The sequence below is a fragment of the Streptomyces cyaneofuscatus genome, from assembly GCF_042718795.1.
Lineage (GTDB): Bacteria > Actinomycetota > Actinomycetes > Streptomycetales > Streptomycetaceae > Streptomyces > Streptomyces cyaneofuscatus_A.
In genome coordinates this window covers 1-113051 of sequence record NZ_JBHXOX010000031.1, presented here as the reverse complement: position 1 = coordinate 113051, position 113051 = coordinate 1, and the positions used below count along the sequence as shown (strand labels likewise).

Below are 113051 nucleotides of genomic sequence, written 5' to 3'. Positions count from 1 at the left end.
CCGCCGAGCTTCGCGGAGGCGATGTCGGCGCCGGGGGCGTAGAGCGAGACGCACGAGCCCCAGTTGCTGAACGCGGTCTCCCGGTCCTGGCGGTCGCTCGCGCCCACCGTGACCACACCGTCGGCCGCGGCCGGGGAGACGTCACAGGCGTCCTGGTCCTCGTTGCCCGCCGCCACCACGGGCAGCACGCCCGCGTCCGCGACGGCTTCGACCGCCGCGTCGACGGCACGGGAACGGGCCCCGCCGAGCGAGGCGTTCAGGACCGCCGGGGTGGAGCCGGCCGCCGCGTCCTTGGCCACCCAGTCGAACCCGGCGATGATCCCGGCCCAGGTGCCGCGCCCCTGGCAGTTCAGGACCCGCACGCTGACCAGGGACGCGCCCTTCGCCACCCCGGAGACCGAGCCGCCGACGGTCCCGGCGACATGGGTGCCGTGGCCGTTGCAGTCCTGCCCGTCACGCCCGTCCCCGACCGAGTCGTAGCCGCTGACGACCCGGCTGCCGAACTCGGCGTGCCCGGCCTCGATCCCGGTGTCGACGACGTACACCTTCACGCCCTCACCCGTGGCGGTGGTGGTGAAGGTGTCGTCCAGCGGCAGGGCGCGCTGGTCGATGCGGTCGGTGCCCCAGGTGGCCGCGGGGGCCCGGAGGAGGCCGCCCGCGCGGGGCGTCTCCACGGCCACTTCGGCGTTCTCCTCGACGGCGAGCACGCCGGGGACGGCCCGGACGGCCTCCAGCTCGGTGGCGGTGAGCGTGACGGCGAACCCGTGCAGGACATTCCCGTACGTGAACAACGGGCGGAGCCCGAACTCCTTCAGGACGGTGTCCGGAGAGAGTTCGGGCTCCAGGGTGACGATGTACTGCCCGGGGACGGCCCGGGCGGACCGCTCCACCGGGACCCCTTCCGGTCCGGTGTCGGCGGCGGCCGGGGTGGTGGTGCCGATCAGCGGGGCGATCAGCAGCAGGGCTGCCGGGGCCCATCGGGCGCGCAGGCGCATGCAGGTCTCCTTGGGTGGGATCACGTCCGCGGTGCTGATGTGCGGCCGCGAAGCGCGAATACCCGGTCCTTCGTCCCCGCCCGTACGGCGCCTTAACACGGGTTCAGCCGGACAGCGCAACGCCCGTCGTCAGCTCCAGGTCGGCCAGTTCCCGGTCGGGGTCGGCCCCGGCGTCGTGGTGCGCCCAGCTTCCGACCGCCACCTCGGCGGTGATGCCGGGCCCGAATCCGGCGATCAGGCCCTGTGCGGACTCGGCCGCGCCGCCGTCGTCGAAGAGTCGGGCGAGCGCGTCGAAGACGACGGAGCTGGCGATGTTGCCGCGTTCGGTGAGGGTGGCCCGGCTGTAGCGGAACATCTCCATCGGCAGATCGAGGAAGTGGCAGAGGTCGTCCAGGATGCGCGGGCCGCCGGCGTGGACGATGAAGAAGTCCATGGCGGGCACAGACCAGCCGTGCAGGTCGACCAGGTCCTTCAGGACCGGCGCGAGCATCTCCATGGTGCCGGGCACCCGCTTGTCCAGCAGGAAGTGGAATCCGGTGTCGCGGACGGCGTAGGAGATCCAGTCCTCGGTGTCGGGCACCAGGTGGGAGCCGTTGCGCTCCAGCTTCATGCCGGTGCCGCCCTGCCCCCGGACGACGGCGGCGGAGATGGCGTCCCCGAACAGGCCGTTGGAGAGCAGCGATCCGACGCCGATGTCGGTGGGCTGGTAGCAGAGCGAGCAGAACTCGCAGGAGACGATGAGGACGTTGGAGTCGGGGTAGGCACGGCAGAAGTCGTGCGCCCGGTTGATCGCCGCGCCGCCGGCCGCGCAGCCGAGCTGGGCGATGGGCAGCTGTCTGGTCCCGGGTCTGAACCCCATGGTGTTGATGAGCCAGGCGGTCAGCGAGGGCATCATGAAGCCCGTGCAGGAGACGTAGACGATGAGGTCGATGTCGTCCGGTTCGGTCCCGGCGTTGGCGAGGGCCTGCCGCACCACTTCGGGGACCCGGGTCTTGGCCTCGGCCTCGTACACCTGGTTGCGGCGCTCGAAGCCGGGGTGCTTGAGGGTCTCCTCGATCGGCTGGACCAGGTGCCGGGTCTGGACTCCGGTGTTCCGGATGAGCCTCAGGACGAGGTCGCGCTGGGGGTGCCCGTGGTGGGTCTCCCGGGCCAGCTCCAGGGTCTGCTGCATCGTGATGACGTGTTCGGGCACAGCGATGGCCGGTCGGCACAGGGTCGCCATGGGTTCTCCTCGTATCTGGGAGCGGAGGCTCTCGTCACCAGGTGACGGGCAGAGCCAGTGGGTAACGCCAGATGGACGTCGTGTTCCACCGGATCTCCTCGGGCTCCGCATCGAGACGCAGGGCCGGGAAGCGGGCCAGGAGCGTGGCGAAGGCCACCTCCAGTTCCATGGTGGCGAGCGGTGCGCCCAGGCAGTGGTGGGCGCCCCAGCCGAACGTCATGTGCGGGATGGACGGCCGGTCGGGGTCCAGCTCGTCGGGGCGGTCGAACTTGGCGGGGTCGCGGTTGGCCGTCAGGTACGACACGTGGACCACGTCTCCCGCCTTGATCGCGACCCCGCCGAGCTCCACGTCCTCCAGGGCGATGCGGGGGATCCCGACGCCCTTGCGGAAGGGGATGTACCGCAGCAGCTCCTCCAGCGTGCGGGGCAGCCGCTCCGGTTCCGCCTGGAGCGTCTTCAGCAACTGGGGCCGGGTGAGCAGGGTGTAGGCGATGTTGCCGAGCTGGTACGTCGTGGTGTCCTGGCCGGTGATGAGCAGGACCATCGCCATGACGGCGAGTTCCTTGTCGTCGAGGAGTTCGTCGCCGTCGCGGGCGGTGGCCAGGGTGCTGATGAGGTCCTCGCCCGGGGAGCGGCGGCGCTCGGCGGTCAGCTCGGTGAAGTAGCCGCGGAGTTCGGCCTTGGCCCGTACCGCGTCCTCCTTGCCCGCCGCGCCGACGTTCATCATCGTCATGGCGTGGGCGCGCAGCCAGGGGCGGTCGGCCTCGGGGATGTCGAGCGCCTCGCAGATGGTGATCAGCGGCAGCGGCGCGGCGATCCGGGCGAAGAAGTCGGCGGGTGAGCCCTCGTCCTCCATCCCGTCCAGCAGCCGGTCCACGACCCGCTGGGTGCCCTCGCGCATCTGCTCGACGCGGCGCGGGGTGAAGCTCTTGGCCACCAGGCTGCGCAGCCGGCTGCTGGCGGGCGGGTCCGTGAGGTTGATGGACTCGGCCTGGACGATCGGTTCCGGGGTCATCCGGGGGAAGTCCCGGCCGAGTACGGCACCGCGGCTGAAGCGCCGGTCGGTGGTGACCGTCCGGACGTCCTCGTAGCGGGTGACGAGCCATGCCTCGCCCTCTCCGTACGCCATACGGATGCGGGAGACGGGCTCCTCGGTGAGCAGTTCCTTGAGCTGGGGGTCGAACTCCAGTTGCTGTGCGAAGTCGAAGGGACAGCTCCGTACGGTTTCCTTGTCCTGCACCGAGGTGTTCTGGTCCTCGTCGTGCACCGAGGCGTGTCGGACCGAGGTGTTCTCCACCGAGGTTCTCCCAATGGCCGGTTCGGGGTGTTCAGGGCGTCCCGGCCCACGGCTCGGGAACAGACCTCCCCTGTGTCCCCCGCCGCGCCGGGAAACATGTCACTCACCCTCCGCAGTCAGCCGATCAGGGGGGCGCACGCCCCGGCGCTGAGCCGCCCGGCCCAAGCGACCCGCCATGCCCGGGGAAACCGTGCTGAGCTGGCCCTCCGCGCGGTAGGGCCGAGAAGCCGGAGCGGACCACCAAGATTCCGCAAGGAGAACGGCCATGACGGAAAGTGACCACCGCCGGGATGCGCGTCCCGGCCGACGTGTTTTCGTACGGGGAGCCGCGAGTGTCGTCGGGGCCGTGGGGCTGACCGGCACGCCGGCGGTGGGGGCTGCGTCCGGCGCCCCGGCGGCCGGCAGCGACGAAGGGCGGGTGCCGTTCCACGGGGCGCACCAGGCGGGCATCCTCACCCGGCAGCAGCGGTTCGGCGGCTTCGCCGCCTTCGACGTGCTCGCGCGCGACCGGGCAGGGCTGGCGGCGCTCCTGAAGAAGCTGACCGTACGGTGCCGCGTCCTGACGGCCGGGGTCACCCCGCTGGACCCGGACGTGGCGGCGGTGCGGGGACCGGAGGACCAGCTGACCATCACCGTCGGGGTGGGTGCCTCGCTGTTCGACGGGCGGTACGGGCTGGCGGGGGCGCGGCCGCCCGGGCTCGTCCCGATGCCGGAGTTCCCCGGGGACCGGCTCGAACCGGGCAGCAGTCACGGCGATCTCTCGGTGCAGGTCTGCGCTCAGAACCCGGACGCCGTCCTCCATGTCGTACGGGATCTGGCGCGGGAGACCGCGGGGCTGCTCCGGACGCGGTGGCGGGCCGACGGGTTCCTGAACCCGCCGCGACCGGAGGGCTCCCCGCGGTCGTTCGTCGGCTTCAAGGACGGCACCGCGCACCCGGACACGTCATCCGCGCGGGAGATGGACCGGCTGATCTGGGTCGGGGCGGAGGCGCCGGGGTGGGCGCGCGGCGGGAGCTACCAGGTGCTGCGCACCATCCGGTTGCGGGCCGAGGCGTGGGACCGGGTCCCGCTCGGCGAGCAGGAGCGGATCTTCGGCCGCCGCAAGTCGACCGGGGCGCCGCTCGACGGACGTAAGGAGAGCGACCTGCCGGACTACGGGCGGGACCCGGAGGGCCGGGTCACCCCGCTGGACTCGCACATCCGCCGGGCCAATCCGCGGACCCCCGGGAGCGAGGACTCGGTGCTGCTGCGCCGGAGCTACAACATCGACCGGGGCCTCGCTCCGGACGGCACGCTCGATGTGGGGCTGGTCTTCTGCTGCTACCAGCGGGACATCGCCCGGCAGTTCGCGACCGTGCAGAAGCGGCTGGAGGGCGAGCGGTTCGCCGACTTCAGCACCACGACGGGCGGCGGCTACTTCCTCACGCTGCCGGGGGTGACCGGCTCCTCGGACTGGTACGGCTCCGCGCTGCTCGGCTCCTGAGGGCCCGGCCTCTCCCGCACGTGGTGGCGGCCGATCGGGAGCATCAGGGGCCGGCCGGAGACGGGGTCCTCGATGACGCGGCTCTCCAGGCCGAAGACCGCGCGGACGGTCTCCTCGGTGAGCACATCGGCCGGGGAGCCGGCGGCGTGCAGCGTGCCGTCGGCGAGGGCGATGAGGTGGTCGGCGTACCGGGCGGCGAGGTTGAGGTCGTGGAGGACCATCACGATGGTGGTGCCGCGTGAGCGGTTGAGGTCGGTCAGCAGGTCGAGGACCTCGATCTGGTGACTGGCGTCGAGGAACGTGGTGGGCTCGTCGAGCAGGAGCAGGTCGGTCTGCTGGGCCAGCGCCATGGCGATCCAGACGCGCTGGCGCTGGCCGCCGGAGAGTTCGTCGACCGCGCGGTCGGCGAGCGGTTCGGTGGCGGTCGCCTCCAGGGCCGAGGCGACGGCGGCGTCGTCCTTCTCGTTCCAGCGGGAGAACATGGACTGGTGCGGGTGGCGGCCCCGGCCCACGAGGTCGGAGACGGTGATGCCCTCGGGCGCCACCGGGGACTGCGGGAGCAGGCCGAGCGTGCGGGCCAGTTCCTTGGCGGGGAGGCGGTGCACCTCCTTGCCGTCGAGGACGACCCGGCCTTCGCGGGGTGCGAGGAGGCGGGACATCGAACGCAGCAGGGTCGACTTGCCGCAGGCGTTGGCGCCGACGATGACGGTGATCGCGCCGGGCGGTACGACCAGGTCGAGGGAGGAGACGACCGTACGGTCGCCGTAGCCGAGGGTGAGGTCTTCGGCGGTCAGTTGGTGGTCGGTGGTCATAGCGAGCCTCCCGCCCGGTTGGTGCGGATGATCAGGTAGACGAGGTAGGGGGCGCCGAGGACGCCGGTGACGACGCCCACCGGGTAGCGCTCGCCGAAGGCGAACTGGCCGGTGAAGTCGGCGACGAGGACGAGCAGCGAGCCGACGAGCCCGGCGGGCACCAGCAGGGAGCCGCCCGCGCCGACGATCCGGGCGGCGATGGGGCCGGAGAGGAACGCGACGAAGGCGATGGGTCCGGCGGCCGCCGTGGCGAAGGCGATGAGCCCGACGGCGGCCACGATCACGGTGATCCGGGTGCGTTCGACCCGTACGCCGAGGGCGGAGGCGGTGTCGTCGCCGAGCTGCATCGCGGAGAGGCTGCGGGCCTGGCCGAGGAGGAGCGGGGTGAGGACGGCGGCCGCGGCGAGGGCGGGGAGGACCTGGTCCCAGGTGGCGCCGTTGAGGCTGCCGGTCAGCCAGCGCATCGCCTCCTGGAGGTCCCATTCGGCGGCCTGGGACAGGACGTAGGAGGTGATGCTGTCGAGCATGGCGGAGATGCCGATACCGATGAGGATGAGCCGGGTGCCGACGACCCCGCCCCGGAACGCCAGGGAGTAGACGAGCAGGGCGACGCCGAGTCCGGCGGCGATGGCGAGGACGGAGACCTGCACCTCGCCGAGGGAGAGCGTGACGATGGCGATGGCCGCGGCGGCGCTCGCCCCGGAGCTGATGCCGATGATGTCGGGGCTGGCGAGGGGGTTGCGGAGCATCGTCTGGAAGGTGACACCGGCCAGGCCGAAGCTGAATCCGGCGACCAGGGCGAGGACCGCGCGCGGCAGCCGGAGCCGGCCGACGGTAAAGGAGGCTCCCGGCACCTGCTCGCCGATGATGACCCGCCACACGTCGCCGGGCGGGTAGAACGTCCGGCCCGCCATCAGGGTCACGGCGAACGCGGCGACGACGAGGACGGCCAGGACCAGGATCACCAGGCGCCTGCGGGAGGCGCCCCGGATACGGCGGCGGGTGGCGGCCGCGACGGACGCGGGCGACGCCTCCTGGGGGGCCGGCCGGGTGAGGGCGGGGGCGCTCACAGGGCACGCACCTTCTGTCGGCGGACGATGTAGATGAAGAAGGGGGCGCCGATCAGCGCGGTGACGATGCCCACGTCGATCTCCGCCGGGCGCGCGACGATCCGCCCGGCCACGTCGGCAGCGGTGAGCAGGACCGCGCCGAGCAGCGCCGAGAGCGGCAGCAGCCAGCGGTGGTCGACGCCGACGAGCAGCCGGCAGGTGTGCGGGACGACGAGGCCGACGAAGCCGATGGGTCCGGCCACGGCGGTCGCGGCTCCGCACAGCAGTACGGCGCCGAGCGCGGCCACCGCCCGGGCGACGGCGACACGTTCACCGAGTCCGGCCGCCAACTCATCGCCCAGGGCAAGAGAGTTGAGGGCCCGCGCGGAGAGGAGACAGACGGCGAAGCCGACCGCCAGGAACGGCGCCACCTGTCCGATGCGCTCGAAGGAGGCGCCACCGACGCCACCGATCTGCCAGAGCTTGAAGGATCCGGCGATGTCGTTACGGGGCAGGATGACGGCGCTGACGAGCGAGGCGAAGGCGGCCGAGGTGGCGGCCCCGGCGAGTGCCAGCTTGAGCGGCGTGGCCCCTCCCCTGCCGAGCGTCCCCACGGTGTACACGAACAGGGCGGAGAGGGCGGCGCCCGCGATGGCGACCCAGATGTAGCCGGTCGGCGAGGAGAGCCCGAAGAACGCGACGGCCGTGACGACGGCGAGCGAGGCGCCCATGTTGACGCCGAGGATGCCGGGGTCGGCCAGCGGGTTGCGGGTGACGCCCTGCATCACCCCGCCGGCGAGGCCCAGCGCCGCGCCGATGACGACCGCGAGGACCGTACGGGGGATCCGCTTGGTGGCCGCCGCCTGCCCGAGGGTCTCCTCGGCGCCGCCGAGCGCCGCCTGGACGTCGGCCCACGGCACATCGCGCGAGCCGAAGGCGACCGACGCCACCATGACGGCGGCCAGCACGAGGACGGCGGCGAGGAGCCAGAGCGTGCGGACGCCCGCCGGACGCCGGGCCATGGTGGCGTCCGGCGGGCGCCGGTCGGTGGAAGCGGTCACTTGACCTTGTCCGCGGCCTTGGCGAGGGCGGCCGCGTAGTCGTCCAGCACGTAACTGATCGACAGGGGCGTCGGGTTGGCGGCGGTGGCCAGCGGCGAGCTGCCGGGCAGGAGGTAGGTGGAGCCGCGCTTGACGGCGGGGATCTTGGAGAGCAGCGGGTCCTTGCCGATGGTCTTCAGCAGCTCGCCCGTGTCGTCCCCGTACCCGGTGATGATGTCGACGTCGTCGAACGCGTCGATCTGCTCGGCGCTCTTGGTGAGGGCGAACTTCTTCGTGCCCTCGGACGCCTTGGCGATGCTGCCCGGCGTGGTCATGCCCAGGTCCTTGAAGAACTGGGTCCGGGTGTCGTGTTCGGTGTAGAAGCCGATCTCGCTGACGTCGTTGGGGTCGACGTGCGTCATGAACATCGCCGACTTGCCCTTGAGCTGCGGGTACTTGGCGGCGGTCTTCGCTATGTCGCCGTCGAGCTTCGTGATCAGCTTCTCGCCCTCGTCGGCGCGGCCGATCGCCTTGCTGTTGGTACGGATGATCTCGCGCCACGGGGTGGCCCAGGCGGCGTCCGGGTACGCGACGACGGGGGCGATCTCGCTGAGGGTCTCGTAGTCCTTCTTGGTCAGTCCGGAGTACGCGGCCAGGATGACGTCGGGCTTCGTGTCCGCCACGGCCTCGAAGTCGATCCCGTCGGTCTCGTCGAACAGCACCGGCGTCTTGGCCTTGAGCTCCTTCAGCCGCTCCTCGACCCAGGGCAGCACCCCGTCGCCGTCGTCGTCGCCGAAGTTGGCGGAGGCCATGCCGACGGGCACGACACCGAGCGCCAGGGGCACCTCGTGGTTGGCCCAGTTGACCGTGGCGACGCGCTTCGGCTCGGCGGGGATGGTGGTCGTGCCGAGCGCGTGCTCGACCTTCAGCGGGAAGCCGCCGGCGGCGTTCCCCTCGCCCTTCTTGTTCTCGGCGTCGCCGCTCCCGTTCCCGCCGCAGGCGGCGACGGAGACGAGTGCGGCTGCCACGGCGAGCAGGCGGAGGCGGTGTGAGGACATGGGTGAGTACCCGGCTTTCCGGAGGGTCGGGGTGCCGCTTCCCGCACGTCCGGGCAGGGGCCGCCGTCGTGGGAGGGGTGCACTGCGGAGGCAGAGCGGCTTAGGTAAGGCTTGCCTTCACACTTTATGAGAGGAGGTGCGGGTGTCGCAATCAACTGTTTGAGACAGTCTCCGTAGCGATAGGGACATACGTCGTCGGCGGGGCGGCGGCGCATGAGGCGCTTGACCCTTACGTGACGTCAGGCCGCATAGTCGGTGCCGTGGAAGAACACTGGACCGTGGGACGCGTCGCCGAGCTGGCCGGCGTGAGCGTCCGCACGCTGCATCACTATGACGAGACCGGGCTGGTCCGGCCGTCCGCGCGGACCGCCGCCGGGTACCGGGCCTATGCGGCGGGCGACGTGGAACGGCTGCGTGAGGTGCTGGCCTATCGGCGGCCGGGCTTCGGACTGCGGGAGATCGCGGAGCTGGTCGACGACCCGTCGGCCGACGCGGTCGCGCACCTGCACCGGCTGCGCGGCCTGCTGCTGGAGCGGCGTGACCGCGCCGACGCGATGGTGACGGCCATCGACAGGGAACTCACGACACGGGCGAAGGGGCTCAAGGTGACACCGGAGGAGCAGTTGGACCTGCTCGGCGCACGGCTGTACGACACGATCGGGGACGCCTACACCGCGACCCGGCGGACGGATCCCCGGATCGCCGCGCAGATCTGGGACGCGCTCGGGGACGCGCGGACGGTGCTGAACGTCGGGGCCGGCACCGGCTCCTACGAGCCTGCCGACCGCGAGGTGACCGCGGTGGAGCCGTCGGCGGTCATGCGGGGGCAGCGGCCTCCCGGCTCGGCGCCGTGCGTCGCCGCCGCCGCGGAGAGCCTGCCGTTCCCGGACCGGTCCTTCGATGTCGCGATGGCCGTCTCCACCGTCCACCACTGGGGGGACCCGATCGCGGGGCTGCGCGAGATGCGGCGGGTGGCCCGCCGCGTGGTGGTGCTCACCTTCGACACGGACGAGCCCGGCTGGCAGGACCGGTTCTGGCTCACCCGCGACTATCTGCCCGAGTTCACCGGCGTCCTCGCGGAGTTCCCCTCGCTCGCCCGGATGGCCGACGCGATCGGCGCCCGCGCCGAGCCGGTGCCCGTCCCGTGGGACTGCGCGGACGGCCTGTTCGAGGCGTACTGGCGGCGGCCGGGGGCCTACCTGGAGGAGCGTGTGCGCCGTGCGATGTCGGTGTGGTCGAGGGTCGGACCGGAGGCGGAGGGGCGTGCGGTGCGCAGCCTCGGCGACGACCTCGCCTCCGGCCGGTGGGCCGAACGCAACGGCGACCTGGCCGCCCTCGACGCGGCGGATCTCGGCCTCCGCCTGCTCAGGGCGTGAAACTTCAGCACGTGAATCCGCCCGGAGTTCATGTCCTGCGCGAACTCAGGACGTGAACTCCGGCCGGAACGTCCCCGGGGTCAGCCCGGTGGTCCGCCGGAAGGCCACGCCGAACGCGCTCGCGGAGCGGTAGCCGACCTGTTCGGCCACCGACTCGACGTCCCAGCCCCGGGTGAGCAGGCCGATCGCGTGCTGCGCGCGGACCGCCGCGACCCAGCGGCCGAAGCTCGTGCCCGTCTCGGCGGTGAAGGCACGCGTGACCGTACGGGTGCTGACCCCCAGCTCGGACGACCAGTCCGCCAGCGTCCGCTGGTCGCCCGGATCCTCGCGGACCGCGTCCGCGACGGGGCGCAGGAGGGCGGAGGTGGGGACCTGGACGAGCAGCTCGCGGGGCGACGGCGCGAGGACGTCGAGCACGAGCGCCTCGGTCGCGGCCCGGGAGGAGGGGGCGAGGCCGGGTTCGCCGAGCCGTTCCAGCAGGAGGCGCAGCAAGGGGGTGATCTCGACGGCGACCGGGGTGTCGGAGATCGACGACGTCGTACGGAAGCCGAAGAAGCTGGCCCGGAACCAGGTCCCCGCCGTCGCCGATCCGGAGTGCAGGGTCCCGGCCGGCATCCACAGGCCGAGGGCGGGGGTGATCGTCCAGATGCGTTCGCCGACCACCGCCGATGAGGCGCCCCGCCCGTTCCAGAGCAGTTCGTGGAAGGGGTGGGAGTGCGCGTCCCAGAGGGTGTCGTGGGAGACGACCTCGTCGTACCCCTTGATGACGAAGGGGGTGTCGACCGCACCGGGCGCATGCGCGGGCAGCGACCGGGTCTCCCTGGTCGTGGACGGTCCGGCCTCCCCGGCGGTGGGCATCACTCGCATCCACCCAGCCTAGAAGGTGTACGCGGGGCCGGGTTCCCCGCTCCCCCGGTACGACGCGGTGGCCCACGGCCCGTACCGGGGCGCGCGGGGCCACTGCGCCTCGTCGTCTGCCTCAACTCGACGTTTACGACGGGGTGGTTACGTCCTTCAGGTGAAGGAGGTACGGCTTTCGCCGTGCCCGCCGCCCTGCGGTCGGACAGTGAGTGGGCCGACCGGGCTCCGGTCGGCGGGACCGTACGGCGAAAGGTGACGGATTCATGACCACTGAGGCCACCCGGCGGGTCGCGCTCGTCTTCTCCCTGTTCGATGCCAACGCCAACGGGGTCCTGGAGGCCGACGACTTCGACCTCATGGCCGACCGCGTCGTACGCGAGGCGCACGCCTCGGACCAGGCGGCGAAGGACGCGATGCGGGGAGCGTTCCGGCGGTACTGGACGACCCTGCTCACCGAGCTGGACGAGAACGGCGACGGCGAGATCAGCTTCGAGGAGTTCACCGCCTGTGTGCTGTCGCCGGAGCGGTTCGACGCGACGATCGCCGTGTTCGCGGAGGCGCTGGCCGCGCTCGGCGACCCGGACGGCGACGGTCTGATCGAGCGCCCCCTGTTCATGGCGCTGATGACGGCGATCGGGTTCGAGCCCGCCAACATCGACGCGCTCTTCGACGCGTTCGAGCCGACCGACGGGGACCGGATCCGGGTGGAGACGTGGGTCGCCGGGATCAAGGACTACTACGCCCCCGGCAAGGCCGGCATCCCCGGCGACCACCTGGTCGTCGGCACGCCCGTCTGACCCGGCCGGCCTCCGATGGACCGTGGACGCCTCCGCCTGCCGGGCAAGGGGCGTCCACACCTTGTGGCTGCTCAGCCCGTCAGCAGGTCCGGATTGCCCGCCAGTGCGGCCAGGCGGCCCTGCGGGTCCGGGACGAGGCGGCGTTCGGTCAGGTCGAGGACGCCGGCCACTCCGGTGATCTCGGCGGCCACCGTGCCGTCCTCCTTGATGACCTCCTGAGCCAGGGTGAACGTCTTCCCCGCGCCGTAGTCGAAGCGGCAGGTGACCCGTACCTTCTCGCCACCCCGCAGCTCGCGGCGGTACTTCACGGTGACCTCGAGCTGCACCGGGCCGATGCCGTCGGCCAGCAGCTTCTCCTGGGGGAGCCCGGCGGCGCGTAGCAGCTCCCAGCGGGCGTGCTCCGCGTACTGGAGGTAGACGGCCTGGTTCAGGTGGCCCTGGGTGTCGAGCTCGTAGCCGCGCACGGTCACATCGACGGAGAAGGTCATGACCGTGCGAACGCCCACGCCCGGTGATCCATTCCGGTGAGCCGGTCCTGCCGCACCCCTGGCCCGGCACCTCCAGCGGCTCGACGAGATCCGGCGCGCGGTGCCCGGCCTCCAGATGGGCCGGTACTCCACGGAGGGCATCAGCGGCTCCATGGCGTACAAGCGGCGCTCCACCGACGCGGCGAGCGGCACCGACAGCTTCGCCCTGGTGGCGGTCTCCGGGAGTGCCACGTACACCGGCATCCCGAACGGCACGTACAAGGACGCCGTGACGGGTGACACCAAGGTGGTGAGCGGGCACGCTCGCGGTCCCGGCGCGCGGGCAGGGGAACCTGCGCATGTACGTCCTGGACCTCGGCGGGAAGAACGCCGCGCCCGGGAAGATCGGCACGGCGGGCCCGTACCTCACGTAGCGGCCTCAACCGGCGACCCGCCGCACCGTGCGCAGCAGGTACTCCTTGCGGTGCAGCGGGTCGTGGTCGGTGCGCGGCCGCTCCGGGACCGGGCCGGTCACCGGGCGGTGGCCGTCGAACGCGGACTCCAGCATTCCTTCGCCTCGCGTCAGCCCCGGGAGGAGCTGCTGGAGTTCGTGGACCCGGGCCGCCGGGATGCCGCCCTCCAGGGTGCAGAGCGCACCGCGCATCTCGGGCGGACCCGGCTCCGCACGCAGCCGGGTGAGGACCGGGACCAGGGCACCGAAGGTGTTGGTGGGCAGCTCCAGACGGAAGCGGTGCATCGGCTCGTACACCCGCGTCCCGGCCCTCCGCAGCGCGTCCATCAGCACCAGCGGTGTCAGACTCCGGAAATCGCCCGCCGTGCTCGACATGCTTTTGTCGAACGTGCCGTGGGAATGGCTCTGCCGGGGCCAGTAGCCCGAATGCGTCTGGGTGACGACACAATCCGTCACCTGCCAGCCGTGGATTCCCTGGGTGAGCGTGGAAAGGACGGTCTCCTCGACCGCACGCATCAAGGAATAGGGCATGGAGCCGAGTTCCACTTCGCGGCGGAATTCCACTCCGCTGCCGTACGGGGCCGGGTCGACCCGCAGGCCGACGGTGGCGAGGAAGGGGTTGGGGTCCGTGTCGATGATCTCGACGGCCTCCCCCGTACCGGCCGGCCGTTCCCGGCAGATCGTGGTGGTCGCGCGGAAGGTGACGTCGACCCCGAACTCGTCGGCCAGGGTCGCCTGGATGACCTCCTTCTGCACCTCCCCGTAGAGCGAGAGGGACACCTCCTGGCGGAGGTCGTCGCGGCGGACGGCGATCAGCGGGTCCTGTTCGGCGAGGCGGCCGAGGGCGACGTGCAGGGCGCCCCGGTCCTGCGGGCGCACGGGGACGACGACCGTCTCCAGGGTCGGCGGGGCGAAGTGGCGGCGCCCGGCCTCGGCCCGGGCCTCCCCCACGCTGTCGCCGATACGGATGCCGGCCAGCCCCTTCAGCCTGCCGATCCGGCCGGCGCGGACAGCGGAGACCGGCACTTCGCCGCCGTCCTCGAAGACGGTGACCGCCGAGACCTTGTCCTCGCCCTCCCGGCCGTCCGGGCTGCGGAAGCGCAGCACCTCGCGGGCGCGCACGGTGCCTTCGACCATGCGGACGTACGCGGTCCGCTCGCCGTTCGCGGTCCGGTCGACCTTGAACACCGTGCCCCGGGCCGGCGCCTGAGCGTTCCCCGTGGCGGCGGGCAGCAGGCCGGTGATGCCGTCGGCCAGGGCGTCGATGCCCGCACCGGTGGCAGCGGATCCGAAGAAGACCGGGTGGACGCGGCACCGGGCGGTCTGTTCGGCCAGAGCTGCCAGGAGCGGGGCGTGGGTGAGGGCCGCCGGGTCGTCGACGTACGCGGTCAGCAGCTCGTCGTCGTGGCGGGTGAGCAGATCGGTGAGCGCGCCGGGGAAGCCGGGGTCGGCCCCGGTGAACGGCGTGGTGGTCGCGGACCGGGTGCCGAGGTGCTGGGCGGAACCCATCGCCACGATGTCCGGGGAGAGCCGTTCGGTGATGCTCGTCAGCAGCGAGCTGTACCGGGCGCCGGGGCGGTCGGTCTTGTTGACGAACAGCAGGGTCGGGATGCGCAGCCGGCGCAGGGTGCGCAGGAGTACGCGGGTCTGGGCCTGGACGCCCTCCACCGCGGAGACGACGAGGACGGCCCCGTCGAGGACGCCGAGGACCCGCTCCACCTCGGCGATGAAGTCCGGGTGGCCGGGGGTGTCGATCAGGTTGACCGTGGTGGCGCCGAGGGTGAAGGAGACGACGGCCGACTTGATGGTGATGCCGCGCCGGCGCTCCAGGGCGAGGGAGTCGGTCTGTGTGCTGCCGGCATCGACGCTGCCGATGGTGTCGATGACGCCGGCGGTGTGGAGGAGCCGCTCGGTCAGGCTTGTCTTACCGGCGTCGACATGCGCCAGAATTCCCAGGTTCAACGTGTGCAAGAAGCTTCATGTCCTTGAGAGAAAGGTCAGTTTCTGTCGGGAGGAACACGAAAGCTCGGCGCATGGTCAGAAAACTCCTGGGTCGTTCCGGTGGCTTGCGGGGAGTAGATCAGGGGGTGGTGGAGGGCCGCAACTTGTTTCTTACGCGCCCAGGTGCGGAAAGCGCCATTCGGTGCGGCTGCGCAGGGTTTCGCCGGGGCGCAGCACCGTGCTCGGGTGGGCGGGGCGGTTGGGTGAGTCGGGCAGGTGCTGGGTCTCCAGGCAGAGAGATCCGTGGCGCTGGTGGCGGCGGCCGGTGCCGTCGGTGAACGCGCCGTCGAGCTGGTTGGCGGTGTAGACCTGGACCCCCGGCTCGGTGGTCCACAGCTCCAGGGTGCGCCGGTCGTCGGGGGCGGTGAGGCGGGCGGCGCGGCGGAGGGTTCCGGGGGCGGGGTCGCGGAGCACCCAGCAGTGGTCGAAGCCTCCGGCCAGGGCGAGTTGGGGGTGGGGCCGGGAGAGGGCGCTCCGGAGCGGCTGCGGGGTGGTGAGGTCGAACGGGGTGCCGGTCACCGGGGCCGGAGGGCCTTCCGGGATGGAGGTGGCGTCGACGGGGAGGTAGTGGTCGGCGTCGACCTGGAGGGTGTGGCCGAGGATGTCGTCGGCGCCGAGGTTGAGGTAGGCGTGGTTGGTGAGGTTGACGACGGTGGGCCGGTCGGTGACGGCCGTGTACTCCAGGACGAGCGTGCCGGTGGTGTCCAGGGTGTAGGTGGCGGTGACGCCGAGCGCGCCGGGGAAGCCCATGTCGCCGTCGGGGCTGTGCAGGGTGAGCCGGAGGACCGCCTCGGTGTCGGTACGGTCCGCGGCCGCCTCCCAGACCCTCGTGTGGAAGCCGTCCGGGCCGCCGTGCAGGGCGTGGCCCCGGTCGTTGGCGGGGATGTGGTGCGTGGTGCCGTCGAGGGTGAAGCGGCCGTGGGCGATGCGGTTGGCGTACCGGCCGACGATGGCCCCGAAGTAGGGGTTCTTGTCGGTGTAGTCGTCGAGGGTGGGCAGCGAGCGGACGACCGGGCCCGGGGTGCCGGCGGTGTCCGGCACGGTGAGGCTGTGCAGGACACCGCCGTAGGTGAGGATCTCGGCCCGTACCCCGGTGCCCGATTCGAGGGTCCAGAGGTCGGTCTCGCCCTGCCCGGGGGCGTGGCCGAACGGTTTGCGGTGCACGGTGGGCATGAGGAGTCCTTGGGGGGTGCGGACGACATCTGGCGGGATTGGCGGGGCGCGGTCGGTGGGCTTGGAGGGGCGCGGTCGGTGGGACTGGAGGGGCGCGGTCGGAGGGATGGGCGGGGCGCGGTCAGAGGGGCGGGCGGGGCGCGGTGGATTCGCGGACGACGAGGCGGTAGCCGGGGCGGGGGCGCCGGGGTTCGGCGACCGGGGTTCCGGCGAGGCGTTCGACGAGGCTGTCGACGGCGAGCCGGGCGATGGCCGCCTTGTCCGGCGCGATGGTGGTCAGAGTGGTGGTCCCGTACCGGCTCTCCTCGATGTCGTCGAAGCCGACGACGGCGATGTCGCCCGGGATGGTGAGGCCGCGCTCGGTGATGGTGCGCATGGCGCCGATGGCGATCATGTCGTTGTACGCGAACACGGCGTCGGGTTGCTCGCCCCGGTCGAGGAGCGAGGCCATGGCGGCGGCGCCGTCCTCCCTCCCGTACCCGTCGGTGACGACGACGAGGGACTCGTCGGGGGTGATGCCGGAGGCGGCCAGCTCCTCGCGCCAGCCGCGCAGCCGCAGGTGGGCGGGCTGGCGTTCACGGCCGGTACGGGAGCCGAGGAAGGCGATCCGGCGGTGGCCGAGGGCGATGAGGTGGGCGACGGCCTCGCGGGCGGCGGCCACGTTGTCGATGGCGATGTGGTCGTACGGCGCCTCGTACTCCCGCTCCCCCAGCAGCACCAGCGGTGCCGTCTCCGTCCGGGCCATCAGGTCCTCGGTCTCCAGGTGGATCGGGCTGAGGATGAGCCCGTCGATGACATGGGACCGGAACCCCTGGCTGACCAGCAGCTCCTTCTCGCGCAGGCCGCCGGTGTGGTCGACCAGGACCGTGTAGTCGTGCCGGGCGGCGGCGTCGACGACCTCACCGGCCAGCTCCGCGAAGTACGGGTTGCCGAACTCGGGCACGGCCAGCGCGATGATGCCGGTGCGGCCCTTGCGCAGATGGCGGGCGGTGAGGTTGGGCCGGTAACCCAGCTCGTCGATGGCCTCCTGCACCTTGGCACGCATCTTCGGGGTGACGTGCTGGTAGTTGTTGACCACGTTCGACACGGTCTTGATGGACACGCCCGCCCGCTGAGCCACGTCCTTGAGGCTGACGCCCACGGCACTCCTTGTTACTCGGTTCGACTCGTCGCTGACCCGGTCCGTACGGTCCCGTCCGGTTCAGGTGGTTCTCCGGCTGCGCGCGAGGTAACGCTGCGCCACCACGACAACGATAAGGAAGCCGCCGCTGACCACCGACTGGTACGAGGAGTTGAGCGAGCCGATCTGGTTGATGAGGTTCTGGATCACGGCGAGCAGCAGGACGCCCCAGAGGGTGCCGCTGATCGATCCGGCGCCGCCGATGAGGAGGGTGCCGCCGATGACGACGGCGGAGATCGCGTCCAGCTCCATGCCGACGCCGACGATGGTGACGCCGGAGGAGAGGCGGGCGGCGTTGAGTGCTCCGGCGAGTCCGGCGAGCAGTCCGCTGAGCGTGTAGACGAGGATCTTCGTACGGGCGACGGGGAGGCCCATCAGCGTGGCCGCGTCGCTGCTGCCGCCGACGGCGAACAGGGTCTGCCCGAACGAGGTGCGCTGGAGCAGCAGTCCGCCGGCCCCGAAGAGGACGAGGGCGATGAGGATCGGATAGCCGAAGCCCCAGACGCTGCCCTGGCCGAGTTCGGCGAAGGCGGAGTCCTTGGGGACGAGGTAGGTGGTGGCGCCCTCGTCGGTGAAGGCGAGCAGGATGCCCCGCGCCGCGAGGAGTGAGGCGAGCGTGACGATGAAGGGTGCCATGTTCGCGCGGGCGATCAGGAGGCCGTTGACCAGCCCGATCGCGGAGCAGACCACGAGCGGGACGAGCAGGGCGGCGAGGAAGCCCCACTGCGAGGCCCAGGCGGCGAGGACTCCCCCTAGGGCGAAGACGGAGCCGACGGAGAGGTCGATGCCGCCGGTGATGATGACCAGGGTCATGCCGAGGGCGACGATCGCGAGGAACGAGGCCTGGACGGTTACGCCCCGGGCGTTGTCGACGCTGGCGAAGGTCGGGTAGACGAACGAGGCGATGAGGATCACGGTCAGCAGGACCGCGAGGACGCCCTGGCGCTGGACGAGTTCGCCGACCCGGGCGCCGGTGGAGCGCTCGGGGCGCGGTTCGGGGCGCGAGGGTGCGTTCTTGAGCGGCGCCGGCACCTGGGGGGCCGGGGCGGCGGAGGTGGAGTTCTTCATCGGGACCGACGCTCCCGGGCGACGTAGACGGCGGCGATGATGATGGCCGCCTGGGCGATCTGTGCGGTGGAGTCGGGCAGGTCGTGCTTGACGAGGGTGGCGCGCAGCAACTGCATCAGCAGGGCGCCCGCGACGGTGCCGAGCACTCGGATGGAGCCGCCGTTGAGCGGGGTTCCGCCGACGACGACGGCCGTGATGGCGGAGAGCTCCATGAGGGTGCCGAGCGAGGACGGGTCGCTGGCGGTGAGCCGGGCGGTGGCGAGGATCCCGGCGAGCGCGGCCATCGTGCCGCAGAGGATGTAGACGCCGATCAGGACGCGCTTGACGGGCAGTCCGGACAGGGCGGCGGCGGGGCGGTTGCCGCCGATGGCGACGATCTGGCGGCCGAAGGTGGTGCGCTGCACGAGGAACGCGACGGCCAGGGCGAGCACGCCCGCGATGAGCACGACGAGCGGGATGCCGAGGAAGGAGCCGGTGCCGAGCGCGAGGATGTCCGGGTTGACGATCTGCTTGAGCTGGCCGTCCGCCATCACCAGCGCGAGTCCTCGGCCGCCGACGAACAGGGCGAGGGTCGCCACGATGGGTTGCAGCCCGACGAGCGAGACGAGCGTCCCGTTGATGGCGCCGACGAGCGCTCCGGCCAGCAGCGCGATCAGGAGCGCGGGGACCAGACCGTAACCGAGGTAGAGCGGGAGCAGGGCGGCGGCGAGCGCCATGGTGGAGCCGACGGAGAGGTCGATGCCCTCGGTGCCGATGACCAGGGCCATGCCGAGCGCGACGATCACGATGGGGGCGACCTGGACGAGCTGGGTGCGCAGGTTGTCGGCGGTCAGGAAGTGCTCGGTGAACAGGGCGTTGAAGAGCAGGACGACGGCGACGGCCGCGTACACGCCGTACTCCTGGTACCAGGCGGGGTCGCGCAGCCGGGCCAGGGGCTTCGCGGGGCGTGGCAGGGTGGCCTGGGTGGTCATCGGGGGTCCTCCTGGCCGGCCGCCGGGGCCTTCCGGCCGGTGTCGGGCGTGTGATGCGGGTGGTGCGTGTGGTCCGGGAGCACGGTGTCGGGCGTGTGGTCGGCGGAACTGTCCTTCGCCGGTACGGCGCCGGGTGTGTGGTCGGCGAGCACTGCGAGGAGGCGGCTCTCCTCCACCTCGTCGCCGGCGAGTTCACCCGCGACCGCGCCGCCGCGCAGGACGACGATGCGGTCCGCGCCCTCGATCAGCTCCTCGATGTCGGAGGAGATCAGCAGGACGGCGAGGCCTTCGCGGGCGAGGTCGTCGATGAGGCTCTGCACCTCGGCCTTGGCGCCGACGTCGATGCCCCGGGTGGGCTCGTCCAGGAGCAGCACCTTGGGTTCCAGGCAGAGCCAGCGGGCGAGCAGCACCTTCTGCTGGTTGCCGCCGGAGAGTTCGCCGACCTTCTGCTCGGGGCTGGAGGCCTTGATGCGCAGCCGCTCCATGAAGATGTCGACGATCCGGTCCTGCTTGTCGCGGGAGACGATCCCGGCCCGGGAGAGCCGGGGCATCGCGGCGAGCACGATGTTCTCGCGTACGGAGAGCTGCGGGATGATCCCCTCCGCCTTGCGGTCCTCGGGCAGCATGCTGATGCCCGCGCGGATCGCGGCGGCCGGGGTGGGACGGCCGATGCGCTCGCCGTCGACGGTGATCTCGCCGCCGTCCAGGGACAGCGCGCCGGTCAGCGCCTTGGCGGTCTCGCTGCGGCCGGAGCCCAGCAGCCCGCCGAGTCCCAGCACCTCACCCCCGTACAACTGGAGGGAGATGTCGTGCAGTTGGTGGCGCCGGTCGAGACCGGTGGCGGTGAGGACGGGGGTACGGTCCACCTCGTGGCCGGTGGCGTCGAAGCTGGTGAGGCCCTCGCGGCGGACCTCGGCCAGGTCGCGGCCGAGCATCATCGACACGAGCCGCATCCGGTCCAGGTCGGCGAGGTCGCCGGTGTGGATGTGGCGGCCGTCGCGCAGCACGGTGACCCGGTCGCAGATGCGGTAGAGCTCGTCCATGCGGTGGCTGACGTAGAGGACGGCGATGCCCTGGCCGCGCAGGTTCTCGATCACCCGGAAGAGGGTCTCGACCTCGCGGGGCTCCAGGGACGAGGTGGGTTCGTCCATGATGACGACCTGCGCCTGAACGGAGACGGCGCGGGCGAGGGCCACCATCTGCTGGGTGCCGATGCCGAGGGTGTGCAGGGGGCGCTTGGGATCGACGCGGACGCCGAAGCCGTCGAGGAGTTCGGTCGTCTCGCGGTTCATCCGGCCGAAGTCGATGAGGCCGAAACGGTTCTTCGGCTCGCGGCCCAGGAAGATGTTGCGCGCCACGCTCATCAGCGGGACGAGGTTGACCTCCTGGTAGATGGTGGAGATCCCGGCCTGCTGCGCCTCGGAGGGCCGGGAGAAACTGACGGGCGCGCCCGCCACCCGTACCTCGCCGTCGTCGCTCCGGTAGACGCCGGTCAGCACCTTGATGAGGGTGGACTTGCCGGCCCCGTTCTCGCCGACGAGCGCGTGGGTCTCGCCGGCGCGCAGCGAGAAGGAGACATCGTCCAGGGCGACGACGCCGGGGAACCGCTTGCTGACCGAGCGGGCTTCGAGCACGGCGTCCGCGACGGCGGTCTCCGCGTGCTGGGGTGTCGCTTCGGTGGGTGCCATGGATCCTGGCCTTCCGGTGTTACTTCCGGTGTTACGGGAGGCCGGGGAGGGCGGCCTTCCGGTGGTACGGGAACGGGGCCGGGCCGCCGTGCGTGCGCGGGGCACAGCACGGCGGCCGGCCGTCCGGTCGGGGTCAGTAGGCTCCGCCGAGCGAGTCCTTGGCGTTGGCCTCGTCGTACTCCCGGTCGGTGATGATCACGTTCTCCGGGATCTCCTCACCGGCGTAGAACTTCTGCGCGGTGGCGAAGGCGAGCGGGCCGAAGCGCGGGTTGGACTCGATAACCGCGTTGTACTCGCCGTCGACCAGGGCCTGGACGGCGTTGCGGGTGCCGTCGACCGAGACGATCTTGACGTCCTTGCCGGGCTTCTTCCCGGCGGCCTTGATCGCGGTGAGGGCGCCGAGACCCATCTCGTCGTTCTCCGCGTAGACGGCGGTGATGTCGGGCTTGGACTGGATGAGCTGCTCCATGACCTGCTGGCCCTTGTCGCGGGCGAACTCGCCGGTCTGCTGGGCGACGATCTCCAGGCCGGGCGCCTGCGCCTTGACCTGGTCGACGAAGCCCTTGGTCCGGTCGGTGGTGACGTTGTTGCCGGAGGCGCCGAGCAGGATCGCCACCTTGCCCTTGCCGCCGGTGACCTTGATCATCGCGTCGGCGGCGCGCTTGCCCTGCTCCACGAAGTCGGAGCCGAGGAAGGCCACGTAGTCCTTGCAGGCGGTGGAGTTGACCTTGCGGTCGATGGTGAGGACGGGCACCTTCTTGGCCGCCGCCGCCTTCAACGCGGGCTCCAGGCCGTCGGAGTTGAGCGGTGCGACGATGAGGAACTGGGCGCCCTGCGACAGCATGTCCTGGATGTCGCTGATCTGCTTGGACAGCTGGGACTGGGCGTTGGTGGTGAGGAGCTTCTTGACGCCGATCTTCTTCGCCTCGTCCTTGATGGACTGGGTCTCGGCGATACGGAAGGGGTTGGCCTCCTTCTCCGACTGGGAGAAGCCGACCACGGCGTTCTTCAGGTCCAGCTTCGGCGCGCCGTAGGTCTCCAGCGAGCAGCCCGAACCGGAGGTGGAATCGGGGGACTTGGCTTCCTGGGCACCCTGGCTGCTGTCGCCGCCCGCGGTGTTCGAGGTCTCCGACTTGGCACAGCCGGCGGCGGCCAGCGTGGCGGTGGCGGCGAGGAGGCAGGCCACGGCGAGGGTACGGGGTCGACGCTGGATCATCATGCGCGGAACGCTCCTTGGCGGGTTTGACGGCACGCGTGTCGGCGCGCGGCCGGGCAGGGCGGGACAAGGCATCGGCCGCTCGGCGGCTGATGCCCCTGCACTCCTCGCGGCCCTGCTCCGACGTGCGGAAACAGCGGCCGCGAGAGCCTGCTCGGGCTGTCGGCGGCTCGGTTTACAACGTTATATATGCGGTCCGGCGCGGGCGGCAAGAGCAGGGTCGATGCGTTTCCAAAATGTGTCGGCGGCCGGATGGGGTGCGCGTGCGCACGGCGGACCGCCGTACGGCAACGACTCCTGCGCACCCCCTGGACAGCCGCCCGGCGCCGTGCTGTCATACCGCCGGACGCCACATTTCCAACGTTGGAAGAACGGAGCCGTTCGCCGGGATGCCCGCGCGACGGCGCTCTTCGGCATGTGCCCGACCGGCCGCCCCGCCGCTCCCCCCGGCCGGGCGGCCTCCGCACCAGGCCCCACGCACCAGCACCAGCCCCCGCACCAGGCTCGCGCACCACGACCTGCACCAGCCCCGCGCACCCGCACCACGCCCTGCACCAGCCCCGCGCACCCGCACCGCGCGCGGCCACCACCCCCACCGAGCCGGCCGGCAGCTCAGGCGGTCCCCGGCTCAGAGCAGGAGCCGTACCGATGCCCCTGAACCGCAGGCAGCTCATCACCACCGCCGTGGCCACCGCCGTCGCCACCGGCGCGTCGAGCCGGTGGGCGACCGCCGCGACGCCCCACCGCCACCGGGTGGCGGCCGCACCCGGCGGCCACTACTCCCCCAACGCCGCGCCGCTGCGCCCCACCGCCTTCCTCAAGCTGCCGCCGGGCAAGGTGAAGGCACGCGGCTGGCTGGCCGGTCAGTTGAAGCTCCAACGGGAAGGACTGTGCGGCCGGTACGAGGAGTTCTCGCACTTCCTGGACTTCACGGCGACCGGCTGGGTCCGCCCCGACCGTGGCGGCTGGGAGGAAGTCCCGTACTGGCTGCGCGGATACGCCGACCTCGCGATCGTCACCGGGGACGCGCCCGCGCTGGCCACCACCCGCCGCTGGATGGACGCGATCCTCGCCACCGGGCAGAGCGACGGCTTCTTCGGCCCGAAGGCGCTGCGGACGTCACTCAACGGCGGCCCGGACTTCTGGCCGTTCCTGCCGCTGATCCAGGCCCTGCGCTCCTGGCAGGAGTACAGCGGAGACACCCGGATCATCCCGTTCCTCAGCCGCTTCTTCCGCTACATGAACGCCCAGGGCCCCGGCGCCTTCAACACCAGTTGGATCGCCCTGCGTTGGGGCGACGGCCTGAACAGCGCCATGTGGCTGTACAACCGCACCGGCGACGCGTTCCTCATGGACCTGGTCGACAAGATCCATCGGTACGGGGCGAACTGGGGCGACAACCTGGTCAACCCGCACAACGTCAACATCGCCCAGGGCTTCCGCGAACCGGCCCAGTTCGCGCTGCGCAGCGGCTCGGCCACCGACACCCGTAACACCTACGGCACGTACGCGAAGGCCATGGACGCCTACGGCCAGTTCCCCGGCGGCGGGTTCGCCGGGGACGAGAACGCCCGGCCCGGCCACGGCGACCCCCGCCAGGGGTTCGAGACCTGCGGGATCGTCGAGTTCATGGCGAGCCACCAGTTGCTCACCCGGATCACCGGGGACCCGCTGTGGGCGGACCGGTGCGAGGAGCTGGCGTTCAACTCGCTCCCGGCGTCGCTGGATCCATCGGGCAGGGCGGTCCACTACATCACCTGTGCCAACAGCGTGGACCTGGACGACGAACCCAAGCGCGACCGCCAGTTCCAGAACCCGTTCGCGATGCTGGCGTACCTGCCGGGCGTCGACCAGTACCGCTGCTGCCCGCACAACTACGGTATGGGCTGGCCGTACTTCACCGAGGAGCTGTGGCTCGCCACCCCCGACGGCGGGCTCGCGGCGGCGATGTACGCACCGAGCCAGGTGACGGCGAAGGTCGCCGACGGCACGGAGGTGACGTTCACCGAGGAGACCGGCTACCCGTTCACCGACACGGTCGAGCTCACTCTGACCTCCCCGAGGCCCTTGCGCTTCCCGCTCGTCCTGCGCGTCCCCGCCTGGTGCGCGGATCCCGACATCCGGGTCAACGGTCAACGGGTCACCGCCCCCGCCGGCCCGGCCTTCACTCGGATCGACCGGACCTGGGCGAGCGGCGACCGGGTCACCCTGCGCCTGCCGCAGCGCACCACCGTACGGACCTGGTCGGAGAACCACCGTTCCGTCAGCGTGGACCACGGGCCGCTGACGTACTCGCTCCGGATCGGTGAGCGGTACGAACGGATCGGCGGCAGCGATACGTTCCCGGAGTACGCGGTCCACGCCACGAGCCCCTGGAACTACGGCCTCGTCCTCGACCCCGCCCGCCCCACCGCCGACCTGCGCCACCGCTCGACGGGCCGCGCCCCCGGCGACAACCCGTTCACCCATGCCGGAAACCCGCTCACGATGACCGCCCGCGCTCGCCGCATCCCGGAGTGGACGGCGGACGACGAGCGCGTGGTCGCGCCGCTCCAGCCGAGCCCGGCTCGCTCCACCGAGCCGGTCGAGGAGGTCACCCTCATCCCGATGGGCGCGGCCCGGCTGCGGATCACGTCGTTCCCGACGGCCGTCCCGGAAGCGGAACCCTGGCTGGCGGACCGCTGGTACCGGTTCTCCAACCGGCACTCCGGCAAGGTGCTCGGCGTGGACGGCATGTCCACCGCCAACAGCGCCCACGTCGTCCAGTTCGGCGACACGGGGACGGCCGACCACCTCTGGCGGCTGGTCGCCAACGGCGACGGCTGGTACCGGATCCGCAACCGGCACTCCGGCAAGGTCCTGGGCGTCGACCTGATGTCCACCGCCAACAGCGCGCACGTCGTGCAGTTCGACGACAACGACACCGCCGACCACCTCTGGCAGCTCGTCCCGGACGGGGGCGGCTGGTACCGCGTCCGTAACCGGAACTCGGACAAGGTGCTCGGCGTGGACGGGATGTCCTTGGCCGACAGCGCCCATGTCGTCCAGTACGACGACAACGGAACGGCCGACCACCTGTGGCGGCTGCTCTGACGTCACCGCTCGCTCCTCCCCCGTACAACCGAGAAGGGAACCGAAAAACCATGCGCCCAGCACCCCGCACCTGGTGGCGGAGATTAACGGCCACCACCGGGCTCCTCGCCCTGGTGGCCACCGCCCTCGTCGGCGGCGGCACCGCACCGGCCGCCGCCGCGCCCGCCGCCTGGACGCCGAAGCCGGCGCCCATGACGACGCCGTGGACGAACCAGGTCCCGGTCGACAAACCGCTGCCGGAGTATCCGCGCCCGCAACTGACCCGCCCCGACTGGACGAACCTCAACGGCATCTGGGACTTCGCCGTCACCGGCCGCGACGCCGGGCAGCCCGCCGCCTTCCCCGAGCAGATCCGCGTCCCGTTCGTCGCCGAGTCCGCGCTCTCCGGCATCCAGCGCCGGATCACCGAGAACGACAAGCTCTGGTACAAGCGGACGTTCACCGTCCCCGCCAACTGGAACAACCGCCGGGTGAAGCTCCACTTCGGGGCCTCCGACTGGCAGACCACCGTCTGGGTCAACGGCACCCAGGTCGGCGCGCACAAGGGCGGCTTCGACTCGTTCGCGTACGACATCACGCCGCAGCTCAACGGCGGGACGAACACGGTCGTGGTCTCCGTCTACGACCCGAGCCAGACCGGCGGCCAGGCGGTCGGCAAGCAGCGCATCAACGACGTGAAGCCGCGCCCGGGCGGCGGGATCTTCTACACCGCGGCCTCCGGCATCTGGCAGACGGTCTGGCTGGAACCGGTCGCCGCCGCCCACATCACCCGTCTCGACATGACGCCGAACCTGGGCAACAGCACCCTGAGGGTGCGGGTCCAGACGGCTGGTGCGACGGGCCGGAGCGCCCGGATCACCGTGTCCAACGGCGGTACGGTGGTGGGCTCGGCGACCGGCGGGGTGGGCGGGGAAATCTCCGTACCCGTGCCGAATCCGCGGCTGTGGAGCCCCGAGGACCCCTTCCTGTACGACGTACGCGCCGACCTCCTCGACGGCTCGGCCGTCACCGACACCGTGGGCAGCTACACCGGTATGCGGTCCGTGGGGCTGGCCAAGGTCGACAACATCCTGCGGCCGGTGCTCAACGGGAAGTTCGTGTTCCAGACGGGCACGCTGGACCAGGGCTACTGGCCCGACGGCATCTACACCGCGCCGAGTGACGAGGCGCTGAGGTACGACCTCCAGGCCCACAAGGACCTCGGGTTCAACATGGTCCGCAAGCACATCAAGGTGGAGCCGCAGCGGTGGTTCTACTGGGCGGACCGGCTGGGGCTGCTGGTCTGGCAGGACATGCCGTCGATGGACACGGGCAAGGTCCCGGACGGGCCGGCGCGCACGCAGTGGGAGGCGGAGTACCGCAACATCATCGACCAGCACCGCAGCTCGCCGTCGGTGGTCATGTGGGTGAACCAGAACGAGGGCTGGGGCCAGTACGACCAGGCCCGCATCGCCGACGAGGTCAAGGCCCAGGACCCCTCGCGCCTCGTCAACAACATGAGCGGGGTCAACTGCTGCGGCTCGGTCGACGGCGGCAACGGTGACGTGGTCGACAACCACATCTACGTCGGCCCGGGGAACACGGCGCCGACCGCCACCAGGGCCGCTGTGTTGGGTGAGTTCGGTGGGCTGGGCTACAAGGTGCCTGGCCACGAGTGGTACCCGGGCGGCGGGTTCAGCTACGAGGACCAGCCGAGCATCGCAGCCCTCAACAACCGGTTCGTCGGTCTGCTTGACGCCATCCGGATCGGCCAACTCCCGGCCGGGCTCTCCGCGTCGGTCTACACGGAGATCACGGACGTCGAGAACGAGGTGAACGGACTGCTGACCTACGACCGCCAGGTCGTCAAGGTCGACACCGCCCGGGTGAAGGCCGCCAACCAGGCCCTCATCCAGGCGTCCCGCAACCCCGCTCCCCCGGTCACGCTGCCCGCCGGGCAGTACAAGTCGCTGCGGGTCACCACCCCCGGGCACACGACGAAGCACCTGCGCCACTACGACGCGCAGGCCTTCACCGAGGTGGTGAACAGCGGGAGCCCGGCCGTGCTGAAGGCGGACGCCACCTGGAAGATCGTCACCGGCCTCGCCAACAGCAACTGCTACTCCTTCGAGTCCCGGAACTACCCCGGCCAGTTCCTCCGCCACCGGGACTTCCGAGTCCACCGCGACGCGAACGACAACTCCGCGCTGTTCAAGGCGGATGCGACCTGGTGCGCGGTGGCCGGGAACGGCGGGGTGCGGTTCACCAGCGCCAACCTGCCGGGCAGCTATCTGCGCCACATCGGCTCGGAGGTGTGGCTGGCCACTCCGGGCGGCGGGCGGGCCTTCGACAGCCCGGCCCTGTTCACGGAGGACACGACGTGGGCGGTGGACGCTCCCTGGGCTCCGTGATTCCTGGGAGCCGATGAGCTCGGAGGCGATGAGCTCGGAGCCGCTGAGCTCGGAGCCGCTGAGCTCGGAGCCGCTGAGCGATGTCCGGCCGGTCCGGCCGGTCCGGCCGGTCCGGCAGCGATGGGAAACGCCCGTCGCTGCCGGGCCGGCCGCCGTCCGCGTGCTGCGGCCAAGGTCCCGTTCGGCGGGCCGCTCAGCCGCCGAGGATGAACCGCACCGCCCCCGAACCGTCGGTGCGGCGGCGTTCGATTATCCGGCGCGAGTCGTCCATGAAGCGGTAGGTGTACGCACGCCCGTCCGCCGTACAGCTGGTGTCCGACGCGGCTTCCAGCATGCCCGGTCCGGTGGAGATCTCGCCCGCCCGGTTACCCAGGTAGGCCGCCCGCCAGGTGCAGTGCCCGCCCTCGGTGGTCTCGGACAGTTCGACGGCGGGACCACCCGCTACCGGTTGGGCGAACGTGACCCTGCGCGTGTCGCCGGAACGCCAGATACCGATGAACTCGCCCGGGAGGCGCTGGGCGTCGCCCTCGGTCCTGGCCAGCGGCAGATACCCGGCCGGTCCCTGTACGGACAGGGGCCGCCCCTTGGCCGCCGAGCCCGCCCGCACCGTGAGGATCTCGGGCCAGGCACAGCCTGTCGCCGTAGCGTCCCCGTGGCTGCCGGAAGAGCTCAGCGCGATTTCCATGTCCGTGAGGACCAAGGTGTCATCGCCCACATGTTGTGCTCTGAACGCGGCTCCATGGCAGTAGCCGTCCTCCGTGGCCACGAAGAGCCGCGCCCGCCCTCTTGTGGACGGTCCGGAGAGGGTGAACTCCATGTGCAGTGCATACGGCAGCCGGGCGCCGTGCGTCTGCGGCAGGTACTGCCAGGTGCCTACGAAGGGGCTGGGGGCGTGCCGCGCGTCCGCCGTCGGCACCACCAGCAGCGACAGGACGACGGACGCCGTCACGACGCGCGCCCGCAGCGTCCGACGCCAAGGCGGTGCGGCGTCGGTCTCACGACGCGCCCCGTACAGGGGCGCCGGCCCGGGCCGGTAGCGGATCACCGGCGGTACGATCCCCGACTCGGGCAGGTCCAGCAGTTCGCGGCGAATCGCCACGCGGGCGGCCCCCGGCGGGGTCGGTGAGTCCGTCGGCAGAACGGCACCCGGTGGCGACGTCCGAGGAGATGAGGGCCGAGGCGATGAGGGCAGGGGTGATCCGGACAGGGGTGATCGGGGCAGAGGTGATCGGGGCAGAGGCGCGGAGGGGTGTCCGGTCTCCACCACCGCCATCACGGCCAATCGGCGCTCCTCCTCGATGAGTTGAGCGGCCGTCCGGTCCAGCCGGGTGAGCAGGTGCTGGGGCAGCCACGCCCCGGACGGCGCGTAGCGGGTGCGGTCGATCAGCTCCGCCACGGACGGCCGCTCCTGAGCCTCCTTGGCGAGGCAGTCCCGCGCGAGATCGACGAGGGCCTCCGGAACACCCTCCAGGTTGGGGTCCTCGTACGCGATGCGGAACAACAGGCTGTGCAGACCGGTGCCGTCGCCCCGGAAAGGCGACCGGCCGGTGGCCGCGTACACGAGCACGCAGCCCACCGAGAACACATCGCTGGCCGGCGACACCCGCTCGCCGCGCACCTGCTCGGGTGACATGAACTCGGGGGAACCGATCATGCTGCCCATGGGGGTGAGGGTGCTGCCCAGCGATCCGTCCTGGGTGCCGTCGAGGGCGTGGGCGATGCCGAAGTCGATGACGCGCGGGCCGTCGGTCGTCAGCAGGATGTTGGACGGCTTGAGGTCCCGGTGGACGAGTCCGGCCTTGTGGATGGCTGCGAGAGCGAGCCCCATCCGGTTGGCGAGCACATGGGCGGAGGCCGAGGGGAGCGGGCCGAAGTCGCCCTTCACCACATCCCGGAGCGTGGGGCCCGGTACGTACTCCGAGGCCAGCCAAGGGACTTCCGCGTCCACATCCGCGTCAAGCACCGAGGCGGTCCACCGGCCGCCCACCCGGCGGGCTGCCCGCACCTCGCGGGTGAACCTCCGCCGGAACTCGTCCTGCGCCGCGATCTCCCGCCGCACCAGCTTCACGGCGACGGTGTCGCCTCCGGGGGAACGGGCCAGATAGACCCGCCCCATCCCTCCTTCGCCGAGCCGCGCGAACAGCCGGTACGGGCCGATGCCGGAGGGATCCTCCGAGGTCAGTCCTTCCATGGCACGGATCCTCGCACGGTTGGTGCAACCGCCGTGACGTGTAGCGCATTTGGACGTCGACTCTGCGGGTGCCCGCCTGCGGGGCAGCGCGCGCCCGTCACGGCGGCTCGGTCCGCTCCCGGGTGCCGGGAGCGGACCGAGCCCGCCTCCCCGCTACGGCTTCCGGCTGCCGTACAGGGCGGTCACCTCATCGGCGGTCAGGGCCTTGTCGTACACCCCGACCTGGTCGACGGACCCGTTCCAGAAGTCGCCCTTCGCCCCGGCGTACTGGGCCCGGCCGACGGAGAGCGGGCCGGTGCTCACATCGGCGGGCCCGGCCTCGGTCGTGGCGGCGAGCTTCCCGTCGACGTACAGCTTCGCCTCGCCGCCCTGCCGGATGCCGACCAGGTGGTACCACTTCCCGGTCTCCGGCGTGATCTCCAGGCGGGCGCGCTTGCCGCCGGGGGTGGAGAAGGCGAACGCGCCCTGGCCGTACTGGAGATAGAAGGGGTTCTCGGTGCGCCGGCCGTCCTGGCTGACGACGGTGGCGTAATTGCCGGGCAGAGCGTCCAGCGAGGCCCACGCGGAGACGGTGTAGTCCTTCGTGGTGTCCACGACGGGACCGGCGCTCTGCGCGTACTGGCCTTCGCCGTTGAACTTCAGCGCCGAGCCCGTGACACCCGGCGCCCAGGACGCGTCGCCCTCCAGGGTGAGATGGGCCTTGTTGGGGCCGCTGTCGCGGGCCGTGGTGCCCTTGTTCTCGTCGAGAGACCAGGAGCCGCCGCCCTTCAGCTCGTCACGCTCACCGGCGTTGGCCCCGGCGGCGATGACCTGGCGGTTGATCTCCCGGACCTTCCTCGGGTCGACCTTGATCTCTCGGCGGTCGTACGTCCAGAGCCCGTTGAGCTCGTTCTCCAGGTCGCTGACCTGGGTGTAGACGGAGCCGGACAGCTCGGCGCCGGCGGCGGCGAGGTAGTACGTACGGGTGTTGTCGACGTACTTCGCCGTGAGAGCGGCCTTGTCCGCGACCCCGCTGTAGATGTTGGCGGGGGCGCCCGGCCACATGTGCCCCGGCGCCCGGAGCGTGAAGCCGCCGTGCTCGCCGTCCATCGCGGCGCGGCGGTCGTCCGGGAAGGCCGGGTCGTTGTTCACGTAGTCGTGGTGGTCGATGATCTCACCCTTGCCGGAATCGCCCTTGGACGCGCAGCAGTTGACTCCACTGTGCGCGTTGACCACACGGGACGGGTCCAGCGCCTTGACGTCCTCGGCGATCTTGCCGGTCTCTGTCCGGTCCCACTCGCCCCAGCCCTCGTTGAAGACGATCCAGCCGCTGATCGAGGGGTAGTTGTGGAACTGCTTCATCAACTCCTTGCCCTGGGTGAGGAAGGCGTTCTTGCCGGTGTCGTTGTCGATGTCGGCGTTGACGAAGTCCTGCCACACCAGCAGGCCGAGCCGGTCGGCGTGGTAGTACCAGCGCGGCGACTCCACCTTGATGTGCTTGCGTACGGCGTTGAAGCCGAGGTCCTTCTGCGCCTTCAGGTCGAAGGTGAGGGCCGCGTCGCTGGGCTGGGTGTAGAGCCCGTCGGGCCAGAAGCCCTGGTCGAGCATGGCGAGGGAGAAGAACGGCTTCCCGTTGAGGACGAGCTTCTGGTAGCCGCCGACCTTGTCCACCTTCAACTGGCGCATGCCGAAGTAGCTTTCGACGCTGTCCTTGGAACGGCCGTCGGTGAGCGAGACGTCGAGGTCGTACAGGTAGGGGTCGTCCGGCGACCAGAGGCGCGGGTTCTTGAGCTGGAGGCTCAGCTCGCGGTTGGCGGGTCCGGAGACCGTGCCGACCGCCTTGCCCTTGCGGTCACGGGCGACAGCGGTGATACGGGCGTCGCCGGATGCCTTCGCGGAGTTGACGGTGACGGCGAGGCGGCCGGTGTCGATGTCCGGAGTGGTGGTCAGGGAGTCGATGGCGGCGGGCGCGACCGGCTCCATCCACACGGTCTGCCAGATGCCGGAGGACGGGGTGTAGACGATGCCGCCGGGGTTGGTGGACTGCTTGCCCTTGGGCTGGTTCGGGCCGGTCTTGTCGGTGACCGCGACGACGATCTCCTGGGGACCGCTGCCCTTCAGCGCGTCGGTGATGTCGGCGCTGAACCCGGTGTAGCCGCCGGTGTGTTCGGCGACCTTGGTGCCGTTGACCCAGACGGTGGACCGGTAGTCGACGGCATCGAAGTTGAGCTTCAGCCGCTTGTCCTTGCCGGACCCGCCGGAGGCGCCGGACTTGCCTGTACCGACCGACCAGTTCTTCGGCACGGTGACGAGCTTACGGTAGAACATGTGGTCCTCGTCGCGCTCCAGACCGGAGAGCTGCGACTCGACCGGGAAGGGCACGATGATCCGCTCGCCGAGCTTCTTGCCGAAGACCGGCTTCTCACCTTCGGTGGCTCCGGCGAACTCCCACGGCCCGTTGAGGTTCTTCCACTGGTCGCGGACCTGCTGCGGCCGGGGGTACTCGGGCAGCGGGTGGTTCTTGTCCAGCTTGTCGCCCCAGGTGGTGGTGAGGCGGTGCGTGGAGAGGTTCTTCGCCGTGCGGCCGGTCTCCGGCACGGTCTCGGCACCCGACGTCAGCCCGCCCCTGCCGTCGTAGACGACCTTGACCCGCTGGTCCTTGAGGACGGGGGCGGCGAGATCGATGATCAGCGCCCGGGGGTCGTCCGAGGCGCGGGTCACCGACTTCACCGGCATCGGGGAGGTGTCGACCTCGATCTTGAGGTGGTCCTTCACCTTGCCGTAGTTGGCGACCCGGTCCTTGAAGGTGGCCTGGAGGCGCTTGCCGTTCTTGGCGATGCTCAGGGCGACCGGGTAGACCTCGAAGTCTGCCGGCGGGGTGAAGGCGGACTCGGGGACGATCTGCTTCTTGATCGTGTCGCTCTGCCAGCGCAGGAACATGCTGGCGCCGCCGACGTCCTGGAACATCTCCAGCTTGAAGTCGTGCTTCTCGCCGGCCTTCAGGGTGATCGGCGCGCTGTGCTGCTCCTTGTCCCAGTCGGGCTCCCAGTGGTCGATGACAACGTTGCCGTCGAGGAAGAGCCGGAAGCCGTTGTCGCCGATGGCGGAGAAGGTGTACGAACCCGTCTCGGGCGCTTCGAGCTGCCCGGTCCAGCGGGCGGTGGTGTGCTCGGTCCGGCCTGTGGCCGACTCGAAGGTCCCGGTGAGGCCGGGGAAGTTGATCTCGGGGTCCAGCGATGTCGCGCCGAGCTCCGCGAAGTCCCGGGCGCCCGGGGCGGACATGCTGAAGTACTCGCCCTTCAGCCCGCGCACATCGGTGACCGGGTCGTCGGCCGTGAAGGTGGTGGCGGAGGCCGGCGCCAGGGCGGCGGGTGCGGCGGCGGCCGTCGGGACCAGGGTGGCACCGACCGGAATGAGAAGCGCGGCGGCGCAGGTGAGGGCCCTGAACAGGGCACGGGGGCGCGGGTGTTGTCGTCTCAAGGCGTCGTCCTCGTCGAAGAGCCGGGAGTACCTCGAACCACTGAGGCACTGCACATAGTCGAACATTGAGCCACAACACCAAACACTGCACAACGGTCGTGCACGGAGAATTTTCAACGATAGAAACGTGCGGTACGGCACGCCCCGCGAACCCGCCCCTCCGGCGAACCCCTGCTCCAGGAAGGCCGACGCGGTTACTCCAGGAAGGGCGACGCGGTCGCCACGAACCGGCCGGGGTCATCCATCCACGGGTAGTGCCCCGCTCCCGGCTGCTCGACGAGCGTGGCGCGGGGGAACAGCCCCGCACATTCCGCCACCGCACCAGGCGGGCTGTTCAGGTCGAACTCGCCGGCGAGCAGCAGCACGGGACTCCCGAAGGCGCCAAGCGCCGCACGGGTGGCCTCGGGATCGAAGGCCCCTTCGGCCGCGAAGTGGGCGTCGGCTTCGCCGTTGACCGGCCGCCCGGCGGCGTGGTGGAGGCGGGCCCCGGCGTCCAGGCGGCCGCAGAAGAAGGGCGCGATGGCCTCCCAGTCACCGCCGGTGCCCTCGTTGATCGCCTCCAGCGCGGCGAAGGCGGCCGGGAACCACGGCTCGCCCTTCCGCCGCAGCGCGAGTGCTCGGCGCCTCGGCCAGTCGATGCGCACCCCCACCGCCCGGACCCCGGGGGTGATCAGGGCGAGCCTGCCGGCGCGCCGGGGATGGCGGGCGGCGTACCGCATCGCGAGGTTCGCACCACCGGAATGCGCCAGCACATCGACCCGGGGCAGCCCGAGGTGCACCCGCAGGGCTTCGACGTCCGCCACCTGGCGGTCGCAGCGGCAGGAGGCGGCATCCGCGGGGAACGCGGAGAGGCCGGTGCCGCGCGGGTCGAGCAGCCGGCGTGAACAAGGTCATCCGCGCGGGCGAGGAGATGCGGCAGTTGCGGAGCGAGATGATCGCGCTGTTCGCCGGAGCCGGCTGGACCCAGGAGCGGATCGCCCGGCTCACCGGGATGAGTCAGCCCGCCGTCTCCAAGCAGGTGACCAGGCACGGCCCCGGCAGCCCACCGCCGCCCACGGAGCTGGTCCTCGACCGGTACGACACGCCCTGGCTCGAAGGACGCCTGTGGGGCCTGGCCGAGGCGATCTCCGAGGCGCTCCACCACGATGCCCGCTGCACCCGCTTCGTCGATGCCGTCGGCCGGGGAAGGAAGCGCTTCACACTGCCGACCGTGGACGCACTGCGACGCCTCGTCGAGGAGGACCTGAGCCTGCGCCGGGCGGAACTCCCCGGCGGCTACAGGACGGCGTACGACGTCATCAGCCGCGGACTCGACGTTCCGGTCGACATTCCGGTCGACGTTCCGGCGGACGTGACCGCCTCGGGGTCCGCCTCCGTGCGCCGCACCCTGGCCCACCGCATCCAGCGGGACCGGCTCAGGGTGGGAGTTGAGGCGTGACCGGGCCGGTTCACCCGCCCCGAGAGGGCGGATTTCGATGAACCGCCGATATGGGGGTATCCGGACTTCAGCCAGAAAGCTATCCGCGACGGGGTGACCGCCATGAACGACCGCATGCTGATGACACTCTCGCCGGACGGGGAGACCCGCACGGACTACGTCTGCCGGCCTGAGAGGGCCGCCGACGCTCGGGACGCGGTCAGCAGCTTCATCGCACGGCTCCACCCGGCGCCGGCCGCGCACGTGGTGCAGAACCTGCTGCTCCTCGTGACGGAGCTGGTCACCAACGCCGTACGGCACGCCGGAGCCGTCACCACGCTCAGGCTGACCGCGGACCGTACGGGCGTCCACGTCCGGGTCGCCGATCCGAGCCCCGCCCACCCGCAGGACCGCACGCCCGACCTGACGGGCCGCACCGGCGGCTTCGGCTGGCCGATGATCCAGCGGCTGTCCCAGGAGCTCACGGTCCGTGAGTCGGCGGACGGCGGGAAGGTCATCCTCGCCACCGTGCTCCGCTGAACCCAAGAACCCCTGAGCCGAAGAACCGCTGAGCCGACGAGCCGCTGCCCCCCTGCCTCTCCGACCTCAAGGGCCTCCGGGCTGTAACGGGCGCCGATCGTGGCATCTCGATAGAATTCGAACATAGCAGAGCGGCCCGCAGCGCCGACGGCGCCCGAGTTCGTCCTGGAGACCGATATCGGCTCCACGGTGATGAGTCCGAGCCGGGATTACCGTGTCGGGCGCGACCCCGAGAGCGACATCGTCATCGACGACGCCCGGGTCTCCTGGCACCACGCCGTCCTCCACTCCGAGGCCGGACTGGATGCTCCAGGACGAGGACAGCACCAACGGCACGTACACCGGCGGTCACCGCGTCCACGAGTCGGGCGTCGGCGCCGGCAGCGTCATCCACTTCGGCAACCCGAGCGACGGCCCCCGCGCCATCCCGCAGGGCCGGGAACTCCCCGCCCGCCCCGCAGCGGCGGACCGGCCCTCCGCCGTCTTGACGCCCGCCGCCACCGGCACCTTCCGGCAGCCGACCACCGTACGGCCGCTGCCGGCCAGGACCGTGCGCATCGGCCGCGACGCCGGCAACGACCTCGTCATCGACGACCTCGTGGTCTCCCGGCACCACGCCGAGCTGCGGGCGCTCCCCGACGGCCGGCACGAGATCGTCGACCTCGGCAGCCACAACGGCACGTTCCTCAACGGCCAGCCCGTCGACCGGGCCGTCGTCGGCGCCGGTGACATCGTCGGTATCGGCCACTCCGCGTTCAGCCTCGTCGACGATGTGCTCCAGGAGTTCGTGGACACCGGTGAGGTGTCGCTGGACGTCCAGGACCTGGAGGTCACCGTCGACAAGCCGGGCAAGGGTGGCAAGACGCTGCCGGACGGGGTCTCCTTCCGGGTCGGCGAGAAGTGTCTGCTCGGCGTCGTCGGCCCCAGCGGCGCGGGGAAGTCGACGCTGCTCAACGCGCTCACCGGGCTGCGCCCGGCCGACACCGGCACCGTCCTCTACGACGGCCGTGACCTCTACCGCGACTTCGCCGAGCTGCGCCAGCGCATCGGCCTCGTCCCGCAGGACGACATCCTCCACCCCCAGCTGACCGTACGCAAAGCCCTCGGTTACGCCGCCGAGCTCCGCTTCCCGCAGGACACGGCGAAGGAGGAGCGGCAGGCCCGCGTCCTTGAGGTCATCCATGAACTCGGCCTGGAACAACGGGCGAACCAGCCGATCCACAGTCTCTCCGGCGGCCAGCGCAAGCGGGTGAGCGTGGCCCTGGAACTGCCGACGACGGCCCCACTACTCCCCCCGGCGACAAGGTGACGACGACTACGCCCGCACCCGAGGCCGACACCCAGCCCCCGCCCCCCGAGGACCCGCCCCAGCCCGAGCCGGACACCGAGCCCGCGCCGCAGGAGGAGCAGCCCCAGGAACAGCAGCCGCAGGAGCAGGAGCAGGAGCAGCCCCAGGAGCAACAGCCCAACTCCTAGCGCACGCGCGGACTACAAGCGCACGCGCGGACAACTGGCGCACGCGCCGACGATCAGCGCACACGAACGCCTATCGCACCGCGTCCGGCCGGGGCTTCACCGTCTTCTCCGGCGTCGGGATCTCCACCGGGGCACCCGCCCCCTTGGCCCGTCCCAGGCCGGCCGCCGATGCGGCGGAGTGCAGCGAGCGCAACGCCAGCAGCAGGAATCCGATGTCGTCGAGGTAGACGGGGTCGGGCAGCAGGTCGACCGGGGAGACGGTGTAGACGACGGCCGCCCAGACGAGGGCCTTGTTGCGCAGCGGGATCCCGGCGTCGACCAGGAGCTTCCTGGCCTTGAAGACGCGCACCAGCAGTACGGCGGCCAGGGCCAGCATGGTCAGCGCGGCGACGGCGGCGACAACGAGCCAAACGGTGGTGTCCATGGCTCATCGTCTACCCACTGGGCCGTCGATGACGGGATGACGGCGGAATTGCGGCGAAGTCAGCCGGCCGTGTTCTTGGCGCGCCTGCGGCTGCGCCGCTTCAGCGCGCGCCGTTCGTCCTCGGCGAGACCTCCCCAGACGCCGGAGTCCTGGCCGTTCTCCAGGGCCCATTCCAGGCACTGGGCCTGGACCGGGCAGGTCCGGCAGACCGCCTTGGCCTCCGCGGCCTGGACGACGGCGGGGCCGGAGGTCCCGATGGGGAAGAACAGGTCCGGGTCCTCCTCGCGGCAGGCCGCGTGCGTGCGCCAGTTCTCCATGCTGCTCACTCCCGGTGTCGGTTGCGTGCCGTAGGCACCTGCCGTACGGCCGTAACGTCCGCATGACCGATGATCGGCGCCTCAAACACGTGGCCGCCGGGGAAACCGGACGGCTTCGGGGGCGGGGCGGTGCAGGGCGAGGAGGGCCTGGTCGTCCTGGACGCGGCCGCCGGTGTGGCGTCCGACGTCCTCGATCAGTAGCTGGAGGATCTGCGCGGGCGCCGGCGGGTCGCCGACGAGTGAGCGATGGCGCAGGAGGCGGGGCAGCCGTACGGCTGCGTCGTAGAAGACCCCGGCCTCGTCGCGGGCCTCGGTGACGCCGTCGGTGTAGCACAGGAGCGTGGAGCCGGGCGGGAACGGGAACGTGTCGACCGGCGCCGACCACGTGCCGAGGGCCGCCATGCCGAGCGGGGGCGCCTCCTGGGACGGTTCGAGGACGGTGGCCGTGCCGCGGGCGTCCAGCAGCAGCGGGGGCGGATGGCCGCGGTTGACGATGCGTACGGCGTCGAGTCCGGTGGCGAACTCCACGATCAGCGCGGTGGTGAACCCCTCGTCCTGCTCCTGGCCGCCGCGCCGCCCGCCCTCGCGCAGCAGGGCCCCCTCCAGCGCGGCCACCAGGCGGGGCAGGTCCTCCGCCTCGTCGGCGGCGAACCGGAAGGCCCCCAGGTCCGCGCAGACCGCGCTGACGGCACCCAGCCCCTTGCCCCGGACGTCCCCGACCATGACGCGCACCCCGTGCGGGGTCTCCTGCACGACGTAGAGGTCGCCGCCGATCATGGCCTCGTCCTCGGCGGGGATGTACCGGGCCGCGATCTGGAGGTCACCCAGCCGGGACGGGGGCCGGGGCAGGACGGCGGCCTGGGCCACGGCGGCGACCTGGCGGGCGCGCCGGGTGCGGGCGCTCTGGCCCTCCAGGGTGCGGTTGATGAGAACGGCAAGGACGGTTACGGCCAGAAGGGTGAGCTGGTTGGAGACCCCCTGTTGCCAGCCGAAGGTGCCGTCGATCCAGGCGAGGACCGCGTGGACAGCCATCGAGAGGGCGCCGACCGCGATGATGCCGGGCAGCGGAAGCAGGGGTGCGGCGGCGACGGGGGCGGCCAGCAGAAGGGGCGCGGAGGTCACGTCCCTCGGGGTCGCCAGATCGATGACGACGGCCAGCACGATGACCCCGACCGGGATCCACTGGGCCCTGCGCAGCTGCACCACTCCCCCACGCTGTACGGCCCGGCCACGCGCCGCACCCCGGCACCGCGCGTCCGGACCCCGGGCCGGGGGTCAGGGCGGCAGCGGGGTCCCCGGCGGCGGGGCGGCGGCGCACGCGGCGTCGAGCCGGATGCGGTGGGCCATCACGGCGTCCGGGTCGTCGATGAGGTCGACGCGGACGCCGGGCATCTCCAGGACCGCCTGGTCGCCGATCTCCGGGGCGGGCACCCGGAGCAGGTGCAGGGGCGGCATGGCGGTCATGGGGTGCGGCGGGTGGTCCAGCGGCACCACCTGGACGGTGATGTGCTGCCGCTCCATCGCCTCGGCCAGCTCCCGGCGCTGCCCGGCCATGGTCTCCGCGTCGCCCACCCGGGTGTGCAGGGCGACGGCCGGGAGCAGGGCCCACAGGGCCGTACCGCGCTCGCTCAGCCGGCGCCGGCGCTCCCCCAGCAGCTCCAGGCGGCGCTCCCGGCGGGCGGGGGTGTCGTCGGGGTACCGCATCCGGTACAGCGCGGCGGCGTAGGCGGAGGTGCGCAGCAGCTCGGGCACGAGGGCGGGGTGCCAGGTGCGGACCAGGCTGGCCGATGACTCGACCCCGATGACGTCCTGCTGCCAGCTCTCCATGGCGTCCCGCCACTGGTGCCACCAGCCGGGCAGGTTCGCGGCTCCGAGGCCGGTCAGGATGGGTTCGGCGACGGCGGGCGGAGCCCCGTAGCGGCGCAGCAGCTCGGCGACCTGCCGGGCGTCGAGTCCGGTCTCGGCCCGCTCGATCCGCCGTACGGTCGCGGGGTGCGCGTCCAGCGCCTCGGCGGCGGCCCGGAGGGAGACGCCCGCCTGTTCCCGCAGGATCCGCAGCCGGGCGGCCAGGACCCGGTGCTGCACCGTGGGGCCGGAGCGGGGTCGCATGCTCGTACCTCGTTCGTCGAGCCCCGGGGCGGAGCCGTGGACACTCTGTCGCTTGCAAAGTATGCGCTTTGCGCCGAGAGTACATACATGTCGGAAATAGCCAGTCGCGCGCAACGCGCTCCGGAAAACGGGGGAGTCAGAGGTGCACACAGCTGGTGGGTCCCCCGGTTGCCCGGGGGCGTTCCCGAGGCCCGTCACCGGGTGCAGGAGGCGATGCACGCGTGGGGAGAACCCGCGGAACGCATCGAGGCGGCGGCGCTGATAGTGACCGAACTGGTCACCAACGCCGTCCAGCACACCAGCACCCGCCGGATCCGCTGTCGGCTTCTCCGCTCGGCCGAGGGGGTCCGGATCTGCGTGTGGAACCGCGGCCGGGCCCGTATCCCGGCACCGGCGTCCCCGGCCGACTCCACGGGGCTGCCGGTCGAGGCGGCTCCACCGGCGGACGGCCCCGACGGCGACGATTCACTCGACTGTCTGGCCGAGGACGGCAGAGGCCTCCTGCTCGTGGACGCGCTGGCGGCCCGCTGGGGCACGCGCGCGGCGCTGGCCGGCCGGCTCGTCTGGGCCGACGTCTGATGCTCCCCCCGTGTGCTCCCGCGTGAGCGGGGGCCGGGACTCCCCCCGCCCCTGGAGGCGACCAGGCTCCCCGTCCCTCCAGGCGATCAGGCTCCCCGTCCCTCCAGGCGATCAGGCTCCTCATCCCTCCAGGTGATCAGGCAGGGGCGGTACGGCACTCCGGGTGACCCCAGCCGTTCGGGTTCTTCGCGATCGGCTCCTTCGCCGCGTACGTCCTCCCGCAGTGACACCGCCCTGCGAACCGCGCCTTGATCGTGCCGTTGGACCGCCCGGTCCGGGACGCACTCTTAGCCCCCTTCGCCTCTCCCGCGCCGCCACCCGCCTCCGTACGCCCCTTCGTGGCGCGGGTCTGGGCAGGGACGGGCAGCGCGGTCGCTCCGTGCGCCGTACCGGCCGGCCGCTGCGCCACCGCCGCCTCGCTGGCGGCCTGGTCGGCGAGCGCGTTGAGCGGGTCGCCGTCCACCTGGTGGGCGGGCACATAGCGGAACGTCACCGTACGGGCGGTGAGCAGGGCGTCGATGCGGGTGACCAGCTCACGGTTGGCGACCGGCTTGCCCGACGAGGTCTTCCAGCCGTTGCGCTTCCAGCCGGGCAGCCACTTGGTGACGGCGTTCATGGCGTACTGCGAGTCCATCCGCACCTCGACGCGCACCGCCGGATCGGTGGACTCCAGCAGTTCGGCCAGGGCGGTGAGCTCGGCGACGTTGTTCGTCGCGGTGCCCAGCGGGCCCGCCTCCCAGCGCTGCGGCGTGCCCTGCGCGTCGGCGACGACCCAGGCCCAGGCGGCCGGCCCCGGATTTCCCTTGGACGCCCCGTCACACGCGGCGATGATGCTCTCGTTCATCCCCCGATCATGCCAGCCCGGCATGACCGCCCGGACCGGCGACCGAGAGACCCTCATCCCACGATCGAGCCGGTCTCAAGGCACGGTCGAGCCGGACTCGGGGCACGATCGAGCCGGTCTCAAGGCACGACCGAATCGGTCTCAGGGCACGATCGAGTCGATATACCCGCCGTCGACCCGTACCGCCGCCCCGGTCGTCGCCGACGCCTGCGCGGAGCTGAGGTAGACCACCAGGTCGGCGATCTCCTCGGGCTCGATGAGCCGCTGGAGCAGGGACTGCGGGCGGTGCAGCCGCATGAACTCCCGCTGCGCCTCCTCCCAGGGGAGCGCCTTGTCGACCAGCTCGTAGACGAAGTCCTCGACGCCGCCGGTGTGGGTCGGGCCCGCGATCACGGAGTTCACGGTCACGCCCGTACCGGCCGCCTCCTTGGCGAAACCGCGGGAGACGGCGAGGAGCGCGGTCTTGGACATGCCGTAGTGGATCATCTCGGCGGGGATGACGATCGCGGAGTCGCTGGCGATGTTCAGCACCCGGCCCCAGCCCTGGCCGGTCATCGACGGCAGGTAGTGGCGGATGAGCCGCACCGCGCTGAGCACGTTGGTGTCGAAGTACGTACGCCACTCCTCGTCGGTGATCTCCAGGGGCGGGCGGGAGCCGAAGATACCGAGGTTGTTGACGAGGACGTCGGTCTCCGGAACGGCCGCGTACAGCTCGGCGGCGCCCTCCTCCGTGGCCAGGTCGCAGGCCACCGTCGTGACGGCCGCCTCCGCCACCTCGGCGCGCAGCGACCGCGCCGCCGCGTCCAGCCGGTCCTGGCCGCGCCCGGTCAGGACGACCTCGGCGCCGGCTGCGGCCAGCCCGGTGGCGATGGCCAGGCCGATGCCCTGCGAGGAGCCGGTCACCACCGCGTTCTTGCCCGTCAGATCGATGCGCACGCCGCTTCTCCCCTTGCTCGTTCTCTCCGTGTCTGACTCTTCGTTGTGCCGACCGGTTGCCCCGCAGGGCGCCGTATGCACCCCGCGCACCCCGTGCACCCGGTGCACCCCGCGCACCCGGTGCACCCCCTCCACCCCCAGGCTGGCACCGGCCGACGACCGGCGCCCGGCGGAGTGCGGCGCGCCGTGTTGACCTCAATCATGCTTGAGGTTCTACCGTTCACAGGAGTCCGCCCACCCAGGCCAGCAGAGTTCGGAGTGCCCCATGGACATGGAAGTCACCGCATGGACGTCGCTGCACAGCGCGATGAACGCCGAGCAGGACCGGCGGCCCTTCTCCAAGGCGACGCTACGGCGCATCCTGCTCTTCGCCCGGCCCCACAAAAGCCGTATCAACCGGTTCCTCCTGCTCAGCGTCGTCACCGCGCTGCTCGCGGTGGCCACCCCCCTCCTCGCCGGGCGCGTCGTCGACGCCATCGTGCGGGGCGCGGACTCCGGAACGGTCACCCGGCTCGCCCTGCTGATCGCCCTGATCGCGGTCGCCGAGGCCGGGCTGGGGCTGGTCACCCGCTGGCTGTCGGCCAACCTCGGTGAGGGGCTGATCCTCGATCTGCGGACCGCGGTCTTCGACCATGTGCAGCGGATGCCGGTCGCCTTCTTCACCCGCACCCGGACCGGCGCCCTGGTCAGCCGGCTCAACAACGACGTGATCGGTGCCCAGCGCGCGTTCAGCAACACGCTCTCCGGGGTCGTCTCCAACGTCGTCACCCTGCTGCTGACGCTCGCCGTGATGCTCACGATCTCCTGGCAGATCACGCTGCTCTCGCTGGTCCTGCTCCCGGTGTTCGTCGTGCCCGCCCGCCGGATGGGGGCCCGGATGGCCGGACTCCAGCGGGAGGCGGCCAACCACAACGCCTCGATGGGCACCCAGATGACCGAGCGGTTCTCCGCGCCCGGCGCCACCCTCGTCAAGCTCTTCGGCCGCCCGTCGCTGGAGTCCGCCGAGTTCGCCGACCGGGCCCGCCGGGTGCGGGACATCGGGGTCCGCTCCGCCATGGCCCAGTCCGCGTTCATCACCGCCCTCACCCTGGTCTCCGCCCTGGCGCTCGCCCTCGTCTACGGCCTCGGCGGCTACTACGCGCTGCGCGGCACCCTGGAGCCGGGGGCCGTGGTGGCGCTGGCCCTGCTGCTGACCCGGCTGTACGCCCCGCTCACCGCCCTGGCAGGGGCCCGGGTCGAGGTGATGAGCGCGCTCGTCAGCTTCGAGCGGGTCTTCGAGGTGCTGGACCTGAAGCCGCTGATCGAACAGAAGCCGGACGCCCGTCAGGTGCCGGAGGGTCAGGTCTCGGTCGAGTTCGAGAAGGTGTCCTTCGGCTACCCGTCCGCGGACAAGGTCTCCCTCGCCTCGCTGGAGGAGGTCGCGACGCTCGACAACCGGGGCGGCACCCCCGTCCTGCACGAGGTGTCCTTCCGCGCCGAACCCGGCCAGATGATCGCCCTGGTGGGCTCGTCGGGCGCGGGCAAGTCGACGATCGCCCAGTTGCTGCCCCGGCTGTACGACGCGGATGCCGGTGCCGTACGGCTGAACGGGATCGACGTACGCGATCTGAGCGCCGACTCCATCCGCGACACCCTGGGGATGGTCACCCAGGACGGGCACCTCTTCCACGAGTCCGTACGCGCCAATCTGCTGCTCGCCCGGCCCGACGCCTCCGAGGAGGACATCTGGGACGCCCTGCGCCGCTCCCGGCTGGAGGGGCTGATCGCCTCGCTGCCGGAAGGGCTGGACACGGTGGTCGGCGAGCGCGGGTACCGGCTCTCCGGGGGTGAGCGTCAGCGGCTCACCATCGCCCGGCTGCTGCTGGCCCGTCAGCGGGTCGTCATCCTGGACGAGGCGACCGCGCACCTGGACTCCACCTCCGAGGCCGCCGTCCAGGAGGCCCTGGCCGAGGCGCTGGAGGGGCGGACCGCCGTGGTGATCGCCCACCGGCTCTCCACCGTACGGGCCGCCGATCAGATCCTGGTCGTCGAGGCGGGCCGGATCGTGGAGCGCGGCACGCACGGCGAACTGCTCGCGGCCGGCGGGCGTTACGAGGAGCTGTACCGCACCCAGTTCGACCGGCCTTCGGCGGACGAGGCGCAGCCGGTGGGCTGAGCGGGGCCGGCCCGCCGAGCGTCAACGGCGGACGAGGCGGAGGCGTTCCGTGGTGCGCAGGCGCCGCAGGGCGTCTCCGCCGCAGCTACGCCACTGCTTCGGCGAGACCCGGGGACGGTGGGCGCCGTTGGTGACGAGCGCGTTCACCGAGGTCATCGGGTCGGCCGCCATGGACTTGGCGAGCAGCGCACCGACCACCAGCGGCAGCAGCGTGACCGCGAGGGCGGTGCCTGCGGTGGTGACGTGCTGGATGCGGGGGCGGTGCTGCGCTGCGGAGTCCATGGCCTCATTCGAACAGCGGGCGGGCGGCGGAACATCGGGGCAGGTACTCAGCGGTGACGGCCGCGCATACTCAGGCGCGCGTACGGGGACGCTGGGGACGCGGCCCCGGACCGCGGGGCCACGGCCGCCCGGCGGCCGCCGGACCACCGGAAGGACCACGCCGATGAGCGAGCACCAGGGACAGCCGGCGGAGCGCCCGGACGGGGACCCGGCCGCGCATGAGGCCCGGGGGCTCCCCGCCGCGACGGTGTTCGACGCGCTGGGCGCCGAGTACGAGCGGGCGTTCGCCGGTTCGGCCGCCCACCACGCCTCGCTGGACCGGCTGCTGGAGCACCTCGCGCCGGGCAGCCGGTTGCTGGACGTGGGCAGCGGTACGGGCGTCCCTACCGCGCGGCGGCTGGCGGCAGCCGGACACCGGGTGGTGGGCGTCGACGTCTCCCCGGTGATGACCGCCCTGGCGGCGCGGCAGGTGCCGGACGCCGAGTTCCGGTGCGGCGACATCCGGGAGCTGGTGTGGGCGGACGGGGAGTTCGACGCCGTCTGCGTCTACTTCTCGCTGCTCCAGATGTCACGCGGTGAGCAGAGCGGGCTGCTGGGCCGGCTGGCCCGGGCGGTGAGACCGGGGGGCCGGCTGGCGGTGGCCACCGTGCCGGTGGACGCGGCGGAGGTGAGCGCCGTCTTCATGGGGCAGCCGGTGGTGGTGTCGAGCTTCGGCGAGGAGGAGTTCGCCTCCGTGGTGGCCGCGGCGGGGTTCGCGGTGGAGGAGCGGCACAGCGTGCTGTTCACCCCGGACCACCCGGCGGGCGCACCCGAGCCGCACCTCTTCCTGCACGGCCGCCGCATCTGACGCGCCTGCCCCAAAGCCTTTCGCAATCACAAAGAACAAGCCGAATGAATGACAAGAATGGCGCATTCGCGTCCCTTCACAAGAAGGTAATGCGATAGCAAAGTTCTGGTCTATATGCTGAGCTGTAGTCGTATCCGTCCGGACGCCGATCGCGCATCCGGGCGGGCCGAATGTTCGGAAGAACGCGAGGTGGAACACACCCTCTTCTCCGAACATTCATACGGATTCCATCCACGCATTCGTCAATATGACCCGACCACACCGCTCCCCGGCCCCCGCCGGATGCAGGAGGCAGGCCACCCATGAAGTCCCTTGCCGCACCCGCTCGGACTTTCACCGAGCACGACACCGCGAACGCAAAGGAGGCCGGGCTCCCCACCTACGCCCGGCCCCCGAGACCTTTCCGTGCGAGCCGCGGCGTAGCGCACCCCGGCTCGATCAGCGTTCACCGGCCGGAGAGCGGCCCGTCGTGCGGCCGCCTCTGACGGCTTCCCGCCCCCCACTCGTCCGCGCCCCGGCCCTGCCGGGGCGCGGACCTCACCCTCAAGGGAATCGTCACCCGTGATCTCCGTGAAGGAACTCAAGAACCCCCACGTCGTACGCCGCGACCTGCTGGCGTCACTCGTCGTCTTCCTCGTCGCCCTCCCCCTCTGCCTCGGCGTCGCCGTCGCCTCCGGCGTACCGGCCGAACTCGGCCTGGTCACCGGCATCGTCGGCGGCCTCGTCGTCGGCATGCTGCCGGGCAGCAAGCTCCAGGTCAGCGGACCCGCCGCCGGCCTCACCGTCCTCGTCTACGAGGCGGTCACGGAGTTCGGCCTCGGCACGCTCGGACCGATCGTCCTGGCCGCCGGCCTGCTCCAGGTGGTGATGGGCTTCGCGCGCTTCGGCCGCTGGTTCCGCGCCATCTCCGTCTCCGTGGTGCAGGGCATGCTCGCGGGCATCGGCCTGGTCATCGTGCTGGGCCAGCTGTACGCCATGGCCGACACCGAACAGCCGGGCACCGCCCTCGCCAAACTGGCCGGGCTTCCCGGCCTCGCCGCCGAGATCGTCACGGACAACGAAGCCATGACCGCCTTCGGCCTCGGCGCCGGGACCGTCGCCGTCCTGCTGCTCTGGCCGAAGCTCCCGGCGCGCGTACGGCTCGTGCCCGCGCCGCTCGCCGCGGTCGGCCTGGCCACCGCCGTCGCCGCCCTGGCCGGGCTGCGGCCGCTGGTGGCCGATGTGAACGGGCTGCTGCACGCCATCGAGCTGCCCGGTGCGGCGGAGTTCGGCAACCTGGCGAACGTGGCCGTCATCGGTACCGTCCTCGCCTTCGCCCTCATCGCCTCGGCCGAGAGCCTGTTCAGCGCGGCGGCCATCGACCGGATGCACGACGGACCCCGTACGAACTACGACAAGGAGCTGGTCGCGCAGGGCGTCGGCAACACCATCTGCGGTGCGCTCGGCGCACTGCCCATGACCGCCGTCATCGTCCGCAGCGCGGCCAACGTCCAGGCCGGCGCCACGACCGCGCTCTCCCGGGTCGCGCACGGGCTGTGGCTGCTGCTCTTCGCGGCGCTGCTGCCCGCCGCCATCGGCATCATCCCGCTCGCCTCGCTCGCCGGGATCCTGGTGCACGCCGGGTGCAAGCTGGTGCCCTGGAAGGAGTTCGGCCCGCTCTGGCGCGAACACCGCGGTGAGGCCGTGCTGTTGGCGGTCACCGCACTGGCCATCGTGGTGACCAACCTGTTCGAGGGCGTGGTGCTGGGTCTGCTGCTGGCCGTGGTCAAGTCGGCCTGGGAGACCTCGCACGTACAACTCTCCACCCGCGAACTCACCGGCGGCCGGGTCGTGGTGACCCTCACCGGCAACGCGACCTTCCTCCGACTGCCGCGCATCCTGGAGCAGTTGGAGAAGCTGCCGCAGGACCAGCCCCTGGAGCTGGACCTCAGCGGCCTGCGCCACCTCGACCACGCCTGCCGGGTGGCGCTGGAGAACTGGGCGCGCCGGCACAACGACGCGGAGACCGATCCGGTGACGATCCGCCGGTAGGACGGCGGATCAAGCGGCTGTACGAGTCGCCGAGCGCTTCACGTAGGCGCCCGGCGTCTCACCGAAGTAGCGGCGGAAGGCGAGGATGTAGCCGTTGGTGGAGACGAAGCCGACCCGGGTGGCGACCGTGCTCACCATGTGCCCGGCGGCGAGCAGTTGCAGCGAGTGGTTCAGGCGCAGCCGGGTCCGCCACTCGGAGAAGGCCAGCCCCGTCTCGGCGCGGAACGCCCGGCGCAGGCTGGTGGAGCTGGTGTAGAGGCTCTCGGCCCACTCGGAGGCCGTACGCGGGTCCCCCGGGTTGCGCATCAGCTCACCGGCCACGGTCGCGGCGGACCGCCCGGTGGGCTGGGGCAGCGGCAGGACGTCGCGGTGTCCGGCGCACAGGGCGGCGAAGACGGCCGGGTCCTCCTCGCTCACCTCCGAGGCGCGCATCCGGCTGAGCAGGAGCTGCCGCTGGGCGTCGGAGACGTTGACGCTGGTCACCTCGGAGTAGGGCAGGTGGTGCAGCTCCGGCTCGAAGGTCTCGGGGACGACCAGGGAGTCGGGGTCGAAGCGGGCGCTGTGCGGGATGCCGGCGGGGATCCAGAGCGCCACCGACGGGGAGAGCTCGTGGTCGCGGCCCAGCGCGGTGACCACGATCCGGCCCAGCGGTACGTAGAGGAACTGGTGGAAGGCGTGCACATGCGTCGGGTGTCCCCCGGCCGCGATGAACTCGTCGTCGAACAGGGCCTCGGACTCGGGCTCGTGTCCGGTGGGGGCCACGGTCCGCAGGGCAGCTTCCGCCACACCGTCCTCCAAGCAGCGCGGGGCCGATGTTGTTGACCCCTGATTGTGAGTGGAACGGCTCCGGCATTGGACCGCCCCAAAGCTGGATAAGGGTAACCTAACCTGCCGCTTGCCCAGGTGAGGAGCCCAGGAATCCCCATGTACGCCACGTCCCCGCCGGTGACACCAGCACCGCCACCGTCACCGCGACCGGCGAGGACCTCATCCTCGCGCGGTGCGGCGCTGACGCTGGCCGCCTGCGCCGTCCTCGCCGTCGCGGTCGTCGCGAGCATCGCGCTCGGCGCCCGCGACATCTCCCCGCCCGAGGTCGTACGCATTCTGCTGCACCCCGACGGCACCGGCTACGACAGCCACGTCCTGTGGACCGAACGCATCCCGCGCACCCTGCTCGGGCTGACCGTGGGTGCCGCGCTGGGCGCCTCGGGGCTGATGATGCAGGCACTCACGATGAACCCGCTGGCCGATCCGGGCATCCTGGGCATCGAGCAGGGGGCCGCGATGTTCGTCGTCCTCGGCATCCTGTTCCTGGACATCACCGGGGCGACCGGCTACTTCTGGCTGGCGCTGGCGGGGGCCGCGTTCACCTCGGCGCTCGTCTATCTGATCGGGACCCGGACCAACGCGGGCAGTTCCACCCTCGGGCTGGTGCTGGCCGGGGTGGCACTCGCCGCCGTGATGTCGTCGCTGATCACCCTGCTGGTCGTCCGGGACGAGGCGGTCTACGCGCACCTGCGCTTCTGGTCGATGGGGCAGCTCACCGGCCGGGCCAAGGTCCTCGACGAGATCCTGCCGTTCGCGGTCGCCGGCCTGCTGCTGGCGCTGCCGTTCGGGCGCACGCTCAACGTGCTCAGCATGGGCGAGGACGCCGCACGCGGGCTGGGCGTCCGGGTCGAGCGCGCGCAACTGCTGGGCGCGGCGGTCGCGGTGCTGCTCTGCGCGGCCGCGACCGCCGCCGTGGGCCCGGTGGCGTTCGTCGGCCTGGTGGCGGCGCACTGCGCCCGGATGCTGGCGGGGGCCGACCACCGCTGGTCGCTGCCGCTGTCGATGGCGTGCGGGGCGATCCTGCTGATCGGCGCGGACATCGCGGGCCGGCTGGTGCTGGACCACGGAGAGATCCAGGTGGGCGTGATGACGGCGGTCGTCGGCACCCCGTTCTTCGTCTGGCTGGCCCGCCGCCGGAATCTGGTGCGTGTGTGATGAAGCTGCTGACACGTCTCCCCGCGCCCGCTTCAGCGTTGCGTACGGAGACCTTGGCGCGGCTGCTGGCGGACCGGCGGGCCCGCACGCGCCGTACGGTCCTCGCCGTCACCGTCCTCACCGTGGTGCTGATCGGGCTGCTCGTCGCGTCGGTGCTGCTCGGCGGGGTGGGGCGGGTGGACCCGGCCGATGTGCTGCCCGCCGCGTTCGGGCTGCGTACCGGACTCGCCGACTACATGATCTTCCGCATCCGGGTGCCCCGCGCCCTGGCGGCCCTGCTGTCGGGTGCGTTGTTCGGCCTGGCCGGGGCGCTGTACCAGCGGCTGATCCGTAACCCGCTGGCCACGCCGGACATCGTCGGGATCTCGGCGGGGGCGGGCGCCGGTGCCACCACCGTGCTGCTGTTCGCCCCTGCCCTCCCCCTCGGCGCACCGCTCGCCGCCGTCACCGGGTCGCTCGTGCTGCTGGGCGCGGTGTACGCGCTGAGTCTGCGCGGCGGGCTCAACACCTACCGGCTGGTGCTGGTGGGGATCGGGCTCAGCGGTGTCTGCACCGCGTACACCAACTACCTGTTCAGCGTGGCCGACCAGCACAGCATCGCCGTCGCGATGCGCTGGCTGATCGGGAGCGTCAACGGCGTCGACTGGACCGGGGTGACCACGCTCGCCGTCGGACTCGCCGTCTGCGTCCTGTGCGCCGCGCGGCTCGGCCGCCCGCTGGGCGCGATGTCGCTCGGCGACGAACTGGCCACCGGTCTCGGCACGTCGGTGACCACCGCCCGGGTCGCCGTGCTCGCGCTCGGCGCGGGGGCTGCGGCGCTCGCGACGAGCGTCGTCGGGCCGATCGGGTTCGTCTCGCTGATCAGCGGGCCGATCGCGGCCCGGCTGGTCGGCGCGGACCGGGCCTTCGGCCTTGCCCCCTTCGTCGGCGCGGCCCTGGTGCTCGGCGCGGACGTCCTCGCGCAGAACGCCCCTCTGATCAGCCCGGTCCCGACCGGGGTCCTCACCGCGCTGCTCGGCGCGCCCTACTTCGTCTGGCTGATCCTTCGGCGCAGACCCGGAGCCACGTCGTGACCCACCACATCGAAGCCCGCTCCATCACCGCCGGATACGGCAAGGCGCCGGTCATCGACGGCCTCTCGGTCGCCGTCCCGGCCGGGGAGATCACGGCGCTGGTCGGCCCGAACGCCTGCGGCAAGTCCACCCTGCTGAAGTCCATCACCCGGCTGCTGCCGATCGCCGCGGGTTCGGTGCTCCTGGAGGGCTCCGACATCCACGCGATGCCGACCCGCGAGGTGGCCCGGAAGCTGGGCATCCTGCCGCAGTCGCCGATCGCCCCGGAGTCCATCACGGTCGGCGACCTGGTCTGGCGCGGCCGCCATCCGCACCGCAGGTTCGGCCAGCGGCGCACGGCGGCCGACGACGAGCTGATCACCGACGCGCTGCTGGCCACCGGAACCGCCGAGCTGATCGACCGGCCGGTGGACGAGCTCTCCGGCGGGCAGCGCCAGCGCGTCTGGATCGCCCTCGCGCTCGCCCAGGACACCCCGGCGCTCCTGCTGGACGAGCCCACCACCTACCTGGACATCGCCCACCAGTTCGAGGTCATGGACCTGCTGGGCGATCTCAACGAGAAGACCGGCAAGACCATCGTGCTGGTCTCCCACGACCTCAACCAGGCCGCCCTCTACGCCTCGACCATCGTCGCCATGCGCGCCGGCCGGATCGTGCACCAGGGACCGCCCGAGCATGTGCTCACCGAGGAAACCGTCGCCGACGTGTTCGGTCTGAACTGCGTCGTCGTCCCCCACCCCCGTACAGCGAAGCCCCAGATCTTCCCCCTGGGCCGCCGCACCCTCACGCTGGAGAACTGAACCCGATGTCCCCTTCCGTACGCCGCCGGCCTCTCGCCGCCGCCCTGCTCGCCTCCACCACCTGCCTCGGCCTGCTCACCGCCTGCGGGGGCTCCGCCGACACCGGCACCGGTTCCTCCGGCTCGTCCGGCTCCCAGGCCTCCGCCGGTGGCGGCTCCTTCCCCGTCGCCCTGACCAACGCCTGGGGCCGTACGGAGGTGAAGGAGAAGCCGGTCAGAGTGGCCACCGTCTCCGACGGCGACACCGCCATAGCCCTGGCGCTCGGTCTGGTCCCGGTGATCACCCCGGACGTGGAGGACGGCGACCTGGTCGCCGAGTACAAGCAGCGGGCGATCACGAAGCTGGGCGAGAAGAGGCTCAGGACCTACGACGACACGGACGGCACGGACTACGAGGCGATCGCCGCCGAGGAGCCGGACGTGATCCTCGGGGTGAACACCTGGGACATGGACACCGACTACGCCAAGCTCAGCCCGATCGCACCGGTCGTCACCTTCGCCGACAAGAAGCAGTCCGACACGCTGACCTGGCAGGAGCGGCTCAGGACCGCGGCCAAGGCGCTCGGGCTGACGGAGAAGGCGGACGCGGTGATCGCGGCCAACGAGAAGACCCTCAAGGACGCGGCGGCGGCGCACCCGGAGTTCGAGGGGAAGACGTACACCTACTCCGTCGTCCACCCCGAGCAGATCACCTACATGTCCTACGCCGACCAGGACCCGGGCGTCTTCGAGCAGTTGGGGCTGGTCAAGCATCCCCGGTCGAAGGACTACTCCGCGAACAAGAACGGCGTCAGCCTGGAGAACCTGGACGAGCTGGAGTCCGACGTCCTGCTGATGACCTACCCGTTCGGTGACGAAGGGCTGCTCTCCGCCTCGGAGTTGGAGACCAACAAGCTCTTCCGGTCCCTGGACGTGGTGAAGGGCAAGCACTTCGCCGTGGTCCCCTCGGAGAACACCCTGGCCTCCGCCATCGCCTATCCGGACGCGCTGAGCGCCCCGTGGGTGGTGGAGAACCTGACGCCGATCCTGGCGAAGGCGGTCGCCGGTAGGTGATCGTCTCCTAGACCCCGTCGGCCGTCTCCCGCACGATGTCGGTGAGGCGGCCTTCGGGCATGGTCAGCAGGCGGCGGCCCCGGGAGACGGTGTCCGCGCGGTGGGCGATGACGATGAGGGTCCGGTCGGCGGCGAGCGCGGAGAGCGCCTCCTCGATCCGGGTGGCGGTGGCGTGGTCGACCCCGGCGGTCGCCTCGTCCAGGATCAGCACCGCCGGGTCGGTGAGCGCGGCCCGGGCGATGGCGACGAGCTGCCGCTCCCCGGCGGAGAGGGTGCGGGTGGAGACGGCGGTGTCCAGGCCGTACGGGAGGGAGTCAACCCATCCCGTCAGCCCGAGCAGGCCGAGGGTACGGGACACGGCGGCCCGGTCCGGGTGGCCCGCGGTCATCGCCAGGTTCTCCGCGAGGGTGCCGTCGACGAGGGACACCTCCTGCGGTACGAGGACGATCCTGGAGCGGAGCAGCTTCGGGTCCACCGTGGCGAGGTCGTGGCCGGCGAACCGGACGGTGCCCCGGTCGGGGGCGTAGAGGCCCGCCAGGAGCTTGCCCAGGGTGGACTTGCCGGAGCCGGTCTCCCCGGCGATGACGAGCCGTTCTCCGGCGGTGACGGTGAGCGTGAGCCCGTCGAGGACGTTCCGCTCCTCGCGGTAGCCGAACCCGACTCCGGTCAGGATGAGTTCGCCTCGGGCGGGCAGGTCGGGACCGGCGGTCGCTCGGGTTTCTCCCCCGGTCGCCCGGAGGAGGTCCAGGAGCCGGGCCAGCCGTACGTGGGCCTCGCGGGCGTCCCCGATGGCTCCCGCGAGATCCTCGAAGCGGTGGAGGATGTCCCGGGTCACGAGAACGAACACCACCGCCACCCCGACGCTCAGCGCACCTCGGCCCACCATGACCGCGCTGACCGCCAGCAGCCCCGCCAGGCAGCCCGCCTGGAGCAGCGCCAGTTGGTTCAGCCGCAGTTCGGTGCGGACCTCGGCGCTCTGCGCGTCCTGGAGCCGGGCGTTGTCCCGGGCGAACCGGTCCAGCCAGCGCGGCACGGACCCGCTGATCCTCAACTGCTCCTGTGCGGGCAGCGACTCGGCGAACCCGGAGACCACCGCCGCCTCGGCGGAGGCCACTTCGGCGTAGACGGCTCCGGCCCGGCGGTGGAACGCGCGCAGGATCAGCAGGGCGGGAGGGATGAAGGCGATGAGCAGGAGGGCGGTCAACAGCCAGGAGTACAGGGCCAGCATGACGACGGTGAGCAGGAGGACCGTGGCGGCGGAGGCCAGGTCGGGCAGGGTGGCGGCGGCGAAGGTGGCGAGGCTGTTGATCTCCCCGGTCAGCCTGCGGAGCAGCTCGCCGCTCCGGTGGGCCTCCAGGAACCGCAGCGGGGCCGCGCCCACGGCGGCCGCGGCCCGTTCGCGGAGGCCGGCGAGGACGTGTTCGCCGGTCCTGATCAGCCAGTAGCGGGAGAGCCAGGTGAGGACCCCGCTGCCGGCGACGAGCAGCAGCAGGACCAGCACCCGGCGGAGCAGCCCCGGCCGGTCGCCGCCGCCTGCCGCGTCGACGACCCGGCCGATCGCGGCGGTGACGCCGACGGCGGCGGCGGCTCCGGCGAGGTTGAGGAGGACGGTGGCGGCGAGGGCGAGGCGGTGTCCGGCCAGGAAGGGCGCGGCCCGGCGGAACACGGCGCGCTGGTCGGGGAGGTCGGTGAGCAGCGTGGGGTCAGCCATGGAGCGGTTCCTGTTCACGGGCGGGTGCGGTCTCTCGCGCGCCGGGCACCGATGGTTCGTCGCCCCCTGTTCCAGGCGCTGCCGCGAGGGTGATCTCCCGGTCGGCGCGGGCCCGGACGGCGGGCGCGTGGGTGGCGAGGAGGACGATGCGGTCGGCGGTGGCGGCGCGGAGCCGGTCCAGCACCTCGGCCTCGGTCCCGGCGTCCAGGGCGGAGGTCACGTCGTCGAGCAGCAGGACGGGCGAGTCGCGCAGCAGCGCCCGGGCCAGGGTGACCAGTTGGCGCTGTCCCCCGGAGAGCGCGCCGCCGCGCTCCCCCACCTGCGTGTCCAGGCCGTCGGTCACCTGCGCGAGAGCCAGGTCGAGTCCGGCGGTGTGCGCGGCGGCGGCGACCTCGGCGGGCGGGCGGTCGCCGGGGAGGAGGAGGTTCTCGGTGACGGTGCCGTGGAGCAGGAGGGGCCCTTCGGGGACGAAGCCCACAAGGCGGTGGAGCTGTTCCGGGTCCAGGGTGTCCAGGGTGACGTCCCCGAAGGCGGCGGTGCCGGAGGAGGGCACGAGCTGGGCGATCGCGCGCAGCAGGGTGCTCTTGCCGGAGCCGGTGGGGCCGGTGAGCGCGACCCACTCGCCGGGGGCGGCGGTCAGGGTCAGCGGTCCGATGGGCGCACGGTCGGGGCGCGTTACGGTCAGACCATTGATCCGTAGGACGTCGCGCTCGGGCAGACCGACGTACGGTCGTGGCGGGACGGGCAGGTCCAGGACGCGGGCGATCCGGCCGGCCGCGATCCGGGCCTCGGCCAGGTCGCCGAGCCGGGCGATCATCGCGTTGACTGCGAGCGAGACCGTCCCCATCCACAGCACGAAGGTGGTCAGCGCCCCCACGGTGATCCGCCCGTCGGCCACGGCGAGGCCGCCGACGAGCAGCCCGGCGGTGACGGCCAGCAGCGGGACGGCGAACGCGACGGCCTCCCACACCGACCCGACCGAGGCGAGCCGCAGCGTGGAGCGGGTCACCTCGGCGCTGTGCCGGTGGTGCCGCTCCACCAGGACATGGTCGGCTCCGACGCCCCGGAGCGGCAGGAGGGCGGTGAGGAGTTCGTCGGCGGCTGAGCCGCGGGCCCCGTGGGCGGCCGCGAGGTGCTCGGCGCGGCGGCCGAAGACCGGCGGGAACACCCGGTTCACGACGAGGAGGACGGGGACGGTGGCGGCGGTGACCAGCAGGAGCAGCGGGTCGAGCCGGCCGATGGCCGGGACCAGGACGAGTGCGGTCAGACCGATGACCACCCATGTGGTCAGACCATGGATCCAGACGAGGACGGTGTCCACATCACGGGTGGCACGGGTGGTCAGGTCGCCGAAGGTGCCGGTGCGGCGCTGGAGGGTGTCGGTGTCGACAGCCAGGATCGCCTTGAGCAGCCGGGTGCGCAGCCAGGTACCGGCCCGGTTGTCGGCGAGCGTGGCCCACAACTGCCAGCCCCGCATCCCGGCGTACTCGACGCAGGCGGCGGCCAGGAACCCGGCCCCGTACAGCAGGGCGCCGCCGGGCGACCCGGCCTGAACTCCCTCGTCGACGGCCCGGCCCAGCAGCCAGGGCATGGCCAGGAAGGCGCTCTGCCGCAGGGCGGCCCACGCCACCGAGCGGAGGAAATGGCCCCGCACCTGGGTCAGGACGCGGCGGAGCAGCCGTGTCGAGGGGTCGGCGGGGCTGCGGGAGAAGATCACGGGCGGCTGCTGTCCTCGGTACACGGGCGGTGGGTCCGGTCACCGTAGGAAGGGAGCGGCGGCCGTGGTCCAAGGCAGAGAGCGGCCGGTCGAAGCCGCGGGCCCGGGGAAGGCGGTGGAGCCGGGGACGGGGCGCGCAGTGGCACCGGCTGGACGGCTGGTTGGATCGCCGCCCACCCGTCCGGCCTAGCCTGGAACGTACCGGACCCGAAGGAGCAGCAGCTGTGTCCACCCGCAACCCCCGTCCCGTCGTGACGTTCCCCATCGTGCTGAGGGAGCTGACGGTGCTGCGCGTCGCGGACGTCACCCCGGGCATGCTGCGGGTCACCCTCGGCGGCCCGCAACTGCACGCGTTCCACCGGGACGGACTGGACCTTCCGGCGCTGCGCACGGAGGGGTTCGACGACCATGTGAAGTTCTTCTTCGCGGAGGGCGACGAGCCGCCGGTGCTGCCGGGGCAGAACGTCAGCAGCCTGGACTGGCCGGCGGACGCGCGGCCGCTCGCCAAGGACTACACGCCGGTGCGGTTCGATCCCGAGGCCGGGGAGATCGACTTCGACTTCGTCCGGCACGAGGGCGGGGTCGCCTCCACGTGGGCGCAGCGGGTGAAGCCGGGTGAGGTGACCTGGATCGCCGGGCCGAAGATGTCGCACGGCCACCCCGAGGGCGCGGACTGGCTGCTGGTCGTCGGCGACGAGACGGCGCTGCCCGCGATCGCCCGGTGGCTGGCGGAGATGCCTGCGGGCACCCGGGCCCGGGTGTTCATCGAGGTCGGCGAGGAGAGCCACCGGCAGGAGCTGGAGACGGCGGCGGACGCGGTCGTCACCTGGCTGTCGCGCGACGGCGCCCCGGCGGGCACCACCGATCTCCTGGAACAGGCCGTCCGGTCCATGGAGTGGCTGCCGGGCACGGTCTACGTGTGGGCGGCGGGCGAGGCGGTCACCCTGAAGGGCATCCGCCGCCATGTCGCCGTCGAGCGTCAGGTTCCGCGCGAGCAGACCCACTTCACGGGCTACTGGCGGCGCACCGAACCGGCCCCGGGGGCGGCCGAGGAAGCGGTGCCGGAGGACGAGGAGGCGCACGAGCGGCTGCACGGACTCACCGACCTGGCCCCGGGCTTCGCGATCCGGACGGCCGTGACGCTCGGCCTGTTCGACCTCGTACGCGGCGGGGTGTCCGGCTCCGCCGAGCTGGCCCGCCGCACGGGCACGGACCCGTCGCTGCTCGGCGCGCTGCTGGCGTACCTGGTGGCGATCGGGCTGCTGGAGGCCGACGGCGAGGGCCACCGGCTGACCCCGGTGAGCGAGGAGCTGGTGGAGGACGACCACTCGTCGGACGAATACCACCTGGGCGGCGCGCAGGCGGCCATGGACCTCTCCCTCTCGGGCCTGCTGCACACGCTCCGGACGGGTGAGCCCGGTTACCGGACCGCGGGCGGCGACTGGGTGGCCACGGCCATGCACGCCGACGAGCGGCTGGCCGGCAGCGCCCGCGCGGCCGTGGAGGAGGAGGCCCGCTGGGTGGCGCCCGGGGTCTCGGGGGCGTACGACTGGGCCTCGGTCTCCACGCTGACCGCCGGCGGCCATGGTGTCGGCACGCTGGTGAACGCCCTGGTCAAGGCATACCCCGCGCTGCGAGTGCGGATCGCGGCGCTGCCCTCCGAACTCCGGGTGCTGGACGAGCAGATCCTGGACACCGACGTCTCCCCGAACGTCGAACTGATCCCGCAGACCGGGCCGGTGCCGCATGGGGGCAGCACCGTCCTGGTCTCGCGTCTTCTGGAGCGGCTGGCCGACGAGGACGCCGTCCTCGCGCTCACCCAGGCCGCCGCCGCCCTGCCCTCCGACGGGACCCTGCTTCTGGTGGAGCAGATCCGCACCGCCGGCCTGGCGGACGACATCGACGCCGTGCTCCAGCACCTGCGGCTGGCCTGCCTGTTCGGCTCAGGGCTGCGCTCGCAGGACGAGCTGGGCGCGCTGGCGGTACGGGCCGGCCTGCGGGTGCGCCGCTGCGACGACATCGGCTGGGACCACCGGCTGTGGGTGCTGGAGCGCCCGGCGGAGGGGTGACACCGAGCAGGGTCGGAACAGGTGTACGAAATAGAGTGATGCGGGCACATTGCGGTCTCATGGCGGGCCCGGCGACGGGCTTCCGCCGCGCCCGCGGGGCTGCGTAGGTTCGGGGCTCCCCCCCGCGCCGAGCACCTGGAGCAGCCATGAGCGTGACCGAGGAGTTCCTCGCCCACAACGAGGTGTACGCGTCGACGTTCGACGGCCCCCTTCCGCTTCCGCCCGCCCGCAGGACGGCTGTCGTCGCCTGCATGGACGCACGGCTCAATCCGTACGGCATCCTCGGTCTCGCCGAGGGCGACGCGCATGTCATCAGGAACGCCGGAGGCGTGGTCACCGAGGATGTGGTGCGGTCCCTGACGATCAGTCAGCGGCTTCTGGGCACACGGGAGATCGTGCTGATCCACCACACCGACTGCGGCATGGTGACCTTCTCCGACGACGCCTTCCGCCAGGGCATCGAGAAGGAGACCGGTGTCCGGCCGCCGTGGTCCGCCGAGGCGTTCCCGGACGCGGCCGACGACGTACGGCAGTCCCTGCGGCGGGTGACGAGCAGTCCGTTCATCCCGCACACCGGCCAGGTCCGCGGCTTCGTCTTCGACGTCGCCACCGGCCGCCTCGACGAGGTCGTCTGACGGCCGGTGGGGCTGCCGCGGCCCGTGGTGACAGCCCCGGACCGGGCCGGCGCGCTCAGGCCGCCGTGATGAGCTGCGCGCGGCCGAAGAGCAGGGCGTAGCCGGTCGGCAGGTCCTCGATGATCCGGGTGACGAGGGCCGGGTCCATCAACGCGGCGACCGCGGCCAGTACGGTGCCCGCGTCCCAGCGGGCGGTCGCCGCGGTGCCGCCGGTCCGGGCGGCCAGGTCGTCCACGAAGCGGACGGCCGGGGCCGGGGCGATGCCGGGGGCCTCGGCGGTGAACACCAGGGCGGCCTCCCTGGGGAGCGCGGCGGCGAAGGCTACCCGCTCCTCACCGGTGATCTGGGCGCCGAGCCCGCCCAGGACGCAACGGAGAGCTTCCTCGGCCCGCTCCCGGGTCGGGTAGGCGCCCTCGTATCTGATCTTCTCCAGCAGCCGGTCGAACGTCATGGCCTTCGGGGCGGCGATGGTCCGAGGCTCAGCAATCATGGCGGCGGCGGCCCTCTCGTCGTGGTGCGGTGCGGGTTGCCTCTTGCTTCTACTCCGAAAACGGCGCCGTACACCCCCTGGGGGTTATTCACTCAGTCGCGCCGGAACACGACGGATCGGCGGAGGCCCCCGGGGATCCTCCGCCGCCCAGCTCACCACACCGTCCCGCTCAGCCCACCGCACCGTCCTGCCGGCCACCTACGGCTTGCGGGCCACCAGCCCCCACTGGTCGACGAGCACCGGGTCGTCCTCCTCGGGGCGCCACAGCGCGATCGACAGGAAGCCCGGCTCGATGATCTCCAGGCCCTCGGCGCAGCCGGTGATCTCCTCCGGCTCCCGGACCAGGTACGGCGGGTTCTCGCCGGAGTCGTACGCCTCCTGCGCGGCCAGCGTCTGCGGGGTCTTCACCGTGTCGCAGAGGACCAGGTAGCTGCCGGACGGCATCCGGGCCATGTACCGCTGCACGACATCGATGCCGTCGGCCGGGGTCAGGTGCCCCAGCGTCGAGAGCAGGAGGACGGCGACGGGCTCGGACAGGTCGAGCGTCTTCGCCGCCGCGTCCACCACCGTGTCCGTGTCGGACAGGTCGGCGTCCACGTAGTCCGTCCGGCCCTCCGGGGCGCTGGTCAGGAGGGCCTGGGCATGGGCGAGGACGATGGGGTCGTTGTCGACGTAGACGATCCGCGCGTCGGGCGCGATGCCCTGGGCCACCTCGTGGGTGCTGTTCGCCACCGGCAGGCCGGTGCCGACGTCCAGGAACTGGCGGATGCCCAGCGCGGCGAGGTGCCGGATCGCGCGGGCCTGGAACGCGCGGGAGGCGCGCGCGATGTCGACCATCTGCGGGTAGGCCGCGCTGACCGCGTCGGCCAGTTCGCGGTCCACGGGGTAGTTGTCCTTGCCACCCAGCCAGGCGTTCCACACCCTCGCCGAGTGCGGGACGTCGGAGCGGATCCTGCGGCGGAATTCGACGTCGTCGACGCTCATGTCTCTCCTCTACTCACTGTCCGTACAAGGCCGTTGACCGAATAACCGCCGGTGAGAGCCTTGGGCTGACCGTACATCGCCATCCCCGTTCCCGCTGACCGCCCCCTCCCTCAGACGAGGTCCGCGTCCAGGTCCCTCAGACGAGGTCCGCGTCCAGGCCCGTCAGGCGCGCCGACTCCTTCCAGAGCGCCCGCGCGATGCCCATGTCCCGTGCCCGGGCGGACCTGCGCGCCGGGCCCGGGGCTCCCCGGGTCTCGCCCAGGTGCCGGGGGCCGTAGTACGAGGCGCCGGGCGCGTCCGGAAGCGTCGCGGCGTACAGGATGGGCAGGGCGCCGGCGGAGGCGGGCTGGGTGTACAGGCGCGAGGCCCGCTCCAGCTTCGCCGCCCAGTTCCGGCCGGACAGCTTCGGGCCCGCCTGCCCCAGCTCCGTGGCGGAGAGGCCGGGGTGCGCGGCGAGGGCGAGCAGGTCGCGGCCGGAGGCCCGGGCGCGGCGGTCGAGTTCGGCGGTGAAGAGCAGGTTGGCGAGCTTGGACTGCGCGTAGGCGCCCCACTTGCCGTACCCGCGCTCGGCGTTGAGGTCGTCGAGGTCGATGCGGCCGATGCGGTGGCCCAGCGAGGACAGGGTCACCACCCGGGCCGGTCCCGCCACGCCGAGCACCGGCAGCAGCCGGAGGGTCAGGGCGAAGTGGCCGAGGTGGTTGGTGCCGAACTGCATCTCGAAACCGTCCGCCGTGCGCAGGAGCGGCAGGGCCATCACCCCGGCGTTGTTCACCAGGAGGTCGAGGCGGCCGTCCACCTCCTTCGCGATGGTGTCGGCCGCTTCGGCCACGGAGGCCAGATCCGCCAGGTCCAGACGGACGAGCCGGGTGTCGGAGCGCGGTGCGGCGCGGCGTACGGCCTCCAGCGCGCGCCGGCCCCGCTCGGCGTCGCGGCAGGCGAGGACGGTACGGGCGCCGGAGCGGGCGAGGGCGAGCGCGGTGACGGCCCCGATGCCGCTGTTGGCGCCGGTGACCACGGCGGTCCTGCCGGAGAGGTCGGGCATGTCGTGGAGATTCCAGGAGTGCATGCCGCACACCTCCCCGGCGGGGGCCGGGTCACACACCGGTCAGCCGAACCGGCCCACCTTGTAGTCGCCCGCCGGCTGGTGGACGAGCATGTTCAGCCGGTCAAAGGCGTTGATGAGGGCGATCAGGGAGACCAGGGCGACGAGCTGGTCCTCGTCGTCGTGCTCGGCGGCCCGGGCCCAGACCGCGTCCGGGACGCCGCCGGCCGCGTCCGCGATGCGGGTGCCCTGCTCGGTCAGCTCCAGGGCGGCGCGCTCGGCGTCGGTGAAGACGGTGGCCTCCCGCCCCGCCGCCGTCAGGTGCTTGAGGATCGTGGCCGTGATCGGGCTGCCGAGAACGTTCAGACGCGCGTTCATCCTGTCGGCTCCTTCGCCGTTGCCGGTCGCTGCACCCCTACGACGGACGGGCCCGCCGGGATGTGACACGCGACCCTGGGATGTGACACGCGACCCCGGGAGGTGACACGCGCCCCCGGGAGGTGACACGTGGCCTGTCACATCGGTGCCGGCCCGGTGCCGGGTCACCCGTGCGGGCCTTCCGGGAGGCCGACCGGAGCAGGCGGGCCAAGAATCGGAAGGTGCCGCGCCGAGGGAACGACAACGCCGCAGTGGAACGGATGGTCCGTACGGTCATCCGCCGACGGAAGAGGTCCCTGCGCGAGCAGGACGTCACCGTCACCGACCCGCCGAAGGTGCGCCGGGCCGTCACGGCCGCCGCCCTCGGCAACACCATGGAGTGGTTCGACTTCGGCGTCTACGCCTACCTGGCCGGAACACTGGGCAAGGTCTTCTTCCCCTCCAGCTCGCCGGGCGCCCAAGTGGTCTCCACCTTCGCGACCTTCGCCGCCGCCTTCCTGGTGCGCCCGCTCGGCGGCCTGGTCTTCGGGCCGCTGGGCGACCGGGTGGGACGCCAGAAGGTGCTGGCGGTCACCATGATCATGATGGCGGCCAGTACGTTCGCCGTCGGCTTCCTCCCCACGTACGCCGCGGTCGGCTTCGCGGCCCCGCTCCTGCTGCTGGTCTGCCGCCTGGTGCAGGGCTTCTCGACCGGCGGGGAGTACGCGGGCGCCACCACGTACATCGCCGAGTACGCCCCCGACAAGCGACGCGGCTTCCTCGGTAGCTGGCTCGACTTCGGCACGTTCGTGGGCTACTCGCTCGGATCCGGCCTGGTCACCGTGCTCACCGCCGTCCTCGGCACCGACGGGATGACCGACTGGGGCTGGCGCATCCCGTTCTTCGTGGCGGGCCCGATGGGCCTGATCGGTCTCTACATGCGGCTCAAGCTGGAGGAGACCCCGGCGTTCCAGCGCGAGGAGGAGGCCCAGGCGCGGGCGCGTACGGAGAACGATCCGGTGGAGGAGGCGCGCCAGTCCGGGAAGGGGCGGCTCAAGGAGATCTTCACCCGGCACTGGCAGGCGGTGCTCATCTGCATGGGCCTGGTGCTGCTCTACAACGTCACCAACTACATGGTGACATCCTATCTGCCGACCTATATGTCCCAGACGCTCGGCGAGCCGGAGACCACGTCCCAGCTACTGGTCCTCGGCACGATGCTGCTGGTGGTGCTGATGATCACGACGGTCGGCCGCACCTCGGACCGCTGGGGCCGCAGACCGGTGTTCATGGCGGGCAGCGTGGCCCTGATCGTGCTGGCCGCGCCCGCGTTCCTGCTGATCCGGCAGGGCGGGATCCTGCTGCCGGCCTTCGGCTGCGTGGTGCTGGGGCTGCTCCTGGTCTGCTTCGCGGGTACGGCGGCCTCGACGCTGCCCGCCCTGTTCCCGACGCGGCTGCGGTACGGGGCGCTGTCGATCGCCTTCAACATCTCCGTCTCGCTCTTCGGCGGCACCACTCCCCTGTTCGCCTCCGCCCTCGTGGAGGCGACGGGCAACGACATGGTGCCCGCGTACTACCTGATGGTGGCCGGGGTGATCGGCCTGGTGGCCACCTTCTTCCTCCACGAGACGGCGGGGCGGCCGCTGCGCGGCTCGGGGCCGATGGTGGAGACGCCCGAGCAGGCCCGGCAGCTCGTGGCGCGGAGCCGTACGACGGCGGGGCGCCAGGCGCGGGACGTGTGGCTGCGGGTGCGGCATCTGTGGCGGCCGCCGGACAAGTAGCAAGGAGGGGATCAGACGTCCACCGGGGTCGGCTGGAACCAGGCCGGCCCCTCCGTCAGCGCCTGCTTGATCCGGAAGAGGGCGAACTCGGCGAGCGGCGGCAGCCCGTCCAGCGGGAACCAGCCCACCTCCAGCGACTCGTCGTCGTTGACCCGGGCCTCGCCGCCGGTCGCCCGGCAGCGGAAGGTGATGTCGATGTACTGGCAGCGGTCGCCGTTGGCGTACTGCACGGGCGCCAGTGCCTGGGTGAGCACCAGCCGCTCGGCCACGCAGTGGACGCCGGTCTCCTCCAGCACCTCGCGCTCCGCCGTCCGCGCCGGCTCCTCGCCCGGATCCGAGATGCCGCCGATCACCGACCACTTCCCGGTGTCCGCCCGCCGCCCCAGCAGGACGCGGCCCTCGTCGTCGAAGACGATGGCGGTCACGCCGGGGAGCAGGAGCAGTTGGTGTCCGGCGGTGGCGCGGATGGTGCGGATGAAGTCGGGAGTCGCCATGGGTCCGAGCCTACGTGGCCGGTCCGGGTCTACCGGGCGGTCCCCCGCTCCCGCCGCGCGCGAGCCGCCGACATGCCCGCCCAGCCCAGGCCCGCCACGGCCAGCAGCGCGATGATGCCCTCCGGCAGCGGTCCCATCCGGGTGGCGGGAGTGAGCGAGGAGCGCAGCGGGACCTCGGCGACCAGGGCGTCGGGGGTGAACATGCCGCTGCGGTCCGCGATCGTGCCGTCGGGCCGGATGACCGCGCTGACCCCGCTGGTGACGGGGACGACCACGGACCGCCCGTGCTCGACGGCCCGGACCTGGGACATGGCGAGCTGCTGGTAGGTCATCTCGCTGCGGCCGAAGGTCGCGTTGTTGCTGGGCACGGCGATCATCTGGCCGCCGTGGAGGACGGTGTCGCGGGCGGCGTCGTCGAAGGCCGCCTCGTAGCAGGTCACCATCCCCACCTTCGTACCGGCGAGGTCGAAGACGCCGACCTTGCTGCCGGGGACGAACTCGCGCTGGACGCGGTCGACGTCCTCGCTGAAGAAGCGGGCGACCGTCCGCATCGGCATGTACTCGCCGAACGGCTGGATGTGCCGCTTGTCGTAGGTGTCGACGGGGCCCTTGTCCGGGTCCCACTCGATCAGGGTGTTGCGCAGGCTGTCGGAGCCCTTCTCCACCACCGAGCCGACGACGGTGGGGACGCCGATCGCCTTCACCGCACCGTCGATGACCTCGTACGCGTCGGCGTTGAGGTACGGGTCGAGGTCGGAGGAGTTCTCCGGCCAGAGGACGAAGTCGGGCTGCTTCGCCTTTCCTGCCTTCACCTCGTCGGCGAGCTGGGTGGTGCGCTTCGCGTGGTTGTCGAGGACGGCGCGGCGCTGGGCGTTGAAGTCGAGGCCGAGGCGGGGCACGTTGCCCTGGATCGCGGCGACGGTGGCGGTGCCGTCCTCGGCGGAGTCGTCGACGAGCGGGAGCGAGCCGAGCGCGGCCACGACGGGGACGAGGACGCAGGCGGCGGCTCCGGCGACGGCGGCGCGGGGAATTTGGCCGGTGGAGCGGTACGTACGGAAGCGGCGCACGGCCTCGTAGAGACCGAAGCCGCACAGCACGACGGCGAAGGTGAGCAGCGGGGTGCCGCCGAGCGCGGCGAGCGGCAGGAACAGGCTCTCCGCCTGGCCGAAGGCGATCTTGCCCCAGGGGAAGCCGCCGAACGGGATCCGGGCCCGGACCGCCTCGTCCAGGGTCCAGACCGCGGCCGCCCAGAAGGGCCAGTACGCGAGCCGGGTCACGGCGGCGATCCCCAGGCAGCCCACCGAGATGAAGAGCGCCTCGGCGGTGGCGAGGGCGAGCCACGGCACCGGGCCGACGTCCTCGCCGGTCCAGTGCAGCAGCGGGAGCATGAAGCCGAGCCCGGACAGCAGCCCGAGGCCGAAGGCGGCGCGCAGGCGGCGCCCGTACAGGACCCAGCCGAGCAGGGCGAAGCCGGGCAGGACGAGCCACCACAGCGGCCGGGGCGGGAAGCTCGCGTAGAGCAGCACCCCGGAGAGGGCGGCGGCGGCCGGGCGCAGCAGTCGCCGGAGGACTTGGGCGGTACGCGGCGTCGGCGCGGGCGGCGGGTCGTCGACGGGGGTCATAGTGGCGCTCACCTGGCGGAGTCTACGGTGGGCGGCTGCGTGCGCGGGGCGTCGGCCTGAGGGGGTCCCCCACGGTCAGTCGCGGTCACGCTCCGCGCCGGTGGCCAGGTGGAGGCGTTCACGGATGAACCGTACGGCGGTCTCCGCGTCGTCCACCGTGACGGTGAAGGTGCGGCCGTCACCGAGCCGCAGCGCCATGCCCTCGCCCTTGCGCACCACGACGGCGGTGCCCTGTTCGGGGCGCCAGCGGTAGCCCCAGCCGCCCCACTGGCGCGGGTTGACCTTGGCCACGTACTCGGCGCCGACCACATGGTCGAGCAGGATCCGGCGGCGCGGCAGCCCGGCGTGGCCGCAGCGGACCTCCAGGGCGTCCCCGTCGACCTTCACGGCCACATGGACGAAGGCGAGCGTCCCGAAGAGGATGAGCAGGCCGACGGCGAGGCAGCCGATGACGGACATCAGCAGCGGGGCGATCCCGGAGGACCAGGGCGAGACGACGGCGAGCTCGATGCCCAGGGCCATGCAGCCCGCGCCCGCCAGGGCCAGCAGCCACTGGAAGTGGTTGGTCGCGCGGCCGGTCCAGACGGTGGACGGGGCCGGCGTCGAGCCGTGGTGCGCGCGCTCGGGGTGGTCCGTCATATCCGCAGCGTACCCACGATCAAGCCGCCCGGCCCGGGGGCGGACGCGGGGTGCACGGGGGTTCCGTACGGCAGGAATCGCCGGAAAGCCGGAGGTCAGCGGGCTGGGGCGACCGACTCCAGGGCGCGGCCCTCGGCGTAGGCCAGAGCGGGCTCCGGGAGGGTGCCGGGGCGGCCGGCGAGGAGGACGGTGAGGGTGCCGGTGGGTGCGGCCGTCGGGGCGGGCCCGGCGCCGATCCGGCGCAGCGCCTGGGCGGCCACGGCCCCGGCGGAGCCGTGCAGGACGAGCGGCGGGTGGCCGGGCTGCTGGACGGCTGTGCGGATGCGGTCGGCGACCAGCTCGTAGTGGGTGCAGCCGAGGACGACGGCCCGTACGCCCGGTGGGGTGAGGGCGGCGGCAGCGGCGACGGCGCGGTCGATGCCGGTCTCGTCGCCGTGCTCGACGGCGTCGGCGAGGCCGGGGCACGGGACCTCGGTGACGTCGACGGCCCCGGCGAACTCGGCGATCAGCCCGCGCTGGTAGGGGCTGCCGGTGGTGGCCGGGGTGGCCCAGATGGCGACCGGGCCGCCGCCCGCCGCCGCCGGCTTGATGGCGGGGACCGTGCCGATGACCGGGAGCGCGGGCTCCAGCGCGGCGCGGAGCGCGGGCAGGGCGTGGACGGAGGCGGTGTTGCAGGCCACGATCAGGGCGTCCGGCCGGAGGGCGGCGGCGGCGCGGGCCACGGCCAGCGCGCGGGCGGTGACGTCCTCGGGGGTGCGCGGGCCCCAGGGCATGGAACCGGGGTCGGAGGAGACGACCAGCTCGGCGTCGGGCCGCAGTCGGCGAACGGCGGCCGCTGCCGCCAGCAGGCCGATTCCGGAGTCCATGAGCGCGATCTTCACCCGGTCACCCTAGCCGACAGCCCTTGCGGACCGGGCTCCGTGGGGCAGACTGCGGCGAATGAGCGCCGTTGCCTGGATCGCCGTGGGTTCACTGATCGCGTGGGTGTGGCTGCTGCTCGGGCAGGGCTTCTACTGGCGGACCGACCAACGGCTGCCCCGGCGCACCGACCCGGCTCGCTGGCCGTCGGTTGCGGTGGTCGTACCGGCCCGCGACGAGGCGGACATGCTGCCGGTGAGCCTGCCCTCGCTGCTGGTCCAGGACTATCCGGGTGAGGCATGGATCATCCTGGTCGACGACTGCTCCGGCGACGGCACCGGGCAACTGGCCCGCGAGCTGGCGGGACGTTGCGGCGGGCTGCCGCTGACCGTGGTGGAGCCCGGGGAGCCGGAGCCGGGGTGGACGGGCAAGCTCTGGGCGCTGCGGCACGGGATCGCCCTGGCCCGGCTCCAGAAGCCGGATTTCCTGCTGCTCACGGACGCGGACATCGCGCACGAGCCGGACAGCCTGCGGGACCTGGTGGCGGCGGCCGGGGCCGAGGGGCCGGACGGGTACGACCTGGTGTCGCAGATGGCGCGGCTGCGGGTGGAGAGCTTCTGGGAGCGTCTGGTGGTGCCCGCGTTCGTCTACTTCTTCGGGCAGCTCTACCCGTTCCGCCGGGTGAACCGGGCCCGGTCGCGTACGGCTGCGGCGGCGGGCGGCTGTGTGCTGCTGCGGACGGAGGCGGCCGAGCGGGCGCGGATCCCGGAGTCGATCCGGCAGGCGGTGATCGACGACGTGTCGCTGGCGCGGGAGGTGCGGCGCGGCGGTGGCCGGATCTGGCTGGGGCTGGCGGACCGGGTGGACAGCGTGCGGCCGTATCCGGGTCTGGGGGACCTGTGGCGGATGGTGGCGCGGAGTGCGTACGCGCAGTTGCGGCACAGTCCGCTGCTGCTGGCGGGGACGGTTCCGGGGCTGGCGCTGGTCTACCTGGGGCCGCCGGTGACGCTGGTGGCGGGGGTGGCGACCGGCGACGGGGTGGCGGCCTGGGCCGGTGGCGCGGCCTGGGCGGTGATGACGGCGACGTACCTGCCGATGCTGGCGTACTACCGGCAGTCGCCGTGGCTCGGGCCGCTGCTGCCGCTCACGGCGGTGCTGTACCTGCTGATGACGGTGGACTCGGCGGTCCAGCACTACCGGGGGCGGGGGGCCGCCTGGAAGGGCCGTACGTATGCCCGGCCCGATCCGGACGGGACGGCGGGCGCCGCGCCCGGCCGGTGACGCCCGTGGAGGCGGCGGTCCGGCCGGGCGGGTCAGGTGCGGGTCACTTGCGGCCGGGGGTCCAGTTCATGCCCCAGCCGTAGGCGGCGTCGATGGTGCGCTGCGGGCTGACGCCACGGTCGGGCACCAGGTAGCGGGCCTCGCGCTGCACGGTGAGGTCACCGCCGTTGTTGGTGATCAGCGCGAGCGCGCAGACCGTGGAGGGCACGGTGCACTCGTCGAGGGAGAAGTCGATCGCCGCGCCGTTCTGCGGCTGGAGGGTGACCGTGGCGTGCAGGTCGGCGAAGCTCCGGGCGCCCTCGTAGATGGTGACGAAGATCAGGACGCGGCGGAGCAGGTCCTTGCGGTCGAGGTTGACGGTCATGTTCTCGCCGGTGGAGAGCGCACCGGTGCGGTCGTCGCCGTCGAGGTGGATGAAGGGCGGCTGGGCCAGTGAGCCGAAGGCGTTGCCGAGGGCCTGCACGACTCCCTTGCGGCCGTCGGTGAGTTCGTACAGCGCGCAGAGGTCGAGGTCCAGGTCTCCGTGCATCGCGACGGCCCGGCCGAGCTTGGCGCCCCAGCCCTTGAACTGCTTGCGCACCTCCCAGTTGAGGTTGACGCGGAGCGCGCCGGAGGTGCCGCCCTGCTTGGCGAGGGAGACGGACGGGGCCTCCTTGGTCAGCGTGACCTTGGACAGCCGCACGGGCTGCGGCGGCGCCGGGGCGGGCGGTGCGGGAGGGGCCGGCGGGGCGGGCGGGGTGACGTGGAGCGTCGGGGTGGGCGCCGGAGGCGTGTGCGGTACGGGGGCGGCGGGCCTGGTCGGTGCGGGCGGTGCGGCCTGCTGCGGTTCGTCGACGGAGATGCCGAAGTCCGTCGCCAGGCCCTCCAGCCCGCTGCTGTAACCCTGCCCGACCGCGCGGAACTTCCAGGCGCCCTGGCGCCGGTACAGCTCACCGAGGATGAACGCGGTCTCGATCGTGGCGTCCGTGGAGTCGAAGCGGGCCAGCTCGGCGCCGCCGGCCGCGTCGAGCACCCGTACGTACAGTCCGCTCACCCGGCCGAAGGTGCCGCCGTCCGCCGAGGCCGCGACGACGATGCGGTCGATGGCCGGCTCGACCCGGCCGAGGTCGGCGAAGAGGGTGTCGGTGACCCCGTCGCCGACGGTCCGCTTGCCCTCGTGGCGGACGGCACCGGAGGCGTGGGACGGCTGGTTGTAGAAGACGAAGTCGGCGTCGTCGCGGACCTTGCCCGACACCAACAGGAGTGCGGAACCGTCGACATCAGGGGTGCTCGTGGCGGCCCGCCACCCCAGTTCGACGCGCACGGTGCCCGCAGGCACCGGAACGTTGGTTCCCTTTTTCATGGTCATGCTCGCCCCCATCACGGTTCCGGCTGCCCGCAGGCCTTTCCGCACAACCTAATCCTTCCGTCGAGCGGCCACCGGAAGGGTTCGGGGACTATACGTCGCCCAGGTGGGGACGCAGGACCATGAGGGAGTCCTCCGAGGTCGCCACCATGGCGAACGGGAACCGGTCGAGTTCGAGACAGAGGGCGATGTCATCGGGATGCACTCCTTGCCGCACGCCCTCCGCCAGCTCGCGGGCGGCGCGCGACGCACCGGCGCGGCGGAGGTAGCCGTCCGCGTCCGTCGCGTCCTCGGTGACCCGCCGGGCGATGTACTGGGCGCACGCCAGATCCTCATCGGCGCGCCCGTCCTCGCCCGTGACCACGAACGTGACGTCGTCGCCCCCTCGTTCGCGCAGGAGCCGGGCCGTGGCCTCCGCGACGACGAAGCCCGCGCACAGCACCAGCGAGGCCCCCTTCACCGCGAGCGCGCCGACCGTCCCCGCTGTGGTCTTCTGCACGACGGTCCGTCCGCCGAGGTCCAGGGAGCGCAGCAGGCCCGGCGAGTTGACGGCGTCGAAGCCGGGCGCGGGAGCACCGTCCTTGAGCGCCACCCAGTCCGGGTGGTGGGCCTTGAGCGCCAGGGTCTCGTCCAGCGACTCGGCGAGAACGATCTTCTCCGCCCCCTGGGCGAAGGCCCACGCGGCCACCGTGTAGGCGCGCATGACGTCGATCACGACCGCCACGGGCGGGGTTTCGACCACTTCGGGGATGGCGAGGAATCGGGCTTTCATCCGATCATGATCGCGGACACCCGGCCCGAAGCACAGGGGCGGCTGCGCGGCAGTTCACCGGCAAGGGCATTCCGGCAGGCCGGAATTCACCGAAGTCGAGCGTGCCGACGCCGGCGCCGTCCTCTGTTGTTTTCGCCGGCCGGACCCGGCAATGTTCGGCGAACAGGCCCTCATAGGAAGCCGCGTGACTGTCTATGAGTTCGGCGGCCGCAAACCGAGAACGCGGGCGAGGGCGGCTGTCACGGGAGCACGATGGCCGGGGACACGGGGGCGTGGCCGAATCCGAGCAGGCCACCGTGGTCGGCCGGCCGGTGCCAGTCGAGCCGGTCCTCCAGTCCGTCGCAGCAGCCGGGCAGAAAGGTGACGCCCGCGGAGTGGTCGGTGACCCGCAGGCCGCCGGCCGCGAAGAGGTCGTCGAAGGTGAGCAGTCCGTGGAGGAACGAGCCCGGAGCCGTGGACGGCCTGGGCGGGCGGTCGCCGTCGGGGTCGACGTCGTTGCAGCCGGCGATGGCCATCACCGCCGTCCCCACCTCGGCCGACGAGAGCGCGCCCCCGAGAGGGAGAAAACCTGACGTGGTCCCGGCCACCGGCCACAGGCCGAAACCGTCGGGTGCGTACACCTCCAGGACGGGCTCCATCGTGATCACCCGGTGAAGCGTTCCGTATCCCGCACCCGAATCGCCTCCCGGTTACCCGGGGCCGTGATCCGAAAGCACCGCCCGCCCGAACGGGCATCACCTGCGGCCGAAACGGACGTGACCTGCCACCGAACGGGGCCGCTCTCCCCCGAAGCGGGCCCGCTGTAGCCCTTGGTAACCTGCCCGCCACTTCTCGTTGACAATGGCCCGCCAAGAGGGAATGCCTCGGATAGGCGAGGGATTAGCGGTGTTCTGGTGGTCGCGGCCGACAGAACCGGCGTAAAAACGTATGACCCTAGGATTGGGGCTCCCCAACCGGCACATCGTGGGCTTAACTTAGGTGCCATGACCTCCCCTCGCTCCGCCTTCGGCGGCGGCTACTACGCCGCGTCGTTCCCCGACACTCCGATCTACGACTCCCTGGTCGCGGAGCGGGGCACCCCGCAGATCGCACCGATCCGCGTCCCTGCCGCGTACGACACCTCCAGCAGCTATCTGCCGGCTCTGCCGTCGGCGCTGCCGGCCCTGCCCGCAGCCCCCTCGCAGCCCGTCGGCTCTTACGGCTATCCGCAGCAGCACCAGCCGATGCCGCAGTACCAGCAGGCCCCCGCGCAGAGCGCCCCGATGTACGGCGGCGGGCTGCAGAGCGCCCCGGCGCCGTACATCCCGCAGCAGCCCTCGGCGGTCCGCGGCTATCCGCAGCAGCCCCAGCCGCAGCGCCCCGTGCCCGGCACCGGGTACGAGTCGATGCGCCCGGCCTCGCCGCGGCCCGCACCGGCCCCGTCGCCGTACGAGGACCCGTACAACCGGCCCTACCAGAGCCGGGGATACTGACCTCTACCGCTCTGCGGGCTCCGCGAAAAACGCGCGTACACAGGGACAGGTGACTGGCAGGATGGGCGCATGGCCTCTCCTGTGCTCCGGTCCATCCACCTGTATCCGGTCAAATCGCTGGGCGTCCAGACATCCGACGAGGTCGCCGTCGAGCCATGGGGACTCGAGGGCGACCGCCGTTGGATGGTGGTCGACAAGGCGCCGCGGGTGATCACCCAGCGACAGCAGCCGTTTCTGGCGCGGATCTCCGCGGTGCTGCTGTCCGGTGGCGGGATCGCCCTCTCCGCCCCGGGCCATCCGCCCCTGCGGGTGGAGGTGCCGGGGCCGGAACGGCTGGTCGATGTGGAGCTGCACCGGGACACCGTCACGGTCGCCGAGGCCGCGGACGAGGCGCACGCCTGGTTCAGCGAGATCCTCGGCTCGGAGACCCGGCTCGTGCATCTCGACGATCCGGCGCGCCGCAGACGCGTCGACCCCGCGTACGCGCGCCCCGGGGACATGCTCTCCTTCGCCGACGGCTATCCGCTGCTGCTGACCACCACCGCCTCCCTCGACGCCCTCAACGACCTGATCGCGGCGGGCGGCCGGCCGCACGAGGGGCCGTTGCCCATGGACCGCTTCCGGCCGAACGTCGTGATCGACTCCACCGAGGCATGGGTGGAGGACGACTGGCGGCGGATCGCGATCGGCGATGTGCACTTCTCCGCGGTGAAGCCCTGCGGCCGCTGCGTGATCACCACCACCGACCAGCGGACCGCCGAGCGCGGCAAGGAGCCGCTGCTCACGCTGGCCCGCCACCGCCGGGTCGGCAATCAACTGCTCTTCGGCCAGAATCTGATTCCGGACGGGACCGGGGTGATCCGGGTCGGGGACTCCGTCAAGATCCTCGACTGAGGACACGGGGATACGGGACACGGGGACGCGGGGACACGCGACACGGGACACGGGGAGACCGGGACCCAGGGGAAAGCATGGGAGTGGTGGGAGTGCTCAGGTGGCGGCGCAGTCCGCTGTGGCGCACCACCGACCGCCGCGAGGCGTGGGTGACGCTCGGCGCGCTGGCGCTCCTGGCGCTGGGGGCGCCGGCGGCCGGATGGGCGGGCGGTGCGCTCGCCGACGCCTCGCTCCAGCAGGAGATACGGGCCCAGCACGAGGAGCGGCGGCCCGTCACCGCGGTCGTGGTCGGACCGGTGCCCGGGGAGCGGCGGTTCACCGGTGACCCGGGCGCCGGGTCGGGGCGCACGTCGGTGGTGGCGGCCTGGCGGGCGCCGGACGGCACCCCGCGCACGGGCGAGGTCACCACGGCATCGGGGTCCCGGGAGCCCGGGGCGCCGGTGCGGGTCTGGACGGACGCGTCGGGCCTCCCCGTACCGGCGCCGATGGACGCGGGTACGGCCCGTACGCACGCGGTGCTCGGCGGGATCGGCGTCTTCCTGCTCGCCGCCGGGTGCGTCGAGGCGGGCCGGCGGCTGATCGTAGGGCGCCTGGTGCGGCAGCGGTACGCGCTCTGGGACCGGGAGTGGGCCGAGGCGGGCCCGGACTGGGGCCGGGCCGGAACGGGCAGCTGACGGCGGGCGTCCACCTCGGCCACGTACGGCGGGCGTCCACCTCGGCCACGTACGGCGGGCTGTCGCCCCGGTCGCGTACAGCGGGCGGCGACAGCACCCCGGCGGCCCGAGTCGTCAACTCCCGCCCCTCCCGCGCGCTACGGTGGTCCGACCGCGTCCGCCTCCTCGACAGGCGGGCGGACGGAGAGACCCGGACCATCACGGACCGGGGCTTCACAGCACGACCCGAGGCAGCACGGCACGAGGTGGGGGCAGAGCAACTCCATGGCACAGGGCACGGTCCAGGTGACGCACACCGGTACATCGCGATGGCGCCGCCGCACGGGCGAGTACGCCTCCCTCTCCGCGGCCCTGGAAGCGGCGGCCGACGGCGACGTCCTCACCGTCGCGCCCGGGACCTACCGGGAGAACCTCGTCCTCCACCGCGCGGTGACCCTGCGCGGCCCCGAGGGGTCGGTCGGCTCCGTGCGGATCGCGCCGGCCGACGGCGTACCGCTGACGGTGCGCGCCTCCGCGATCGTCCAGGATCTGCACATCGAGGGGCAGGACTCGGCCGCCCCGGCCGTGCTGGTGGAGGACGGCACCCCGGAGTTCGCGGATCTGCGGATCGTGACGCGGTCCGCCGCGGGCATCGAGGTACGGGGAGCGGCCCGGCCCACCGTGCGGCGCTGCACCGTCGACAATCCGGCCGGCGTCGGCATCGCCGTACTCGACGGGGCGGGCGGGGTCTTCGAGGAGTGCGAGATCGTCTCGGCCGGGCAGTCCGGCGTCTCGGTCCGCGACGGCGGCCACCCCCGCCTCGACCGCTGCCGTATCCACCACTCCTCCGGTGCGGGCATCGGTGTCACCGGCGAGGGCAGCGGTCTGGAGGCGATCGGCTGCGAGGTGTACGAGGTCAAGGGCAGCGGCGTCCAGGTCACCGCCCGCGCCACCGCGCACCTCACCGACTGCACGGTGCACCGCACGTCGGGCGACGGCGTCACGCTGGACACCGACGCGGTGCTGACACTCGCCGACTGCGACATCCACGACATCCCGGAGAACGCGATCGACCTGCGGTCGCGTTCGGTGCTCACGCTGACCCGCTCCACGGTCCGCCGCTTCGGCCGCAACGGCCTCTCGGTCTGGGACCCGGGCACCCGCGTGGACGCCAACCAGTGCGAGATCCACGACAGTACGGGCGACTACCCGGCGGTCTGGGTCAGCGACGGGGCGACGGTGATACTGGACGCCTGCCGGGTCCATGACGTGCCGGACGCCCTGTTCGTCCTGGACCGGGGATCGCGCGCCGATGTGGTGGACAGCGACCTCTCCCAGATCCGCAACACCGCCGTCTCCGTGAGCGACGGCGCCACCGCCCAACTGGACGACTGCCGGATCCGGGAGGCCTCCACCGGCGCCTGGTTCCGCGACCACGGCAGTGGCGGCACGCTGAACAACTGCACCATCGACGCGGCCCAGACCGGGGTCATCGTCACCAAGGGCGCCGACCCCGTCATCGAGCGGTGCACGGTCACCAACCCCGCCGAGGCCGGGTTCTACGTCTCCGCCGAGGGGCGCGGCACCTTCGACAACTGCCGGGTGACGGGCAGCGAGGGGTACGGCTTCCATGTCATGGACGGCTGCCGCACCACGCTGACCCGCTGCCGCACCGAGCGGTGCGCGCGCGGCGGTTACGAGTTCCCCGAGGGCTTCGCCGGGCCGGCGGGCGACGGGGCCGGGGGCTCCGGCCCGGTGGTCACGGACTGCACGAGCGACGAGAGCGGTCTGCGTACGGCACCGGCTCCGGCCCCCGCCGTGCTGACGGCCACCCAGTCGACGCCCGGCCTGCTGAACACGATGCCCGGCCAGCGGGCCGTGGAGCCCGATCCGGTGGCTCCGGCCGCCGAGCCCGCCCGCGACTCGGCGGCGGTCCTCGGTGAACTGGACGCGCTGGTGGGTCTGGAGAGCGTCAAGCGCGAGGTGCGGGCGCTCACCGACATGATCGAGGTGGGCCGCCGCCGCGCGGAGGCCGGGCTCAAGGCCGCCTCCGTCCGCCGCCACCTCGTCTTCACCGGCTCCCCCGGTACGGGCAAGACCACGGTCGCCCGGCTGTACGGGGAGATCCTGGCCTCGCTCGGGGTGCTGGAGCGCGGCCATCTGGTCGAGGTCTCCCGGGTGGACCTGGTCGGGGAGCACATCGGCTCGACGGCGATCAGGACCCAGGAGGCCTTCGACCGGGCGCGCGGCGGGGTGCTCTTCGTGGACGAGGCGTACGCGCTCTCCCCCGAGGACTCCGGGCGTGACTTCGGGCGCGAGGCCATCGACACGCTGGTGAAGCTGATGGAGGACCACCGGGACGCGGTGGTGGTGATCGTCGCCGGGTACACCCACGAGATGGAGCGGTTCCTCACCGTCAACCCCGGGGTGGCCTCCCGTTTCTCGCGGACCATCACCTTCCACGACTACCTCCCCGAGGAGCTGTTGCGGATCGTCGAGCAGCAGGCCGAGGAGCACGAGTACAGCCTGGCGGAGGGGACCGGGGAGGCGCTGCTGAAGTACTTCACCGCGCTCCCCAAAGGCCCCGCCTTCGGCAACGGCCGCACCGCCCGGCAGACCTTCGAGTCGATGGTGGAGCGGCACGCGGGCCGGGTCGCCCAGCTCGCCGAGACGAGCACGGACGACCTGACCCTGCTCTACCCGGAGGACCTGCCGGAGCTCTTCTGACTCCCCTGGCCCTCCTGGCTCTGGTGAAGCGTGTCCCCGCCGTCCGTCTGCCGGGGCAGCCGTGGTCCGAGCTCGTCGAGGAGGGCGGCCCGTTCCCTCGCGAAGACCGGGTCGGCCTGGTAGTCGGAGTGGCCGAGGATCGGTTCGGGCAGCGGGAGCGCGGTGGTACGCCCGTACGCCAGCGGGTCCTTCAGCGGTCCCCGGTCGACGCCGGGGTCGGGGGCGGTGGTCAGCCGGACGGGCCCGCCGATCGGGTCGGTGGCCCGGTGGAGGTTGCGCCAGCAGTGCACCGACCGGTTCAGCCCGAGCAGGGGCACGGGACCGAAGTAGGACGGGAACCAACGACCGTACAGCCGCTCGATCGGGGAGCCGTAGGTGAGCAGCCCGACCCGGCGGCGGGCCGTGTCGGGGAGCTGCCAGACCGCGGCGGCCGCGAGGACGCTGCCCTGTGAGTGGCCCGAGATGATGAGCCGGCCCTTGGTGGTCGCCGTCCACGCGCTCATCCGGGAGGCCAGGTCGGGGACGGCGCGCTCGGCGTAGCAGGGGGGCGCGAAGGGGTGGGCGGCGCGCGGCCAGAAGGTGCCCACGTCCCAGAGGATGCCGATCGTGCGCCGGGCGGAGGCGTCCCGGTAGGCGCGGCGGCCGCCCGCGACGAACAGGATGAAGCCGAAGCCGATGAGCCAGGAGCCCGTCGACTGGGCGGCCTCGGCGAGGGATGCGACGGGAGCGGCGGCGCCGTCCGTCGCGAGGCCGGGCACCTCACCGCTGGCCCAGGAGCCCGCGACGGCCGCCGTGCCGAGGAGCAGGGTGGCGGCGGAGACCACGCCGACGATCCAGGGGGCCGAGTCGGTGAGGGCCGCCGTGGCGCGGATGCGGGCGATCCTCCGGGTGCGGGCGCGGTCGGGCGGCTCGGGGGCGTACTCCGCCTCGATCCCCGGGCCCATGCGGCGGGCCCGGCGCGCGGTGCGGACGACGAGGAAGACGACCGGGACGAGCAGTAGGAGCAGGAGTACGGGGATGACGGAGGCCTGCCAGCTGAGCAGGACGGGCGGGCCCTCGATGATGGAGCCGCGCCCCGTGCCCGGGGTGCCGGGGCCGTCCAGCCAGTCGGCGACGCGCTGGGCCACGCCGCCGGTCATCACCCCGCCGAGCGCGCAGGCGAGCATGGCGACGGACGGGCCGCCGAGCCCGTACAGCGTGGTGCGGGGTTCGGGGGCGCGCCGGTAGAGGCTGCGGGCGACCAGGGCCATGACCACGACGAGGAGGCCCTGGCTGAGCGCCAGGAGCCGGAAGGCGGTCTCGCCGGACAGGCTGCCGGAGGAGACCCACTCCGGACGTGACCAGCCGGCGTGCACGACGGCGAGGCCGAGCAGGGTGAGCGCGGAGCCGGGCAGGTACGTGATGAGGGCGCCGTCGACCCGGTTGTCCCGGACGCTCTCGCTGCGGCCCCGGCGGCAGATGACCCACACGACGACGACGGCGCACAGGATCAGCGCCCCCTGGATGAACAGGCCGAACACCGGCGGCACCGAGCTGCCGACGGTCCGGTCGTGGCGGGCCGCGGCCCCCATGACGAAGGCCGCGACGGTGAGGAACCCCGCGGCGGTGTGCGCGGCGCGGAGCCGGGAGACGAGCCGGCGGCCGTACCAGAAGCCGGGCCTGCTGAGCGCGGGCGGCACCGGGCGCGCGGACTCCGGGTCGTCGGCGGTGGCCGGGGCGCCGGGCCCGTGGGCCTCCTCCGCGCCGTCCGGGTCGCAGGCGCCGTCGTCCGTGGCGTCCAGGGGGCTCTGCGACTCGTAGGCGCTCCAGGTCCGGTTGGAGAGGTACCACAGCAGGCCCACCAGGGCGGCGGGCACGGTGGCGGCGAGCGCGAGCCGCCGTCCGGGCTGGGACCACCAGCCGCCCTGATGGCTCGACAGGAAGCCGAGCCAGGAACGGCGTTCGGAGCAGGCGGAGGTGCCCGCGCACTGCCAGGCCACCAGGTCCAGCGCCACCTCGCAGGCGGCCGCGGTGAGCAGCACCGTGAGGGTGAGCGCGACGAGCCGCACCACCACACCGTAGAGCCGGACGGCGCGCCGGCGGCCGGACGCGGTGGGGCGCATCCAGTGGGCGAGGTTGACCACCATGAACGGCAGGAGCAGCAGCCACAGGGCGCGGGAGCCGTTGCCGGAGGTGAGCCCGGACCAGCAGTACGCCTCGGCGACGGGCTCGTCCCGGTAGCGCTCGGGGTGCTTCTCGCCGTGGGCGTCCTCGGTGCGCCGGTACACGGCGGCGGTCGCGTCCCCGGTGACCCGGACGGTACGGGGATCGCCGAGCATCTCCTGCGGGGTGGCGCCTCCGACGCCGTGGACCAGCAGTTCCAGCGCCGCCCCGGTGTTCTGCGGGGGTCGCGGCGGGGGCGGGATGGCAGGAGCCAAGGCGGCACTCTCTCTCGGGCGCGCCGGCCGCAGGGGGCCGACGAAGACATGACAGGGGTCGGGCGAAAACATGACAGAGGTCGGGCGAAGGCATGACAGGGTCGGGCGGAAGGTGTGCGGGGAGCCGAGAGGCTCCGGCGCGGCCCCAGAATCCCGGAGGCGGGGCGGGTGCGTGAGCGGTCTCACGGAATCTCCCCAGGTGGTACGCCGGACATGCGTGCGTGGCAGGATGAGCCTGTCCCGCAGGCCGCTGCGGACCGTGGGAGCAGAGGGAAGGACCGGGCGACGGCGTTGAGCGAGAATCAGAACCTGCTCGCGGAGCAGCGGCGTGCCCTGATCCTCGACGAGGTGCGCAGGCGCGGCGGGGTCAGGGTCAACGAGCTGACCCGCAGGCTGAATGTGTCCGACATGACGATCCGTCGGGACCTGGACGCGCTGGCCCGGCAGGGGGTCATCGAGAAGGTCCACGGCGGTGCCGTCCCCGTGGTCGAGGCGAGCACTCACGAGCCCGGCTTCGAGGTGAAGTCGGCGCTGGAGCTGAGCGCCAAGGAGGACATCGCGCGGACGGCGGCGGCGATGGCCCAGCCCGGCAGCGCGATCGCCCTCTCGGGCGGTACGACGACGTACGCGCTGGCCCGCCACCTGCTGGACGTACCGGATCTGACGGTGGTGACCAACTCGGTGCGGGTGGCCGACGTGTTCCACGACGCGCAGCGTCCGGCGGCCGGGCGGGGGGCGCGGCCGGGGACGGCGACGGTGGTGCTGACGGGCGGGGTGCGGACGCCTTCGGACTCGCTGGTGGGGCCGGTCGCCGACCGGGCCATCGACTCCCTCCACTTCGATCTGCTCTTCCTCGGGGTGCACGGGATCTCGGCGGAGGCCGGTCTGTCGACCCCCAACCTCGCGGAGGCGGAGACCAATCGCCGCTTCGTCCGGTCGGCCCGCCGGGTCGTGGTGGTGGCCGACCACACCAAGTGGGGCACGGTGGGGCTGAGTTCCTTCGCCACGCTGGACGAGGTGGACACCTTCGTGACGGACGCGGGGCTGGCTCCCGGGGCGCGTGAGGAGATCGGCGAGCATCTGCCGGGCCTGGTGGTGGCGGGCGAGGGACACGAGTCGCCCGAGGAGACCGTCTCCCCCGGCTGATCCCTGGGGCGCGGCTCACCACCTGCGGCTGTCCGGATTCCGTTCGGGTCGCCGTCCGGCCGTGACGTCCTAGGATCGGGGCATGGCCGTCTTCCGGATCGAGCGCTTCTCCCCTCTCCCCGCAGCCGAGGCCTGGCGCCGGGTGACCGACTGGGAACGGCACGCCGAGCGTGTCCCGTTGACCGCCATCTCGGTGGCGGGCGGACCGCCGACCAGGGTCGGCACGGTGTTCACGGCGCGTACGGGGGTGGGCCCGCTGGCCTTCGACGATCCGATGGAAGTGGTCCGGTGGACGCCGCCGGCCGGTGGCCGGGCCGGGATCTGCCTGCTGGAGAAGCGCGGCTCCGTGGTGCTGGGCCGGGCCTCGATCGACGTGCTGCCGACGCATTCCGGTTCCCATGTGGTGTGGGTGGAGGAGCTGCGGGTGCGGCTGGTGCCGCGGTGGGGTGACCCGCTGCTGGCGTCGGCCGGGCGGCGGCTGTTCGGCGGGGTGCTGGACGAGCTGCTGGCCTGAGGCGCAGCCAGGAGAAGGACCCGTCCGGCATCGGTGACCGGTGGGGGTGATGTGACCGTCACACGATTGACTCGTTTGTCGGTATGACACTCCTGGCCCCGGCCCCGGAAGGCACCCCACTCATGCCGATCCATCAACCGCAGCAACGCTCCGCCACCGCGCCCAGCGAACCCCTGGGCGTCCAGCAGGCCGAGGCCGCCCTCGTGGAGCACTACCCGCGTCTGGTCCGGCTCGCCTACGTCGTGCTGCCGCCCTCCCTGGGCCGGCACCGCCGGGTCCTGGCCGCGCACGCGGCCGTGCAACGGGCGCTGCCCCTGGCCAGGACCGTCCCGGCCCGCACGGCCCAGGTGCCCGCGCAGTCCCGGCGCTCTCCGGAGGCGGAGCGAGCCACGGCCCCGGCCGACGCCCCGTACGCCTCGATGCGGCTGCGGGTGCTGCGGACGGCGCTGGCGTACGAGCGCAGGCCCCGCTGGTGGCCCGGACGGCTTCCGGCGCCCGCGGCGCTGCGGCCGACGCTGCCGGTGGTGTGGGGGCTGCGGCTCTTCCCCCGGGCGGGCGGCGTCGACGAACTGGCCCTGGACCGGGCCCTGTCGGAGGTGCCCGGTGCCGTACGGGCCGCGTTCGCGCTCCAGTCGCTGGACGGGTTGCCGGAGGCCGCGGTGCGGGCGCTGCTGGCCGAGGCGGGGGTGGCCGATCCGGCGGGGGCGGTGCGGCGGGCCGCCCGGCTCGGGAGGCCGGACCGGGCGGCGGCCCACGTGCTGCTGCGGTCCGGGGAGTTCGACCCGGGCACCGTGCAGACCCGGCCGAGCGATCTGCTGCGGCGCAGGCACCGGGTGCGGGCGGCGGCCCTCGCGGCGGCGCTGTGCGTGGTGGCGGGGACGCTCGCGGTGGCCGCCGAGAAGGGCGTACGCGACGAGGCCCCGGAGGCCGGAGTGACGACCCCGGGGGCGGGAAGGCCGGCCCCCTTCATCGACCCGGCGGCCCTGCTGCGTACGGCGGCGGAGCAGTGGGCGGACACCTCCCGGATCGACTTCACCGCCTGGCCCGTACGCGGTGACCGGCGCGGCGACGAGGAGTTGCTCGGGCGGGCGCTGCGGGCCTGGTCCGAGCCGGCCGAGGACGTCAAGGTGTCGACCACCCCGGGCACGGCCGACGTGCCGCCCGCGCAGCCGCCCCGGCTGCTGTTCGCGGGTGAGGTGGACGGGGCGGCCGTCGCGCTGTTCCACGATGGCGGGGTCCGCGTCGTGCGGTACGCGGAGCCGCTGTCGGGCGGCGGCGGGGCCGCGCTGGACTTCGCCCGGACCGATGACGCGGACGTGACGACGAGTGCGGCGGTGGTCATGAGCCGTACGGGTGGGAAGGCGCGGTTCCTGCTCGCCCCCTGGATCTCCGAGACCACCACCCGGGACCTGCTCGCGCCGGACACACCCGGCCGTCCGCTGGAGGTGGGCCCGGACGGGGTCACCGCCCCGGTGGAGCGCCCGGCGGTGGGCGGCGGCTGCGACGCCTGGCCGGTGCTCCAACTGCGCTCCTCCGAGCGGATCGTGGAGAAACACGCCTTCCTGGTGACCGACCTGGGCGACCTGGCCCCGGCGCATCTGACGTACACCCCGAAGCCCGGCGGTGGCGCGCCCGCCCGGCAGCCCCGCGAGGCGACGGGCCCGGAGGCGCTGGCCGCCTGGGCGCGTACGGCGTGTTCGCTGCGGGCGCTGTCCGGCTCGGGGGTGCGGGCGGTGAACAACTGGGCGTTCGCCGAGCAGCGGCTGCCCGAGGGCGGGACGTCGGCCGAGTGGCTCTGCACCCGCGCCGACACCTGGCGCGGCCCCGGCCGGGTGCTGGTGCAGTTCCTCCAGCCCGCCGCCTCCCCCACCGCCCCGGCCACGGTGGTCGCCGACCGGAACGACACCGCCCTGTGCAGCCGGTTCGGGCAGCACATCCTGGCAGGCACGCACTGGAAGGCCGCCTCCGGCCGGTGGTACGTCCTGGCGGCGGGCAGCCGGGCCGTGACCGGGATCGAGGCCACCGGCCAGGTGCGGGGTACGGCGGGCGGCCCGACGCTGGCGGTACGGGCGCCGCGCGACGCCTCCGTGCAGCTGACGGCCCGGCTGCGCGAGGGCGGGACGCTGACCGCCGTGCACTGAGCCGTCGCCGACCCGCGCTCCGCCGTACGGAGTGCTCGGACCCGCCCTCGTACCGGATGAGGTGCGAGACTCGGACAGGTGACGGATCTTCCTGAGGAACCCGACGTACGTGATGTCCCCGACGAGACCCCGCTGCGCTGCCTGGTCACCGGCGCCACCGGCTACATCGGCGGCAGACTGGTGCCCGCCCTCCTCGACGCCGGCCACCAGGTCCGCGCGCTGGCCCGGACGCCGCGGAAGCTGCGCGACTACCCCTGGGCGGACCGGGTCGAGGTGGTGCGGGGCGATGTCACCGACGCCGACTCGCTGACCGAGGCGATGCGGGACGTCGACGTGGCGTACTACCTGGTGCACGCGCTCGGCTCCGGCTCGGACTTCGAGGAGACCGACCGCCGGGCCGCCCGGAACTTCGGCGAGAAGGCCCGCGCGGCCGGGGTGCGGCGGATCGTCTACCTGGGCGGGCTGACCCCGGCCGGGGTGGACGAGAAGGAGCTGTCGCCGCATCTGCGGTCGCGCGCCGAGGTGGGGCGCATCCTGCTGGACTCCGAGGTGCCGACGGCGGTGCTGCGGGCGGCGATCGTGATCGGTTCGGGGTCGGCCTCGTTCGAGATGCTGCGCTATCTGACCGAGCGGCTGCCGGTGATGGTGACCCCGAGCTGGGTCTCCACGCGGATCCAGCCCATCGCCGTACGGGATGTGATCCGCTATCTGGTGGGGAGCGCCACCCTGCCGCCCGAGGTGAACCGGACCTTCGACATCGGCGGCCCGGACATCATGACGTACCGGGACATGATGCAGGGCTACGCCCGGGTGGCGGGGCTGCCGCGGCGGGTGATCGTGCCGGTCCCGGTGCTCACCCCGACGCTCTCCAGCCACTGGATCGGGCTGGTCACCCCGGTCCCCCGGTCGATCGCCCGGCCGCTCGCGGAGTCGCTGCGCCACGAGGTGGTCTGCCGGGAGCACGACATCGTGCGGTACGTCCCCGATCCGCCGGAGGGGCTGATCGGCTCCGACCAGGCCCTGAGCCTGGCCCTCCAGCGGATCAAGGAGGCCAGGGTGGACACCCGCTGGTCCTCCGCCTCGCTGCCGGGCGCGCCGAGCGACCCGCTGCCCACCGACCCGGACTGGGCGGGCGGCAGCCTCTACCGGGACGAGCGGGAGCTGGTCGTGCCGGTGGACCGGGCGGACCTGTGGCGGGTGATCGAGGGGATCGGCGGCGAGAACGGCTGGTACTCCTTCCCGCTCGCCTGGGCGGTGCGCGGCTGGATGGACCGGATCGTCGGCGGGGTCGGGTTGCGGCGCGGACGGCGGGACGCGCACCGGCTGCGGGTCGGGGACTCGCTGGACTTCTGGCGGGTGGAGGAGATCGTGCCGGGCGAACTGCTGCGGCTGCGGGCGGAGATGCGGCTGCCGGGGCTGGCCTGGCTGGAACTGTCGGTGGCCACCGACGACCAGGGGCGCACGGTCTACCACCAGCGCGCCCTGTACCACCCGCAGGGGCTGCTCGGCCATGCGTACTGGTGGGGCGTGTCGCCCTTCCACGCAGTGGTCTTCGGCGGGATGGCCCGCAACATCGCCGCGGCCGCCGAGGCCGCCGCCCGGAAGCGGGAGGAGGCCCGGGAACCGGTGGGCGGCGGTGGTGAGAGCCGCGAGCCGGTGGCCGGCAGTGGTACAGACAACTGACCCCCCGGCCGCTATGGTGTGCCTCCCCATGAGCGCCCCATCGGCGCAGACCGCCGGGAGGTGCACACGATGGCACGCCGACTCCGTACCGTAGGACTGGAGTTCACCGAATCCGCGCCGATACGTCTGGTGTTCGCCGCCGAGGTGTCCGCACCGCCGGACGTGGTCTACCGGGCGCTCGCCGAGGATGTCGCCTCCTGGCCCTCCTGGTTCACCGCCGTCACCCGGGCCACGCCCACCGACGGGGGCGCGGGCCGGGAGGTCCGGCTGCGGGGCGGGGTCCGCTTCCGCGAGACGGTCGTGGCCACCGAGCCGGGCGAGCGGTACGCCTACCGGGTCGACGAGACGAACGCGCCGGGGCTGCGGGCCCTGGTGGAGGAGTGGCGGCTCACCGCGGACGGGGCCGGGACCCGGGTGCAGTGGACCTTCGCCGCCGACGGGACGGGCCCGTTCCGCTCGGTGCTGGTGGTCGCGCGCCTGGGGATGGGCCGGTCCTTCCGGGACGCGGTGCGCCGGCTGGACGGGCGGCTGACGGCACCGGCGGCCTGATCCGCGGGAAGGTCCTGCCCTCAGCCGGCCGCCGCAAAGGCGCCGGGCCTCAGCCGGTCAGGGTTCCGGTGGCGAGGAAGCCGTCGATCGCCGCGGTGTACGGGGCGATGTCCAGGCCCTGTTCCTCCAGCCAGGAGTCGGAGTAGTACTTGTCCAGGTAGCGGTCGCCCGGGTCGCACAGCAGCGTGACGACGCTGCCCCGCTCCCCCTGCTCCACCATCTCGGCGATCAGCTTGAACGCGCTCCACAGCCCGGTGCCGGTCGAGCCGCCCGCCTTTCGGCCGATGGCCCGCTCCAGGGCCCGTACGGCGGCGACGCTCGCCGCGTCGGGCACCTTCATCATCCGGTCGATGGCGCCCGGCACGAAGCTCGGCTCCATGCGGGGGCGGCCGATGCCCTCGATCCGGGAGCCGCAGTCGCTGCTCGCGTAGGGGTCGTTGCGGGTCCAGCCGTCGAAGAAACAGGAGTTCTCCGGGTCGGGCACGCAGACCCGGGTGTCGTGCTGGAGGTAGTGCACGTAGCGGGCGATGGTGGCCGAGGTGCCGCCGGTCCCGGCGGTGGCGACGATCCAGGTGGGTTCCGGGTAGCGCTCCAGCCGGAGCTGCTGGTAGATCGACTCGGCGATGTTGTTGTTGCCGCGCCAGTCGGTGGCGCGCTCCGCGTAGGTGAACTGGTCCATGTAGTGGCCGCCGGTCTCGGCGGCGAGGGACGCGGACTCCTCGTACATCTTGCGGGAGTCGTCGACGAAGTGGCACCGCCCGCCGTGGAATTCGATGAGGCGGCACTTCTCCGGGCTGGTGGTGCGCGGCATCACGGCGATGAACGGCACGCCGATCAGCTTGGCGAAGTACGCCTCCGAGACGGCGGTCGAGCCGCTGGACGCCTCGATGACCGGCTTGCCCGGCCGGATCCAGCCGTTGCAGAGCCCGTAGAGGAAGAGCGAGCGGGCGAGCCGGTGCTTGAGGCTGCCGGTGGGGTGCGTCGACTCGTCCTTGAGGTAGAGGTCGATGCCCCACTCCTCGGGCAGCGGGAAGCGCAGCAGGTGGGTGTCGGCCGAACGGTTGGCGTCGGCCTGGACCTTGCGGACGGCCTCCTTCAGCCAGGCCCGGTACTCCGGGTCGCTGCGGTCGACGTCCACCGTCCCCGCGGCCGTCCCCGCGGCCGTCCCCGTGGCCCCGTGGTCCTGTCCCAGCTCATGGGTGTCCATCGCCGTGCTCCTGTTCGTGTGCTGTCGGCCGCTGTTCGTGTGCTGTTCGCCGCTGTTCGTCCGCCCGGTGCTCCTGCCTCCACGATAGGCCCCCGACCTGCACAAACGTTGACTTTGATGGTCCATAGCCCTGCCTTTGAGGAGGCCGTTCGGGGGCAGTTGGGGCGGGCGGTGCGAGCAGCGTGCGGCGGGTTCCCGTGCCCTCTGGCGGCCGGGGACGCGGCCAGGCACACTGCAACAGGAGAAGTGGTGACGAAGGGGGGCGAAGCCGCGATGGCGGACGCCGAGTTCAGTGCGTCGGGGGTCAGGATCGAGCGGTTCACCCGGTCGCTGACCAGGGCCGGTCAGGTGGTCGTCAAGGACGGCCGGCTGTCCCTGCTGATGAGCAACGGGCGGGAGATCGACAGCGCCCCGGTGGGCACGGTGAGTGCGGGGAAACGGTGGTTCTTCGCGGCGGATTCGGCCATCGCCCGGGTGAACGGCGTGCGCTACCGGTTGACGATGGGGCAGCGCAACCGCAGACGCGACGGAGCGGCTCCGCTGCGCCGCTTCCTGGAGGCGCTGCGCAGCGCGGGCGGCCGCCGGGGCTGAGCCCGGGCCCCGTTCCACGGACGCCTTACGCGGCTCCGCGAGTTGCGGCGCCGCCCGGGCTGGGCCACGCTGGACCCACGTCACTGAAGGTGCACCATCGGTGACAGAGCGATTCGCTCCCACGGGAGACCGCGGGGCCGGATCGTGCGACACGAGCAGACACGACAAGAGCAGAGCGGATTCGGCAGTCAGTCGTCCGCCGGCTCCGTTCGTCCGTCTTCTTCTTCCGGACCTATTTCGGGGAGTCGCAGCCGTGATCAGCGAGCCAAGCAGGCACTGCACGGTGGAGCTCCAAGCCCTGCCGTCGCGGATCGGTCAGGTCCGCAGAATCATCTCGGCGCAACTGCGCTACTGGCATCTCGATCCTCTGATCGACCAGGCAGCCCTGGGCGTCACCGAGCTCCTGACCAACGTTCACCGGCACGCACAGCCGGACAAGTCATGCACCGTCGACATCGAGCTGCTGCTCGACCGGTTGACGGTCTCCGTCCACGACCACGACCCCCGTGTCCCCACGGTGAACGAGGCGGATTCCTTCGCCACCTCGGGACGGGGTCTGGCCCTGATCGCCGCCGTCAGCGAGAGCTGGGGCGTACGGCCGAGCGGCGCGGCCGGGAAGGCCGTCTGGTTCACCTTGCCGGCGGTCTGCGCCACCTCGACCCTGCCACCGCTCGCGGTCTACGGGTCGATCACCGACGGGCCGTTCGGGTCCGTCCCCATCAGCCCCGAGGCCGTCGCGGCGGCCCCCGCCAGGTCGGCCGTCGTCGGCTGACGGGAAAAGCTGCCGGACCCGCCCGTCGTCCGGCCCGGCCCGGTCCAGGTTTTCGGCCTCACCGGGCCGAAGCTCAGGCCGTCCAGGTTTTCGGCCGCAGCGGGCCGAAGCTCAGGCCAGGACGGCGAGCGGGTCGTCGAGCACGGGCTGCCAGGCCAGTTCGGCCGCGCCGACGAGGCTGTTGTGAGTCAGGGTGCAGGGCAGGATCGGCACGCTGCCGCTGCGGCCCCAGAGGCTGCGGTCGGCGACGACGGCCCGCAGCCGCTCCGGGTCCGCCTCCAGCAGGTCGCGGTGGAGCCCGCCGAGGATGATCCGGTCCGGGTTGAGGATGTTGACGAGCCCGGCGAGGCCCAGACCCAGGCGGTCGATCAGCGCCTCGGCGGCGTTGCGTACGTCCGCGTCCTCGTACTCCGTGCGCAGCAGGTCCCCGGCCTGCTTGAGGAGCGACTCCTCCGGGCCCGGGTCGCGGCGCGCGGTGGTGAGGAAGGCGAGCGGGTCGGTCTCCACGTCGAGACAGCCCCGGCCGCCGCAGTGGCAGGGCCGCCCCTCGGGGTTCACGGTGAGGTGGCCCACCTCCAGCGCCAGCCCTGAACTCCCGCTGTGCAGGCGGCCGTCGAGCACCAGGGCCCCGCCGACGCCCCGGTGGCCGGTGGCGACGCAGAGGAGGTGCTGGGCGCCGCGTCCGGCACCGTGCCGGTGCTCGGCCAGCGCGGTGAGGTTGACGTCGTTGCCGGTGAAGGCGGGGCCGGTGATGCCCGCGTCATGGACGCAGGCGGCGAAGATGTCGCGGACCGGCGAGCCCGCGGGCCAGGCGAGGTGCAGCGGGTTGAGCGCGGTGCCTTCGGGTTCGGCGACCGCCGACGGCACGGCGAGCCCGGCGCCGACACAGCGCAGTCCGCTCGCGGCCAGCAGTTGCGCCCCCGCGGCCACGACCTCGCCGAGCACCTGTGCGGGGTCGGCCATCACCGCGACGCAGCCCGGCGATGTGGCGACGATCCGGCCGCCGAGCCCGACGAGTGCGGCCCGGAAGCCGTCGGCGTGGACCTGGGCGGCGAGGACGACGGGGCCGGCCTCCAGGACGGAGAGCCGGTGGGAGGGGCGACCCTGCGAACCAGCCGCGGAACCGGGGCTGGAGTCGACCCGGATCAGTCCGAGCGCCTCCAGCTCCGCGGCGACCGCCCCGGCGGTGGCCCGGGTGACCCCGAGCTCGGAGGTGAGGACGGCGCGCGTGGGGGCGCGCCCGGTGTGGACCAGTTCCAGTGCGGGCCCGAGCGCGCTGCGGCCCCTCTCCAACTTCGTCCGGGTGGTGGTCGCCTTGCCGTTCATGAGGGCGAGTCTCCCATGATCCGGAGGTGTTCCGGACGCCGAGGGAGCCCGCCAGGACGGGGAGAAGCCGCCTCCGTCAACCATGTTGCGTCCGCCCTCCGCCCACCCCTATGCTGAGTTTGTGCCGCAACTAAACAAACTGCGGACGGCCCTACCGGGGGGACCTGGCGGCGACACCGCCCCACCCTCGTCGGCCCGCCTCCGTACCGCCCTGACCGTGTTCTTCGCCCTCGACGGCTTCCTCTTCGCCGGCTGGGTGGTCCGTATCCCGGCCATCAAGCAGCAGACCGGCGCCTCCGCCTCCACCCTCGGCCTCGCCCTGCTCGGCGTCTCCGCCGGCGCCGTGATCACCATGATGCTCACCGGCCGCCTCTGCCGCCGCTACGGCAGCCACGCCGTGACCGTGGCCTGCGGGGTACTGCTCCCCCTGAGCATCGCCCTGCCCGCGCAGACCCACTCGGCGCTCTCGCTCGGCCTCGTCCTGCTGGTCTTCGGAGCGGCGTACGGCGGGATGAACGTGGCGATGAACAGCGCCGCCGTCGACCTGGTCGCCGAACTCCGCCGCCCGGTGATGCCGAGCTTCCACGCGGCGTTCAGCCTCGGCGGCATGGTGGGTGCCGGACTCGGCGGGCTGGTGGCGGGGGGCCTCTCCGCCTCGACGCACCTGTTCCTGCTGGCCGGCATCGGCCTGCTCGTCACCGCGTTCGCGGGGCCCGCGCTGCTGCGCCACCGTCCGGCCCGTACGGCACCCGAAGCGCACACGTCGCAGCGGCAGCCCCAACGGCAGCCCCAGCGGAAACTCGATCCGCGGGCCCGCCGGATCGTCGTGCTCTTCGGCGTGATCGCCCTGTGCACGGCGTACGGGGAAGGCGCGCTCGCCGACTGGGGCGCGCTCCACCTGGAGCAGGACCTGGACGCCCATCCGGGTCTCGCCGCCGCCGGATACGCGCTGTTCGCCCTGACGATGACCATCGGCAGGCTCACCGGCACCCTGCTCCTGGAGCGGCTCGGCCAGACCCGCACCCTGGTCCTCGGCGGTGCGGTCGCCGCGGCCGGAATGCTGCTCGGCGCACTGGCGCCGACCGTCTGGCTGGCGCTGGCCGGGTTCGCGGTCACCGGCCTGGGGCTTGCCAACATCTTCCCCGTAGCCGTGGGCCGGGCCGGTGAACTGGCCGGACCGAGCGGGGTGGCCGCCGCCTCGACGCTCGGCTACGGCGGCATGCTGCTGGGCCCGCCCGCGATCGGCTTCCTGGCCGACTGGTTCTCGCTGCCGCTGGCGCTGACGACCGTGGCTCTGCTCGCCGCGGCGGCGGCCGCCCTGGGGTACGGGGCCCGCAACGCGACCCACGCCTGAGCGGGCCGGTCCACCCGGCCCGTCCACGCGCCCCCGGGCCGCCCCCACCCCCTGGCACAATCCCGCCATGGAGATCACCGAGCACATCGCGTCCCTGTCCGAGGAAGGGCGGCTCCTCGCGGCGGCCGCCGAGCAGGCGGGCCCCGGGGCCTCGGTCCCCACCTGCCCCGGCTGGCAGATACGCCACCTGCTGCGCCACACCGGCATGGTGCACCGCTGGGCGGCCGAGCTCGTCGCCGAAGGGCACACCACGCCCCAGCCCGACGGCGGAGAACCGGACCTCGACGGCGAGGAACTCCTCGACTGGTTCCGGTCGGGCCACCGCCACCTGGTCCGGTCGCTGGAGGCCGCCCCCGCCGACCTGAACTGCTGGACCTTCATGCCCGCCCCCTCCCCGCTCGCGTTCTGGTCCCGCCGCCAGTTGCACGAGACGACCGTGCACCGGGTGGACGCGGAGTCGGCGCTCGGCGGACCGCTGACGACGGTGGACGCCGACCGGGCGGCCGACGGCATCGACGAACTCCTCACCGGTTTCCACGCCCGCCCCAAGAGCCGGGTGCGCTCCTCCGCCCCGCGCACGCTGCGGGTGCGGGCGGTGGACACGGACGCGGTGTGGACCGTACGGATCTCGGACGAGCCGCCGCAGACCGTGCGTACGCAGGCGGGGTCGGCGGCCGAGGGCGGCGCGGCCGGCGGACCCGCTCCGGACGGCGACGGCGACGACCGCGTGGACTGCGAACTGAGCGGGACGGCGGAGGGCCTCTACCTCACGCTCTGGAACCGCCTGCCGCTCGCCGCCGTGACGCTGCGCGGCGACCGCTCGGTGGCCAGGCTCTGGACGGACAACTCCGCGGTCACCTGGTGAACTCGGTCGGCGGACGCGGAGCCTGTGGTCCGGCGGCCGACGCGGGGGCCGGGCGCCGGGGCCGGGGACAGGCGCGGGGGCCGGGCGCGGGGGCCAGGCGCGAGGACCCGGGGACAGGCGCCGGGGCCAGGCGCCGGGGCCGCAGGCTTGCCCGGAGCGCGGCGGGCCTGTGACACTGCGGCCATGGGGGCACGGCGGACGCAGGCGGAGCGGGACGCGATCACGGTCGAGATCAGCTACGCGCTGGTCAGTTCCACCGTACTGGCCGGCCTGACCTTCGCGGCGGCCTCCGCCCCCGCCCTCCTTCTCTTCGATCTCGGCCGCACAGCGCGGACGGTGGTGCTCGGCCTCGCCACCGCGGCCGCCGTGCTGGCCTTCGCCGCGCGGGTCGTCCATGTCCTGTGGCGCTTTCCGCGGCGGGAGGGCCGCCGCCTGGGCGGCCCGGCCCCGGACCGGCCGGACCGCTCCGGCCCCGCCGACTCCGCCGACTCCGCCGACTCCGCAACGTAGACAACGTGGACGACGTGGACAACGCAGCCGGGGCGGACGTCCCGTGACTCAGCCGGCGGCCGGGCTCCCGCGCAGACCGACCGAGCGGGCGAGCTCCCCGGCCGCCTGCCGGAAGAGCTGCTCACGCGCCTCGACCATCCGGTTGAACTGGCCGAACACCTCGAACGAGATCAGGCCGAAGAGCTGGGCCCAGGCGGCTACGAGAGCCGGGGCGACGGCGGGCGGCAGGTCCGGGATGACGTCGGCGGCGATCCGCTCGGCCTCGGCCCGCAAGTCCGCCGCGAGCGGCGGCACCGCGAGCCCGTCGTCCCGGAACGCGTCGCGGATGAGGCCGATGAGGACCATGGCGACCCGGGAGGCGGGGCCCACCGTGTCCATGGGGGCGCTGTAGCCGGGGACGGGTGAGCCGTAGATCAGGGCGTACTCGTGGGGGTGGGCGAGCGCCCACTCCCGTACGGCACCGGCCACGATGACCCAGCGGTCGGCGTACGGGGCGGGGCGCGGGCGGGCCCGGTCGGCGGTGGCGCGGGCGTTCTCCGCGGCCTCACCGATGGCGTCGTACGCGTCGACGATCAGCGCGGTGAGGAGGTCGTCGCGGCTGGGGAAGTAGCGGTAGAGCGCCGAGGAGGCCATGCCCAGCTCGCGGGCGACGGCGCGCAGCGAGAGCTTGGCCGCGCCCTCAGCCGCCAGGTGTTTCCTGGCCTCGTCCTTGATGGCGGCGGTCACTTCGATGCGGGCGCGCTCCCTGGCCCCTCGGATGGTGCTCATGGCCGTCAGTCTGCCACGCGTTCAGAGCACCGAACAACAACGAGAGCAGTGCTCTTGCTTTTGAGCGCCGACCTCCTACACACTGATCTCAAGCGAGAGCACTGCTCTCCTATTGGAGGTACTGCTCTCTCCATGGGACCACCGCTCTCCCACCACCACCGGGATCATCCCGCCACGCCCACGCCCTTGGGGGTCACCATGTCGCAGCAGCATCCGCAGCCGTACTACCTCCGGGCCGGCGCAACCACCACCCGCCTCAACAGCCTCATCGGCCGGCTCGCCCGGCACGGCATCAGCCTCATGGGCTCCGCCGAGATGTCGGTCCGTGGACGCACGAGCGGCCGGATGCAGCGCATCCCCGTCAACCCGCACTCCTACGAGGGCGCCCAGTACCTCGTCTCGGCCCGGGGCCACTCCCAGTGGGTGCGGAACATGCGCGTCGCGGGCGGCGGTGAGCTGCGGGTGGGACGCAGAACCCGGGTCTTCACCGCCGTGGAGATCGCCGACGACGCGCAGAAGGCCCAGATCCTCCGCGCCTATCTGAAGCGGTGGGGCTGGGAGGTCGACCAGTACTTCCAGGGCGTCACCGCGAAGTCCACGGACGCCGAACTCCTCGCCGCCTCCCCGGACCACCCGGTCTTCCGCATCACGTTCGAGCGCTGACCGTGCCGAACAGCTCCGCCACCAGGTCCACCACGAGCGCGGGCCGGGACACGAACGGCGAATGCCCCGTCGCCCACTCCCGTACACCGGTGCAGCGGGCGGCGAGCGTCCGTTGCAGGGCGGGGTCGAGCGCCCGGTCCCCGGCGCAGACGACATAGGTCGAGGGGACCAGCTTCCAGCCGTGGTGCTCGGGGACCCCCCGCCCGCACCCCGGGGCCTGCGGCCGCAACAGGCCGACCGCGCGGGCGGCGAGAGGCCCGGGGCAGTCACCGTAAAGCAGGTCGGCCGCCCGGCCGGGATCCAGACGGGTCGCACCGTCGGCCCCCTCCCCCGGCACGACCGCGTCACGCAGTTGCGGAGACGCCCCGCCGAGCGCGGCCGCGCTCTCGCCCACGTCCGGTACGAAGGCCGCGAGGTAGACCAGGTGGCGCGCTCCCCGTACGCCGGTGATCACCGACCCGCCGTAGGAGTGGCCGAGCAGGAGCGGAGGCCCCTCCAGCGCGTCGACGGCGGCCTGGACCGCTGCCGTGTCGGCGGCCAGGGAGCCCCGGTGGAGCTCGGGGACGACCACCTCGACCCCCTCCGCCCGCAGGCCGTCCGCGACCGGGGCGAAGTGCTCGGGCCGGTGGTAGAGGCCATGGACGAGCACGGCCGCGGCCCGGCCGCCTATGCCCCTCGCCTCGCCGCTCAGCGGTCCATCGCGCTCAACGCCCGCTGCGCCAGCGGGTGCGTACGGACCAGCTCGGCGAGCGACGTCGTGCCCCGGGTGATTCCCGCGAACGCCTTCCAGGCCGGCCGGAAGCCGGTCAGCACCGCGTGCAGCACCCCCGGGCGGCGCTCGAACAGCTTCAGCATGCGGCGGCCGACGCCCATCTCCACGCCGAGACCGGCCTTGATGGCGAAGGCGTAGTTGAGGGCCTGGCGGCGGGCGTCCACCGCGTCGTGCGCCTCGGCGATCCTGACGGCCCATTCACCCGCGAGCCGGCCGGAGCGCAGGGCGAAGGAGATGCCCTCCCGGGTCCACGGCTCCAGCAGGCCCGCCGCGTCGCCGCAGACCACGACCCGGCCGCGCGAGAGCGGCGAGTCGTCGCTGCGGCACCGGGTCAGATGGCCGGAGGAGACGGACGGCTCGAACCCGGCGAGGCCGAGGCGGGCGATGAAGTCCTCCAGATACCGCTTGGTGCCCGCACCGTCGCCGCGCGCCGAGATCACCCCGACCGTCAGCGTGTCGCCCTTGGGGAAGACCCAGCCGTAACTCCCGGGCATCGGGCCCCAGTCGATGAGCACCCGGCCCGCCCAGTCCTCCGCCACCGTCGCCGGAACGGGGATCTCCGCCTCCAGGCCGAGGTCCACCTGGTCGAGCTTCACCCCGACATGTGCTCCTATCCGCCCCGCGCTGCCGTCCGCCCCGACGACCGCCCGCGCCAGCACCGTCTCACCGCCGGCCAGCACCACGGCGACCGTACGCCGGTCGGGGACGGCGGGCCCGTGCTGCTCCACCCGCACCACCGAGACGCCCGTGCGCAGTTCGGCACCGGCCTTCTGCGCCTCCTCCACCAGCCCGGCGTCGAACTCCGGGCGGTTGATGAGCCCGAAGAGCATGCGCCGGGATCTGCGCGTACGGGAGAACTTCCCGTCGAGGGAGAAGGTGACCGCGTGGATACGGTCCTTCAGGGGCAGTTCGAACCCCGGCGGCAGCGAATCCCGGGAGAACCCGATGATGCCGCCGCCGCAGGTCTTGTAGCGCGGCAGTTCCGCCTTCTCCAGCAGCAGGACCCTTCGGCCCGCCACGGCTGCCGCGTACGCCGCCGATGCGCCGGCCGGTCCGGCGCCGACGACGACGACGTCCCACACCGCCGACGACTCTTCGTTTTCCCGCCCGGCGTCTGCGTTCTCGCTGCTCACGATGTGCTTCTGCTCCCGATCCGACCAGTGGCCCCAAGCTGCTCACGGCATCCTACGGCGCGCGGTGGCCGAGCCCCCCTGTGGGAGGATCGGCCATGATCTGTTCCTGCGCGCGGCACCGCACCCACGGTGTCGCCGACGGGCGCGTACACCTCGTGCCCTACCCATAACGTCGCACCCACGAGGAGCGTGCCCATGACCGCCCGCCCGATTTCCGAGACCGTCGCCTCGCTGATGCCCCGTGCGCGGGCGGAGCTCGCCGAGCTGGTGGCGTTCCAGTCGGTCGCGGACCCCGCGGTCTTCCCGAAGAGCGAGTGCGAGGCGGCGGCGAACTGGGTCGCGGACGCCCTGCGCGCCGAGGACTTCACGGACGTCGCCCTGCTCGACACCCCCGACGGCACCCAGTCGGTCTACGGTTTCCTGCCCGGCCCGGCCGGAGCTCCGACCGTGCTGCTCTACGCCCACTACGACGTGCAGCCGCCGCTGGACGAGTCGGCGTGGCTCTCCCCGCCGTTCGAGCTGACCGAGCGCGACGGCCGCTGGTACGGCCGGGGTACGGCGGACTGCAAGGGCGGGTTCATCATGCACCTGCTCGCGCTGCGCGCCCTCAAGGCGAACGGCGGCGTCCCGGTCTCGGTGAAGGTGATCGCCGAGGGCTCCGAGGAGCAGGGCACCGGCGGTCTGGAGCGGTACGCGGAGGCGCACCCGGAGCTGCTGGCCGCCGACACGATCGTCATCGGTGACACGGGGAACTTCCGGGTCGGGCTGCCGACGGTCACGGCGACGCTGCGCGGGATGACGATGCTGCGGGTGCGGCTCGACACCCTCGAAGGGAACCTGCACTCGGGACAGTTCGGCGGCGCCGCCCCCGACGCGCTGGCCGCGATGATCCAACTGCTGGCCTCGCTGCGCGCCGAGGACGGGACGACGACGGTCGATGGTCTGACCGGTGGCGCGGACTGGGACGGACTGCAGTACCCGGAGGCGGAGTTCCGGCAGGACGCCAAGGTGCTGGACGGTGTCGAGCTGATCGGTACGGGCACGGTCGCCGACCGGATCTGGGCGCGCCCCGCCGTCACCGTCATCGGCATCGACTGCCCACCGGTGGTCGGCGCGACCCCGTCCGTGCAGGCGAGCGCCCGGGCCCAGATCAGCCTGCGGGTGCCGCCCGGCCACGACGCCGCCGAGGCGACGAAGCTGCTCACCGCCCACCTGGAGTCGCGGGCTCCCTGGGGCGCGCGGGTCGCGGTGGAACAGGTCGGCCAGGGCCAGCCCTTCCGCGCCGACATGACCAGCCCGGCGTACACGGCGATGGCGGCCGCGATGCGGGACGCCTACCCGGGCCAGGAGATGCAGTCCTCCGGCATGGGCGGCTCGATCCCGCTCTGCAACACGCTGGCGGGCCTGTACCCGGAGGCGGAGATCCTGCTCATCGGCCTGAGCGAGCCCGAGGCACAGATCCACGCGGTGAACGAGAGCGTGTCGCCCGAGGAGCTGGAGCGGATGTCGGTCACCGAGGCGCTGTTCCTGCGCAACTACGCGGAGTCGAAGAAGGCCTGACCCTCGCGAACGCCCCTGGCGGCGGCCTCTCGCGGCCGCCGCCGGCCTGCGCACCGGCCACTACGCCCTCGGCGAAGTCGCCGGAAGCGTAGTTCCGTACGGCGGGTGCCGGCGTCTGCGTACGTTCGCGGCATGGATCTCATCGAGGTACTCCCCCGCCGCCTCCACCTGTTCCGCTTCCGGATCGGCCAGGCCTGTCTCTGGCGCGACGGGGCGGACCTGACACTGATCGACGCCGGGGACATCGAGGCGGCGGCCGCGATCGAGGACGCGGTACGGGGCCTCGGCCTCGATCCCGGCCGGATCGGCCGCATCGTCCTCACCCACGGCCACCGCGACCACTACGGCGCCGCCCAGGAACTGGCGGACCGCCACGGCGCCGAGATCCTCGCCCACGCGCTGGACGCGCCGGTGATCCGGGGCGAGCTCCCCGTACCGGAACCGGACCTGCTCGACTGGGAACGGCCGCTGTACGAGCACGGGCTGACGGTCCCCGAGGCGCCGCCCACCCGGGTCGACCGCGAGGTGGCCGACGGGGAGGTGCTGCCGTTCGGCGGCGGCGCCCGGGTGGTCCATGCCCCGGGCCACACGCCGGGCTCCATCGCGCTCCATCTGCCGCGTCACGGGGTCCTGTTCACCGGGGACTGTGTGGCGCGCGTCGAGGAGGTGATGCTCGGCGTGTTCAACGTGGACCGGGCGCGGGCGCGGGAGACGTTCCGGCGGCTGGCCGCGCTGGAGGCCCGTACGGTCTGCTTCGGGCACGGCGACCCGCTCACCGAGGACGCGGCACAGGCCATGCGGGCGGCGGCGGGCGTCCCGGTGGCCTAGAGGGTCTTCGCGATGAACGCCGCCCACGGCATAGGTGTCTGCTCCTCAGCGAAAGTGCGGTATCGCGGGCCGGCTCCGGATTCATGCCGGAGGAGGGGCGCGATCGGTCCGCAACGGGAAAGGGGGCCACACCTCAGAAGATCGCTACCCCGATGGCGACGATGATTCCGACTAGCAGGGCCAGTAATCCGACGGCGAGGAGCCCGAAGCAGACGCAGAGAAAGTAAAGCGCCGGGTCCCCGGCCGCTCCCCGTGCGTAGGAGATCAGCCAACTCGTGAGGGCGAGAACCGGTACCATCGGGATTCCGGTGAGCGCGATCATGTGCATCACCGACGTTGCCGAAAGCTCCCAGGCCCGGCCGTGCGCTGTGCGGACCTCCACCTCGGTGCCGGGTCGGTACTCCTCGGCGGCCGAGTCGAGCACGATGCCGCGCGAGGGTTCGCTCGCCGCGTGCGGGGTGAACCAGCCTGTGCAGTCGGTGCCAAGGGAGTTGCCCTCAACGTCGGTCGTCTCGAAACACCGGGAGATCGCGACCACCCCGTCGACAGGGCCGAAGCCGAGCACTGCCGCCGGCGGCGGTCCGGGCAGCAGCGATACCAACCACCCACCGCCCACGAGAGACACGGCCGCTGCCAACACGGCCACCCAGCGTTCCCACCGCGGTACTCCAGCATCCATGACACCCCTCCCGTCCCTGCTGTACCCAGCTCAGGGCGGGGTCACCCTCGGAGCAGAGCACAACCGGACGGTGAGTGCCGTGGTCCACCACCCTCGGCGGCGCTGTACCGCGATGCAGGCGACCGGCTTCGATGAGGGGTCGGCGCCGAGTCGGATGACGTCGGCTTGCGCGGCAGGAATCAACGGCCGTAGCGCTGACGTCGTAGGAGGACGAGGTTCCTCGCAGCGTCTTCATCGCCTGCTGCCGCGCCTTGCTCGTACCAGTGCTCGGCGGAGTCGAGGTCACCCTGTTCGCGTAGGACGTTGCCGAGGTTGAGCATGGCGTCGACGTGCTGTGCCTGTGCCGCTGTGCGGTACCAGCTCTTCGCCATTTCCACGTCGCCGCGCTCGGTGGAGAGGAGGCCGAGGGCGAAGGCCCCCTCGCGGTTGCCGGCCTCCGCGCTGGCCCGACTCCATCGTTCGTGCTCGGCCGGGTCACCTCGTTGGGCTGCCAGGTAGCCCAGGTTGTACATGGCTGATGCGTCACCTCCGTCGGCGGCGCGCCGCAGGAGATCGTGGCCGGTCTGGTCGCCCTGCTCGATCAGGAGCATGCCGTAGTCGTTGGCGGCACCGGGTACGCCGGCCTCCACCGCTCGGCGGTAGCAGGACGCGGCCAGCTCCCCGTCACCGCGTGACAGGTGGAGGTGGGCGAGGCGTAGGGCTGCCAGATCCTCATCGGCCTTCAGCGCCTTGGTCCACCAGGAGAGCGCCCTCGGCACGTCTCGCTTGAGCGCGGCGAGGTCCCCGAGGTCGAGCATGGCCTGGGCTTCTCCGTCGGCCGCCGCCGCGCGCAGAACGGGTTCGGGACGCTCAGGCATCGCGAACGGCGGGTCGATCGGCGGCACACCCGTGAGCTGACGCACCTGCCGCCTCATCAACCACTGGCGGCCGGCCCATAACGCGAGCACCAGACACATCAGCGTATAGAACGGCCATCCCTGCACGCTGCGGCCCTCCCTGTCACCGGCGCCCTGCTGTAGGCGCCCTGCGGATGCTCACATCCATTCCCTGCGACAAGAGCAAAGAACCGGAAAGGAGGGGGCAGTGTCAGAGACGCGAAGATCACGCGATGTGGGCGGTTTGTTTACCGACCGATGCAAGGCGCCTCACCCTGACCGCATGGCGGAGACAATTCCTGGCCTGGGCGGGATCATCGAGGCAAGGCCGCGCAGCGTGTCGTAGCAGAAGGCCGGCTCATGGACTGGCACGGATACCTGGCGCTGTGGTGTGCCGCCTTCGGGATGGCCGCGTTGGTCGGGTGCGGACGGATCCTCGCAGGGGTGAGCCGGGCGCAACGGACAGTGCGGGCGAGGGGACGGTCGAGAGGGTGAAGGAGCCGTGGCACGAGGGCTCTCCCGACGGTGGCACAGCTGTGGTCGTCTCTTTCCGGGATGCCTCTACCGGTGGGGAATTCACCTTGCCCAACGACGGTGAGCACGGTGACGGAATCAGCATGGCCCGGCCGGGTCGGCAGATCGGAGTCCACTACCCCGTCCGGCAGACCACCAGCATTCCGTCTGACCGACGACCCGACAGAAAGCGAACATGCGCTCGACTGGCCGGCCTTGGCGCTCCTCCTCGTCGACGCCGCGGTGGTCGCCGCCGCGGGGATCGAATGGGGCTGGTCGTGGGTGATGCCTCGCGCCTGCGGACCGTGGGCCCTCTCCGGGCTTCACCACCTGCCCAGCAACATGCGTGAGAGGAACCGCAATCTTGCCCTGCTCGCCTCCATGCCCGCCGCACCCGGCCGCGTCATCGCCGTGCTCAAGCGCGCCGGCACCGGCGGTGACGCCCCCCTCAGAGCAATCAGGACGACCAAGCGGGAGTTCTCTTTGCGAGTGGCTATGAATGCCCGGGCCGGGGTGGCGGATATCCGCCCCTCCCGGGGGCCGGTCGAGACGCTAGCCTCGCCTCCATGCCTCCTGTCCTGCGGCGCACCCTGTCCCCCATCGAGGCTCCTCGGGTTCTGCGTACCCTGAGCGTGTGGACACCGGCCGACGCTCCGGCCGGGAGCCTGCACCCCGGGGACGTGGGCTGGCTGCTGCGCCACGCGGACGCGACGGTCCATCTCTGGGTCGACGCGCGAGGCGTCGGACGGACCGACCCCCGGATCGACACCCGGCATGACTCGGCCGCGCCCGTCGCGGTGGGTATCCTCCACGGGCGCGTGCTGCGCGTGACCGCAGCACCCGATGCCGATCGCGGGGCGGTCGCGGCGGACGCCGAGGAACTGCTCGTCCCGGGCATCGACCGGAGCGACGGCCTGCCCATCCCAGGCTGGCAGCCTGACCAGAAGGACCGCTGGCTCGTCCTGTCCTGGACCCCGAAGCCGGTGACGACTCGCGCGCAGCCGGTCGGTGACCCTGACGCGGCCGATCGGGTGCTGATCCACCGGTCGGCCTTCACCGGGTCGAAGTTCGCCCTGAAGCACTGGGAGACGATGCGGTCGTCCCCGGCGGGCCACTTGATCGTGGAGGCCCTGGTCCGCACCCCGGACGGGGACCCCGCATCCGCCGCCACGGGCTGGTTCGGCGGCGCGGGCCGATGCGGCCTGCTGAAACCGGTCGGCACCCACCCGGACCACCGCGGCCACGGCTACGGCCGCGACGCCGTCCTGGGCGCCTGCGCGGCCCTCGCCGACCGGGGCGCGAGCGCGGTGGCCGTCCTCACGCCGGCGAGCAACGAGGCGGCCGTGGCCCTCTACCGATCGGCCGGATTCACCGTCGTCCGCGAGAACCACAGATGGAAGCGCCCTCGGCCCTAGGTCCCACCGGGCGGCGTGAGCTTCTGACAGGCCCTCTCGCGCCACTCGACCCGGCCGCCGGGACGGATTTCTCCAGTCGGCCGCAACCGCACGGAACCGGCCAGGGCGAGGGCGACAGCAAGCCGGTACCAGGCCCCCAGGGGACCTCAGGGGCAGGGCGAGCAGTCCCGGTGAGCCTCGGCGACGTAGTGCTCTTCGGCACGTGGCTCACCGACCCGGCCGCTCACCGTAAGTCACGTCCTGGCTATATCTATGGTGAGCCCCTGCCACAGGCGTACCCGGCCGGCCCGAGGGCAGCGCAATGGAGCTGTCCGGTGCCGACCCACGCCCACGTCGCCCCGCACCAGGCTCACCGGGCCGCCAAGTTGGTCCCTGGCGCGCTCCGCGTGGCGCGGGGCCTTCGTCCTGCGAGTGGGTGTGGGCGCGGCGTATCTTCTTGAAGGGGTCCCGTTCCGCAGGCAGCCGCCTTACCCGGCACGTCGGTTCCAGGGCCGGACGACGATGACGCGTCGCCCCCGGGTGTGTCCCGCCTGGCTGTCGATGTGTGCGGACGCCGCGTCGGCCAGGGAGTACGCCTTCTCGACCGGGATGTGCAGCGCGCCGCGCGCGATGAGCGACGCCGCCTCCGCCAGCGCGTCCGGCACGCTCCCTGCCGTGCCGGAGAACCGGACGCCGAGAGCGGGCGCGGTCAGGTCGGCGATGGACACGACCCTCCCGGGGTCTCCGGTCAGTTCGACCAGCTCGCGGATGACGCCAGAACCCGCCAGGTCAAGTGCGGCGTCCACCCGTCCGAACTCCCGCACCCGCTCGACCCAACCCTCGCCGTACGTCGTGGCGCGGGCGCCCAGGTCGCGCAGGTAGTCCTGGTTGGCGGCGCCGGCCGTGCCGATCACGGCTATGCCCCTTTCCCGGGCGAGCTGGAGCACAGCCGAACCGACGCCTCCGGAGGCGCCGCTCACCAGCAGGGTCTGGCCTGCCCGTACGCTCACCTCGCCCAGGACGCGCACGGCGGTCTCCACCACGGACGGATAGCCCGCGGCTTCCTCGAAGGTCAAGCCGTCAGGCATCAGGGCCCAGGCCGAGAGCACGGCGAACTCGGCGTAGGTATCGCTTCCTTCGCCGAACACCCGGTCGCCCGCCTGAACGCCTGTGACGCCCGCACCGACCTCGTCCACCACTCCGGCCGCGTCCAGGCCCACCCCCGAGGGAAGCGTGAGCGGGTGGGCGCCGAGGACTTGTCCTTCACGCAGGCGCCAGTCCACCGGGTTCACGCCGGCGGCGTGCACGGCGACGCGGATCTGGCCGGGATCCGCGTGCGGCTCCCGAGCGTCGATGAGGCGCAGGACGTCGGGGCCGCCGAACGCGGCATAGCTCACTTTCTTCATGCGGTCGAACTTAACACTAACCGTTAGCTTTTCACATCTGTTACACATTCGGACCTGATAGCTTCAAGCCATGAACGAGCAGACCGGACGTCGCGAACGGAAGAGGGCCGCCACCCGGCGAAAGATCGCCGACAGCGCGCTCAGGCTCTTCTTGGAGCGCGGGTACGGCGAGGTAGGCATCCGAGAGGTGGCGGCCGAGGCCGACGTGGCCGTCACCACGCTCTTCTCCCACTTCCCCTCCAAGGAGGCGCTCGTCTTCGAGCAGGACAGCGGATTCGAGCGCGGCCTGGTCCAAGCGATCACCGATCGCGAGCCGGACGAGCCGCTGGTACCGGCCCTGCGCCGGCAGATCCGGCACATGGTGCGGCATTGCGCGGCTCCCGAAGCGGCTCCGGTCCAGCATCTGATCAACACCACACCGGCCCTACGCCAGTACGAGGAGTCGATGCGGCTGCGCCACGCGGAGTCACTGGCGGCCACCATCGCGGCCGATCTCCGGGTGCCTGTCACCCCGATCGCGTGCCGGACCCTCGCCCGCTTCGCCATCGACGCCTACACACTGGCCCGGGAATCGGAGGATCCGGAGGCGGCGGTGGACGAGGTGTTCCGGATGATCGAGGCGGCATGGGCATCGGTGCACCCGGCTTGAATGCGGGGCGCCTGGTGCCATCGTCGACCAGGACAACAGGCCCTCGTACGAGCGACCCGAGCAGCCCCAGCGGGAGCGGACCGCCGCGAAGGCCGGCACCAGCACACCGGAGAGACCGACGATTTTATAAACCCAGCGTCTCCGGCCTGCGGAGGCATGGAGGTTCAGTCGGCCGCCAGAGCGCGGACGCGTGAACAGCTCGGGCTCAGAAGGCCCCCACGTCCCACGCCGACAGGGACGGCCGGTTGCGTTCGCCCCGGTGTGACGGTTCTGCCGGGGGAACCCCGCTCACGACGGCCTGACGCCTGCGCCGGCTCTTCACGGAGTGGGCTTGCTGAGGTCGAGAGCGTCCTCGCGTGTCGGCGTGCGGGTGAATGCCTGGGCGAGTCCGGTCACGGTGAAGAGGCGGTCGACCGGTTCGTGGAAGGGACCGGCCAGAGCGAAGATGCGCTCAAGGCGCTGATGGAGGCGAAGACCGGCGATGAGCCAGTTCAACAGGGTGCTGTCGCCGAAGGCGACGGCAGCAAGGTCCACCACGACGGCTCGGGTCTGTCGGCGGGCCGCCTCCTCCCACACCGGGTCGAGGTCGTTGCGGTCGGAGAAGTCGAACGACCCGGACAGGACGATCACGAGAGCGTGCTCATGGGCGACGATCTCGATGGATCCGCCGGACTCGGTCAGCATGATCACCTGCTTCCCGTTCCTGTCTCATGGATGCCTGCCGGTGAGTCCGGCCGCGTACGTGGACGCGAAGGGGGTATCCGAATCGTTGCATCCGGATTGACCGGTCTGGTGCCGTGCAGCTGAAGAAGATGAGGTACCGCCGTGGACCACTCGCCTTCCGTTACGGACTTCTCCGCCGCCGGCGACGTCAGCTCGTCGGGCGAGATGACCACCTGCGCCGGCGCCCGCGCGGTGGTCACCGCTCTTCTGCGCCCCCTGAAGCACATCTCAGGGCACGCCGAGACCGACGCGCACCTCGCCGTCTCGGAGCTGATCAGCAACGCGCTTCTCCACGGAGGCGGCCTGACCGGCTTCAAGGCGGACCTCAATCCGGACGCGACCCGTTTGCGTCTGCAGGTCGAGGACACCAGTCCTGAACCGCCACGCAGCTGCCCCGTTCCGGATCCCACGACTCCTGGCGGGCGGGGATGGGCGATCGTGAAGCGCATCGCGACAACGTGCTCGGTCGCCGTCCTCCCAGGCGCGGGGAAACGCATCACGGTCACCATCGCCATCTGACAGGTCAGCGGCCGGCGGACAGGCCGAGGGAACGGCGGGGCCACGGCCGAACGCGGGCGACCAGTCGCTCCAGGACGCCGCCGATCAAGCCCCGGCCGCATTGCCCGCTCGCCTCGGTCCCCCTGCCCGACCACCAGCCCGCTCCCACCAGCGTCCGCGCGAGCGCGAGAAGGACGGGTGCCCGAAAGCGTCTCGGCCGGGGGCTTCGCCGGCCCAGGCGTCTCACTTCTCGGCGAGCATGCCGACACGGAGCTTGGTGAGGATGCGGTTGAGGATGCGGGAGATGTGCATCTGGGAGACGCCGAGGTGCCGGCCGATCTCGGCTTGGGTCATCTCCTGTCCGAAACGCAGGGAGATGATGGTGCGTTCGCGGTCGTCCAGGGTCGCCAGCAGCGGGGCAAGGGCGTGGAGGTTCTCGACCAGCTCCATGCCCGGGTCGAGGTCGCCGGTGATGTCGGCGTAGTTCGGGCTGGAGCTCGGGGAGTCCTGGTCCGCGTCGATGGGCATGTCGAGGGATCCGGCGGTGTAACCATTGGCCGCGACGAGGCCCTCGATGACCTCCTCCTCGCTCATGCCCAGGTGGGCCGCGAGCTCGGCGACAGTAGGGTCGCGGTCCAGCGAGCCGGCGAGTTCCTCCATGGACTTGGCCAGGGTGATACGCAGTTCCTGCAGGCGGCGAGGTACGTGGACGGACCAGGTCGTGTCGCGGAAGAACCGCTTGATCTCGCCCACGATGTACGGGATCGCGAACGAGGTGAACTCCACCTCACGGGAGAGTTCGAAGCGGTCGATGGCCTTGATCAGGCCGATGGTGCCGACCTGGATGACGTCGTCGAGCTGGCCGTCACCGCTGCTTCGGTACCTCTTCGCCGCGTAGTGCACCAGGGACTGGTTGATCTCGATCAGCGTGTTGCGGGCGTACTGGTACTCCTCGGTGCCTTCCTCCAGGGCCTGCAACCGGTCGAAGAACAGCTTCGACAGCTCACGTGCGTCGCGCGGTGCGACCTTCTGCGGTTCGGTGATGCGGGGCAGGACGCCAGCGGTCCTGGCAGCCACAGATCCTGCCTGAGTCGGTACGAGCATGACGGTCCTCCCCGATCACGATTCACCACGTCGAGCCACGGGTGCGAGGAGCGTATGCCCCAAGGACGGCGGCCAAACATCAGGGCGACCGGCAACTGTCGTCAACGTCCGGCCCCGTCGGCCTCAGGCCGGTCCCCGTACGCGTGCGACCGGTAAGCAGCGCCGGAGCCGACCAGCCCCGACGCGCCGAGGCGCTCTCCCGTCAGAGTCGGGTTCCTGCGGGTTTGGGACGGCGAGAATCGGTCAGGCGGTTGGGGACCGCGACGTCGAGGACAGCAAAGGTGTGAGTGACATGGCTGCTGATGAGAAGACTCAGGCCAAGACCGAGCAGGCCAAGGGCAAGGTCAAGGAAGCCGTCGGCCGTACCGTCGGCAACGAGCGGCTCACCGCCGAAGGCCGGACCGACCAGGCCAAGGGTGACGCGCGTCAGGCCAAGGAGAAGGTCAAGGACGCCCTCACCGACTGAATCCGGACCGGATGCGTGTGGCCCGCAAGATGCCTTGCGGGCCACACGCGTATCGGAGCCGGTCCCAGTCAGGATGCCCGGAATGCGGGTTCTCGCCGTCAGCTACCGGCCGGCCCGAAGGCCGTCGTGGTTTCGAGCATCTTTGAGATCGTGGTCGCCCAAGCCGCTTCCCCCGGATCACCTCGCCGACCGGATGAAGACGGTGCGGGAAGGCGAGGTCCAGATGAGTGAGGTTGTGCCAAGATCGCGGGATGCTGCGACTCACCGACTTCATTATCGACTGTCCGGACACGATAAAGCTGGCGGCCTTCTACTCCGAGGTGACGGGCCGCCCCATCAAGGAAGACAGCTCGGCGGACTGGGCAGGCATCCCGTTCGGCGAGGTCGAGCTGGCATTCATCCGGGTGGAGAACTACCGCGCACCGCAATGGCCCGAGACCGAGCATCCCAAGCAATTCCACCTCGACTTCGAAGTGGATGACATCGAGTCCGAGCAGAGCCGCGTTGTCGCCCTCGGCGCGACGCTGAAGCAGGACTTCATCGGCCCTGACGGCTACGGCTGGCGAATCTTCACGGACCCGGTCGGACACCCCTTCTGCCTGTGCCGGAACAAGGGTGTCGTCTGGGGCGACCATGGGCCGGTCTGGCCCGAGCGTGGCTAGGCCGGGCTGACTCCGGGAGGCGGCTCGCCAACTCACCCGATCGCGTGAGCGCCGACGCGGACGGCGGGGGCAGAAGGAGATCGCTGGAAGCGCGGCGACGACCCCGGCTGGTCCTGCTCGTCGTCAGTCGGTGGCCACGCTCGGGCGGAGATGCGGGAGTTCCTGAGGGCGGCGCGGTTCGTCGGCATCACCCCGAGAGAGCGTGAGCCGCGCCGCTTGGTGGCTCCCCCACCGGCCCGGCGCGCGCTCTCGCATCACCTGTGCATACAGCGCGCCACAACCCGCGATACCGGCGAACGCGCCCGACGGGCAGTTCGGCCCCGGAGCGCGTGCCCTACCGGGGCGGGGGGTCGGCAGGGCTTCGATGGGTTGGTCGCTCCGGGGCCAGGCCTTGCTGATACCCGCTCGGGAGCGAATGAGGCGTCCGGCAGGGCAGAAGCAGGGTTGGTCTTCCATCACGCCAACTGGTCTGGACCAATCACGGAGGGAGGGTGCCGCACCGTCTCGGTTCTCTGCGGATCAGGAAGCGGAGGGCTGCGGAACGTCGGCGGGCCGGACCGGCCGGTCCGTACGCTCTGTCCGTCCGTGCCGCTCCACCGTGGCCGGCGTCCGGGGCGATGGGACCCGCAAGATCGCCTCCGCGGCCATCAGCGCGTCCTGGATGGTCCGGGTGCCGGTGGTGATGCACAGGGTGTACGACACATCCTCCAGGCTCCGGCTCAGTTCCGCCACGGAGTCCTGGGAGTGCTCCAACTGCAGTTCGTTGTAGCGGGCCAGCAAAGAGCGCACCGTTTCGGGCCGGGGCATCAGCATGTGTCACCATCCGTCGCATCAGTGAAGTCCTACACCTTGTGCCCCTCCTCTTCCTCATCACCCTGCTGATCATGGTGGTACTTCATTGGAGGCGTGCTTCGGGCCGGCTGGTTCACCTTGGCGGACTCACGCCCCGCCGCCTGATGGATCCCGCACATGACGCTCGTCCGGGGCCGGGGCGCGGTTCGGCACCGGCCCCGACGGCCGGTTGCCGTGCTGCCCGGTAAAGCCACCGGGCCGGGGACGCCGTGAATCGGCGCCCCCTGAGCGCCGAGGCCGGACGACGGAACGCCGTACCGGGCGTCAGCGCACCAGCCGGACCAGCTTGTGGTTGGCGAACTCCTCCATGCCGAACCGGCCCAGCTCCCGGCCGAAACCGGACCGCTTGACCCCTCCGAACGGCAGTTCCGCCTCGGTGCCGGACGGGGCGCCGACGAACACCATGCCGGTCTCCAGGCGCTGGGCCACCCGCTCGGCCTGGGCGTCGTCGTCGGTCTGGATCGAGGCACTGAGCCCGTACGGTGAGTTGTTGGCGAAGTCGACGGCCTCCTCCTCGGAGCCGACCCTGAACAGCAGGGCCACCGGCCCGAACAGCTCCTCCTTGTAGGCCCGCATCTCAGGGGTGATGCCCGCGAGCACGGTGGGCTCGTACCAGGCGCCGGGGCGGTCGATGCGCTTGCCGCCGGCCAGCACCGTGGCCCCCTTGGAGATCGCGTCCTGGACCTGCTCGTCCAGGGTCTCGACCGCCTTCTCCGACGAGAGAGGCCCCATGAAGGTGTTCGGGTCGGTGGGGTCACCAACGGTGATCCCCTGGACCGCGTCGGTGAAGGCGGTCGAGAAGCCGTCGTAGTGCTCGTCCAAGGCGATGATGCGCTTGGCGGCGTTGCAGGCCTGGCCCGCGTTGCCCATCCGGCCGATCAGCGCGTTCTTCACCACCTGCTCCATGTTCGACGCGCCGAGGATCAGATACGGGTCGGAGCCGCCCAGCTCCAGCACGACCTTCTTCAGGTTGCGGCCCGCGATCTCCGCGACGGCCGCACCCGCCCGCTCGGAGCCCGTCAGCGAGACCCCGTGGATCCGGTCGTCGCCGATCAGGGTCTCGATCTGCTCGTTGGTGGCGAAGATGTTGACGTACGCCCCCTTGGGGAGGCCCGCGTCCAGGAACAGCCGCTCCATCGCCAGCGCCGACTCCGGGCACTGCGGGGCGTGCTTGAGCAGGACCGCGTTGCCCAGCATCAGGTTGGGCGCGGCGAACCGGGCCACCTGGTAGTACGGGAAGTTCCACGGCATGATCCCCAGCAGGGTGCCGACCGCCTCCTTCCGGATGACGGCCCGGCCGCCGGAGGCGACGTCCAACTCCTCCGTCTCCAGGAAGCCCTCGCCCCGGTCGGCGTAGTAGCGGTAGATGGACACGACGGTGCGGAGCTCCCCGAGGGCCTGCTTGACCGGCTTGCCCATCTCGCGGGTGATGATGGCGGCGAGCTGGTCCCTACGCTCCTCATAGAGGTCCGCGACCCGCCGCAGAACCTCGGCCCGCTCCGCCGCCGGCCGGGCGGACCAGGCGCGCTGCGCGTCGTCCGCCAGGGCGAGCGCATCGCGCAGCTCGCCGTCGGTGGCGGTGGGGTACTCCTGTTCCGTCTCACCGGTGGCAGGGTTGACGACTCGGTACGTACTCATGACTTCCTTCCGTGGGGGCCCCGGACGAGGTCCGTGCGAGACAGCAGCGACCGCAGGACAACCGGGCGGACATTCAGGTACCCATCCGACAGATGCGCACACCTCGACCTCCCACCGCGCTCGCCGTTCCGCCCGCGCGCACGGATCCGCCGCATCACGAGGACATGCCATCGGAGAGCGGCGCCCCCGGCCGGACGGAGGGCAGTCGGTACGTGATCACCAGGGGGCGGCGCCGGCGGGCGACCGGTCCGGCCGCTCCCAGAAACGCGGCCGCCTCCCTGCGCTCACAGCTGGTGGCCGGTATCAGCCTCTGTCGTACCGGACCGCTACTGTCCGGCGCATGGAGAACATGATCCCTCGCGGCAACTGGCTCGACGACGAACTCTTCCGTACGTTCGTGAGAGAGGTCACCCCGGTCCGCTTCGGCTCCTGGAGCCTGACCGACGTCCAGCGCGCAACCTCCGCGCTGGGGTGGGAACTTCGGGAGCCGAGGGAGGTCGCGGGCCAGGTATGGCACAGGTTCGCTCCCCGGAAGGGGCCTTCGGCGGGATACGGCACCCTCATCGCCGATGTCTCGCAGCCCGATCAGGTACGCAAGCTGAACGTCAGAGTCATCGACCTGCCCCCCGAGGACCTGGCCTCAGCCGTCGGCTTCGTCCGTTCCGCATGGTGGGTCATGGAGGAGGAGCTTGGCCCGCCCGCCCTGTGGGGAGGCGACGCGGGGCCGTGGATGCTCTGGCGACGGCCCGGCGCCGGCATCCTCGTGCACTCGCACGACGGCGGCGAGGTGAGCTTCGAGCTCCTGCCTGCCGCGGCGGACAGCGACGCCGCCGGGAGGGGCTGCTCCCGGGGCCGCTGGCGTGCCGCCGAGCCCGCCGACCTGCCGCCCGTCCCTGCCGTCGGTTCACCGAACATGCCCGGCACCACGTGGGAACAGGTCGAGAAGCGGCTGTCCGAAACCCTTCGGTCCCTCGCCTACGACACCCCGTTCTTCCCTGGCCGTTTCATCCTGCGCCTGGGATCCGCCCGCGATCCCCGGCACTTCGTCCAGTGCTGGAGCCAGGACCTGAGCCTCGCCGTCGAAGCCACCGGCCACCTGCACCGGCCGGACGCGGCCGACCCCGCCCGCATGGCGGAGAACGGCTGGGAGTTCTCCCGATCGATCTGGCAACGCCGATTCCCCGAGGCCAGGGACAAGCCCGCGCACGCCGCCACCGCGGCCCGCATGCTGGTCGAGGAGCTGCGGCAACTGGACGTCGACCTGGCCGACCTCTCCTACGACGGCACCATGAGCGGTCGCGGCCGCGGCCTCCATCTCGACCTGCCGGATCTGGGGATTCCGCGCGTCCACCACCCCGCCATCTGAACTCTCGTTCCGGCAGGTCCCACCAGGCCGCCCCCGTGGACAGTCTCCGCAGGATCCCGCCGAGGACCTGCTGCCGGTCCCGAACCCGACGACCCGTCCGAGCCGGAGCCAGCAGCGGCCCGATCATCACATAAGCGCGGTCAGTCACTTCATGACGGCGCACCGCGAACGGACCAACCGACACCGCGGCGCCCCCAAGGGCGTGTCCGGCGGCCCAGGACACGGCGCCACGGCCTCGATCACCCTGCCGGAGCCGGCGACCGGCCGGGCTTCGTACAGTGCGTTGCGCTCCGGCCGAAGAGCCGGTCCGTCAGGGCGTCCCCTCCGGCTGAGGCCGCCCGTCAGCCCACCGGGATGCCCGCCTCCAGGTTGAGCACCGTGGACCGCTCCCGCGCCCGCAGGGCCCAGCGCAGCCGCTCGTAGCGGGTGGGGGGCAGCATCTCCGCCGCCTCCTGCTCGGTGACGAAGCGCCAGCCGCGCAGCTCGGAGCCGGGGAGCAGCAGCCGGCCGGCGTCCTCGGACCGCAGCAGCCCCCCGTCGAAGAGGAAGCGCAGTCCGCCGTAGCCGGGCGGGGCGGGCGGCTCCCAGTCGACGAGGAGGAGCGTGGGGAGCCGGTCGAGGCGGAGCCCTATCTCCTCGGCCACCTCCCGTATCCCGGCCTGCGCCGGGGCCTCGCCCTCCTCCACGACCCCGCCGGGGAACTCCCAGCCGGGTTTGTAGGTGGGGTCGACGAGGAGCACCCGGTCCTGTTCGTCGAAGAGCAGGACGCCTGCGGCGACGGTCGCGGCGGTCGGCTCGGGGCTCTGGACGATCTCGCACGCCCCGGCGGCACCGCTGCGGACGGCATCCGCGATCCGTTCGGCGGTCTCGCGCGGGGTGAGGGCGCTGTTGTCGATCACATGGGCGTCCGCGGTGATCCAGCCGAGGGCATCCTGGTAGGGGCCGATGTGGTCGTACGCCCACCGGTTGACCCGCTCGCTCTGCTCACGGTCGCCGGGGTACTCCACCCGGCCCGCTATCCGGCTACGCAGGATCGTTTCCTCAGGTGAGAGCAGCACATGCCGGACCGGGATGCGCCGCGAGGCGAGCCCGCCGAACATCTCGTCCCGGTACTCCTGTCTCAGCAGGGTCATCGGCACCACCAGCACCCCGGGCGCCTCGGCCAGCAGCGCGGCCGCCGTATCCACCACGAGCCGCCGCCAGATCCTCAGGTCCTGGAAGTCGCCCACCTCGGCCAGCTTCTTCTGGGGCAGCAGTCCGCGCAGCCCCGCTCCGGTGAGCTCCGGATCGTACAAGGTGCTGTTCGGGATCAGATCGATCAGTTCGCCCGCGACGCTGGTCTTGCCCGCGCCGAACGCACCGTTGATCCAGACGACAATCACTAGTACTCCAGGGTGGGAAGGCCGCTGACCAGCGGCGGAGTGGATTTCGCGTGATCGTCTGGGAGACGGATGAGAAAAGGCGGCGTCCACAGCCCGGCTCCCACCGCTTCCTTCTCCCACACCTCCTGGAGATACCCAACGATCCGCTCCTCCATTGGTATCGTCACCTCGCTGTACGTACCCTCCACACCGGGCAGCTCATGCCGGCTGGTGACCGCATGGACGGTGGCAACGGTGATCTTGCCGGTCTGCCGGTCGATGCGGCGGCGCTTCATCCGGACCTCCTGGCAGGCGCCGGGGAAGATCACGTTACGGACCGGTGGCGACCGTGATGCGGCGGATCTCGGAGCGGTCGTGGCCGCTGCCCCCGATGTGATCACGTCCGAGTTCGACCACGACGACCGGCTCCGACCCCGCGTCGAGGGCTGCTCGCGGCCCGTACGGCCGAAGACCGTAGCAGTACGAGCCTGGTCCTGGCGGGGTCGGCACTCCGGCCCGTCCGTGTCGCACGGTTGCAGGTCGCGCCTGCAGGCCCAGCGCCTGAGTCCTGGCGCTGGGCCTGGCCTGGCCTGGCCGCCGTGACGCGGGCACACAGCCGATCCGGACGACCTCCTAGCGCGAGGTAGAGGTCGTCTTCGTGAGGAGCGTGGTGGCGGCTTCCGGGGGAGCCCGGATCACGGCGCCGTCAGTCGCGCAGGGCGTTCATGACCGTGCCGAGGTCGACGAACTTGAAGTTGGTCGCGGGACGGTCGCCCTCGCCCGGTGCGTCGTGGCCGTCCTGCACGACGAGCAGACCGTTCGGATACCGGGAGCCGAGGGGCGCGTTGAGCGCAGCCGCGCCGTCGCACTCCTCGGAGCCGTCGAGCCTGCTGTTCGCGGGCGCGACACGGAACCCGCCCTCGTACGCGTTGCCGTCCTTCACCTGCCGCTCGTAAGCGGCGAAGGTGTTGTCTCCCTGGCTGGAGGCGAGCAGGTATCCGCCGCCGTGGGACTCGGTGACCAGCGTCAGGCCCTCGACGTCCGCGGAGAGCTCGGACCCGCCGTAGCCGGGGTCGTCTCCCGGCGTGCACTCCTCGGTCTCCTCGTCGTAGAGCCCCGGGACTTCGTACTCGCGGACCTTGTCGATCAGTTTCGGCCGGCCGCCGGTCAGGTCGGCGCGCAGGCGCCAGATCCCGACGTTCTCCTGACCGGCGTAGAGGGTGCCGTTGGCAGGGTCGACGACCATGCCTTCGACCTGCGGGAGTTCGCCGGGCTCGCCGCAGGGAGACCACGATGTGCCGTTCGGCAGCCGGAACGCGGAGGGAAGGTCCAGGGTCCGCACCGTCTGGTACGTGATCTTTCCCCCCTTCGTCGGACGCAGTTCCAGCAGCGCGATGCTGGTTCGTTCGCGACGGCTGACCAGGGCGAAGGACGTGCCGGACGAGGGATCCGTCCAGGTCGCGAGACCGTATGCGGTCCGCTGGTCGTTGATCTCATCCTGGTTCTTCGAGAACACGGGCGGCGCGGCGGGATCGGTCACGTCGGTCAGCGGGCCACCGACGCGGTCACGGTCGATGCGGTAGAAGCGCAGCCGGTCGTGGCCCCGGTCGCTGACGACGGCCAGATCCGTCCGGACCGAGGACAGCCTCAGGCCGTGTACGAGATCCACGTTGTTGAAGCGGCCGGGGGCATCGTCGGGTCCGGCGGCCGGTGGCGCGGACAGGGACTGGAGTGTCCGGGCCTTCAGGTCGTAGACGCGCAGCCCGCCCTCCTTGGCGGTCCCGATGACGAGGCTGCGGCCGGGTGCGGCGGTGTTCCGCCAGATGGCGGGGTCATCCGCGTCGGCGTTGCCGCCCGCTTCGTCGTCGTGCAGCACCTGCGTCTCCGCGCGAGGCGTGATAGCCGGCAGGTCGATGACGGCATGGGCGTGGGGGTGGGCGTGGGGGTGGGCAGGCGCTGCGAGAGTCGCAGTCGCGAGGGCCGACGTCGCGGTCAGCGCAAGCGCCCGGACGATGGTGGAGCGGGTCACGCGAGTCTCCTCTTCGAGCGGCTGTCAGATCCTGGGTGAGCGTGGTCCGCGGAGGTGTCCGCTCGGCAGCCACCGGGCGGCCGACAGCACCGAGTTCACGTGCACGGGCGATGAACAGCGTCGGCACGGCGCGGACAGGTGCGGACAGGTACGGAGGACTCCTGACGGGACACGGAGGGGGTCTTGACAGGTCCAGACCAATCGCGCTTGGGTGGTGGCCCGTCCCGTCGGCCTGCCGGGGTACCGGTGCGCCGCGCCGAAGGAGTGAGC

The 113051-nt window shown here is 72.1% G+C and carries 99 protein-coding genes and 2 pseudogenes (1 of these 101 running past the window's edge); 45 read left to right on the top strand and 56 right to left on the bottom strand.

From position 1 onward, the window contains the following. From ACFWRT_RS30700 to ACFWRT_RS30690, 3 genes are all read right to left on the bottom strand, one after another. On the bottom strand, nt 1-995 hold the 5' portion of the coding sequence (locus ACFWRT_RS30700) for a S8 family peptidase (protein WP_380952311.1). Its footprint begins 196 nt before the window's first position; the window shows 995 of its 1191 coding nt (coding positions 1-995); its start codon is at nt 993-995; its stop codon lies off the left edge, out of view. A gap of 103 nt (nt 996-1098) precedes the next feature. Next, nucleotides 1099-2217 (bottom strand): type III polyketide synthase, encoded by a 1119-nt coding sequence (locus ACFWRT_RS30695; RefSeq protein ID WP_380952310.1) that lies wholly within the window; start codon nt 2215-2217, stop codon nt 1099-1101. Nucleotides 2218-2251: 34 nt separating this feature from the next. Continuing rightward, complete coding sequence (locus tag ACFWRT_RS30690) at nt 2252-3514, bottom strand: cytochrome P450 (RefSeq protein ID WP_380952309.1); 1263 nt, start codon at nt 3512-3514, stop codon at nt 2252-2254. 265 nt (nt 3515-3779) lie between these two features. Between ACFWRT_RS30690 and ACFWRT_RS30685 the strand changes: the two genes are divergently transcribed. Further along, nucleotides 3780-4997 carry a Dyp-type peroxidase gene (locus ACFWRT_RS30685; RefSeq protein WP_380952308.1) on the top strand — a complete coding sequence of 406 codons (1218 nt, stop codon included), beginning with the start codon at nt 3780-3782 and terminating at the stop codon, nt 4995-4997. On the opposite strand, the gene ACFWRT_RS30680 is transcribed toward ACFWRT_RS30685, so the two are convergent. The 4 genes from ACFWRT_RS30680 to ACFWRT_RS30665 are packed head-to-tail and all read right to left on the bottom strand — an operon-like array spanning nt 4928 to nt 8956. Next, the gene (locus tag ACFWRT_RS30680; RefSeq protein ID WP_380952307.1) at nt 4928-5809 is read right to left on the bottom strand and encodes an ABC transporter ATP-binding protein; all 882 of its coding nucleotides are present in this window, start codon (nt 5807-5809) and stop codon (nt 4928-4930) included. The two genes, ACFWRT_RS30685 and ACFWRT_RS30680, sit on opposite strands and share 70 nt — an antisense overlap. Continuing rightward, complete coding sequence (locus ACFWRT_RS30675) at nt 5806-6879, bottom strand: FecCD family ABC transporter permease (protein ID WP_380952306.1); 1074 nt, start codon at nt 6877-6879, stop codon at nt 5806-5808. The genes ACFWRT_RS30680 and ACFWRT_RS30675 overlap by 4 nt, the downstream gene beginning before the upstream one ends. Beyond that, the gene (locus ACFWRT_RS30670; RefSeq protein ID WP_380952323.1) at nt 6876-7880 is read right to left on the bottom strand and encodes a FecCD family ABC transporter permease; all 1005 of its coding nucleotides are present in this window, start codon (nt 7878-7880) and stop codon (nt 6876-6878) included. Before ACFWRT_RS30670 ends, ACFWRT_RS30675 begins: the two co-directional genes overlap by 4 nt. A gap of 35 nt (nt 7881-7915) precedes the next feature. Continuing rightward, nucleotides 7916-8956, bottom strand: coding sequence for an iron-siderophore ABC transporter substrate-binding protein (locus tag ACFWRT_RS30665; protein WP_380952305.1), 1041 nt, complete (start codon nt 8954-8956; stop codon nt 7916-7918). A 278-nt stretch (nt 8957-9234) separates the two neighbouring features. Here ACFWRT_RS30665 and ACFWRT_RS30660 point away from each other — a divergent pair, with 278 nt between their 5' ends. Next, the gene (locus tag ACFWRT_RS30660; protein WP_380952322.1) at nt 9235-10332 is read left to right on the top strand and encodes a MerR family transcriptional regulator; all 1098 of its coding nucleotides are present in this window, start codon (nt 9235-9237) and stop codon (nt 10330-10332) included. Nucleotides 10333-10377: 45 nt separating this feature from the next. On the opposite strand, the gene ACFWRT_RS30655 is transcribed toward ACFWRT_RS30660, so the two are convergent. Further along, entirely contained in the window at nt 10378-11199 is an 822-nt protein-coding gene (locus tag ACFWRT_RS30655) for a helix-turn-helix domain-containing protein (protein ID WP_380952303.1), read from the bottom strand. 257 nt (nt 11200-11456) lie between these two features. Here ACFWRT_RS30655 and ACFWRT_RS30650 point away from each other — a divergent pair, with 257 nt between their 5' ends. Further along, the gene (locus tag ACFWRT_RS30650) at nt 11457-11990 is read left to right on the top strand and encodes an EF-hand domain-containing protein (RefSeq protein WP_380952302.1); all 534 of its coding nucleotides are present in this window, start codon (nt 11457-11459) and stop codon (nt 11988-11990) included. Between the two features lie 71 nt (nt 11991-12061). On the opposite strand, the gene ACFWRT_RS30645 is transcribed toward ACFWRT_RS30650, so the two are convergent. Continuing rightward, entirely contained in the window at nt 12062-12478 is a 417-nt protein-coding gene (locus tag ACFWRT_RS30645; RefSeq protein ID WP_380952321.1) for an acyl-CoA thioesterase, read from the bottom strand. A 49-nt stretch (nt 12479-12527) separates the two neighbouring features. On the opposite strand from ACFWRT_RS30645, the pseudogene ACFWRT_RS30640 reads away from it, so the two are divergent. After that, nucleotides 12528-12891, top strand: a pseudogene (locus ACFWRT_RS30640) (alpha-amylase); the annotation flags it as partial. A gap of 5 nt (nt 12892-12896) precedes the next feature. On the opposite strand, the gene ACFWRT_RS30635 reads toward ACFWRT_RS30640, so the two are convergent. The 7 genes from ACFWRT_RS30635 to ACFWRT_RS30605 all read right to left on the bottom strand — a co-directional run bounded on the left by ACFWRT_RS30635 (nt 12897) and on the right by ACFWRT_RS30605 (nt 22229). Beyond that, nucleotides 12897-14900, bottom strand: a complete 2004-nt coding sequence (locus ACFWRT_RS30635) for a GTP-binding protein (protein WP_380952300.1) — start codon at nt 14898-14900, stop codon at nt 12897-12899. Nucleotides 14901-15041: 141 nt separating this feature from the next. Next, nucleotides 15042-16103 carry an aldose epimerase family protein gene (locus ACFWRT_RS30630; RefSeq protein WP_380952299.1) on the bottom strand — a complete coding sequence of 354 codons (1062 nt, stop codon included), beginning with the start codon at nt 16101-16103 and terminating at the stop codon, nt 15042-15044. A 121-nt stretch (nt 16104-16224) separates the two neighbouring features. Continuing rightward, nucleotides 16225-17244 carry a LacI family DNA-binding transcriptional regulator gene (locus ACFWRT_RS30625; RefSeq protein ID WP_380952298.1) on the bottom strand — a complete coding sequence of 340 codons (1020 nt, stop codon included), beginning with the start codon at nt 17242-17244 and terminating at the stop codon, nt 16225-16227. 60 nt (nt 17245-17304) lie between these two features. Next, a complete protein-coding gene (locus ACFWRT_RS30620; RefSeq protein ID WP_380952297.1) occupies nt 17305-18351 on the bottom strand; it encodes an ABC transporter permease in 1047 nt (348 codons plus the stop codon). Next, nucleotides 18348-19322, bottom strand: a complete 975-nt coding sequence (locus tag ACFWRT_RS30615; protein WP_380952296.1) for an ABC transporter permease — start codon at nt 19320-19322, stop codon at nt 18348-18350. The genes ACFWRT_RS30620 and ACFWRT_RS30615 overlap by 4 nt, the downstream gene beginning before the upstream one ends. Beyond that, on the bottom strand, nt 19319-21010 hold the full coding sequence (locus tag ACFWRT_RS30610) for a sugar ABC transporter ATP-binding protein (protein ID WP_380952295.1): 1692 nt from the start codon (nt 21008-21010) through the stop codon (nt 19319-19321). Before ACFWRT_RS30610 ends, ACFWRT_RS30615 begins: the two co-directional genes overlap by 4 nt. Before the next feature lie 133 nt (nt 21011-21143). Then, a complete protein-coding gene (locus ACFWRT_RS30605; RefSeq protein ID WP_380952294.1) occupies nt 21144-22229 on the bottom strand; it encodes an ABC transporter substrate-binding protein in 1086 nt (361 codons plus the stop codon). Between the two features lie 645 nt (nt 22230-22874). Here ACFWRT_RS30605 and ACFWRT_RS30600 point away from each other — a divergent pair. Together ACFWRT_RS30600 and ACFWRT_RS30595 are read left to right on the top strand one after the other, a co-directional pair. Continuing rightward, the gene (locus ACFWRT_RS30600) at nt 22875-25319 is read left to right on the top strand and encodes an RICIN domain-containing protein (RefSeq protein WP_380952293.1); all 2445 of its coding nucleotides are present in this window, start codon (nt 22875-22877) and stop codon (nt 25317-25319) included. A gap of 50 nt (nt 25320-25369) precedes the next feature. Further along, nucleotides 25370-27709 (top strand): AbfB domain-containing protein, encoded by a 2340-nt coding sequence (locus tag ACFWRT_RS30595; RefSeq protein ID WP_380952292.1) that lies wholly within the window; start codon nt 25370-25372, stop codon nt 27707-27709. A 193-nt stretch (nt 27710-27902) separates the two neighbouring features. On the opposite strand, the gene ACFWRT_RS30590 is transcribed toward ACFWRT_RS30595, so the two are convergent. The 3 genes from ACFWRT_RS30590 to ACFWRT_RS30580 all read right to left on the bottom strand — a co-directional run bounded on the left by ACFWRT_RS30590 (nt 27903) and on the right by ACFWRT_RS30580 (nt 34234). Then, entirely contained in the window at nt 27903-29900 is a 1998-nt protein-coding gene (locus tag ACFWRT_RS30590) for a serine/threonine-protein kinase (protein ID WP_380952291.1), read from the bottom strand. A gap of 153 nt (nt 29901-30053) precedes the next feature. Beyond that, nucleotides 30054-33425, bottom strand: coding sequence for a LamG-like jellyroll fold domain-containing protein (locus tag ACFWRT_RS30585; RefSeq protein WP_380952290.1), 3372 nt, complete (start codon nt 33423-33425; stop codon nt 30054-30056). 128 nt (nt 33426-33553) lie between these two features. Continuing rightward, a complete protein-coding gene (locus ACFWRT_RS30580) occupies nt 33554-34234 on the bottom strand; it encodes an alpha/beta fold hydrolase (RefSeq protein WP_380952320.1) in 681 nt (226 codons plus the stop codon). 5 nt (nt 34235-34239) lie between these two features. Between ACFWRT_RS30580 and ACFWRT_RS30575 the strand changes: the two genes are divergently transcribed. From ACFWRT_RS30575 to ACFWRT_RS30560, 4 genes and pseudogenes are all read left to right on the top strand, one after another. Then, nucleotides 34240-34797 carry a sigma-70 family RNA polymerase sigma factor gene (locus ACFWRT_RS30575; RefSeq protein ID WP_380952289.1) on the top strand — a complete coding sequence of 186 codons (558 nt, stop codon included), beginning with the start codon at nt 34240-34242 and terminating at the stop codon, nt 34795-34797. Nucleotides 34798-34899: 102 nt separating this feature from the next. Continuing rightward, nucleotides 34900-35316 (top strand): ATP-binding protein, encoded by a 417-nt coding sequence (locus ACFWRT_RS30570; protein ID WP_380952288.1) that lies wholly within the window; start codon nt 34900-34902, stop codon nt 35314-35316. A 123-nt stretch (nt 35317-35439) separates the two neighbouring features. After that, nucleotides 35440-36607: pseudogene (locus ACFWRT_RS30565) on the top strand (FHA domain-containing protein); the annotation flags it as partial. 14 nt (nt 36608-36621) lie between these two features. After that, nucleotides 36622-36792, top strand: a complete 171-nt coding sequence (locus ACFWRT_RS30560) for a hypothetical protein (RefSeq protein WP_380952287.1) — start codon at nt 36622-36624, stop codon at nt 36790-36792. 70 nt (nt 36793-36862) lie between these two features. Here the strand turns inward: ACFWRT_RS30560 and ACFWRT_RS30555 are convergent, their stop codons facing one another. The 4 genes from ACFWRT_RS30555 to ACFWRT_RS30540 form a co-directional block, all read right to left on the bottom strand. Next, nucleotides 36863-37216 (bottom strand): YkvA family protein, encoded by a 354-nt coding sequence (locus ACFWRT_RS30555; RefSeq protein ID WP_380952286.1) that lies wholly within the window; start codon nt 37214-37216, stop codon nt 36863-36865. A 59-nt stretch (nt 37217-37275) separates the two neighbouring features. After that, nucleotides 37276-37533, bottom strand: a complete 258-nt coding sequence (locus tag ACFWRT_RS30550) for a WhiB family transcriptional regulator (RefSeq protein ID WP_380952285.1) — start codon at nt 37531-37533, stop codon at nt 37276-37278. A gap of 81 nt (nt 37534-37614) precedes the next feature. After that, nucleotides 37615-38739: a PP2C family protein-serine/threonine phosphatase gene (locus ACFWRT_RS30545; RefSeq protein ID WP_380952284.1), complete on the bottom strand. Its 1125-nt coding sequence runs from the start codon at nt 38737-38739 to the stop codon at nt 37615-37617. A gap of 69 nt (nt 38740-38808) precedes the next feature. Further along, nucleotides 38809-39642, bottom strand: coding sequence for a helix-turn-helix domain-containing protein (locus ACFWRT_RS30540; RefSeq protein ID WP_380952283.1), 834 nt, complete (start codon nt 39640-39642; stop codon nt 38809-38811). A gap of 168 nt (nt 39643-39810) precedes the next feature. On the opposite strand from ACFWRT_RS30540, the gene ACFWRT_RS30535 reads away from it, so the two are divergent. Further along, a complete protein-coding gene (locus ACFWRT_RS30535; RefSeq protein WP_380952282.1) occupies nt 39811-40221 on the top strand; it encodes an ATP-binding protein in 411 nt (136 codons plus the stop codon). A 136-nt stretch (nt 40222-40357) separates the two neighbouring features. Here ACFWRT_RS30535 and ACFWRT_RS30530 read toward each other — a convergent pair whose 3' ends face one another. Both ACFWRT_RS30530 and ACFWRT_RS30525 read right to left on the bottom strand, forming a co-directional pair. Continuing rightward, complete coding sequence (locus tag ACFWRT_RS30530; RefSeq protein WP_380952281.1) at nt 40358-41065, bottom strand: ribonuclease H family protein; 708 nt, start codon at nt 41063-41065, stop codon at nt 40358-40360. Nucleotides 41066-41206: 141 nt separating this feature from the next. Continuing rightward, complete coding sequence (locus ACFWRT_RS30525; protein WP_380952280.1) at nt 41207-42001, bottom strand: SDR family NAD(P)-dependent oxidoreductase; 795 nt, start codon at nt 41999-42001, stop codon at nt 41207-41209. A gap of 265 nt (nt 42002-42266) precedes the next feature. Between ACFWRT_RS30525 and ACFWRT_RS30520 the strand changes: the two genes are divergently transcribed. After that, nucleotides 42267-44156 (top strand): ABC transporter ATP-binding protein, encoded by a 1890-nt coding sequence (locus ACFWRT_RS30520; RefSeq protein ID WP_380952279.1) that lies wholly within the window; start codon nt 42267-42269, stop codon nt 44154-44156. 21 nt (nt 44157-44177) lie between these two features. On the opposite strand, the gene ACFWRT_RS30515 is transcribed toward ACFWRT_RS30520, so the two are convergent. Further along, nucleotides 44178-44438: a hypothetical protein gene (locus ACFWRT_RS30515; protein WP_380952278.1), complete on the bottom strand. Its 261-nt coding sequence runs from the start codon at nt 44436-44438 to the stop codon at nt 44178-44180. A 163-nt stretch (nt 44439-44601) separates the two neighbouring features. On the opposite strand from ACFWRT_RS30515, the gene ACFWRT_RS30510 reads away from it, so the two are divergent. Then, entirely contained in the window at nt 44602-45285 is a 684-nt protein-coding gene (locus ACFWRT_RS30510; RefSeq protein ID WP_380952277.1) for a class I SAM-dependent methyltransferase, read from the top strand. Nucleotides 45286-45846: 561 nt separating this feature from the next. Then, the gene (locus ACFWRT_RS30505) at nt 45847-47316 is read left to right on the top strand and encodes a SulP family inorganic anion transporter (protein ID WP_380952276.1); all 1470 of its coding nucleotides are present in this window, start codon (nt 45847-45849) and stop codon (nt 47314-47316) included. Between the two features lie 9 nt (nt 47317-47325). On the opposite strand, the gene ACFWRT_RS30500 is transcribed toward ACFWRT_RS30505, so the two are convergent. Beyond that, nucleotides 47326-48102 (bottom strand): helix-turn-helix transcriptional regulator, encoded by a 777-nt coding sequence (locus ACFWRT_RS30500; RefSeq protein ID WP_380952275.1) that lies wholly within the window; start codon nt 48100-48102, stop codon nt 47326-47328. A gap of 138 nt (nt 48103-48240) precedes the next feature. On the opposite strand from ACFWRT_RS30500, the gene ACFWRT_RS30495 reads away from it, so the two are divergent. From ACFWRT_RS30495 to ACFWRT_RS30480, 4 genes are read left to right on the top strand one after another with little or no spacing between them, the layout of a single operon-like run. Then, nucleotides 48241-49299: a FecCD family ABC transporter permease gene (locus ACFWRT_RS30495; protein ID WP_380952274.1), complete on the top strand. Its 1059-nt coding sequence runs from the start codon at nt 48241-48243 to the stop codon at nt 49297-49299. Continuing rightward, a complete protein-coding gene (locus tag ACFWRT_RS30490) occupies nt 49299-50372 on the top strand; it encodes a FecCD family ABC transporter permease (protein WP_380952273.1) in 1074 nt (357 codons plus the stop codon). Before ACFWRT_RS30495 ends, ACFWRT_RS30490 begins: the two co-directional genes overlap by 1 nt. Then, nucleotides 50369-51172 carry an ABC transporter ATP-binding protein gene (locus tag ACFWRT_RS30485; RefSeq protein ID WP_380952272.1) on the top strand — a complete coding sequence of 268 codons (804 nt, stop codon included), beginning with the start codon at nt 50369-50371 and terminating at the stop codon, nt 51170-51172. Before ACFWRT_RS30490 ends, ACFWRT_RS30485 begins: the two co-directional genes overlap by 4 nt. 5 nt (nt 51173-51177) lie before the next feature. Beyond that, nucleotides 51178-52224, top strand: coding sequence for an ABC transporter substrate-binding protein (locus ACFWRT_RS30480; RefSeq protein ID WP_380952271.1), 1047 nt, complete (start codon nt 51178-51180; stop codon nt 52222-52224). Nucleotides 52225-52231: 7 nt separating this feature from the next. Here ACFWRT_RS30480 and ACFWRT_RS30475 read toward each other — a convergent pair whose 3' ends face one another. Together ACFWRT_RS30475 and ACFWRT_RS30470 are read right to left on the bottom strand one after the other, a co-directional pair. Then, the gene (locus ACFWRT_RS30475; protein ID WP_380952270.1) at nt 52232-53935 is read right to left on the bottom strand and encodes an ABC transporter ATP-binding protein; all 1704 of its coding nucleotides are present in this window, start codon (nt 53933-53935) and stop codon (nt 52232-52234) included. Continuing rightward, nucleotides 53928-55652 carry an ABC transporter ATP-binding protein gene (locus ACFWRT_RS30470; RefSeq protein ID WP_380952269.1) on the bottom strand — a complete coding sequence of 575 codons (1725 nt, stop codon included), beginning with the start codon at nt 55650-55652 and terminating at the stop codon, nt 53928-53930. Before ACFWRT_RS30470 ends, ACFWRT_RS30475 begins: the two co-directional genes overlap by 8 nt. Before the next feature lie 224 nt (nt 55653-55876). Between ACFWRT_RS30470 and ACFWRT_RS30465 the strand changes: the two genes are divergently transcribed. Continuing rightward, entirely contained in the window at nt 55877-57721 is a 1845-nt protein-coding gene (locus tag ACFWRT_RS30465; protein WP_380952268.1) for an SIP domain-containing protein, read from the top strand. 146 nt (nt 57722-57867) lie between these two features. Beyond that, nucleotides 57868-58356 carry a beta-class carbonic anhydrase gene (locus tag ACFWRT_RS30460; protein ID WP_380952267.1) on the top strand — a complete coding sequence of 163 codons (489 nt, stop codon included), beginning with the start codon at nt 57868-57870 and terminating at the stop codon, nt 58354-58356. 55 nt (nt 58357-58411) lie between these two features. On the opposite strand, the gene ACFWRT_RS30455 is transcribed toward ACFWRT_RS30460, so the two are convergent. The 4 genes from ACFWRT_RS30455 to ACFWRT_RS30440 form a co-directional block, all read right to left on the bottom strand. Continuing rightward, nucleotides 58412-58846: a DUF2267 domain-containing protein gene (locus ACFWRT_RS30455; RefSeq protein WP_380952266.1), complete on the bottom strand. Its 435-nt coding sequence runs from the start codon at nt 58844-58846 to the stop codon at nt 58412-58414. A gap of 198 nt (nt 58847-59044) precedes the next feature. Continuing rightward, entirely contained in the window at nt 59045-59830 is a 786-nt protein-coding gene (locus ACFWRT_RS30450) for an SAM-dependent methyltransferase (RefSeq protein WP_380952265.1), read from the bottom strand. A 136-nt stretch (nt 59831-59966) separates the two neighbouring features. After that, a complete protein-coding gene (locus tag ACFWRT_RS30445; protein WP_380952264.1) occupies nt 59967-60896 on the bottom strand; it encodes an oxidoreductase in 930 nt (309 codons plus the stop codon). Between the two features lie 39 nt (nt 60897-60935). After that, on the bottom strand, nt 60936-61250 hold the full coding sequence (locus ACFWRT_RS30440; RefSeq protein ID WP_380952263.1) for a carboxymuconolactone decarboxylase family protein: 315 nt from the start codon (nt 61248-61250) through the stop codon (nt 60936-60938). Between the two features lie 260 nt (nt 61251-61510). On the opposite strand from ACFWRT_RS30440, the gene proP reads away from it, so the two are divergent. Beyond that, complete coding sequence (gene proP / locus ACFWRT_RS30435) at nt 61511-63010, top strand: glycine betaine/L-proline transporter ProP (protein WP_380952319.1); 1500 nt, start codon at nt 61511-61513, stop codon at nt 63008-63010. A gap of 11 nt (nt 63011-63021) precedes the next feature. Here the strand turns inward: proP and ACFWRT_RS30430 are convergent, their stop codons facing one another. The 4 genes from ACFWRT_RS30430 to ACFWRT_RS30415 form a co-directional block, all read right to left on the bottom strand. Next, entirely contained in the window at nt 63022-63504 is a 483-nt protein-coding gene (locus tag ACFWRT_RS30430) for an NUDIX hydrolase (protein ID WP_380952262.1), read from the bottom strand. 29 nt (nt 63505-63533) lie between these two features. Further along, nucleotides 63534-65126: an apolipoprotein N-acyltransferase gene (lnt, locus tag ACFWRT_RS30425; protein ID WP_380952318.1), complete on the bottom strand. Its 1593-nt coding sequence runs from the start codon at nt 65124-65126 to the stop codon at nt 63534-63536. A 75-nt stretch (nt 65127-65201) separates the two neighbouring features. Beyond that, nucleotides 65202-65765 carry a hypothetical protein gene (locus tag ACFWRT_RS30420; RefSeq protein ID WP_380952261.1) on the bottom strand — a complete coding sequence of 188 codons (564 nt, stop codon included), beginning with the start codon at nt 65763-65765 and terminating at the stop codon, nt 65202-65204. A 95-nt stretch (nt 65766-65860) separates the two neighbouring features. Beyond that, nucleotides 65861-66646 (bottom strand): glutamate racemase, encoded by a 786-nt coding sequence (locus ACFWRT_RS30415; protein WP_380952260.1) that lies wholly within the window; start codon nt 66644-66646, stop codon nt 65861-65863. A 58-nt stretch (nt 66647-66704) separates the two neighbouring features. On the opposite strand from ACFWRT_RS30415, the gene ACFWRT_RS30410 reads away from it, so the two are divergent. Further along, a complete protein-coding gene (locus ACFWRT_RS30410; protein WP_380952259.1) occupies nt 66705-67904 on the top strand; it encodes a glycosyltransferase in 1200 nt (399 codons plus the stop codon). A gap of 43 nt (nt 67905-67947) precedes the next feature. Here the strand turns inward: ACFWRT_RS30410 and ACFWRT_RS30405 are convergent, their stop codons facing one another. From ACFWRT_RS30405 to ACFWRT_RS30395, 3 genes are all read right to left on the bottom strand, one after another. Then, on the bottom strand, nt 67948-69264 hold the full coding sequence (locus ACFWRT_RS30405; RefSeq protein WP_380952317.1) for a TerD family protein: 1317 nt from the start codon (nt 69262-69264) through the stop codon (nt 67948-67950). Nucleotides 69265-69340: 76 nt separating this feature from the next. Then, complete coding sequence (locus tag ACFWRT_RS30400) at nt 69341-70021, bottom strand: 2-phosphosulfolactate phosphatase (RefSeq protein WP_380952257.1); 681 nt, start codon at nt 70019-70021, stop codon at nt 69341-69343. Nucleotides 70022-70260: 239 nt separating this feature from the next. Then, nucleotides 70261-70668 carry a hypothetical protein gene (locus tag ACFWRT_RS30395; protein ID WP_380952255.1) on the bottom strand — a complete coding sequence of 136 codons (408 nt, stop codon included), beginning with the start codon at nt 70666-70668 and terminating at the stop codon, nt 70261-70263. 336 nt (nt 70669-71004) lie between these two features. On the opposite strand from ACFWRT_RS30395, the gene ACFWRT_RS30390 reads away from it, so the two are divergent. The 4 genes from ACFWRT_RS30390 (at nt 71005) to ACFWRT_RS30375 (ending at nt 75767) form a co-directional block, all read left to right on the top strand. Continuing rightward, nucleotides 71005-71493 (top strand): DUF6643 family protein, encoded by a 489-nt coding sequence (locus ACFWRT_RS30390; RefSeq protein ID WP_380952254.1) that lies wholly within the window; start codon nt 71005-71007, stop codon nt 71491-71493. A gap of 69 nt (nt 71494-71562) precedes the next feature. After that, the gene (locus ACFWRT_RS30385) at nt 71563-72387 is read left to right on the top strand and encodes an MOSC domain-containing protein (protein WP_380952253.1); all 825 of its coding nucleotides are present in this window, start codon (nt 71563-71565) and stop codon (nt 72385-72387) included. Nucleotides 72388-72464: 77 nt separating this feature from the next. Continuing rightward, nucleotides 72465-73061 (top strand): Rv1733c family protein, encoded by a 597-nt coding sequence (locus ACFWRT_RS30380; RefSeq protein ID WP_380952252.1) that lies wholly within the window; start codon nt 72465-72467, stop codon nt 73059-73061. Nucleotides 73062-73325: 264 nt separating this feature from the next. Beyond that, entirely contained in the window at nt 73326-75767 is a 2442-nt protein-coding gene (locus ACFWRT_RS30375) for a right-handed parallel beta-helix repeat-containing protein (RefSeq protein ID WP_380952251.1), read from the top strand. Here the strand turns inward: ACFWRT_RS30375 and ACFWRT_RS30370 are convergent. Then, complete coding sequence (locus tag ACFWRT_RS30370; protein ID WP_380952250.1) at nt 75737-78184, bottom strand: hypothetical protein; 2448 nt, start codon at nt 78182-78184, stop codon at nt 75737-75739. The genes ACFWRT_RS30375 and ACFWRT_RS30370 overlap by 31 nt on opposite strands. 291 nt (nt 78185-78475) lie before the next feature. Here ACFWRT_RS30370 and ACFWRT_RS30365 point away from each other — a divergent pair, with 291 nt between their 5' ends. The 5 genes from ACFWRT_RS30365 (at nt 78476) to ACFWRT_RS30345 (ending at nt 84217) form a co-directional block, all read left to right on the top strand. Next, entirely contained in the window at nt 78476-79330 is an 855-nt protein-coding gene (locus ACFWRT_RS30365; protein WP_380952249.1) for a DeoR/GlpR family DNA-binding transcription regulator, read from the top strand. 82 nt (nt 79331-79412) lie between these two features. After that, complete coding sequence (locus ACFWRT_RS30360) at nt 79413-79844, top strand: SRPBCC family protein (RefSeq protein WP_030574975.1); 432 nt, start codon at nt 79413-79415, stop codon at nt 79842-79844. Nucleotides 79845-79966: 122 nt separating this feature from the next. Beyond that, nucleotides 79967-81985 carry a hypothetical protein gene (locus tag ACFWRT_RS30355; RefSeq protein ID WP_380952248.1) on the top strand — a complete coding sequence of 673 codons (2019 nt, stop codon included), beginning with the start codon at nt 79967-79969 and terminating at the stop codon, nt 81983-81985. 78 nt (nt 81986-82063) lie between these two features. Then, complete coding sequence (locus tag ACFWRT_RS30350; RefSeq protein ID WP_380952247.1) at nt 82064-83668, top strand: SDR family oxidoreductase; 1605 nt, start codon at nt 82064-82066, stop codon at nt 83666-83668. Nucleotides 83669-83737: 69 nt separating this feature from the next. Beyond that, on the top strand, nt 83738-84217 hold the full coding sequence (locus ACFWRT_RS30345) for an SRPBCC family protein (RefSeq protein ID WP_380952246.1): 480 nt from the start codon (nt 83738-83740) through the stop codon (nt 84215-84217). A 49-nt stretch (nt 84218-84266) separates the two neighbouring features. Here the strand turns inward: ACFWRT_RS30345 and cds1 are convergent, their stop codons facing one another. Then, the gene (gene cds1, locus ACFWRT_RS30340) at nt 84267-85424 is read right to left on the bottom strand and encodes an L-cysteine desulfhydrase Cds1 (protein ID WP_380952245.1); all 1158 of its coding nucleotides are present in this window, start codon (nt 85422-85424) and stop codon (nt 84267-84269) included. A gap of 273 nt (nt 85425-85697) precedes the next feature. Between cds1 and ACFWRT_RS30335 the strand changes: the two genes are divergently transcribed. Further along, nucleotides 85698-86015, top strand: a complete 318-nt coding sequence (locus ACFWRT_RS30335; RefSeq protein ID WP_030574987.1) for a hypothetical protein — start codon at nt 85698-85700, stop codon at nt 86013-86015. Nucleotides 86016-86268: 253 nt separating this feature from the next. Continuing rightward, nucleotides 86269-86787 carry an ATP-binding protein gene (locus tag ACFWRT_RS30330; RefSeq protein WP_030574989.1) on the top strand — a complete coding sequence of 173 codons (519 nt, stop codon included), beginning with the start codon at nt 86269-86271 and terminating at the stop codon, nt 86785-86787. Nucleotides 86788-86898: 111 nt separating this feature from the next. Here ACFWRT_RS30330 and ACFWRT_RS30325 read toward each other — a convergent pair whose 3' ends face one another. Then, nucleotides 86899-88113 (bottom strand): ROK family protein, encoded by a 1215-nt coding sequence (locus tag ACFWRT_RS30325; protein ID WP_380952244.1) that lies wholly within the window; start codon nt 88111-88113, stop codon nt 86899-86901. Between the two features lie 217 nt (nt 88114-88330). On the opposite strand from ACFWRT_RS30325, the gene ACFWRT_RS30320 reads away from it, so the two are divergent. The 3 genes from ACFWRT_RS30320 to ACFWRT_RS30310 all read left to right on the top strand — a co-directional run bounded on the left by ACFWRT_RS30320 (nt 88331) and on the right by ACFWRT_RS30310 (nt 90842). Next, nucleotides 88331-89467: an MFS transporter gene (locus tag ACFWRT_RS30320; protein ID WP_380952243.1), complete on the top strand. Its 1137-nt coding sequence runs from the start codon at nt 88331-88333 to the stop codon at nt 89465-89467. Between the two features lie 67 nt (nt 89468-89534). Beyond that, nucleotides 89535-90332: a maleylpyruvate isomerase family mycothiol-dependent enzyme gene (locus ACFWRT_RS30315; RefSeq protein WP_380952242.1), complete on the top strand. Its 798-nt coding sequence runs from the start codon at nt 89535-89537 to the stop codon at nt 90330-90332. A gap of 183 nt (nt 90333-90515) precedes the next feature. Then, nucleotides 90516-90842 carry a DUF6332 family protein gene (locus ACFWRT_RS30310; protein WP_380952241.1) on the top strand — a complete coding sequence of 109 codons (327 nt, stop codon included), beginning with the start codon at nt 90516-90518 and terminating at the stop codon, nt 90840-90842. 48 nt (nt 90843-90890) lie between these two features. Here ACFWRT_RS30310 and ACFWRT_RS30305 read toward each other — a convergent pair whose 3' ends face one another. Then, nucleotides 90891-91610, bottom strand: a complete 720-nt coding sequence (locus tag ACFWRT_RS30305; RefSeq protein WP_380952240.1) for a TetR/AcrR family transcriptional regulator — start codon at nt 91608-91610, stop codon at nt 90891-90893. Nucleotides 91611-91808: 198 nt separating this feature from the next. Here ACFWRT_RS30305 and ACFWRT_RS30300 point away from each other — a divergent pair, with 198 nt between their 5' ends. After that, the gene (locus ACFWRT_RS30300; protein ID WP_380952238.1) at nt 91809-92273 is read left to right on the top strand and encodes a nitroreductase/quinone reductase family protein; all 465 of its coding nucleotides are present in this window, start codon (nt 91809-91811) and stop codon (nt 92271-92273) included. On the opposite strand, the gene ACFWRT_RS30295 is transcribed toward ACFWRT_RS30300, so the two are convergent. Next, a complete protein-coding gene (locus ACFWRT_RS30295) occupies nt 92257-92943 on the bottom strand; it encodes an alpha/beta hydrolase (protein ID WP_380952316.1) in 687 nt (228 codons plus the stop codon). The two genes, ACFWRT_RS30300 and ACFWRT_RS30295, sit on opposite strands and share 17 nt — an antisense overlap. A gap of 17 nt (nt 92944-92960) precedes the next feature. Beyond that, on the bottom strand, nt 92961-94178 hold the full coding sequence (locus tag ACFWRT_RS30290; RefSeq protein WP_031126925.1) for a geranylgeranyl reductase family protein: 1218 nt from the start codon (nt 94176-94178) through the stop codon (nt 92961-92963). Nucleotides 94179-94373: 195 nt separating this feature from the next. Between ACFWRT_RS30290 and ACFWRT_RS30285 the strand changes: the two genes are divergently transcribed. Further along, nucleotides 94374-95738 (top strand): dipeptidase, encoded by a 1365-nt coding sequence (locus ACFWRT_RS30285; RefSeq protein WP_380952237.1) that lies wholly within the window; start codon nt 94374-94376, stop codon nt 95736-95738. 132 nt (nt 95739-95870) lie between these two features. Continuing rightward, on the top strand, nt 95871-96566 hold the full coding sequence (locus tag ACFWRT_RS30280; protein WP_380952236.1) for an MBL fold metallo-hydrolase: 696 nt from the start codon (nt 95871-95873) through the stop codon (nt 96564-96566). Between the two features lie 133 nt (nt 96567-96699). Here ACFWRT_RS30280 and ACFWRT_RS30275 read toward each other — a convergent pair whose 3' ends face one another. Both ACFWRT_RS30275 and ACFWRT_RS30270 read right to left on the bottom strand, forming a co-directional pair. Beyond that, nucleotides 96700-97212 (bottom strand): hypothetical protein, encoded by a 513-nt coding sequence (locus ACFWRT_RS30275; protein ID WP_380952235.1) that lies wholly within the window; start codon nt 97210-97212, stop codon nt 96700-96702. A gap of 212 nt (nt 97213-97424) precedes the next feature. Continuing rightward, entirely contained in the window at nt 97425-98147 is a 723-nt protein-coding gene (locus ACFWRT_RS30270; protein WP_380952234.1) for a tetratricopeptide repeat protein, read from the bottom strand. A 1052-nt stretch (nt 98148-99199) separates the two neighbouring features. Here ACFWRT_RS30270 and ACFWRT_RS30265 point away from each other — a divergent pair. Continuing rightward, nucleotides 99200-100048: a GNAT family N-acetyltransferase gene (locus ACFWRT_RS30265; protein ID WP_380952233.1), complete on the top strand. Its 849-nt coding sequence runs from the start codon at nt 99200-99202 to the stop codon at nt 100046-100048. A 467-nt stretch (nt 100049-100515) separates the two neighbouring features. Here ACFWRT_RS30265 and ACFWRT_RS30260 read toward each other — a convergent pair whose 3' ends face one another. Next, the gene (locus ACFWRT_RS30260; RefSeq protein ID WP_380952232.1) at nt 100516-101433 is read right to left on the bottom strand and encodes an NADP-dependent oxidoreductase; all 918 of its coding nucleotides are present in this window, start codon (nt 101431-101433) and stop codon (nt 100516-100518) included. Nucleotides 101434-101503: 70 nt separating this feature from the next. Between ACFWRT_RS30260 and ACFWRT_RS30255 the strand changes: the two genes are divergently transcribed. Next, nucleotides 101504-102082, top strand: coding sequence for a TetR/AcrR family transcriptional regulator (locus ACFWRT_RS30255; RefSeq protein WP_380952231.1), 579 nt, complete (start codon nt 101504-101506; stop codon nt 102080-102082). A 318-nt stretch (nt 102083-102400) separates the two neighbouring features. Here the strand turns inward: ACFWRT_RS30255 and ACFWRT_RS30250 are convergent, their stop codons facing one another. Beyond that, the gene (locus ACFWRT_RS30250) at nt 102401-102766 is read right to left on the bottom strand and encodes an STAS domain-containing protein (RefSeq protein ID WP_380952230.1); all 366 of its coding nucleotides are present in this window, start codon (nt 102764-102766) and stop codon (nt 102401-102403) included. Between the two features lie 141 nt (nt 102767-102907). Here ACFWRT_RS30250 and ACFWRT_RS30245 point away from each other — a divergent pair, with 141 nt between their 5' ends. Continuing rightward, nucleotides 102908-103324, top strand: a complete 417-nt coding sequence (locus ACFWRT_RS30245) for an ATP-binding protein (RefSeq protein ID WP_380952229.1) — start codon at nt 102908-102910, stop codon at nt 103322-103324. A gap of 222 nt (nt 103325-103546) precedes the next feature. On the opposite strand, the gene ACFWRT_RS30240 is transcribed toward ACFWRT_RS30245, so the two are convergent. After that, nucleotides 103547-104407, bottom strand: a complete 861-nt coding sequence (locus ACFWRT_RS30240; protein ID WP_380952228.1) for a SigB/SigF/SigG family RNA polymerase sigma factor — start codon at nt 104405-104407, stop codon at nt 103547-103549. A 292-nt stretch (nt 104408-104699) separates the two neighbouring features. On the opposite strand from ACFWRT_RS30240, the gene ACFWRT_RS30235 reads away from it, so the two are divergent. Next, nucleotides 104700-104873: a CsbD family protein gene (locus tag ACFWRT_RS30235; protein ID WP_380952226.1), complete on the top strand. Its 174-nt coding sequence runs from the start codon at nt 104700-104702 to the stop codon at nt 104871-104873. A 251-nt stretch (nt 104874-105124) separates the two neighbouring features. Further along, complete coding sequence (locus ACFWRT_RS30230; RefSeq protein WP_380952225.1) at nt 105125-105535, top strand: VOC family protein; 411 nt, start codon at nt 105125-105127, stop codon at nt 105533-105535. Nucleotides 105536-106054: 519 nt separating this feature from the next. Here the strand turns inward: ACFWRT_RS30230 and ACFWRT_RS30225 are convergent. Beyond that, a complete protein-coding gene (locus tag ACFWRT_RS30225; protein WP_380952224.1) occupies nt 106055-106342 on the bottom strand; it encodes a DUF5133 domain-containing protein in 288 nt (95 codons plus the stop codon). A gap of 309 nt (nt 106343-106651) precedes the next feature. Beyond that, complete coding sequence (locus ACFWRT_RS30220) at nt 106652-108025, bottom strand: NAD-dependent succinate-semialdehyde dehydrogenase (RefSeq protein ID WP_380952223.1); 1374 nt, start codon at nt 108023-108025, stop codon at nt 106652-106654. Nucleotides 108026-108365: 340 nt separating this feature from the next. Between ACFWRT_RS30220 and ACFWRT_RS30215 the strand changes: the two genes are divergently transcribed. After that, on the top strand, nt 108366-109391 hold the full coding sequence (locus ACFWRT_RS30215; RefSeq protein WP_380952222.1) for a TY-Chap domain-containing protein: 1026 nt from the start codon (nt 108366-108368) through the stop codon (nt 109389-109391). 341 nt (nt 109392-109732) lie between these two features. Here the strand turns inward: ACFWRT_RS30215 and ACFWRT_RS30210 are convergent, their stop codons facing one another. From ACFWRT_RS30210 to ACFWRT_RS30200, 3 genes are all read right to left on the bottom strand, one after another. Then, entirely contained in the window at nt 109733-110770 is a 1038-nt protein-coding gene (locus ACFWRT_RS30210) for an NUDIX hydrolase (RefSeq protein WP_380952315.1), read from the bottom strand. Nucleotides 110771-110772: 2 nt separating this feature from the next. Beyond that, nucleotides 110773-111048 (bottom strand): hypothetical protein, encoded by a 276-nt coding sequence (locus ACFWRT_RS30205; RefSeq protein WP_380952221.1) that lies wholly within the window; start codon nt 111046-111048, stop codon nt 110773-110775. A gap of 410 nt (nt 111049-111458) precedes the next feature. After that, the gene (locus ACFWRT_RS30200) at nt 111459-112781 is read right to left on the bottom strand and encodes a phytase (protein WP_380952220.1); all 1323 of its coding nucleotides are present in this window, start codon (nt 112779-112781) and stop codon (nt 111459-111461) included. Nucleotides 112782-113051: the final 270 nt, after the last annotated feature.

What these genes read in the sequence shown, in the direction of transcription:
- ACFWRT_RS30300 (WP_380952238.1), top strand. Translation starts at nt 91,809, where the DNA reads ATGTCGCAGCAGCATCCGCAGCCGTACTACCTCCGGGCCGGCGCAACC.
- ACFWRT_RS30410 (WP_380952259.1), top strand. Translation starts at nt 66,705, where the DNA reads ATGAGCGCCGTTGCCTGGATCGCCGTGGGTTCACTGATCGCGTGGGTG.
- ACFWRT_RS30600 (WP_380952293.1), top strand. Translation starts at nt 22,875, where the DNA reads ATGCCCCTGAACCGCAGGCAGCTCATCACCACCGCCGTGGCCACCGCC.
- ACFWRT_RS30405 (WP_380952317.1), bottom strand. Translation starts at nt 69,264, where the DNA reads ATGGGGGCGAGCATGACCATGAAAAAGGGAACCAACGTTCCGGTGCCT.
- ACFWRT_RS30220 (WP_380952223.1), bottom strand. Translation starts at nt 108,025, where the DNA reads ATGAGTACGTACCGAGTCGTCAACCCTGCCACCGGTGAGACGGAACAG.
- cds1 (WP_380952245.1), bottom strand. Translation starts at nt 85,424, where the DNA reads ATGGACACCCATGAGCTGGGACAGGACCACGGGGCCACGGGGACGGCC.
- ACFWRT_RS30520 (WP_380952279.1), top strand. Translation starts at nt 42,267, where the DNA reads ATGGACATGGAAGTCACCGCATGGACGTCGCTGCACAGCGCGATGAAC.
- ACFWRT_RS30570 (WP_380952288.1), top strand. Translation starts at nt 34,900, where the DNA reads ATGAACGACCGCATGCTGATGACACTCTCGCCGGACGGGGAGACCCGC.
- ACFWRT_RS30240 (WP_380952228.1), bottom strand. Translation starts at nt 104,407, where the DNA reads ATGCTCGTACCGACTCAGGCAGGATCTGTGGCTGCCAGGACCGCTGGC.
- ACFWRT_RS30335 (WP_030574987.1), top strand. Translation starts at nt 85,698, where the DNA reads ATGGCGGACGCCGAGTTCAGTGCGTCGGGGGTCAGGATCGAGCGGTTC.
- ACFWRT_RS30475 (WP_380952270.1), bottom strand. Translation starts at nt 53,935, where the DNA reads ATGGCTGACCCCACGCTGCTCACCGACCTCCCCGACCAGCGCGCCGTG.
- ACFWRT_RS30455 (WP_380952266.1), bottom strand. Translation starts at nt 58,846, where the DNA reads ATGATTGCTGAGCCTCGGACCATCGCCGCCCCGAAGGCCATGACGTTC.
- ACFWRT_RS30355 (WP_380952248.1), top strand. Translation starts at nt 79,967, where the DNA reads ATGCCGATCCATCAACCGCAGCAACGCTCCGCCACCGCGCCCAGCGAA.
- ACFWRT_RS30495 (WP_380952274.1), top strand. Translation starts at nt 48,241, where the DNA reads ATGTACGCCACGTCCCCGCCGGTGACACCAGCACCGCCACCGTCACCG.
- ACFWRT_RS30230 (WP_380952225.1), top strand. Translation starts at nt 105,125, where the DNA reads ATGCTGCGACTCACCGACTTCATTATCGACTGTCCGGACACGATAAAG.
- ACFWRT_RS30215 (WP_380952222.1), top strand. Translation starts at nt 108,366, where the DNA reads ATGGAGAACATGATCCCTCGCGGCAACTGGCTCGACGACGAACTCTTC.
- ACFWRT_RS30670 (WP_380952323.1), bottom strand. Translation starts at nt 7,880, where the DNA reads ATGGCCCGGCGTCCGGCGGGCGTCCGCACGCTCTGGCTCCTCGCCGCC.
- ACFWRT_RS30205 (WP_380952221.1), bottom strand. Translation starts at nt 111,048, where the DNA reads ATGAAGCGCCGCCGCATCGACCGGCAGACCGGCAAGATCACCGTTGCC.
- lnt (WP_380952318.1), bottom strand. Translation starts at nt 65,126, where the DNA reads ATGACCCCCGTCGACGACCCGCCGCCCGCGCCGACGCCGCGTACCGCC.
- ACFWRT_RS30305 (WP_380952240.1), bottom strand. Translation starts at nt 91,610, where the DNA reads ATGAGCACCATCCGAGGGGCCAGGGAGCGCGCCCGCATCGAAGTGACC.
- ACFWRT_RS30510 (WP_380952277.1), top strand. Translation starts at nt 44,602, where the DNA reads ATGAGCGAGCACCAGGGACAGCCGGCGGAGCGCCCGGACGGGGACCCG.
- ACFWRT_RS30445 (WP_380952264.1), bottom strand. Translation starts at nt 60,896, where the DNA reads ATGCACTCCTGGAATCTCCACGACATGCCCGACCTCTCCGGCAGGACC.
- ACFWRT_RS30605 (WP_380952294.1), bottom strand. Translation starts at nt 22,229, where the DNA reads ATGATGATCCAGCGTCGACCCCGTACCCTCGCCGTGGCCTGCCTCCTC.
- ACFWRT_RS30480 (WP_380952271.1), top strand. Translation starts at nt 51,178, where the DNA reads ATGTCCCCTTCCGTACGCCGCCGGCCTCTCGCCGCCGCCCTGCTCGCC.
- ACFWRT_RS30460 (WP_380952267.1), top strand. Translation starts at nt 57,868, where the DNA reads ATGAGCGTGACCGAGGAGTTCCTCGCCCACAACGAGGTGTACGCGTCG.
- ACFWRT_RS30555 (WP_380952286.1), bottom strand. Translation starts at nt 37,216, where the DNA reads ATGGACACCACCGTTTGGCTCGTTGTCGCCGCCGTCGCCGCGCTGACC.
- ACFWRT_RS30390 (WP_380952254.1), top strand. Translation starts at nt 71,005, where the DNA reads ATGACCTCCCCTCGCTCCGCCTTCGGCGGCGGCTACTACGCCGCGTCG.
- ACFWRT_RS30400 (WP_380952257.1), bottom strand. Translation starts at nt 70,021, where the DNA reads ATGAAAGCCCGATTCCTCGCCATCCCCGAAGTGGTCGAAACCCCGCCC.
- proP (WP_380952319.1), top strand. Translation starts at nt 61,511, where the DNA reads ATGGTCCGTACGGTCATCCGCCGACGGAAGAGGTCCCTGCGCGAGCAG.
- ACFWRT_RS30310 (WP_380952241.1), top strand. Translation starts at nt 90,516, where the DNA reads ATGGGGGCACGGCGGACGCAGGCGGAGCGGGACGCGATCACGGTCGAG.
- ACFWRT_RS30595 (WP_380952292.1), top strand. Translation starts at nt 25,370, where the DNA reads ATGCGCCCAGCACCCCGCACCTGGTGGCGGAGATTAACGGCCACCACC.
- ACFWRT_RS30440 (WP_380952263.1), bottom strand. Translation starts at nt 61,250, where the DNA reads ATGAACGCGCGTCTGAACGTTCTCGGCAGCCCGATCACGGCCACGATC.
- ACFWRT_RS30225 (WP_380952224.1), bottom strand. Translation starts at nt 106,342, where the DNA reads ATGCCCCGGCCCGAAACGGTGCGCTCTTTGCTGGCCCGCTACAACGAA.
- ACFWRT_RS30655 (WP_380952303.1), bottom strand. Translation starts at nt 11,199, where the DNA reads ATGCGAGTGATGCCCACCGCCGGGGAGGCCGGACCGTCCACGACCAGG.
- ACFWRT_RS30325 (WP_380952244.1), bottom strand. Translation starts at nt 88,113, where the DNA reads ATGAACGGCAAGGCGACCACCACCCGGACGAAGTTGGAGAGGGGCCGC.
- ACFWRT_RS30680 (WP_380952307.1), bottom strand. Translation starts at nt 5,809, where the DNA reads ATGACCACCGACCACCAACTGACCGCCGAAGACCTCACCCTCGGCTAC.
- ACFWRT_RS30610 (WP_380952295.1), bottom strand. Translation starts at nt 21,010, where the DNA reads ATGGCACCCACCGAAGCGACACCCCAGCACGCGGAGACCGCCGTCGCG.
- ACFWRT_RS30665 (WP_380952305.1), bottom strand. Translation starts at nt 8,956, where the DNA reads ATGTCCTCACACCGCCTCCGCCTGCTCGCCGTGGCAGCCGCACTCGTC.
- ACFWRT_RS30430 (WP_380952262.1), bottom strand. Translation starts at nt 63,504, where the DNA reads ATGGCGACTCCCGACTTCATCCGCACCATCCGCGCCACCGCCGGACAC.
- ACFWRT_RS30530 (WP_380952281.1), bottom strand. Translation starts at nt 41,065, where the DNA reads ATGAACGAGAGCATCATCGCCGCGTGTGACGGGGCGTCCAAGGGAAAT.
- ACFWRT_RS30235 (WP_380952226.1), top strand. Translation starts at nt 104,700, where the DNA reads ATGGCTGCTGATGAGAAGACTCAGGCCAAGACCGAGCAGGCCAAGGGC.
- ACFWRT_RS30695 (WP_380952310.1), bottom strand. Translation starts at nt 2,217, where the DNA reads ATGGCGACCCTGTGCCGACCGGCCATCGCTGTGCCCGAACACGTCATC.
- ACFWRT_RS30450 (WP_380952265.1), bottom strand. Translation starts at nt 59,830, where the DNA reads ATGAGCGTCGACGACGTCGAATTCCGCCGCAGGATCCGCTCCGACGTC.
- ACFWRT_RS30360 (WP_030574975.1), top strand. Translation starts at nt 79,413, where the DNA reads ATGGCCGTCTTCCGGATCGAGCGCTTCTCCCCTCTCCCCGCAGCCGAG.
- ACFWRT_RS30260 (WP_380952232.1), bottom strand. Translation starts at nt 101,433, where the DNA reads ATGAAGAAAGTGAGCTATGCCGCGTTCGGCGGCCCCGACGTCCTGCGC.
- ACFWRT_RS30550 (WP_380952285.1), bottom strand. Translation starts at nt 37,533, where the DNA reads ATGGAGAACTGGCGCACGCACGCGGCCTGCCGCGAGGAGGACCCGGAC.
- ACFWRT_RS30645 (WP_380952321.1), bottom strand. Translation starts at nt 12,478, where the DNA reads ATGACCTTCTCCGTCGATGTGACCGTGCGCGGCTACGAGCTCGACACC.
- ACFWRT_RS30630 (WP_380952299.1), bottom strand. Translation starts at nt 16,103, where the DNA reads ATGCCCACCGTGCACCGCAAACCGTTCGGCCACGCCCCCGGGCAGGGC.
- ACFWRT_RS30250 (WP_380952230.1), bottom strand. Translation starts at nt 102,766, where the DNA reads ATGCTGACCGAGTCCGGCGGATCCATCGAGATCGTCGCCCATGAGCAC.
- ACFWRT_RS30385 (WP_380952253.1), top strand. Translation starts at nt 71,563, where the DNA reads ATGGCCTCTCCTGTGCTCCGGTCCATCCACCTGTATCCGGTCAAATCG.
- ACFWRT_RS30585 (WP_380952290.1), bottom strand. Translation starts at nt 33,425, where the DNA reads ATGTTCGACTATGTGCAGTGCCTCAGTGGTTCGAGGTACTCCCGGCTC.
- ACFWRT_RS30375 (WP_380952251.1), top strand. Translation starts at nt 73,326, where the DNA reads ATGGCACAGGGCACGGTCCAGGTGACGCACACCGGTACATCGCGATGG.
- ACFWRT_RS30620 (WP_380952297.1), bottom strand. Translation starts at nt 18,351, where the DNA reads ATGAAGAACTCCACCTCCGCCGCCCCGGCCCCCCAGGTGCCGGCGCCG.
- ACFWRT_RS30280 (WP_380952236.1), top strand. Translation starts at nt 95,871, where the DNA reads ATGGATCTCATCGAGGTACTCCCCCGCCGCCTCCACCTGTTCCGCTTC.
- ACFWRT_RS30420 (WP_380952261.1), bottom strand. Translation starts at nt 65,765, where the DNA reads ATGACGGACCACCCCGAGCGCGCGCACCACGGCTCGACGCCGGCCCCG.
- ACFWRT_RS30615 (WP_380952296.1), bottom strand. Translation starts at nt 19,322, where the DNA reads ATGACCACCCAGGCCACCCTGCCACGCCCCGCGAAGCCCCTGGCCCGG.
- ACFWRT_RS30285 (WP_380952237.1), top strand. Translation starts at nt 94,374, where the DNA reads ATGACCGCCCGCCCGATTTCCGAGACCGTCGCCTCGCTGATGCCCCGT.
- ACFWRT_RS30380 (WP_380952252.1), top strand. Translation starts at nt 72,465, where the DNA reads ATGGGAGTGGTGGGAGTGCTCAGGTGGCGGCGCAGTCCGCTGTGGCGC.
- ACFWRT_RS30590 (WP_380952291.1), bottom strand. Translation starts at nt 29,900, where the DNA reads ATGGAAGGACTGACCTCGGAGGATCCCTCCGGCATCGGCCCGTACCGG.
- ACFWRT_RS30345 (WP_380952246.1), top strand. Translation starts at nt 83,738, where the DNA reads ATGGCACGCCGACTCCGTACCGTAGGACTGGAGTTCACCGAATCCGCG.
- ACFWRT_RS30490 (WP_380952273.1), top strand. Translation starts at nt 49,299, where the DNA reads ATGAAGCTGCTGACACGTCTCCCCGCGCCCGCTTCAGCGTTGCGTACG.
- ACFWRT_RS30315 (WP_380952242.1), top strand. Translation starts at nt 89,535, where the DNA reads ATGGAGATCACCGAGCACATCGCGTCCCTGTCCGAGGAAGGGCGGCTC.
- ACFWRT_RS30650 (WP_380952302.1), top strand. Translation starts at nt 11,457, where the DNA reads ATGACCACTGAGGCCACCCGGCGGGTCGCGCTCGTCTTCTCCCTGTTC.
- ACFWRT_RS30255 (WP_380952231.1), top strand. Translation starts at nt 101,504, where the DNA reads ATGAACGAGCAGACCGGACGTCGCGAACGGAAGAGGGCCGCCACCCGG.
- ACFWRT_RS30540 (WP_380952283.1), bottom strand. Translation starts at nt 39,642, where the DNA reads ATGCGACCCCGCTCCGGCCCCACGGTGCAGCACCGGGTCCTGGCCGCC.
- ACFWRT_RS30515 (WP_380952278.1), bottom strand. Translation starts at nt 44,438, where the DNA reads ATGGACTCCGCAGCGCAGCACCGCCCCCGCATCCAGCACGTCACCACC.
- ACFWRT_RS30685 (WP_380952308.1), top strand. Translation starts at nt 3,780, where the DNA reads ATGACGGAAAGTGACCACCGCCGGGATGCGCGTCCCGGCCGACGTGTT.
- ACFWRT_RS30265 (WP_380952233.1), top strand. Translation starts at nt 99,200, where the DNA reads ATGCCTCCTGTCCTGCGGCGCACCCTGTCCCCCATCGAGGCTCCTCGG.